Source organism: Bradyrhizobium sp. RD5-C2 (genome assembly GCF_019972155.1).
Classification (GTDB): Bacteria; Pseudomonadota; Alphaproteobacteria; order Rhizobiales; family Xanthobacteraceae; genus Bradyrhizobium.
In genome coordinates this window covers 115,872-231,214 of record NZ_BOVL01000022.1, presented here as the reverse complement: position 1 = coordinate 231,214, position 115,343 = coordinate 115,872, and the positions used below count along the sequence as shown (strand labels likewise).

Here is a 115,343-nt window from a genome sequence, read left to right as displayed (position 1 = left end):
GGCCAAGGCCGGAAAGAAGAGCAAGGGCAGCGGCAAGATCGACGACAAGTCCGATGACAAGTCGAAAAAGCCTCCGCCGCCCGCAGCGCCGCAGGACGACGATTATGAGGATGGCGACATCGCCACGCCGAAGGTCGATCGCTACGGCAATGACGATGAGCCGTTGTGAGAGACAGCGATATCCATCCCCACGTCGTCCCGGCGAAAGCCGGGACCCATACTCCGCAGCGGATGTTGTGAATGGGCATCGCTCACCCATAACCATTCGTGGTTATGGGTCCCGGCTTTCGCCGGGACGACGTGTTGAGAGATCGCGCAAAAAACTTTCACCCTCGATTGTCCTGATACTCGCGCGATCGAGCAGATGCGCGCCGAAGCCGCCGCGCGCCAGCGATGAGGCGATCGGCGGTGATGCCAGCAGCAGCGCGGTCGTCATCGCGAGCGGCACGGCGCTGAGCCAATCGAGCCGCACCGGCGTCAATTCCTCGCTGCTTCCCCGATAGAGACCTTCGCCCGCGGCGATGCGGCCGCATTCCCTGATCAGGTCGCGCCGGGTGCCGTCGCGCGATGCGCTGCCGAGCAGCGCCTGCATCGCGAGATGCGTCCGCACGCCGACGCGGCCATCGGGCAGCGGCGGCGGCGTCTCGCCAAGCGAGACCCGCAGCAGGAGATCGACCAAGTCGGTGCCCGACTGATACGCGTTCATCGGCTCGACAAGCCGCGGGTTGCAGTCGATCAACAGCGGCGTCGCGCTGTCGAGCGGCATGATGACGTCGACCGAGAGCGCGCCGTGCCAGCCGAGATGCGCGCCGATGGTCTCGAGCGCGGCGCGGATCGCCGGCCGGCTCACGCTCTCCTTGATCGCCTCGCCGCCGCCGACGCCGGCCGCGATCTGCCGGTAGGCGTGGAAGCCTATCAGCGTGCCGCGGCAGAACACCGACTGGGCCTTCTCGACCGTGCCCGTGATGAGATCCTGCGCCAGCACCTCGCCGGCAAAATCGCCGGCGGATTCGAGATCGTAGAGCGCGCGGTTGAGATCGCCGGCATCGCGCACGAACCAGACGCCGCGGCTGGCGGTGCCGACCGACGTCTTGACCACGGATGGAAACCGCAGGCCGTCGCGCAGTCCGTCGGCCGAGGTCACGATCCGGGTCGGCGGCTGCTGCAGCCCGAGCCGGTCGAGCAGCCGGCTGAAGCCGGCCTTGCTGTGCACCGCGCGATAGCTGTCGAAGTCCGGCAGCGCCAGACCGGTACGTGATGTCAGCCGCGCCGCGGCGCGGGCGAACAGAAACCCCTGCTCATGGGTCGGCAGCAGCACATCGAACCGCCGCGACGCCAGCAGCCGCTCGACGAAGCGCAGGAAGCCGGCCGGATCTGACCGCAGCGGCGGGCAATGGTGGTACTTGTGGACAAAGCGGGAGTAGCGCGCCAGGCACCAGCGCGAGGGGTCGCAGACCTCGACGTGATGGCCGGCCAGCCCCAGGATCGTGATCGCCTCACGGCCGGAGGTGCTGGAGCCCTCTGACACAAGCACCCGGAGCGGCTTTTTGGGGTCGATCATGACCGATCATCACCGCAGGACCGTACTTTGTCGCCGCCTTTAATGCCGCATGTGTCGATCCGGCACGCCCGCGCCGGGGGCAGCCATGCAGGCGCGTTCATGGACAATTAGCGGCCAGCCTTTATTTTCTGCCCGCCCTGCCGGGCATATTTTTTGACGCGTTTTCTGCACGCGAACCGATACCCTCTTCGCTCGAAAACGCTTTGGAATTGGGGTTTCACTGACATGGTCGATATTCTGGCCGCACCGCAGCAAGCAAAAGCCGACAGTGCGCTGCGCACGCTGACGGGCATTTCGGTCGCCCATTGGGTCAGCCATTTCCATATCTTCGTGCTGCCGATGCTGTTCCCGTTCCTGAAGCAGCAGCTCGGCGTCGGCTTTGTCGAACTCGGTTTCGCGCTGACAGTGTTCGCGGTGGTCTCCGGCCTGACCCAGGCGCCGATCGGCTACCTCGCCGACCATATCGGCGCGCGCAAGATCCTGCTGATCGGACTGACCATCGGCGGCTGCGCGCTGATCGGGCTCGGTCTGCATCTGAGCTACACCTCGCTGATCGTCTGCGCCGTGGCGCTCGGCCTCGCCAACAGCGTCTACCATCCGGCCGACTACGCCATCCTCTCGGCCCATATGGACGAGGCGCGAATGGGCCGCGCCTTCTCGATCCACACCTTTGCCGGCTTCCTCGGCGGCGCGGTGGCGCCTGCGATCATGGCAGCGCTGGTCGCCTCGATCGGCGGCCTCGGCGCGCTGGTCGTTGCCGGCGCGGTCGGACCGCTGGTGGCGCTATTCCTGATCGTGCTCGGCATTCCCGATGCCGGCGCCAACAAGAACAAGCCGAAGGACGACTCAGCACCGAAGGCCAGCGTGATCACGCCGGCGCTGATGGTGCTGACCGCGTTCTTCACGCTGCTCAGCCTGTCGACCTCGGGCATCAACAATTTCGGCGTGGTCGCGCTGATGGGCGGTTACGGCGCGTCGTTCTCGACCGCCAACATCGCACTCACCGCGTTCCTCGGCGCCAGCGCCGCGGGCGTGCTCGCGGGCGGCTATCTCGCCGACTGGACCCATCGCCACAGCCAGCTTGCCGCGGCCTGCTTCGCGGTCAATGCCGTGCTGGTGCTGCTGATTGCGCTGATGAACCTGCCGCCGGTGGCGCTCACCTTCGCGATGGGGCTCGCCGGATTCCTCGGCGGCGTGATCGCGCCATCCCGCGACATGATGGTGCGCAACGCCGCGCCTCCCGGTGCCGCCGGCCGCGCCTTCGGCATCGTCTCCACCGGCTTCAACTTCGGCGGCATCGTCAGCCCGCTGCTGTTCGGCTGGATCATGGACCAGCACATGCCGCATTGGGTGTTCGGTGCGTCGGTGGGCTTCATGGTGCTGACTGTGCTGCTTGCGCTGGTCACCGAGCGCAAGCCGCAGGCCTCCGGGCTTGCGATCCAGGCGCAGCCCCGTTAGGGCACCCTGCCGCATCGATCTGTTGTCCACGAGAGGCGCGGCCGATACGCGCCGCCGCCGAATTCAGCGGCCCCAGAACGCCGGCGTCGTCTTGAAGCGGCGCCAGCTCTTGCGCAGCGCTTTCGCGACCGCGATCTGATCGCGGGCCAGCCAGCCGGCCATCGCGCCGATACCGAGATGAAGCGCGGGTTGGTCGTCCTGCGCGATGGTGTGGAGCAGCACGCGCGTACTGCCGATGTCGCAGACCCGCCCGAGGCTGTTCTGCAGCCCGGCGAGCCGCTTCACATAGCGCTTCGCGGGCGCGTGAGACGCATAGAGCGGCAGAAAGAACTCCGCCGCATAGCGCAACTTCTTGAGATTGATTCTGAGATTGTGCTGCGCGTTGATATCGAGCCGCCGGAACCGCGCACCCCGCTTCAATGTCTTGCGATGCAATCGTTCGAGGATTTGATCGGCGAGCACCGGCATCGGCTGTGACAGGACAGCCAGCGCTTCGCTGTCGATCTCGTTGCGCCAGCTGCGGCGTTCCACCAGATGCCCCAGCGAGAGCAGGAAGCGGCTGCATCGAGGGTCAGCCAGAACGCTTTGCAAGGTTCCGTAGCTCGACTTCTGCCGCTGCTCGACCGCCTTGCGAAGGCCGTCCAGGTCGATATCCGGAACCGCGCTGACGAGGCGGGTGATGGTCGTTCCGGCGAACACGTCCCAATCCCGGGCCTTGCCGAGTTGCCGCATCAGCCATTTTGCTTCGCTGTTGATCGCCAGAAATGCCGGCGCAGGAATGTCGCGCCGGAACAGCGCACAGATCGTCCGCAAGCGCCGCAAGGCCACGCGCATCTGGTGCACGCCTTCGGGGTCCGATCCCTGCTCGGCCACCGCGTGATTTTTCAAAAGATGATGCCAGCAGGAGCCCACCAGCAGTGCGATGACGTCGTCGACCACGAGGTCCGCCGTGATGCCTGACAAGTCGGCCTTCGTTGCCGACGGCGCGACATCGAACGCCAGCGCATAGCCGCGTTCCGCCTTGCTCCGCGTGCCGATCTGCAGCGGCGCGGCGTCGAGCAGCTGGGTTCCGAGATCGAACAGGACGCCGGCATTGCCGCTCTTCAGTTCAAGCTCGATTTCCGACAGCACCTCCTGGCGCGCATCGGCCTCGATCGTCCCCTCGTCGAATGCGATCTCAACCGACGCATCGGGCAGATCGAGCTGCCGCGCGTGCCGGCGCACTTTTGTCGCGAACACCGGCACCAGTCCATCGTTGCTCAGCCCCGCCACAGGATCGCCGACCTCGTCGGCGGGGAACCGCGCCAGATCGGGGGTGATGCCTTCAATCGGCATCTCCCATTGACGCCGCCTCAGAGGCTGCGCGCCATTGGACGAAAGCTTCAGCGTCTGGATGAAGCTTTTGCCGCTGCGTCGCACACGCAACGACATGCCATGCTGAAACAGCAGCCGCTCCGGCGTGTCATAATAGACCGTTTCCAGCCGGTGAAATGCGCCGCGATTGCGCGCATGCTGCACGATGCAGGCTGCCTCGCGCAGTTTTTCGAGGCTTCCTTGCGGCGCAAGCAGCTTGAGTTCGATTTCCGCCTGATCGCCATGCCTGACGGCAATGGCAGTCCCCGCATCGGTCACGACCGGCCGCCGTCCATCGAATGAAATCGCCCCCGGCATGGTCTATGAAGGTTTCATGACAATGACAAGGCATATCGCGCCATTGCAGCCCGCATTGGCCGCAAATTGTATCTAAGCTCACGCTTTTAAGTTGGATTTGGCCGCATCGCCATCCAAGCGCGAGAAGCGCGCCGAAGCGTGATGTGCAGCAGGAATTCATTCCGATCGCCGCGACAACATTTGCTTCAAGAGCGGCTCGATCCGCGACAGCGCATCGAGATCAACCGCAGACAGTTCGGCGAGACGATCGGCCTGGCCCGGAACCCGTTTCAGGGCCTTGCCTTGCGATCTCGGGGGTCGTTTCAACGCTGCCATTCGATGGCTACCGCTTGTAATTATATCGCAATACGATATGACGCGCGCGTCCACTCCACCCCGAGCCTTACGCCACCCATGAGCGTCATTTCCACCAAATCGAACACCTCCGCCAAAGCCACCGCCAAGACCAGCAATACGATCGGCGACAAGGCCAGCCACCTGCTGAGCGACTTCACCACCGATCCTCGCGTCGTGGTGATCTCGGCGATCGCCGTGTTCGTCTCCGCCGCCGGCGTGCTGGCCGGTGCGGGACTGCTGCAGCTGATCAAGCTTGCCACCAACATCGCCTATTTCGGCCAGTTCAGCTTCGCCGACCTGAAATTGCAGGATTCGCCGCTTGGCCTCTGGACCGTGCTGGTGCCGGTCGCGGGCTCGCTGATCATCGGACTGATGGCGCGCTTCGGCAGCGAGAAGATCCGCGGGCACGGCATTCCGGAGGCCATCGAGGCCATCTTGCTGGGCCGCTCGCGGCTCGATCCCAAGGTCGCGATCCTGAAGCCCTTGTCGTCGGCGATCTCGATCGGCACCGGCGGCCCGTTCGGCGCCGAGGGCCCGATCATCATGACGGGCGGCGCGATCGGCTCTCTGATCGCACAGATGCTCCCCGTCACGGACAACGAGCGCAAGACCCTGCTGGTGGCCGGCGCCGCCGCCGGCATGACCACCGTGTTCGGAACGCCGATCGCCGCGATCATGCTCGCGGTCGAACTGCTGCTGTTCGAATGGACGCCGCGCAGCTTCATTCCGGTCACCGTCGCCGCCGTGGTGGCGGCGGTCGGGCGCACCTTCCTGCACATGCCGGCGCCGCTGTTTCCGTTCACCGGCAGCGTCGACATCTCCGTGTTGCAGCTCGGCGCCTGGATGCTGATCGGAATCCTCTCCGGGCTGCTGTCGGGCGTGCTCACCCAGCTGGTCTATGGTTGCGAGGACATTTTCCTCAAACTGCCGATCCACTGGATGTGGTGGCCGCTGATCGGCGGCCTGGTCGTTGGCCTCGGCGGCCTGATCGAACCGCAGGCGCTCGGCGTCGGCTATGACAACCTCGCTTCGATGCTGCAAGGCGACGTGGTGCTGAAAGCGGCGCTGCTGCTGCTGGTGGTGAAGGCCGTGATCTGGTCGGTCGCGCTCGGCTCGGGCACGTCCGGCGGCGTGCTGGCGCCGCTGCTGATCATGGGCGGCGCGATGGGAACGGCGCTGAGCGGCTACCTTCCGGCGGCGAGCCCCGGCTTCTGGGCACTGCTGGCGATGGCGGCGACGATGGGCGGCACGATGCGCTCGCCTTTGACCGCGACCTTCTTCGCGGTCGAGCTCACCGGCAACACCCATGTGCTGCTGCCGCTGATCGCGGCCTGCTGCAGCGCGCATGGCGTCACGGTGCTGCTGATGCGGCGATCGATCCTGACCGAGAAGGTCGCTCGGCGCGGTCACCATCTTGTGCGCGAGTACCGGGTCGATCCCTTTGCGCTGACGCGAGTGCGCGACGTGATGACCAAGGCGGTCGAGACGGTCGCCGACACCATGACGCTGCACGGCGCGGCAGCCTTCCTGACCAACCCGAAGACCGGTCACCCGAGCTTCCCGGTCGTCGACGCCAACCATCACGTGCTCGGGGTGATCGACCCGCCGTCCGTGCTGCGCTGGCGCCGCGCCGGCAAGCATCGCACCGCGACGCTCAACCAGCTGCTGGCGGGCAGCAAGATCACCGTCGCGTATCCCGATGAGTATCTGGACCGGCTCGCCGACCGCCTGATGCAGGTCAACGTCTCGCATCTGCCCGTCATCTCGCGCGAGGATCAGCGCCTCGTCGGCTACATCGGCTGGAAGGACCTGATGCGGGTGCGCGCCAGGCTGCAGGCCGAGGAAACCCAGAAGACATCCTTCTTCGGCGCGCGATAGGTTCGAAGCGGCTTCCCCGGCGGAACAAATTTCCGCCGGGCGCAACGCATGTTCTCGCTGGCAAAATCGCTGCCAGCGCATCCCAGAGCTTCACCGGCGCTGGTTGACAGCATCAGGGGCTCACCCATGATGCCGGCAACCAAGAACAGCTCCGGGATGAAACGCCATGACCTCGACCCCAGACCTCGTGATCCGCGGCGGCAACATCGCCGACGGCAAGGGCGGCGACCTCTACGAGGCCGATGTCGCGATCTCGGGCGGCAAGATCACCGAAGTCGGCAAGGTCTCCGCAAAAGGCAAAGAAGAGATCGACGCGCGCGGCAGACTGGTGACGCCCGGCTTCGTCGACGTGCACACCCATTACGACGGTCAGGTCACCTGGAGCCAGGACATCACGCCGTCGTCGCAGAACGGCGTCACGACCGCGATCATGGGCAATTGCGGCGTCGGCTTCGCGCCGTGCCGGCCGAGCGATCACGGCAGGCTGATCCAGTTGATGGAAGGCGTCGAGGACATTCCGGAGCCGGTGCTAAGCGCCGGCATTCCCTGGGCATGGGAGAGCTTCCCCGACTACATGGAGTGGCTGTCGAAGCGCAGTTTCGACATGGACATCGGCGCGCAACTGCCGCACGCAGCGCTACGGGTCTATGTGATGGGCGAGCGCGGCGCGCGCCGCGAGCCCGCAACCGTGGAGGACAACCAGGCGATGGCGGCGCTCGCAGGTGATGCGGTGCGATCGGGCGCGCTGGGCTTCTCGACCTCGCGCACGCTCAATCACCGCACCTCGACCGGCGACTACACACCGACACTGAAGGCGGGCGAGGATGAATTGACCGCGATCGCCGGCGCGATGCACGGCGTCGGCCGCAGCGTACTGCAATTCGTGCTCGACCAGAGCACCGTCCACGAAGACCTGCCGATGATGCTGCGGGTCGCTGAGAACACAAAGTGCCCGATCTCGTTCTCGGTCGCCCAGGCCGACAAGGCGCCGCGGCGCTGGCGGCAGACCATGGACACCATCAATCAGGCCGCCGCGCGCGGCCTGTCGATCACGACCCAGATCGCGGCGCGGCCGGTTGGGCTGCTGCTCGGGCTGGAATTGTCGCGCAACCCGTTCCAGACCCATCCGAGCTATCGCGAAATCGCCAGGCTGCCGCTGGCCGAGCGGCTGACGCATCTGCGCCGGCCCGAGGTGCGCGCCGCGATCCTGAGCGAGAGCGCGACGGCGACCGACGATCCGCTGTTCTTCCGGCCGAACTACGACAAGATGTACCTCCTGGGCAATCCGCCGGACTACGAACAGCCGCCGGAGAACGCGCTCGGCCCGCAGGCGCGCCGCCAGGGCCGGCAGCCGGAGGAGCTCGCCTATGACGCGATGCTGACCGACGAGGGCCGCGGCATGCTCTATGTGCCGTTCCTGAACTATGCCGACGGCAATCTCGATGCCGTGCATGAGATGCTGCGCGAACCGAGCGCCGTGCCCGGCCTGTCCGACGGCGGCGCGCATTGCGGCATCATCTGCGACGCCAGCTTCCCGACTTATCTGCTGACGCACTGGACGCGCGATCGCAGCCGTGGCGAGAAGCTCTCGATCCCGTTCGTAATCGCGGCACAGTCGCGCAAGACCGCGCTGTCGGTTGGGCTCACTGATCGCGGCGTGATCGCGCCGGGCTTCAAGGCCGACGTCAACGTGATCGACTACGACCGGCTGCATCTGCATCCGCCGAAGGTGCATTACGACCTGCCGGTCGGCGGACGCCGTCTGTTGCAACAGGTCGACGGCTACGACGCCACCATCGTCTCCGGCGTGGTCACCCAGCGCGAAGGCAAGGCCACCGGCGCGCGGCCGGGCAGGCTGGTGCGCGGCGCGCAGGGAATGAACTGAGGTAGACGCAACCCTCCCCTGGAGGGGGAGGGTCGGATCACATTGAGCGCAGCGAAATGTGAGACGGGGTGGGGTGGCCTCTCAGGCAGTGCCCGAATGGAGAGATCACCCCACCCCGCTGTGCATTCCGCTTCGCTACATGCTCAGCGACCCTCCCTCTCCAGGGGAGGATCGAAGCATCACGGCCCTTACGTCGGCGACATCGCGCCCTTGATCGTGCCCGCCTGCTGCGAGCTGCCGGTCAGCCGTGCGCGCTCGGTGTTGGGCCACAGCAGCAGCAATCCGAGCAGGCCGGAGCCGACCATGATTGCGGCGTTGATGGTGAAGCCGCTCATATAACCGGCCATCGGCGTGGCGGCGTGCTGGATCACACTGCCCATCACCGTCGGCGCCAGGATGCCGGAGATGGTGTACAGCGCGCCGTAGATCGCGATGATCGCGCCGCGCTGCGATACCGGCGTGAACTCGCCGAGCATCGGCGGGCACACCACATAGATCGAGCCGCACAGGCCGGAGCCGATCACCAGCAGTGCGATCATCAGCGCGCCCGGCGGCGCATAGGGCAGCGTTGCGAGGATGCAGCCGCCGATGATCAGAGGCACCGAGCCGAGCACGCCGCGCGCGCCGCGGGTGGTGAAGCCGCGCGCCAGCATCAGCTGCGAGATCCAGCCGGTCAGGAGCACGATCGTCGCACCGAAGATCCAGGGCAGGATCGAGACGAAGCCGGCCTGCTGCTGCGAGAAGCCGAGCCCCTCGATGATGAACGACGTGAACCAGGTCAGTCCGAGCGAAAGCGCCCAATAGGCGCCAAAGGTCGCGACCACGCAGCCGACGAAGGTGCGCGATGTCAGCAGCTTCCAGTAGGGAATCCGCTGCTCGTCGGCGACGGCGGCAGCCGTCGACACCAGCGGCCCTTCCTTGCCGAGCGCGAACCAGGCGACGGTCCAGATCAGGCCGACGATTCCGAGCGCGCCGAAGGCGTGATGCCAGCTGTGATTGACGATGATCCAGTTCAGCGCCGGCACCGCGAGGATCACGCCGAACGCCGAACCCTGCGACAGGATCGCGGTCGGCAGCGTGCGCTTCTCGTCCGGAAACCATTTGTAGATGGCGTGCGCGGCGACCGAGAAGGCCGGTCCCTCACCGGCGCCGAGGATGATGCGGCAGATCACCAGCGTCGTATAGCTGACGGTGCCGATCATCGGAAACTGCGCCAGCGACCAGATCACCGCCAGGATCAGCAGCACCCAGCGCGTATCAACGCGGTTGACGATGAAGCCGACCACGATCGCCGAGATCGAGAACAGGATGAAGAAGGCCGAGCCGAGATCGCCGAATTGCTCCGGGGTGAGACCCATCTCCTTCCGGATCGGCACGCCGGCAAGCCCGACCACGATCTTGTCCGCAAAGTTCACCACCATGAACAGGAATAGAAGGAAGGTGATCTGCCAGGCGCCTTTGGGCGTCCCCGTTGACGTCCCCTTGGACGTCGGTTGCGTCGTCATGTCTGGCTCCCCGTCGTTTCGTTTTTTGGCTTTGTAAGATCGGCCCCAATTGGTGATGCTAGCCACGCCTCGCTGCGCAACGCAACCCGCATTTCCTCGGGTTCTGTGGCCGGCGCGACACGATGGCCGGGCAAGCGCGCCCCGATCACGATCGCGTCGTCGCGGCCAGTGAAGCGGTGATCTGTCATGGGCCGGCTGCTATGCTCGGGGCAACGAAAAGCCGAGGTTATTGGAGGTTGGGTTATTTCATGAACAGATCGATCCTTCGCGCGGCCGCCTGCGCTGCGCTTGTGTCCGCCGCACTACTCGCCGTGCCTCAAGTCCGCGCCGAGGACGCCGCCGGTCCCGACTATGCGGCGATCGTCGCCGCGCCCGATCGCAGCGATGCGGATCGCCAGGTCGACCAGCGCCGCCAGCCGGCCAAGATGCTGGCCTTTGCCGGCGTCAAGCCCGGCATGAACATCCTCGACATGGCGGCGAGCGCAGGCTACAGCACCGAACTGTTGGCGCGCACCGTGGCTCCATCGGGCAAGGTCTACGCGCAGGATTCGGCGACCGTGCTCGAGCGCTTCGTCAAGGACAAGTTCGACACCCGCGCCAAGTCGCCGGCGATGAAGAACGTCGTCCATGTGGTGCGCGACTACGACGATCCGATCCCGCCCGAGGTCAACAACCTCGACATGATCACCTTGTTCTTTTTCTATCACGACATCAGCTATCTGCCGGTCGACCGCGCCGAGATGAACAAGAAGATGTTCGCCGCGCTGAAGCCGGGCGGCTACCTCGTGATCGCGGACCACTCGGCCAAGGCGGGCGAAGGCGTAAGCGTCGCCAAGACGCTGCACCGGATCGAGGAGAGCACCCTGAAGCAGGAGATCGAGGCAGCCGGCTTCAAGCTGGTGGCCGAGGCCGATTTCCTGCATCATGCGGAGGACCCGAAGGACATTCCCGTCTTCAAGGCGCCGGCGCCGATCGACGAGTTCGTCCTGAAATACCAGAAGCCTTGAATGAGGCACGGCCATCGCTTCATCTGACCAGACCGCCGCGGTGCTTCGCGTCACCGGCCTGACCAAGAGTTATCGCTCTGCCGGTGAAGACGTCGCGGTACTGCGCGGCGTCGATCTGGCCGTTGCAACCGGCGAGAGCGTGGCGTTATCGGGCGAATCCGGCAGCGGCAAGAGCACGCTGCTGCATCTGATCGCAGGGCTCGATGCCGCCGACAGCGGCGAGATCCGGCTTGCCGACATCACCGTCTCCGCCCTCAATGACGCCGGCCGCGCCGAGCTGCGCCGCGACCGGCTCGGCCTCGTGTTCCAGCAGTTCAACCTGATCCCGAGCCTGACGGTTGCGGACAATCTGGTCTTCCAGTCCCGCATCGCCGGCCGCCACGATGCGGCCTGGCATGACGAGCTGGTCGAGCGCCTTGGGCTAAAGCAGCTCCTGAAGCGCTATCCCGAGCAATTGTCCGGCGGCCAGCAGCAGCGCGTCGCGATCGGTCGCGCGCTGGCGCCGAAGCCGCTGCTGCTGCTCGCTGACGAGCCAACCGGCAATCTCGACGAGGACACCGCCGACGAGGTGCTGCATCTGGCGCGCGATCTGGTGGCGCGTACCGGCTGCGGCTTCCTGATGGTCACCCACAGCGCGCGGCTCGCCGCGACGCTCGACCGCCAGCTCACCCTGCATGCCGGGGTCATCGCATGAGGCGGGCGCTGTGGATTCTCGCCGTGCTGCTCAGCTATTGGCGGCGGCATCCGATGCAGCTTGCGACGCTCTTGATCGGGCTGATCTCGGCGACCGCGCTGTGGAGCGGCGTGCAGGCGCTGAACCAGCAGGCCCGCATCGCCTATGACCGCGCCGCCGCGACCTTCGGCGGCTCGCGTACCGCCATGCTGGTGAGCCGCGATAGCGCGACCTTTCCTCAACAACTGTTCGTCGATCTGCGCCGCGCCGGCTGGCCGGTCTCACCGACGCTGGAGGGCCGCGTCCAGATCGACGGCCGCAACCTCCGCCTGCTCGGGGTCGAGCCGGTGACACTGCCGTCCGAGGTCGGCAACGCACCGGCGGTCGGGCGCGGCAACCTGCTGTCTTTCGTCACGCCGCCTGGTGAAATGCTGGTGGCGCCGGAAACGCTACGCGATCTCGGCCTCAAGGAAGGCGAACGGCCGCAGGCCAACGGCACGACCTTGCCGCCGCTGCGCGTGCAGGCGGAGCTCGCCCCCGGCGCACTCATCGTCGACATCGGCATCGCGCAGGACATCTTGAGAATGCCCGGCCAGGTGTCGCGCCTGCTGGTCGGCAAGTCCAAAGCACCGCATGCCACGCTGGAAAGCGTCGCGGGTGATAAGCTCCGCCTGGTCGAGCCTAGCGCCGAGAGCGACCTCGAACGCCTGACCGACAGTTTCCATCTCAACCTCACTGCCTTCGGCCTGTTGTCGTTCTTCGTGGGCCTGTTCATCGTCAACTCCGCGATCGGGCTCGCCTTCGAGCAGCGGCTGCCGATGCTGCGCACCTTGCGCGCCTGCGGCGTCTCGGCACGGCTGCTCAACACCGTGCTGGTGATCGAGCTGGTGTCGCTGGCGCTGGTCGCCGGCCTGATCGGCCTGGTCTGCGGTTACTTCATCGCGGCAGCCTTGCTGCCCGATGTCGCGGCCTCGCTGCGCGGGCTCTATGGCGCGCAGATCCCGGGACAGCTTTCGCTCAAGCCCGTCTGGTGGTTCGCCGGCATCGCCATCAGCATTCTGGGCGCGCTCGCTGCCGCCGCCGCGAGCCTTGCCAAGGCGATCCGGATGCCGGTGCTGGCGACAGCGCACCCGCAGGCCTGGCAGCAGGCGCAGCGCCGCTGGCTGATGTTCCAGAGCGCCGCAGCGCTCGCGGTGTTTGCGGTCGCAGCGGCTCTCATTCAGTTCGGCGATTCCCTGATCGCGGGCTTTGCCGTGCTGGCCGCGCTGATGCTCGGCGCGGCGTTGATCCTGCCGATGGTGCTGCAGATCGCGCTCGCGTTAGGCCAGCGCAGCGCGCGGGCGCCAGTCGGCATCTGGTTCTGGGCCGACAGCCGCCAGCAGCTCTCGGGCCTGTCGCTGGCGCTGATGGCGCTGTTGCTCGCGCTCGCGGTCAATGTCGGCGTCAGCACCATGGTGGAAAGTTTCAGCCGCACCTTCCTGGTCTGGCTCGACGGCCGCCTCGCCGCCGACGTCTATGTCAGCGCCGCCAGCGATGCGCAGGCGAAGGAGATCAAGGCATGGCTGCGCGATCGGCCTGAAGTCGAGGCCATCCTGCCCGGCGGCCGCGCCGATACCCAATTCGGCGGCGCGCCGATCGAGGTGCTCGGTCTGCCCGACCACGTCACCTATCGCGACAACTGGCCGTTGCTGGAAAGCACGTCCAATGCCTGGGTCCGGCTGCGTCCCGGCGACACCTGTCTCGTCAGCGAGCAGCTGTCGCGGCGGATGAAGCTTACGATCGGCGATCATATCGAGGTGCCCGCCCCCGGCGGCAACTGGCCGCTCGAGATCGTCGGCATCTATGCCGATTACGGCAACCCCAAGGGCCAGATCGCGGTCAACTTCGCTGCGCTGACCCGGCGCTTCCCGCAAACGCCGCAGACCCGGCTCGGACTCCGCGTCGCGCCGGACAAGATCGCGCCGCTGATCACGGCGTTGCAGGAGAAGTTCGGCCTCGACGACCGCAACGTCGCCGACCAGGCGACGATGAAGCGGGAATCCAGGCGGGTGTTCAACCGCACCTTCTCGGTGACCGCGGCGCTCAACGCCTTCACGCTCGGCGTCGCCGGGATCGCGCTCCTGACCAGCCTGCTCACGCTGGCCAATTCGCAGCTGCCGCAGCTGGCGCCGCTGTGGGCGATCGGCCTGACGCGGCGACGGCTCGCGGCGCTCGAACTGCTGAAGACCATGGCGGTCGCGCTGATCACCGCGCTGTTCGCACTGCCGCTCGGCCTTCTGGTCGCGTGGTGCCTGCTTGCGATCGTCAATGTGAAAGCGTTCGGCTGGCGGCTGCCGTTCCACGTCTTTCCGTTACAGCTGATCGAGCTGCTCGCGGTGGCGCTCGCTGCAGCCTTCTGTGCGGCGGCACTGCCGGTCGCTAGACTGGCGCGCATGCAGCCGGCCAGCCTGATCAGGATCTTTGTCAATGAGCGCTAGCGGCGCGATCACCCGTCGCGCCTTTGCCGGCGGTGCGCTGGCGCTCGCGCTCGGCGACAAGGGTTTTGCGCAGGGCTTTGCCGGGCTCGGCGAGAATGCCGAAGGTTTTGCCGCCGTTACGCCCGGCAGGCCGTTCGTATTCCCCATGGATCACGGCCCGCATCCGGAATTCCGGATCGAGTGGTGGTACGTGACCGCGAATCTCTCCGACGCGAATGGTGCCGCCTATGGCGCGCAATGGACGCTGTTCCGCCAGGCGATGAAGCCGGGCGGCCCCAGCGAGGGCTGGGCCAATCAGCAGGTCTGGATGGGCCACGCCGCCGTGACCAGCGCCACCACGCATCGCTTCAGCGAGACCTTTGCGCGCGGCGGCGTCGGCCAGGCCGGTGTCGAAGCGACGCCGTTCCGCGCCTGGATCGACGCCTGGGAGATGCGCGGGATCGACCCGTTCGATGCGCCGCGCGTCGCGCCGCTCGAGCTGAAGGCCTCGGCTGCCGACTTCAGCACCGCGCTCCGCCTCGACGCCAATCGCCCGCTGGTGCTGCAAGGCGACCGTGGCTACAGCCGCAAGTCGGATCGTGGACAGGCCTCCTATTACTACAGCCAGCCGTTCTACCGGGCATCCGGCCGAATCGTGATCGACGACAGACCGGTCGACGTCACGGGCATGGCCTGGATGGATCGCGAATGGAGCAGCCAGCCATTGGCGGCCGATCAAACCGGCTGGGACTGGTTCTCGCTGCATCTGCCCGGCGACGAGAAGCTGATGCTGTACCGGCTGCGCCAGAAGGATGGCCGCGAGAACCTGTTCGGTAACTGGATCACGGCGGACGGCGGCTCGGCCGAGATTGCGGCAGCCGGCAACAGCATCACGCCGACTGCGACCACCGAAATCGACGGCCGCAAGCTGCCGACATCTTGGCGCGTGACGCTGCCTACCCGCGGCCTTGCCATCGAAACCACGCCGGTCAATCCGAAGGCCTGGATGGGGACCAGCTTCCCTTATTGGGAGGGCCCGATCCGCTTTGCGGGCAGTCACGCGGGAATCGGCTATCTTGAGATGACCGGGTACTAGAGCGGCCCAGCAAAAAATTCCGCCAGTCACACCGGTCGCTGCCGCCCCGTCATGACATCGGGGCCAATAAAACAAGAGGACACGCCTGACATGTACCACTACACGGCCATCGTGACCTGCCTTGCGGTCGCGTTCTACTTCTTCACCTCGACGCAGGTCGCGCGCGCCCGCGTCGCCTATGGCGTCAAGCTGCCGGCGATCTCGGGGCATCCGGATTTCGAGCGCATCTTCCGCATCCAGATGAACACGCTGGAATGGATGCCGATCTTCCTGCCGTCGCTCTGGCTGTTCGCGATCTATAACGGCGATGCCGCCGCGGCTGCGATCGGCGCGCTCTGGGTGGTCGGCCGCATCGTCTACTTCATCGGCTATCGCGAGGCGGTAGCAAAGCGCAGCCGGGGTTTTGCGATTCAGGCCGCAGCCTGCATCATCCTGTGGATCGGCGCACTCGGCGGCGCGGTGTGGCGGCTGGTGCATTGACGGCGCGATCGCGCCGCACACTCCGCTGTCGTCCCGGGCTTGACCCGGGACCCATAACCACAGGGCCTAGTTTTGCGATGGCTGGGGCCACAGCGCTGCAAAGTAGCTAACATCGGTGGTTATGGGTCCCGGCTTTCGCCGGGACGACACCGATGTTTGTTGCGTCAGCTTCGCGTCACTTGGTCAGCGGGCAGCCGCTGTCCTTGGCCCGCGGGAAGGCCTGATCGCCGGGCACCACGGCGAGCTGCTTGTAATAGTCCCACGGCTTCTTCGATTCCGAGGGCTTCTTGACCTCGAACAGATACATGTCGTGGACCATGCGGCCGTTCTCCTGCACCTTGCCCTGGGCGAAGGCGTCGTCGACCGGCAGCTCCTTCAGCTTCTTGGCGACCGCATCGGAATCCTTGGTGCCGGCAGCCTTCACCGCCTTCAGATAGCTCAGCGTCGCCGAATAGGTGCCGGCATGGATCATGCTCGGCATCCGCCCCGTCCGCTTGAAGAAGCGCTCGGAGAACGCGCGGGTCTTGTCGTCATGATCCCAGTAGAAACCTTCGGTCAACACCAGGCCCTGCGCAGCCTCGAGGCCGAGACCATTGACCTCGGCGAGCGTCATCAGAAGGCCGGCGAGCTTCTGGCCGCCCCGCACGATGCCGAACTCGGCGGCCTGCTTGATCGAGTTGGTGGTGTCCTGGCCGGCATTGGCAAGGCCGATCACCTTCGCCTTCGAGCTCTGCGCCTGCAGCAGGAACGAGGAGAAGTCCGACGAGTTCAGCGGCACGCGCACCGAGCCCAGCACCTTGCCGCCGGCAGCGGTGACGATCTCGCTGGTGTCCTTTTCCAGCGCGTAGCCGAACGCATAGTCGGCGGTGAGGAAGAACCAGCTGTCACCGCCGGCCTTCACCAGCGCACCGCCGGTACCGACCGCGAGCGCATGGGTGTCGAACGCCCAGTGGAAGCCGTAGGGCGTGCAGGCCGCGCCTGTTATCGCCGACGTCGCGGCGCCGACCACGATGTCGATCTTCTTCTTTTCCTTCGACAGCTCCTGCACCGCGAGCGCCACCGACGATGTCGTCAGCTCGGTGATCATGTCGACGCCATCGGCGTCATACCAGCGCCGCGCGATCGAGGTCGCGAGGTCGGGCTTGTTCTGGTGATCGGCGGTGACCATCTCGATCTTCTGGCCGAGCACTTCGCCGCCGAAATCCTCGATCGCCATCCTGGCGGCCTCGACCGAGTACTTTCCGCCGTAGTCCGCGTAGACGCCCGATTGGTCGTTCAGGATGCCGATCTTGACACCCTGGGCCGTCGCCGGCGCCGCCAGCATCAGGCTGCATGCCGCAACCGCAGCCAAAAATCCCGACTTCATTGTTATGTTCTCCCAGCAGTCTCTCATCAGGAAAAATCGGCGCGACATTATTTTATAACCCCGCGCCTGCCCATCTCTTTCCGCTCAGCCAAAAGTATGGGCCTGCGGCGTCATTCCGGGGCGCCGCAAAGCGGCGAGCCCGGAATCCATTTCTCCTCTTGGACATGCGGCCCGATGGATTCCGGGCTCGCGCTGCGCGCGCCCCGGAATGACGGGTGGAGAGCGCAATGCTCACCCCGCCACATTCGTCGCTGGTTCCTTCGGCTTGCCCTCGTTCTTTCCTTCCGCGAGGTTGCGCACCACCATGTAGAAGATCGGCGTGAAGACCAGGCCGAACAGGGTGACGCCGAGCATGCCGAAGAACACGGCGACGCCGACCGCCTGGCGCATCTCCGAGCCCGAGCCGGTCGACAGCACCAGCGGCAGCACGCCGAGGATGAAGGCGAACGACGTCATCAGGATCGGCCGCAGGCGCAGACGACACGCCTCGATGACCGCCTCCAGCCGCGGCCTGCCCTCGAGCTCGATATCGCGCGCGAACTCGACGATCAGGATCGCGTTCTTGGCCGCCAGCCCCACCAGCACCACGAAGCCGATCTGGGTCAGGATGTTGACGTCCTGGCCCATGATACGCACGCCGATGGTGGCCGCGAACAGGCACATCGGCACGATCAGGATCACCGCGAACGGCAGTGTCCAGCTGCCATATTGCGCGGCCAGCACCAGATAGACGAACAGCACGCAGATCGGGAACACGTAGAGGCCGGCATTGGCGCCGTTGACCTGCTGGTAGGACAGATCCGTCCATTCGAACGAGAAGCCGCTCGGCAGGGTATCGTCGGCGATCTTCTTGATGGTGTTGAGCGCCGTCGTCGAGCTGACGCCCGGCGCCGGTTCACCCTGCAGTTCGGACGCCGAGTAGAGATTGTAGCGCGCGACGCGATCGGGGCCCGAGATGTCCTTGAAGTCCACGACGCTGCCGAGCATCACCATGTCGCCATTGGCGTTGCGGGTGCGCAGCCGCGACAGATCGGTGGTCTCCTTGCGGAACGGCAGATCAGCCTGCGCGGTGACGTGGTAGGTGCGCCCGAACAGGTTGAAGTCGTTGACATAGGTCGAGCCGAAATAGGTCTCGATCGTGTCGGTGATGTTGGCGATGGGAACGCCGAGCTTCTGCGCCTTGACCCGATCGATATCGACGAACAGCTGCGGCGTATTCGCGGAGTACGGCGAAAACACCGAGGTCAGGTTCGGCGACTTGCGCGCGGCCTGCACCAGCTCGTCGGTCGCGGACGCCAGCAGTTCGGGCCCGCGCCCCTGTCGGTCCTGGACGCGGATGGTGAAACCACCACCGGTTCCGATACCGGGCACGGCCGGCGGCGGAATGACGATGATGAAGGCGCCCTGGATCACCGACAGGCGCTTGCGCAGGTCGGCGGTGATCGCGGTCGCCGTCAATCCCTTCTTCAGACGCGCCTCCGGCTCGTCGAACACCGGGAACAGCGCCGCGGCATTACCCGCCTGCGTGCGCGTCGCGCCGGAGAAGCCGGCGAACGCCGCGACGCGGACGATACCCGGCGTATCCAGCGCGATCCGCTCGATCTCGCGCACCACAGTCGTGGTGCGCGCCAGCGACGCGGCGCCCGGCAATTGCGCCGAGATGATGACGTAGCCGCGGTCCTGCGCCGGGATGAAGCCCTGCGAGGTGGTCGCGAGCAGCCAGCCGGCGCTACCGATCAAGACAAGGTAGATCGCGACCATCACCACCGTGTGCCGGATCACGAAGTCGGCGACCGCCGCATAACCATGCGCCAGCCGGTCGAACACGCGGTTGAACAGCGCGGTGAAGCTGTCCCAGCCGCGCGCGATGATGTTCCAGCGTGCCGGCGGGCGCTTCTCCTCGTGCGGGACCAGGATCTGCGAGGCCAGCGCCGGTGACAGCGTCAGCGAGCAGAAGCAGGAGATCGCGGTCGCGACCGCAATCGTCACGGCGAATTGCTGGAAGAACTGCCCGGAGATGCCGCCGAGGAAGGCGGTCGGCACGAACACCGCGCACAGCACCAGCGCGATCGAGACCAGTGCGCCGCCGACCTCCTCCATGGTCTTGAGCGCAGCCTCGCGGCGGCTCATGCCATGCTCGAGATGTCGTTCGACATTCTCGACCACCACGATGGCGTCGTCGACCACGATGCCGACCGCGAGAACCAGGCCGAACAGCGTCAGATTGTTGATCGAGAAGCCGAGCGCGGCCATCACCGCGAAGGTGCCGACCAGCGATACCGGGATCGCGATGATCGGGATGATCGCAGGTCGCCAGCCCTGCAGGAACACCAGCACCACGATGACGACGAGCGCCATCGCCTCGTAGATCGTCTTGATCAGCTCATGAACCGATTGGGCGATGAACTCGGTCGGATTGTAGCCGATGTTGTAGTCGAGCCCCTTCGGGAAACTCGCCTTCATCCGCTCCATCGTGTCGGAGATGCTCTTGGCGGTGGCGAGCGCGTTCGATCCGGGCCGTTGCGTCACCAGCAGGGCGACCGCCGATTTGCGCAGCAGGAAGCTGTTGGTGGCGTAGGACAGCGCACCGAGCTCGACGCGGGCGACGTCGCGCAGCCGCACGGTTCGGCCGTCGGAGCCGGCCTTCACCACGATGTCCTCGAACTGCCTGATGTCCTTGAGGCGGCCGGTGAACACGAGATTCGGCTGGAAGGCGCGATCGGCGATCGGCGGCTCGGCGATCTGGCCGCCCGCGATCTGCAGGTTCTGCGCCCGGATCGCCGCCAGCACCTCGGCCGAGGTCAGGCCGAGATTGGCGATCCGGTCGGGATCGAGCCACAGCCGCATCGAGTAATCGCGCGCGCCGAACATCTGGATGTCGCCGACGCCGTCGAGCCGCAGCAGCTGGTCGCGGACCTGCAGCAGCGCGTAGTTGGAGATGTAGAGCTGGTCGAACGTGTCGTCGGGCGACAGCATGAACACGACCATCAGGATGTCGGGCGAGTTCTTGCGGGTGACGACGCCGTTGCGCTGCACCTCTTCAGGCAGCCGTGGTTGCGCGATCGCGACGCGGTTCTGCACCAGCACCTGGGCCTTGTCGAGGTCGGTGCCGAGCTTGAAGGTCGCGGTGATGGTGAGCTGGCCGTTCGAGGTCGCCTGGCTGTAGAGATACAGCATGTCCTCGACGCCGTTGATCTCCTGCTCGATTGGAGCTGCGACGGTGTCGGACACGGTCTGCGCCGAGGCGCCCGGATACTGCGTGGTGACGGTGACGGTCGGCGGCACCACTTGGGGATATTCCGAGACCGGCAGCGTCGGATAGGCAATCGCGCCGACGATCAGCAGCACGATCGACAGCACCATCGCGAGGATGGGCTGGTTGATGGAGAGCCTGCCGAGATTCATGGCTTCGCACCTGCCGCGGGCTTGGTGTCTGCCGGGGCATTCGCACCTGCGGGAGCCTGGGCCATTTTCGGCGTCACCTTGGCGCCGACGCGGGCACGTTGCAGCCCGTCGACGATCACATGGTCCTCCGGCTTGAGGCCCTCGCGGATCACGCGCAGGCCCTCATCCAGCGGTCCGAGCGTAACTGTCCTTGCTTCCACCGTGTTGTCGTCCTTGACCACGAACACGATCTTGCGCGACTGGTCGGTGGCGATGGCGGTATCCGGGATCAGCAGCGCCTCGTAGGGCGAGGAGCCGATCAGACGGACGCGGCCGAACTGGCCGGGCAGGATCGAGAGGTCCTTGTTCGGGATCACCGCGCGGCTGCGCAGCGTCGCGGTGGAGACGTCGAGGCGGTTGTCGATGAAGTCCATCTTGCCTTCATGCGAGGGTTTGGTCTCGCCGGTCAGCGCCACCTGCACCGGGTTCGCGGTATCGCGCGAACTCGGCCGCCGGCCTTCGAACCACAGCTTGCTGTTGCGCTGATAGGTCGCCTCGTCGACGTCGAAATAGATGTAAATCGGATCGAGCGACACGATCGAGGTCAACAGCGTCGAACCGCTCTCGCTGCCCTGCACGAGATTGCCCGGCGTCACCAGATGCCGGCTGACGCGGCCGGTGATCGGCGCCAGCACATGGGTGAATTCGACGTTGAGCTGCGCGGCCTTCAGCGAGCCCTCGGCCTGCGTCTCGGCGGCGCGCGCCGCCTGCAACGCCTGGCGGCGCTGGTCGACGACCTGCTCCGAGACCGCGCTGGTCTGCACCAGATTGAGCCCGCGCTCGAGATCCCGCTTGGCAAGCTCGCCCTTGGCGCGTGCGTCGGCGAGTTGACCTTCGGCCTGCAGCACGACCGCCTCGAACGGCCGCGGATCGATGATGTAAAGCAGATCGCCGGTGTGGACGATGTCACCATCCTTGAACTCGACACTGTTGACGAAGCCGCCGACGCGGGCGCGGACCTGGACCTCCTCGACCGCCTCGAAGCGGCCGGTGAATTCGTCCCAATCGGTGACGGTGCGCTTGACCGGCTGCGCGACGGTCACGGGCGGCGCCGGAGGCGCGGCCTGCGATTGCGCGGTCTTGTCGTCGCAGCCGCCGACCGTCAGCGCGGCCAACAGCCCGATCGGCGCGAGGCCGCGCCGGCACGCCCTGACGAATCCCTGGCGGCGGAGCGAACGACGCTCGACACCGGTCACCGGAGCCGGACGCCCCGTTCTGTCAATCGAACTCAATTCGCTCTCCCCCAAAAGACTACGAAGCACGCCGACCAAAGCAGGGCTACGAAAGTCGCAACTAAAATTGCGGTGATTCAACACGGATGGACCACCGCAATGTCGCGGCAGCGGACGTCACAGATGTAACCGCACCCCAGTCTGTTCAAGATGGCCGCCGGATCAAGCGAATAGTTGCGCAATCTGAAAGCCTTACGACACGCTCGCGAAACCGTGACGACGAAAAGGGGCAGTTTGGCTGGCCTATCGGAGCTGCGAGGTCACAGACAGGCCGCCCCGAATCAATCACAACGCGAATTCGTTTCACAGATTCGTCACACTGCACCCGATTCCAATTTTGGCACAGAAACCTCCGGCCCGCTGACGGCAGGATCAGCCAGGTTCCCGCACTCTACCTCTCGCTGCACGAGCGGAATCATAGTTGGCGGCGCGGTTGTCATCCGGACACACATTGACACCCGGTAGTATCGCCAATACGGTCATGGTTGCCAAAGCATGAATATTCTTGGCCCGCCGCATTTTCCTCGAACATTCATTGTGTTTTGTCGCGGCGCGAGTGTGTGAAAGCGACTACGCAAATGGCACGGGCAGTTGAGCTCGCTGATGCCACGGCTGCGCGAACATCGCGGCTTGCTCGAATTGCAGGCGGCTCGGCGCGATCGCCGGTCGCGGGTGATCAACTTCAACGTGTGAGCGGCTTCACACGTCATCGTCCCCAACAATTGTAAATATTGATCGGCTTCCACGCCGGTCGCAGGAGTGCGCATGTCGACCATACCCGCTTATACAATCGGTGGTTTAACGCGCCCCGAACTTCAGCTCGATTCGACCGGTCATATCGTCCTCGACGCGGCCGCCCAAGCGTTCGCCGACACGTATGGTCTGCAATATCTCTACCTCGGCTGCCCTCCCGGCACGCTCTGGCCGCCGGTCACCGACTCGCTGTCGGCGCCGGTCGATGCCAATTCGGGGAGTAACACGGTCATTGAGGGCGCCGCGGCCAACACGCTTGCCAACATCACCGCGCAGGCCACCAGCAGCAGCGGCAATGCCGTCACCTATTCGTTGACCGGCGACACCTCCAGCGGCGGGTTCAAGATCGACCCGAACACCGGCGTGGTGTCGGTCGCGGACCCCACCAAGATCAACTACGTGACCAGCCCCGGTCATGCCTACACCATCACCGTTCAGGCGAGCGACGGCATCGCGACGAGCGCGCAGAGTTTCTCCATCGCCGTCACCGACGTTGCGCCGTCCACGCCGGTCGACAGCAATGCGGCAGCCAACAAGGTGGCGGAAGGCGCCGCGGCCGGCACGGCTGTGGGCATCACCGCAACATCGGCCGATATGAATGCCGTGACCTATAGCCTGACTGGCGATAGTTCGGGCGGGGGCTTCGCCATCAATGCGACGACAGGTGTCATCACCGTCGCCGATCCCAGCAAGATCAACTACGTCACCGCGCCTGGTCACGCCTACACCGTCACCGCGACCGCGAGCGACGGCACCCTGAGCAGCTCGCAGAGCTTCACGATCGATGTGACATTGGGTGCGGCAACTCACTTCGCCGTGAGCATTCCGGCCAACGGCGCAGCGGGAACGCCAGGCACGGTCACCGTCACCTCGCTCGATGCCTTGAACCACGTCGTCACCAACTACACGGGTACGGTTCACTTCACGTCAAGCGACGGCCAAGCCGCGCTGCCGGCCGACGTGACGTTGACCAACGGCACCGGCAGCTTCAGCGAAACGCTGGACACCGCCGGCAGCCAAACCATCACCGCGACCGACACGGCCAACAGCGCCGTCAAGGGCACATCGAATGCCGAGATCGTGACACCGGGCGTCGCCACGCATTTTTCGGTCAGTCTCCCCGCCAACGGCACGGCGGGGACACCGGGCTCGGTCATCGTCACGGCGCTTGATGCCTTCAACAATGTCGCGACGAGTTATTCGGGGATCGTTCACTTCACGTCGAGCGACGGCAGCGCCGTGCTGCCGGCCGACATGACGTTGACCAACGGCACCGGCAGCTTCAACGAGACATTCAAGACCGCCGGCAGCCAGACCGTCACCGCGACCGACACGGTCAGCGCCATCAACGGCACGTCGAACACCGAGACCGTGACGGGCGGCGTCGCCACGCATTTCGTGGTCAGCATTCCGGCGAGCGGAGCGGCGGGGACACCGGGTTCGGTCATCGTCACCGCGCTCGATGCCTTCGGCAACGTCGCCACCGGCTACACAGGAACCGTGCACTTCACATCGAGCGACGGCCACGCCGTGCTGCCCGCCGACGTGACGTTGACCAACGGCACCGGCAGCTTCAGCGAGACATTCGAGTCGATCGGCAGCCAGACCATCATCGCGACCGATACGGTCAGCCCCGGCATCACCGGCACCTCGAATACCGAGACAGTGACGCCGGGTCCGGTCACACACTTCGCGATCAGCATTCCGGGCAGCAGCACTGCGGGAGTCGCCGGTTCAGGCACCGTGACCGCGCTCGACGCCTTCGGCAACGTCGTCACCGGCTACACCGGAACCGTGCACTTCACGTCGACCGACGGCCATGCCGTTCTGCCGGCCAACATGACGCTGACCAACGGCACCGCCACGTTCAGCGAGACGCTGGACACCGCGGGAAGCCAGACCATCACGGCGACCGACACGGTGACGAGCACGATCACCGGCACGTCGAATGCCGAAACCGTGACGGCGGCCGCCGCCACGCACTTTGCCGTCAGCATTCCGGGCAGCGGCTCTGCCGGCACCGCCGGCTCCGGCACTGTGAGCGCGCTCGATCCCTTCGGCAATGTCGTCACCGGCTACAGCGGAACCGTGCACTTCACGTCGACCGACGGCAGCGCCGCGCTGCCGGCCGACATGGTGTTGACCAATGGCACCGGAACCTTCAACGAGACCTTCGATACCGCCGGCAACCAGACCATCACCGCGACCGACACGATCAGCGCCATCACCGGTACGTCGAATGCCGAAAACGTCGCGCCCGGCCCCGCCACGCATTTTGTGGTGAGCATCCCGGCCAACGGCCGCGCGGACATTGCAGGATCGGTCACCGTCACGGCGCTCGATGCCCATGGCAACGTCGCCACCGGCTACACCGGCACCGTGCACTTCACATCGAGCGATCCCACCGCCGTGCTGCCGTCTGACACGACGCTGACCGGGGGCATCGGCACCTTCACCGAGAAGTTCGAGACCGCCGGAAGCCAGACCATCACCGCGACCGACACGGTCAGTGCCGGCGTCACCGGCACGTCAAACGCCGAGACCGTGGCTCCTCCGGACGCGCCGCCCGTCGTGACCGGCGGCCATACCCTGAACTACATCGAAGGGCAGGCCGCCACCGCGTTCGACCCGGCGCTGACGGTCACCGACGCCGACAACGCAACGCTCGATCACGTGACGGTGCAGATCACCGGCAACTATTTCAACGGCCAGGATGTCCTCGGTTTCGTCGACACCGCGCACATCCACGGCGCATGGGACGCCTTGCACGGTGAGTTGACCCTGACCGGTATCGCCGGCTCCACGGTCGGCGACTTCCAGACCGCACTGGATTCGATCACATACTTCAACACCAGCAACAACCCGTCCGGCCTGGCCCGCACGGTGACCATCACCGCCAATGACGGCACGCTCGACGGCACGCCTGCGACCGACACCATCGACGTCACGCCGGTCAACAACCCGCCGGTGGTGACAATCGGCGCCATCACCAACTTCAGCGAGCCGCCGGTCGGCACGCCGCCGGCGAATTCGATCCCGGTCACGATCGCCCCGAACCTCACGATCACCGACGTCGACAGCGCCAACCTGATCAGCGCGACCTTCGAGCTGAGCGACCTCAAGCCGTCGGACGTACTGTCGATCGCGGGTCACGCCGGCACCAGCGGCGACATCGGCAATATCCACTTCGCGATCTCCAGCACGGCCACCACCGAAACCGTCACCCTGACCGGCACCGACACGATTGCGCATTACAACGCGATCCTCGATGCCGTCCAGTTCAACAACACCGGCGAGCCTCCCGACACCACGGCGCGCGCCTATACCGTGACCGCCGTCGACGACGGCGGCACCGCGCACGGCGGCAACGACACGGGATCGGCATCCGCAACCCAGACCGTCACCGCGATCAACGATCCGCCGACCGCGACGGTGCCTTCGGATTCATCGGTCGGGACGGCCTTTTCGCACACCAACCTCGCGATATCGGGGCTCTCGGTCGCCGACATCGATTCCGCAGGCGGTAACGAAACCGCAACGATCACTTCGAACCACGGCGCGCTGTCTTTCGACGTCACCGGACTTGCCAGTTTCACCAACAACAACACCCATACCGTCACGCTCACCGGCACCATCGCGCAGGTCAACACCGCGCTGGCGACGTTGACCTACAACAGCGACGACGGCTTCACCGGCACCGATACCGTCACGCTGAACGTCAACGACAATGGCAACACCGGCACACCCGGCGCGCAGACCTCCGGCCCGCAGACCTTCCATGTCGGCGTCGTTCCGCAGGTGTTCTACATCGACAACTCGACGACAGGCACCAGCCACAACCTCGGCACCCAGGCCGATCCCTACACCTCGATCGCCGCCTTCAATGCAGCCAACCCGGCAGGCTCCGGCGACTACGTCGTGCTCGAGCACGGCACCGGCACCTACAGCGAAGCCAACGGCATCAATCTCGCCAACGGCGTCAATCTGATCGGCGGCAGCCATACCCTGCAGTTCACCAATCCGGTGACCAACCAGCTGGTCACCGCGAATGTCGGCTCCGGCACCGATCCGGTCATCCATGTCACTGGCGCCGACAACGGCATCGACCTGCTCGGCACCACGGGCCACACCATCAACGGCGTCAGCATCGACACCTCGGCCTCGACCGGCATCGGCATCAGCGACGACGGCAACAATGTCGGCACCGTCACGATGTCCGACATCGTGATCAAGACGGCCAGCGGCGCCGGCATGAACTTCACGCATGGCGGCAGCATCACGCTGACCGGCACCGCCAACTCCATCACATCGGGCACCGGTACCGCGCTCGATGTCGAGAACACCCAGATCGGCTCTAACAACCTCACCTTCAAGAGCATCACGTCGAGCGGCGGCTCCGGCAACGGCATTATCCTCTCCAACACCGGCACCGCCGCCGGCAATGGCGGCCTGCACGTCACCGGCGACGGCTCGACGGCGGGCAGCGGCGGCACCATCGCCAGCAAGACCGGCGTCGACGGCAGCACCACGCAGGGCAGCGGCGTCTACCTGAACAACACCAAGGATGTGCAGATTTCCTTTGTGACGATGCACGACTTCCAGAACTACGGCATCGTCGGCACCAACGTCACCGGCTTTGCGCTTGGCAACACCACGGTGACCGGCACCAACGGCACCAGCGTCGGCGGCATCGGCGAGGGCGACGTCTACTTCACCGGCCTGTCGGGCACGGCGTCGATCACGAACTCGACTCTCACCGGCGCAGCCTATGATGCCCTGCACGTGTTCAACGACGGCGGCCAGACGCTGAACCGCATTACCGTGACCGGCTCGACCTTCGCGACCAATTCTGCGGCCGGCAACGCGTCCAACGACGCGATCGGCTTCGAGGCCACCGGCGGCACCTTCAACGCCACGATCCAGAACTCGAACGTCACTTCCGCGCGCGGCGACATGTTCCAGCTCAATCTGCTCGGCACGGTGTCGTCGGACCTGGTCATGTCGGGCGACAATTTCAGCAACACCAACCAGAACATCGTCAGCGGCGGCGGCGGCATTACGATCGGCGGCGGCGGCCCAACCAACAATATCACGCTGACTTACGACATCGCGAACAACATCATCAAGGGCGCTCTCGGCGCCGCGCTCGCAGTCACCAAGGGTACCGGCACCGACGCGCACTTCACCGGCACGATCGACGGCAATACGATCGGCACCCAGGGCGTGGCCGGCAGCGGCTCTACTCAGGGCATCGGCATCAACGTCTTCCAGGACGGCGCGGGCACGTCGAGCACGACCATCACCAACAACCATATCTCCGGCGTCGTCGGCGGCATCTTTACGCTGAACCATAACGGCGCCGGCGGGGCGATGACCGCGGTGATCCAGGGCAACACGATCGATACGCTGGATTCGACGAACGGATTTGCCGGCATCGATGTGCAGAACGGGTCGGCGACCGGAGCCGGCGGCGACAACAACCTGCTGAACGCCACGATCGGCGGCGCCGGCGCGCTGAAGAACAGCGTCGATCTCGGCGGCAACACGGGCCTCGGCCTGGTCGCCGGCATCTTCCTCGAGCAGGAGGGCGTTTCGAAAACCGGTTTGATCGGCAGCCCCAACTATGCCGGCACGCCGTATAATTTCGCTGCGGTTGGGAGCTATGTGGCGGGCAACAACACCGTGACCGGCACCGGAAACGGGGCGGTCGGCACACAGGCCATCGGTGACCCCGGGCAGTCCGCGGGTGGCGGCTATTTCGGCGGCGCCCAGTTCATGGTCGCCGTCTCGGGCGGCGTCGAAGCGGCCTCGCCGACGACGGGCGAAACCAACCTCACCCAGACGGAGCTGAATTCCGTCATCTCCGCGGCGATCGCGCAATGGGCCACGGCCGGTGCGACGGCAAGCCAGCTCGCCACCATGAAGGCGGTCACGTTCAGCGTCGCCAGTCTCGGCGGCAACGTCATCAGCGCGGAATCGATCGGCCACATCACGATCGATGCCAGCGCCGCCGGACACGGCTGGTTCGTCGACCCGACACCATCGGACAATTTCGAGTTTGCCCATGCCGCGACCGCGACCGACCTGTTCGCGGACCCGACCAGTGCGGCAGCCGGACATCTCGACCTTCTGACCGCGGTGGCGCACGAACTCGGTCACGTCGTCGGCCTGGCGGACGACACGACGCCGAGCCACTCCGGCGACTTGATGTACATCAACCTGGCCGATGGCGAGCGCCGGCTGCCGAGTGCCGCTGATGCCAACACGGCCGCGCCGCACGTCATGCCCACGCAGGGCACTGCGTCTTCGCAGTTCAATCTGGCCACCGGTGACAGCTTCAACTTCTCGTCGTTCACCCAGTCGCCGCCGCAGACCCCGACCGGCGCAAGCCATGCCGACACCGGCGCGAACACCCAGAACCTGTCCGATCTGTTCAGCGGCCTTTCCAATGCGGCAGCGCCGTGGTGGACCGGCCACGAGGCAGCGTTCGCAGCAATGGGCGGCACGCCGACCGACAATCACGCCCACACCCAGGTGCATCACGACCTGATCGTCTGATCGGGCACCGTATCAACCACGACGCCTGCCGGATCGCTCCGGCAGACGTGGTTCGTTCGGCACGATCGAATCCGAATTGCCCGGAGCGGAGAACTCCGATCGTCGCGCAGGGAGTACGCGCGGACGTCCGTTTCATGACACGAGTTCCGTAGTCAGCGATCGCGGTTTCGCGACTCGCGGACGTCGCACTCAACCGATGATTGAATAAAAACTGCCAACGCGGCACAAACGTTTAGGTTGCAATTAGTGAAAAACACGCTATCGTGCACATGTTGACGACGCTGCGTCATTGTCTTGTATTTTTCACAAATCTTACGACGTATTCGCGGAGGGACTCATGGCCGATCCGTTTCTTTCCGAAATCCGCATGATGACCTTCAACTTTGCGCCCAAAGGCTGGGCGTTCTGCAACGGGCAGTTGGTGCCGCTCAATCAGAACCAACCGCTGTTTTCATTGCTTGGCACTGTCTATGGCGGCAACGGGCAGACCAACTTCGGACTGCCCAATCTGCAGGGTCGCACCCCGATGCATGTCGGCAACGGCCATGTGCTCGGTGAACTCGGCGGCGAGCAGGCGCACACGCTTTCGATCAACGAAATCCCGCAGCACACCCACATCGCGAACGCCACCAACACCAATGGCGCACTTCTGGTGCCGGCCAACAACGTTCTCGGCGCCTTGAACAACGCCTACGCCGCGCCCGCGGCGCTGACCGCGCTCGCGCCGGGCAGCATTTCCACGGTCGGCGGCAGCCAGGCGCATCAGAACATGCAACCGTTCCTGACGATCAATTTCTGCATCGCGCTGCAGGGCATCTTCCCTTCGCAGAATTGACGGAGACCTCTCATGCCACAACCGTTCATCGGCGAAATCAAAATGTTCGCCGGCAATTTCGCGCCGGCCGGCTGGCAGTTCTGCGATGGCAGGCTGCTGGCGATTTCCGAAAACGACGCGCTGTTCAACCTGATCGGCACCACCTATGGCGGCGACGGCCAGTCGACCTTTGGGCTGCCGGACCTCCGCGGCCGGCTGCCGGTGCATATGGGCACCAATGCGGGCACCGCGTTCACGATTGGCGAAATCGGCGGCGTCGAGCAAGTCACCCTCACGACGCAGACGATTCCGGCACATACCCATACGATGCTGGCATCGCAGAACACCGGCACGAGCTCGAACCCGCAAGGCAACGTGCTCGACCAGATGAGCGGTGCGCTGCTGCTCTACAAGGAGCAAACGCCGACCACGCCGCTGAGCCCGGTGGTGATCGGACCGACCGGCGGCAGCCTGCCGCACAGCAACATCCAGCCCTTTCTGTGCATCGGTTTCATTATTTCGCTGTTCGGCATCTTCCCGAGCCAGAGCTAGGAGCGCGACACCATGGCTGACCCCTTCGTCGCCGAGATCCGCATCTTTCCGTTCAACTTCGCCCCCAAGGGCTGGGCTTTCTGCAACGGTCAGCTTGTCCCGCTCTCGCAGAACACTGCGCTGTTCTCGCTGCTCGGCACCACCTATGGCGGCAACGGCACGTCGAACTTCGGACTTCCGAACATGCAGGGCAACGCGCCACTGGCGCCGGGGCAAGGACCCGGCCTCTCGCTGTACGACCTCGGCGAGAACGGCGGCTCCGATACGGTAACTCTGCTGCAATCGGAACTCGCCTCGCACCCCCACGACATGATGGCGATCAACCTGCAGGCCGACCAGGCAGCACCGGCATCGAACCGGGGCATCGCACGATCGCTCAACGGCGCGGCCTATGTCGCCGGCACTCCGACGCCCACGTTGGTGCAGATGAGCCCCAACATGATCGGACTGACGGGCTCCGGCCTGGCGCACAACAATCTGATGCCCTATCTGACGCTCAATTTCTGCATTTCGCTGCAGGGCGTCTTCCCGCCACGGGGCTGAGGTCGTTTTGGCGCTCCCCGCTTCCTCCACTGGCGCACCCGCATTCGGCTGGGCCCGCGCGGCGCGATCCGGCTGCGGTTTTCGCCGCCTATCGGAGGCCGACCTACCGTTCCTCGGCCGGCTCTATGCCGCGACGCGCACCGAGGAGCTGGCGCCGGTGCCCTGGAGCGAAGCGGACAAGGCCGCCTTTCTCGATCAGCAATTCCGTGCCCAGCACGCGCACTACCAGCAATACTATCCGAACGCCGACTGGCTGGTGATCACGCGCGAAGATGAGGACATCGGCCGGTTCTACATCGAGCGCTGGCCAAGCCAGCACCGCATTATCGACATTGCCTTCATGCCGGCGCATCGCGGCAAGGGTTACGGCGAGGCGCTATTGCGCGATGCGATGGACGAAGCGGCTGATGCCGGCAAGGACGTCTCGATCCATGTCGAGAAACTCAATCCCGCGATGCGGCTCTACCGCCGGCTCGGTTTCGTCACCGAGGAGGACAAGGGCGTCTACGACCTGATGCGCTGGCGGGCGACGGGCGCTCCCGATCGTCAGGTGAAGATCGCCTGATAGCCGTTGCCGTCTCCGAGCGGACCGATCGGCACCATGAATATCTCGATCACGCCCAGCGCCGGATGCCGCACCGGATAGATCGCCTGCGGCAACCATGCTCCCTTCGGCGTCGTGAACAGCAGCGAGAACGCACCGCCCGGCCGGCCGCTGTTGCCCACGGCCTCGACCTTCGCAAGCTTCAGCGCCACGACACCTTCCGCCGTCTGCATCTCGAACTCCGCGCCCTGATGCGACCGGAAGTCATCGATATGCAGTTTGGCCAGATCGACGGTGGATGTCATGCGCACGTCCCTGTTGCGGTCGAGGTGTAACACACGCCGCGATGTTGCCGTCAAGATTTCTGCTGCCGGTCATCCGCGGTCTGAACCAAAGCTCACCCGGCTTTCCCTGCGCCCTCTGCTTAGGAGGAGCGCAAGTAAACGCAAGACTCGGACGCAGCGCGCCGCGAGGATGTGGAAGCATGACTCACAGAATGCGCAACACACTCGGCGTCGTCCTGGCGAAAGCCAGGACCCATTACCCCAAACCTCAATTGCTGCGCGACGCTGGGGCCGCGGTCCCTTTCATCACCAAATGCGGTGGTTATGGGTCCCGGCCCCGTGCGCAATTGCGCACTCGGCCGGGACGACGGTGGTGAACGCGGAGCCGCTGAACGTGCAACCGAGAGCCCTGATGACGGCCCCGATTTCCTCCGCTAACCTCCCCGCAAAGGGCTGCCACCAAGGCGGGCCATCTTGAGGGAGGACAGGCGCGTGCATCGAGGCCGTGTTGTATTCGGCGCCATGGACGAGGTCGTGTTCGGGCGGCCCGCCCGTGAGGCCATCGTCGAGCAACTGGACCGGCTTGCCGCCCAGCGCGCCTTCCTGATGGTATCGGGTACGCTGAATCGCGAAACCGACGAGATCGAGAAAGTCCGCCAAGCGCTCGGCACCCGCTGTGTCGGCACCTTCGACCAGATGCCGGCGCACACGCCGCGCGCCGCGGTCATCGCGGCGGCGCAACAGGCGCGCGATGCGAAGGCCGATCTGATCGTCACCATCGGCGGTGGCTCGATCACCGACGGCGCCAAGGCCGTGCAGCTCTGCCTCGCCAACAATGTCATGACATCCGACGGCATCGACACGATCCGCACCCACGGCGGCGTCTCGCCCGAGATGAACCCTCCCACCGTGCGCCAGATCAGCGTGCCGACCACGATCGCCGGCGGCGAGTTCTCGTCGATTGCAGGCGTCACCAACGAGGCCAAGCGGCAGAAGGAGATGCTACACCATCCCCTGGCGATGCCGCGCGCCACCATCCTCGATCCGGAACTCTCGGTGCACACGCCGGACTGGCTGTTCCTGTCGACCGGCATTCGCGCCGTCGATCATTGCGTCGAAGGCATCTGCTCGCGCGAGGCGCATCCTTACGGCGATGCGCAGGCGCTAAAGGGGCTGGAGATGCTGGCGGCCGGCCTGCCGCGGGTGAAGGCCGATCCGAACGACATATCGGCGCGGATGGATTGCCAGATCGGCACCTGGCTCTCGACCGGCCCGCTCGCCTCCGGCGTGCCGATGGGCGCGAGCCACGGCATCGGCTACGTGCTCGGCGCCGAGTTCGACGTGCCGCACGGCTACACGTCGTGCGTGATGCTGCCCGCGGTGATGCGCTGGAACAAGCGTGACAATGCCGACCGGCAGGCCCTGGTCGCGGCCGCGATGGGACATCCGGGCGCGGACGCCGGCGACGTGCTCGACCGCTTCATCCGCGACCTCGGCATGCCGCGCAGTTTGCAGGAGGTCCACGTTGGACCCGAGCATTTCGACCGCATCGCGGCGGGTGCGATGCGTACGCCCTGGGTGCCGCGCAACCCGCGCAAGATCGACGGTCCGTCCCAGGTCCGCGAGATTCTGGTGATGGCCGCTTAAAGCAACACTGAGGGGAGATCTGAGCTTCGATGTACACCGGCAAGCATGCTTACCTGCGCCCGCTGCAACCGGCCTTCATCATGGCCGGGACCGGCGAGATCGTCACCTATCGCGAGCTCGAGGCGCGCAACAACCGTCTCGCGCATCTTTTCCGCAACCGCGGCATGAAGCGGCTCGACCACTATTCGATCTTCATGGAGAACAACAACCGCTACCTCGAGGCCTGCGGCGCCGGCGAACGTTCCGGCCTCTACTTCACCTGCGTCAATTCCTACCTCACGCCCAGTGAGCTCGCCTACATCCTGACCAACAGCCAGTCGCGGATCCTGATCACCTCGAAGCTGAAGCTCGACATCGCGCGCGAGGCGCTGAAGGAGTGTCCGCAGGTCGAACTCTGCATCGTGGTCGACGGCGACAGTGAAAGCGATCGCATCGTCGGGCTACGAGAGGCGACTGCCGGCCTGCCGGCGACGCCGATCGCGGACGAATATGCCGGCACCGCGATGCTTTATTCGTCCGGCACGACCGGCCGGCCGAAGGGCATCGTGCGGCCGCTGCCCGAGCAGCCGCCGTCAGAAAACCTGCCGCTGTTCGATTTCCTGACCAAGCTCTGGCACTACCGCGAGGGCATGGTCTACCTGTCGCCGGCGCCGCTCTATCACTCGGCGCCGCAGGCCGCGGTCAATCTCACCATCCGGATGGGCGGCACCGTCGTTATCATGGAGAGCTTCGATCCCGAGCGCTATCTCCAGCTGGTCGAGAGATGGGGCATCACCCACAGCCAACTGGTGCCGACGATGTTCTCGCGCCTGCTGAAGCTGCCCGAGGAGGTGCGCGCCCGCTACGATCTGTCGACACTCGAGATCGCGATCCATGCCGCGGCGCCCTGCCCGGCGCTGGTCAAGGACGACATGATCAAATGGTGGGGCCCGATCATCCACGAATATTACGGCGCGACCGAGGGCCTCGGCTTCACCGCCTGCAACAGCGAGGAGTGGCTGGCGCATCGCGGCACCGTCGGCAAGGTGCTGCTCGGCGACCTGCATATCCTCGACGAGAACATGCAGCCCTGTCCGAAGGGCACGCCGGGCACAGTGTGGTTCAAGACCGCGACGCCATTCGAATATTTCAACGATCCGGCCAAGACCAGCGAGGCCCGCTCGGCGGACGGCAGCATGAGCACGGTCGGCGACGTCGGCTATGTCGACGACGACAACTTCCTCTATCTCACCGACCGCGCCACCTTCATGATCATCTCCGGCGGCGTGAACATCTACCCGCAGGAATGCGAGAACCTCCTGATCACCCATCCCAAGGTCGCCGACGCCGCCGTGTTCGGCGTGCCCAATATCGATCTCGGCGAGGAGGTGAAAGCGGTGGTGCAGCCGGTCGACGGCATCGCGCCGGGGCCGGAGCTCGCCGAGGAGCTGATCGCGTTCTGCGCAAGCGCGCTGTCGCGCCAGAAGGTGCCGCGCTCGGTGGATTTCGAGGCCGAGCTGCCGCGGCTGCCGACCGGAAAACTCTACAAGCGCCTGCTGCGCGATCGCTATTGGGGCAACAAGACCTCGCGGATCGTCTGAACAGGCGATGCGGCGAGCCGTGCGGTTGGAGTTGGGGACGCCGGACGGCGTAACTAACTCGCCCGCCGTGCGGATTCCGCGCTATGCTCCGGGATCGCAAGCCAGCATCGCCGGAGGCCGCCATGCCGTCGCCCCAGCCGCGCGAGCCGGAGCCGGGACAGGCCGGAAGGCTCGAATTCACTGCTGCCGAGATCGGCGCGCTCGCCCATCTCTATCGTGGCGAGGTCTACCGCAGCACGGTCTGGCGCACCCGCCTCGACAGCTCCACCAACTGGGCGGTGGTCACCACCGGCATCGCGCTGTCAGCGACCTACAGCAGCGCAGAGGCCTCGCCCTTGCCGATGGTGCTGGTCGGGTTGCTGGTCACGGTCTTCCTGTTGTTCGAGGCGCGGCGCTATCGCTACTTCAACGTCTGGCGCGCCCGCGCGCGGTTGCTCGAAACCGATTTCTACGCGCCGATGATCCGCGGCGAAGGTCCGACGCCGAACGCGGCCTGGACCGAGCTGCTCGCCAACGACTACCGCCACCCGAGCTACCACATCAGCTTGGCCCGGGCGATCGGCCGGCGGCTGCGCCGGACCTATGGCTGGATCTTCGCGATCCAGGCGATCGCCTATTACGGCAAGCTGGCGATCCACCCGTTGCCGCTGACCACGCTGAGCGAGATCTGGGACCGCGCCTCGATCGGCCCGATTCCCGGAGCCATCGTGGTTCTGGCCGGCGTCGCCTTCCATTCGAGCTGGGCGCTGTTCGCCTTCGTCACGCATCGCATGGAGGCCGCGGACCGACGTGCGCGGCACAATCTGATCGCGATGGGGTAAGGCGGCGCGCGCGGCGTTGCCGCTGGCGGGCTTTTCCCCTAACCTCGCCTCAACAAGAAAAGTCAGGGAGGATTTGCCGATGGAAGTGATCCCACTGCGCGAGGGATTCGGAGCCGAGCTGCGCGGCGTCACGCTTTCGGATGTTGGCGCTAGCGATGCCGCCTATGCGGCGGTGCGCGGGGCGTTCGAGGAACACTCGGTGCTGGTGTTCCGCGGCCAGGAGGTCAGCGACGATATCCAGCTCGCATTCTCGCGCCGGTTCGGTCCTCCCGAGACGACCAAGGTCGGCTCGATGGGCACCGGCTCGCATTTCGTGATCCTGTCGACCTTCGGACCCGACGGCAAGGTGGTTCCGTCCGACCATCGGCAGCAGCTGCGCGCCAGGGCCAATCAGCTCTGGCACACCGACTCCTCCTTCAAGCGCGTGCCGGCGCTGACCTCGATCCTGTCCGCGCGCATCATCCCCGAGCATGGCGGCGAGACCGAGTTCGTCTCGATGCGGCTGGCCTTCGAGCGGCTCGACAAGGACGTGGCCAAGCGGCTGGAGAACTCGTTCGCCTGGCACTCCTACGCGCATTCGCGCAGCAAGGTGGCCACCGGGCTCGCAACGACTGAGGAGGTCGATGCGCTGCCGCCGGTATGCTGGCGCATGGTCTGGCGCAATCCCGTCAACGGCCGCGGTGCGCTGTATCTCGCCTCCCATGCCTATGGTGTCGAGGGCATGGATGCCGATGCCGGAAAGGCACTGATCGAGCAATTGACCGAAGCCGCCACCGCGCTCGGCGTCACCTATCTGCATCAATGGAAGCAGGGCGACGTCGTGATGTGGGACAACCGCGCCACCATGCATCGCGGCCGCCCCTGGCCGGCGCATGAAGGCCGCCTGATGATCCGCACCACGATCTCAGCGACCGAGGCGGACGGTGTCGCGAACATGCAGCCGCCCTCAACGCAGGCGGCGGAGTGAGGCAACGTTCTCATTGTACCGTCATCCTGAGGAGCGCGAAGCGCGTCTCGAAGGATGAACGGCCCGGCTGGTGGCCGTGCATCCTTCGAGGCTCGCTCCGCTCGCACCTCAGGATGACGGGGAACGTTTAGATCCGCAGATCATATCGGCGACAAACCGTCGCTGACCGCAAGACATTTCACTTCGCGCGCGTCAGCAGCAGCAATCGAACTCCAGCGAAGACTCGCAGCTGCATTGCAAAACAGACTGAGTTCCCCACCATCACAGCCATTATTCCCGGTCCGTGGAAATTTTAATGCTTTCACGTCATCCGAATTGCCAATCCCCGTACGGCCGTCGCTGGTTGCCCGAAAGCCTCACCGTGGTATCGTCGATGCCAATCGGCCATTGAGACCGAAATTCGTGGAGGGGACCATGCGGAGCGTGCAAGCGCTGGCCGTCGCGGTGTTGTCTGTGCTGACCATCAGCGACGTTTCACGCGCAGCCGAACCGAAATCCGGCGGCATCTTCAGGATCTATCACCGCGACAGCCCCGGCAGCGCCTCGATCCACGAGGGCGCGACCTATTCGGTGAACATTCCGTTCATGCCGATCTTCAACAACCTCGTCATCTTCGACCAGCATATCGCGCAGAACAGCGCCGACACGATCCGGCCCGAGCTTGCGGAGAGCTGGGCCTGGAGCGGCGACAACAAGACGCTGACCTTCAAGCTGCGCAAGGACGTGAAGTGGCACGACGGCAAGCCGTTCACCGCGGCCGACGTCAAATGCACCTTCGACATGCTGATGGGCAAGTCGCAGCAGAAGTTCCGGCAGAACCCGCGCAAGTCCTGGTACGACCAGGTCGACGAGGTCACCACCAACGGCGACTACGAAGCGTCGTTCAGGCTGAAGCGGCCGCAACCCGCGCTCCTGTCGCTGCTCGCCTCGGGGTATTCGCCGGTCTATCCCTGCCATGTGTCGCCGGCGGAGATGCGCACCAAGCCCGTCGGCACCGGCCCCTTCAAGTTCGTCGAGTTCAAGGCCAACGAATCGATCAAGCTGACCAAGAACCCGGATTACTTCAAGAAGGGCCTGCCCTATCTCGACGGCATCGAGTTCACCATCATCACTAACCGCTCGACCGCGATCCTCGGCTTCGTGTCGGGCAAGTTCGACATGACGTTCCCGACCGAGGTCTCGATCCCGCTGCTGAAGGACGTCAAGTCGCAGGACCCCAAGGCGGTCTGCGTGGTGGAACCGAATAACGTCTCCACCAACATCATCATCAATTCGAGCGCACCGCCATTCGACAATCTCGACATCCGCCGCGCGCTGGCGCTGGCGCTCGACCGGAAAGCCTTCATCCAGATCATGTTCGAGGGCCAGGGCGACATCGGCGGCACCATGGAGCCGGCGCCGGACGGCTTGTGGGCGATGCCGAAGGAGATGCTGGAGCAGATCCCCGGATACGGTCCCGACATCGAGAAGAACCGCGAGGAAGCCCGCAAGCTGATGCAGAAGGCGGGCTATGGCCCGGACAAGCATCTGCAGATCAAGGTGTCGACCCGCAACATTGCGGTGTACCGCGATCCCGCCATCATCCTGATCGACCAGATCAAGAGCATCTATATCGACGCCGAACTTGACGTCGTCGACACCGCGCAGTGGTTCCCGAAGATCGCACGCAAGGACTATTCGCTCGGCCTCAACCTCACCGGCAACGCCGTCGACGAGCCCGACCAGTCCTTCTACGAGAACTATGCCTGCGGCTCGGAGCGCAACTACACCAACTATTGCAACAAGGACATCGAGAAGCTGTTCGACCAGCAGTCCGAGGAAACCAACCTCGACAAGCGCAAGAAGCTGGTCTGGGAGATCGACAAGAAGCTGCAGGAAGACGTCGCGCGACCGATCATCTTCCATGCCCGGACCGGCACCTGCTGGAAGCCGTACGTGAAGAATGTCACGATCATGTCCAACAGCTCCTATAACGGCTATCGGTACGAAGACGTCTGGCTGGACAAGTAGTCTAAGACCGGGCGAGATCAGGGAGAGAGCCAGGGTGTTTGCCTATATCGTGCGGCGGCTGTTCCTGATGCTCGTGACCCTGTTCGGGATCTCGGTCATCATCTTCGTGCTGCTGCGCGTCGTTCCGGGCAACATCGTCGACATCCTGTTCGACGCCGCGGGCTTCGTCGATCCCGCCGACAAGGCCAATCTCGAGCGCGAGCTCGGCCTCAGCCAGCCGATCGTGATCCAGTATCTGCACTGGATCGGCGGCCTGCTGCACGGCGACCTCGGCTATTCCTATGTCTCCGAAAAGCCGGCGCTCGAGGAGATCCTGCCGCGGATTCCGATCACCGCGCGGCTGGCGGGGCTGGCGCTGTTGTTCTCGGCCTCGATCGGCATTCCACTCGGGGTCATCAGCGCCGTGCACCAGGGCTCGAAGCTCGACTATGCGCTGCGCGTCGTCAGCCTGAGTGGTCTGTCGCTGCCGTCATTCTGGCTCGGCCTGTTGATCCTGATGGCCTCGGTCTCGCTGTTCGGCACCATGCCGATCTTCAATCCGAACCCGAAGACATGGCTCGAGGCGCTGACCATCTATGCGGTGCCGGCGATGGCGGTCGGCTTCCGCAGCGCGGCGCTGACCATGCGCATCACCCGCTCCTCGATGCTGGAGATCCTGCGCCAGGACTACATCCGCACCGCGCGTGCCAAGGGCGCCTCCGAGGCCTCCGTGAACTATCACCACGCGCTGAAGAACGCCGTGCTGCCGGTCATCACCGTGATCGGCATCGAGGCCGCGTTCCTGATCGGCGGGCTTATCGTCACAGAGACCGTGTTCAACATCCCCGGCATCGCCCGCTTCCTGGTCGAGGCGCTGCGCTGGCGCGACTACCCGATCGTTCAGAACCTCGTGATGTTCATCGCAGTCGTCGTCGTGGTCGTGAATTTCATCGTCGATATGCTCTATGCGGCGATCGACCCACGTATCCGGTTCGGAGACTGAGCACGTGGCAACGATTAATTTCGAGAGCGAACTGCGCCGCGCCGGGGCCAACGCCACCGGCGGCTGGGGGCGGTTTGCGTTCCTCGCGCAGCGCCATGTGCTCGGCACCATCGGCCTGATCATCATGCTGCTGTTTCTGCTGACCGCGATCTTTGCCGATCTGATCAGCCGCTACGATCCGCTCACCGTCGATTCCGCGCACCGGCTGGCCGCGCCCTCCATGCTGCACTGGTTCGGCACCGATTCGTTCGGCCGCGACGTCTGGAGCCGCATCGTCCATGGCGCACGGATCTCGCTTGCGGTCGGCATCGGCTCCACGACCTTGGGCGCCACGCTCGGCGTCATCGTAGGTCTCACCTCCGGCTATCTCTCCGGCTGGGTCGACCTGGTGTTCCAGCGGGTGACCGACATCCTGCAATCGCTGCCGCTCTTGGTGCTCGCGCTCGTGATGACCGCGGCGCTCGGCCCGTCGCTGCCGAACGTGATCCTTGCGATCGCCATTCCCTTGATCCCGACGGTCGCCCGCGTGATCCGCGCCAACACGCTGGCGCTGCGCGAACAGCCGTTCGTGGAAGCCGCCAAATCGATCGGCATGAGCGAGACGCGCATCGCGCTGCGCCACGTATTGCCCAACACGATCGCGCCGCTGATCGTGCTGGCCACCGCGCAACTCGGCTCGACCATCCTGACCGAGGCCTCGCTGTCGTTTCTTGGCCTCGGAATCCCCGAGCCCTATCCGTCCTGGGGCCGCATGCTGTCGGAATCCGCCGCTGAATATGTCCGCACCGCGCCGTGGCTGGTGATCTTCCCCGGCATTGCGATCAGTCTCGCGGTGTTTGGCACCAATCTGTTCGGCGACGCACTGCGCGACATCCTCGATCCGAGGCAGCGCGGCTGATGAGCGAGGCTGTTCCGGCAGAGACGGTTCTCGACGTGAAGAACCTGCAGACGGTGTTCTTCACCAATTCCGGCCTGTTCCGCGCGGTCGACGACGTCTCGTTCTCGGTCCGCCGCGGCGAGACGCTCGCGATCGTCGGCGAATCCGGCTGCGGCAAGAGCGTCAGCGCGCTCTCGATCATGCGCTTGGTGCCCGATCCGCCCGGCCGCATCGTCGGCGGCTCGGTGACACTCGAGGGTACTGACCTCCTGAAGCTCGACGATGCCGCGATGCGCGCCGTCAGGGGCAACCGCATCTCGATGATCTTCCAGGAGCCGATGACCTCGCTCAATCCGGTGATGCGGATCGGCGACCAGATCACCGAGGCGGTGCGCCTGCATCGGAAGATGAGCAGCAAGGAGGCGTGGGCGCAGGCGGTCGACATGCTGCGGCTGGTGCGCATGCCCGAGCCGGAGCGTCGCGCGCAGGAATATCCGCATCAGCTCTCCGGCGGCATGCGCCAGCGCGCCATGATCGCAATGGCGCTGGCGTGCCGGCCGGCGCTCCTGATCGCGGACGAGCCGACCACGGCGCTCGACGTCACCATCCAGGCGCAGATTCTGGCGCTGATCGTCGATCTGCAGCAGCGGCTCGGCACCGGGCTGATCCTGATCACCCATGACCTCGGCGTCGTCGCCCAAACCGCGCAGCGCGTGATCGTGATGTATGCCGGCAAGAAGGTTGAGGAGGCGACCGTCGAGTCCCTGTTCGAGACGCCGCTGCATCCGTATACGCGCGGGCTGATGGCCTCGATGCCGGCGGTGATCGCGCTCGGCGCGAAGACCGATGCGCGGCTGACCGAAATTCCCGGTATGGTGCCGTCGCTGACCAATCTGCCGCCGGGCTGCGCTTTCGCGCCGCGCTGCAAGCTCGCGGTCGACCGCTGTCGTCAGGAATATCCGCCGCTCGACGAGGTCAAGAGCAATCACTGGGCGGCGTGCTGGCGCGCCGGCGAGATGGTGGGGGCGTCATGACCGAGCAACGCCCGCTCCTCGAAGTCACCGATCTCGTCAAGCATTACGCGGTGCGCGGCGGCGTGCTGCGCCGGCAGGTCGGCACCGTGCATGCGGTCGACGGCGTCAGCTTTTCGCTCGGCGCCGGCGAGACGCTCGGACTGGTCGGCGAATCCGGCTGCGGCAAATCGACGGTGGCGCGCACCGTGCTGCGGCTGGTCGAGCCGACCAGCGGCGCGATCAAGCTGGACGGCGAGGACATCGCGCTGCTGAGCAAGACCGCGCTGCGACCGTATCGCCGCTCGATGCAGATCGTGTTCCAGGATCCGTTCGCCTCGCTCAACCCGCGCATGACAGCCGGCGATATCGTCGGTGAACCATTGACCGTGCACGGCATCGCAACCGGCGCGAAGAAGCAGGAGCGTGTCGCCGAGTTGTTCCAGCAGGTCGGTCTGCGGCCCGACCAGATGAAGAATTTTCCGCATCAATTCTCCGGCGGTCAGCGCCAGCGCATCTGCATTGCGCGTGCGCTGTCGCTCGGCCCGCGGCTGATCGTCTGCGACGAGCCGGTCTCCGCGCTCGACGTCTCGATCCAGGCGCAGGTGATCAACCTGTTGATCGACCTGCAGCGCAAGCAGAACTTCTCCTACCTGTTCATCGCGCACGATCTCGCGGTCGTCGCCCACATCAGCCATCGCGTGGCGGTGATGTATCTCGGTCGTATTGTCGAGATTGCCGACAAGCACGAGCTGTTCGCCAATCCGCGCCACCCTTATACGCAGGCGCTGCTCGCCTCGGTGCCGATCGCCAACCCCAAGGCCAGGCGGCTCACGCCGCTGATCGACGGCGATGTGCCGAGCCCGATCAACCCACCCTCGGGCTGCGCCTTCCACACCCGCTGCCGCTACGCGATGGATCGCTGCAGGACCGAGCGCCCGGCGCTGCAGGCGGCTGGCACGGCGCATCAGGTTGCGTGCTGGCTGAATGACGGCACGGGAAGGAGTCAATAGCTCAGCGTCGTCCCGGCGAAGGCCGGGACGACGGCCGTTATGCCGCCGCCTCGATCTCCACCACGATCTTCCCCGTCGTCACCTGCTCTCCCTCGGCGACGTCGATCGACGACACCGTGCCCGCGACGCCCGCGGTATGCACGTGCTCCATCTTCATCGCCTCCAGCGTCATCACCGGCTGGCCGGCCGCGACCTTGTCGCCCGCCTTCACCAGCACCGCGACGACCCGGCCGTTCATGGCGGCACGAACTTTGCCGTCACCACCGGCAGCCGTAGCACTCTCCGGCGGCGCGAGGGTGAAATCGCGCGCCGACAGTGTGACGCCGCGATGCAGGATATAGAGCCGATCGCCGTCGCGCAGGAACCTGGCCTGCTCCATCAGGCCATCATGGTGGAAGCGGATGCTATCTTGGTCCAGCTCATCGATCGCGAAGCTGAAGCGGTCGCCATTGCGGGTCGCGAGGTAGCTGCCGTCGCGCTCGCGAAATATCTCGATCTCCTGCACGCCGTGACCGAGATCGATCCGCAGTCCGAGCGGGAATGTCGCCGACAGCGAGCGACCGCGCTGCCATGGCGGCGCGTGCGGATTGGTGACATAGAGCAGCAGCGCCGCGAGCGCGAGGTCGCTGCCGCGATCGGGCCGCGGCGCCAGCAGCACATCGCGGTTGTTGCCGATGAAAGCCGTGGTCGCCTCGCCCTCGGCAAAGACCGGATGACGCAGGCAGTCGATCAGGAAACCCTGATTGGTGGTGACGCCGAAGGCCGTGACCTGCTCCAGCGTGCAGATCAGTCTGCCGCGCGCCTCGTCGCGGGTCGCGCCGTGGCTGATCACCTTGGCGATCATCGAGTCATAGAATGGCGGAATCTCCGAGCCGGATCGCAGCGCGTGCTCGACGCGGATGCCATCAGGCATCTGCCATCGCGCCATCGTGCCGGATTGCGGCCTGAAGTCATGCCCGGCATCCTCCGAGCAGAGCCGCACCTCGATGGCGTGACCTGAGAAGGTGATGTCCTCCTGCCTCAAGCCGAGCGGTTCTCCTCTCGCAATACGAATCTGCAATTCGACCAGATCGAGCCCGGTGATCGCCTCGGTGACGGGATGCTCGACCTGCAGCCGCGTGTTCATCTCCATGAAATAGAAATTGCCGGCGCGATCGAGCAGGAACTCCAGCGTGCCCGCGCCCTCATAGCCGATCGCCTTGACCGCCTGGACTGCGACCGCACCCATCCGTGCACGCAGCTCCGGCGTCACCGCCGGCGACGGGGCTTCCTCAATCAGCTTCTGGTGCCGCCGCTGGACCGAGCAATCGCGTTCGCCGAGATGGACCGCGTTGCCATAGCGATCGCCGAACACCTGGATCTCGATGTGGCGGGGATCGACGATGGCGCGCTCGAGGATGACGGTGGGATCGCCGAACGCACCCTGCGCCTCTGACCGCGCACTGCGCAGCGCATCCGGAAATGCCGCGGCATCCGCCACCAGCCGCATGCCGCGGCCGCCTCCGCCGGCGACCGCCTTGATCATGACCGGAAAACCAATTGCCTTGGCTTCCGTCAGCATCGCACCGTCGCTCTGGTCGGCGCCTTGATAGCCGGGTACGCAGGGCACCCCGGCCTTTAGCATGATCTCCTTGGCGCCGGCCTTGTTGCCCATCGCCAGGATCGCCTCCGGCGACGGACCGATGAACACCAGCCCCGCGTCACGGCAGGCCTGTGCAAAGTCCTCGTTCTCGGCGAGGAAGCCGTAGCCGGGATGCACCGCGCCGGCGCCGCTCGCCTTGGCGGCCGCGATGATCGCGTCGATCTTCAGATAGGATTGCGCGGGCAGCGCCTCGCCGATCCGCACCGCCTGATCGGCCTCGCGCACATGCAGCGCGTCGCGGTCGGCATCGGAGTAGACCGCGACCACGCCATAGCCGAGCCGCCGCGCCGTATGCATGATGCGCAGCGCGATCTCGCCGCGGTTGGCGATCAGGATCTTGAAGAACGATGTCCGCTTCACGATGGTACCGCTCATGGCCGTGCCACCGAGAACTGCATGCGCTGCGGGTTGCGTGCCTCGGCCTCGCGGCAGATCGCCAGCACCTCTGACAGCACCGTCCGCGTATCGCGCGGATCGATCACGCCGTCGTCGAGCACCCGGGCGCTGGTCGAGAACACGTCCATCTGGCCGTCGAACACACCGGTGATCTGCGCCTTCATCGCGTCGAGCTTCTCCTTCTCGATCGGCTTGCCGCGCCGCGCGGCCGCCGCCTCGGTGACGATCGCCATAGTTTCGGCAGCCTGCTCGCCGCCCATCACCGCGGTCTTGGCGTTCGGCCAGGAGAAGCAGAAGCGCGGATGGAAGCCGCGGCCGCACATGCCGTAATTGCCGGCGCCGAACGAGGCGCCGCAATACAGCGTGATCTGCGGCACCGTCGCCGAGGTCACGGCCTGGATCATCTTCGATCCGTGCTTGATCATGCCGGCCTCTTCATAAGCGCGGCCGACCATGTAGCCGGTGGTGTTGTTCATGTAGAGGATCGGCGTGCGCGACTGGCAGCAAGCCTGGATGAAATGGGTCGCCTTGTTGGCGCCGGGCACATCGAGCGGCCCGTTGTTGGTGATGATGCCGATAGCCTGCCCTTCGATACGGGCATGGCCGCAGACCGTCGCCGGGCCGTAATTGGCGCCGAACTCGGTGAAGTCGGAATCGTCGATGAAGCGCGCGATCGCCTGGCGCATGTCGACCGGTCGTTTGTGATCCATCGGCATGATGCCGAGCAGTTCCTCAGCGTCATAGCGCGGCGGCTTCACCGCAGCGGATTCCGGCGTCGGCCGATCCCATGGCAGCTTGGCCATGATGTCGCGCGCGATGCGCAGCGCATCGCGGTCATCCTCGGCGAGATAATCGCCAAGGCCGGAGATCTGGGTGTGCATCTCGGCGCCGCCGAGCTCCTCCTCGGTCGCGATCTCACCGGTGGCGGCCTTGAGCAAGGGCGGCCCGGCAAGGAAGGCGCGGGTACGGCCACGCACCATCACGATGTAGTCGGAGAGCCCGGTCTGGTAGGCACCGCCCGCGGTTGACGAGCCGTGCGTCACGGTGACGACGGGAAGCCCTGCCGCCGACAGCCGCGCCAGATTGCGGAAGATGTTGCCGCCGCGGACGAAATCCTCGACGCGGTAGCGCAGCAGGTTGGCGCCGGCGCTTTCGACCAGCTGCACATAAGGCAGCTTGTTCTCCAGCGCGAGCTCCTGCACCCGCAGCGTCTTGTCGAGGCCGTAAGGTTGCAGCGCACCGGCGTCGATGCCGGCATCATTGGCGCTGACCATGCAGCGAATGCCGGAGACGAAGCCAATGCCGGCGACCAGCCCGCCGCCGGGCACGCTCTTGTCCGCGTCCGGCACATCGAACATGTAGCCGGCGAGCGTGGACAGCTCGAGGAACGGCGAGCCGGGATCGAGCACCAGCGCGACGCGCTCGCGCGGCAGCAGTTGGCCGCGCTTGTGGAAGCGGTCCTTGGCCGCGGCCGATGCCGCGCGCGTGCGCTCCTCCAGCCCCCGCATCCGGGCGATCAGCGCCAGCATGCCGTCGCGATTACCCTGGAACGCGGCGCTGCCGGTGGAAATCGTGCTCTCGATGATGGCCACTAGGCGCGCTCCACAAAATACTCGCTGTACTGCTGCCGCAGCTCGACCTTGCGCAGCTTTCCGGTCGCGGTCATCGGCATCTCCTCGAGGATACGCACCAGCTTCGGCACCTGGAAGCCGCCGAGATGCTTTCTGCAATGCGCCTCGATGCCGGCCTCGTCGGCCACCGCGCCGGGCTTCAGCTTGACGAAAGCTGACACCGCCTCGCCCCATTGCGGATGCGGCAGGCCGACCACGGCGGCATTCTGCACGGCAGGGTGCGCCAGCAGCGCCTCCTCGATCTTGACGGAAGCGACGTTCTCGCCGCCCGACTTGATCATGTCCTTCTTGCGATCGAGGAACAACACCTCGCCATTGCCGTCGATCAAGGCGAGATCGCCGGTATGGTGCCAGCCGAACTTGCGCGCCTCCTCGGTCGACTTGGGGTCCTTGTAATAGCCCATCATCACGTTGGGCCCGCGATGCACCAGCTCGCCGATCTCGCCGCGCGGCAGCAGGTTGCCGTTATCGTCCATGATCGCGGTCTCGTTGACGATCAGCGATTCGCCCCAGTAATTGCCGAAGCGCTCGAGCTGCACCTCCGGCCGCGACATCGTCGTCGCCGGGTACATCTCGGTCTGGCCGCTGGTCAGCACGAAGTTCGGACACATATCCGCCATCGCGCGTTCGAGCAGCGGCTTGCCCATCGGCGCCATGGTGTAGATGCAGCAGCGCAGGCCCGTGAGATCGTATTCGCGGCGGCGCGGATGATCGAGGATTGCCTGGTACATCAGCGACAGGCCGACGAACACCGTCAACCGGTCGCGTACGATCGCCTCCATGCAGACGACCGGATCGAAGCCGCGCATCAGCGCCATGCGGCCGCCGACCGAGAGATAGCTGAGCAGCAGCACGTGGCCGGCACAGTGAAACAGCGGAAACTGCCCGGTGATGCCGTCATCGCGCGAGAGCTGCATCTCGATGCAGTTGCTCATCACGGCCATGACCACGGCGAGATGGCAATGCATCGCGCCCTTCGGCCGCGACGTGGTACCCGACGTATAGATGATCATCGCGAGATCGCGGTCGTTGATCTCGATGTCGGGCTCGACGTCGGATTGTCCTTCCAGCAGGCCGTTGAACTCCGGCAATCCGGTCTTGCCGGCATTGCCGGTCAGGTCGATCGCGATCATCTCCATGCCGCGCGCTTCCAGCGCGGCGCGCCGGTCGGCCTGGGCATGGAGATTGTCGTCGATGACGGCAAAACGGACCTCGGCGTGGCCGAGGATGTAGTCCATGTCCGCCGGGCCGAGCATGGTGTTGATCGGTACCCAGACCAGGCCGGCGCGGTGGATGCCGAACAGCGCTTTGACGAACTCGACCGAGTTGTTGCAGATCGTCGAGATCTTCTCGCCCGGCTTCAACCCGCGCTGCACCAGATGATTGGCGAAGCGATTGGCGTCGCGCTCGAGCTCGGTGAAGGTGACTTGCCTAGTGCCATCGGTCAGCGCGACGCGATCCGGAAACCGCCGCGCGGCGCGCTTGAGGAGGTCGCCGATCGCGACCCGCCCGATGCGGCCCGGCCCGGTGACGCCGCCGGTTGCTGCGAGATTGTGCATAGCTCGTTACTCCCCGCTGTCATTCCGGGGCAGCCCGCAGGGCTGAGCCCGGAATCCATACTCACGATCGTGGTTATGGATTCCGGGCTCGCGCTGCGCGCGCCCCGGAATGACGTCAGTGCCTGACCCCAAAGATCTGCCGCGCTTCCGCGGGGCTCGCGATCTCGCGGCCGGCGCGCCGCGCGCAGGCGGCGAGCCCTTCGACGAGCTGCCCGTTCGACGTCACCTTGGTGCCGTCGCCGAGATAGAACGTGTCTTCCAACCCGCTGCGCAGATGGCCGCCGAGATCGGCGGCGCGCTGGTGCAGCGGCCAGATCTCGGCGCGGCCGATCGCGGTGACCTGCCAATGCGCATCCGGCGCCTTCAGCTTGAGCAGGATCGGCAACAGCTCCGGATCGGCCGGCATGCCCGAGGCGACACCCATGACGAAATTGTATTCGAGCGGGCCGGAATACATTCCGGTCTGCCGGTACATCCCGACGCAGCGCACGATGCCGACGTCGAAGCACTCGAATTCGGGAATGGTGCCGGCGACCTTCATCACGTCGAGATAATCCTGCACCTTCTCGACCGCGTTATCGAACATCATCGGCGGCCAGGCCCAGGTGTTGTCGGCCTTGACCTTCAGATAATTCAGCGAGCCTGCATTGCAGGCCGCGATCTCGGGTTTTGTCTCGCGCACGCAGTCGAGCGCGCCCTGGTAGTGCGGACCGGAGGTGCCGGTGGTGTGGTTGATGATCACGCCGGGGCAGGCCTCGCGGATAGCCTGCTGGATCTCCTTGCTGACGCCGACCTCCCATGACGGCAGGTGGCCCTTGTTCGGCTCCTGCTGGCGCAGATGGATGTGCATGATGCTGGCGCCGGCGTTGAACGCGGCCTTGGCTTCGCGCGCCATCTCTTCCGGCGTCACCGGAACATTGTGCTGCTTCGGGTCGGTAAGCACGCCGTTCAGCGCGCAGGTGATGACGGCCTTGTCGCTCATGAGTCTCTCGTCCGGGTTGCGGCGCACCTGCGCGGTTGATTTTGCCATGATGAGAAATTTGTCTGTGCGCCATCTTGCGTTGACTGGCTAAGTGGATGCGCTCACGACGGAATCCGCCGTCAGCCGGTTAACACAAGACGCGACGCCCACGCGGCGCATAGGCTCTGCTGTAAGCAGAAGCGGCGCAACAAGCCGGCATCACGGGGAGAACGTCATGGTCTCGATCAACCGGCGCAGATGGCTCACGGGCGCCGCAGGCGCGGGACTTGCCGCGGCCGCGGGCCTCAGGCCTTCGCTTGCCGAAGATACGCCCGGCGTCACCGCGACCGAGATCAAGATCGGCAGCACCACCTCGCTGAGCGGCCCGGTGTCGGCGCTGGGCGTGCAGGCGCGCTGCCAGGAAGCCTATTTCAAGATGCTGAACGAGCAGGGCGGCATCGCCGGCCGGCAGATCAAGTACATCTATTACGACGATGCGTTCAATCCGGCGAAAACCGTGGAGCAGGTGCGCCGCCTGATCGAGAGCGACAATGTCGCCTTCCTGTTCAACATGCTCGGCACCGCCCCGAATTCGTCGGTCGTCAAATACATCAACGCCGCCAAGGTGCCGCATCTGTTCCTGTCGGTGAACGGCGACAAATGGGGCGACTACAAGAGCTATCCCTGGACCATGGGCTTCGCGCCGAGCGCGCGGACCGAGGCGCAGGTGTTCGTCAAATATGCGCTGAGCCAGAACAAGGACGCGAAGTTCGCGGTGCTCTACCAGAATGACGACCTCGGCAAGGATTTCGTCGCCGGCACCAAGGATGTGCTCGGCGAGCGGTTCGCGACCTCGGCCGTGGTGGCCTCGCACGAGGTCACAGATCCGACGATCGATTCCCAGATCGTCACTTTGCGCGGTGCCAATCCCGACGTGCTGATCTCGGGCACCACCGCAAAATTCTGCGCCCAGTCGATCCGCAAGATCTACGAGCTCGGCTGGAAGCCGATGCATTTCATCGCGAGCGGCGCGGCCTCAATCTCCTCGACCATCGCGCCGGTCGGTCTCGACAAGTCGCAGGGCACGATCTCGTCGGCCTATGTGAAGGACGTCGCCGATCCGGCCTGGACCAACGACCCCGGCGTGAAGGATTTTCTCGCCTTCATGGCGAAGTACTTCCCCGACGGCAATCCGAAGGAGGGCTACAGTCTCTATGCCTACACGGTGGCGCAGGTGCTCAAGATCGTACTCGAGCAGTGCAAGGGCAATTTCACCCGCGACAACATCATGGCTCAGGCGAACAATTTGAAAGATGCCGAGGTCCCGACGCTGCTACCCGGCATCAAGGTCAACACCAGCCCGACCAATCATCACCCGCTGCAGCAGCTTCAGCTGCAACGGATCGAAGGGCCCGGCTGGCTGCGGTTCGGCGAGGTGATCCAGGGCGCTAATCTCTAGCGTCGTCCCGGCGAAGGCCGGGAACCATAACCACAGCCGTTCATTGCTTCACGATATCTCTGCCAGCGCGCGTCGCAGATAGATCACGCGGTATGGGTCCCGGCTACCGTGCGCAATTGCGCACTAGGCCGGGACGATGGATGGTTACGTCAGCGCGCGCTCCTGCCCGGTGCGGTAGATCGCAAGATCCCGCGAGCCGGAGAAGATCGCGCGCGGCTTCAGGCCATAGAAGCGGCGGATCGAGTGGCTGAAATGGGTCGAGTCGGGATAGCCGATGTCCTGCGCGAGATGCGCGAGGTTGATGTCCTGGTTGGCGAAATGCAGCAGATGCCGCGCGCGCTTCCAGGCGCGGAACGAGCGGAACGAAATTCCGGTCTCTTCCTTGAACAGATGCAGGAAGCGCGACGGCGACAGCCCGGCTTCGGTGGCGCAGCCTGCCGCGGTCACCGGCTCGCCGGAGAACTGCCCGATGCGGCTGATCGCGCGCACCACGCGCGGATCGAGCACACGCTGCGGCAGCGCGTCGCCGAAGCACATGGTGTCGAACTCGGCATTCGCGATCGCGTCGCGATGCTGCATCTCGGCAAGCGTCGCATAGGCGTTGCGAATCCGGTTCGCGAACAAATGAGAGTCCGGTCCTTGCAGGCGGCGCGCGACGGCTTCGAGTGTGCCGTCAGGCACGCTTTCCGGCTCGATCGCAACACAGATCGCGGATCGATATTCGCTGGTGATGGTGTGGCGCAGGTTCGGCATCGTCACCGCGAGCTCGCCATGCGACTCGCGGCCTTCGCTGGTCGACAGATGCAGGCCATCGCGGATCGCGACATAGACATGGAACGCGCCGGGGCAGCGCTCGCGCGGGCGGCCGAGCAGCCCGGCATAGAACACCCGTTCCGGCGTGATCAGCATCCGGTGGCCGGACGGCTGGCCGGAGTTCTGGCACTTCGCGTCCACGATCGCGTCCATGGCGGTTCCTCCTCGCGCGGCTCTTTGGGCCGCTGCGGCGGAGCTACCATAGCGCAAATTCGCAAAAGCGATACGTCGTCATTCCGGGGCGATGCGACGCATCGCACCCCAATGCGCAATTGCGCATCGGGGAATCTCAGGGTTCCGCAGCGCGCAATTACGCATGAGAGCGCATTGCCCCGGAACGACAGGAAAGTTACGGCCGCGCGCGCGGCGCAACGTTCTGTTCCTGCCCGGCTTTTTGCTCCGACGCCACCGCGCGCCTGTAACCTTCGCGCTGCTGCAGCCGCGCCCAATAGGCCGCGACATTCGGCCCGAAATCCTTGGCGAGGCCGATATTGCTGGCGAGCCGGAGCGCATAACCGTTGGCAATGTCGGCAGCCGTGAAGCGTTCCGCGCAGAGGAATTCAGAATTCGCGGCGGCCGCTTCCACCGCACGCAGGCGGCCCAGGAACCATTTTGCATAATCGCCCGAGACCTGCGGGTTGCGTCGTTCCTCCGGCTCGAGCTGGCTGTAGCGAAGCACCAGCGTCTGCGGAAAGGTCAGCGTCGCGTCGGAGAAATACATCCAGTTCAGAAACGCGCCATAGGCCGGCTCGTCGACACCTACGATCAGCGGCGTCGGGCCGTATTTGGTGCCGAGGTAATGGCAGATGCCGGAGGACTCCGTCATCTTCGTCTCGCCATCGACCATGAACGGGATGGTGCCGAGCGGATTGATGCCGAGATATTCCTTGGCGAACACGCGCGGCGGGAACGGCAGCATCTTCAACTCATAGGGCAGCCCGAGCTCCTCCAGCATCCACAACGGACGGAACGAGCGCGCGGCATCGCAGTGATAGAGCGTGATCATCAGGCGTTTCCCATGTTCTTGATCGCCGCCACCATGAAGCGCCGGCGAGGTGACTGCAACAATGTCGTGCGCGGTGCATTCACCGCGCGGGTTTCCGGTTCAGGCATTGCCGTATTTGCGCAGCTCGAGCCGCGCGATCTGGTTGCGATGGACCTCGTCCGGCCCGTCGGCGAGACGCAGCAGCCGGGCCGTTGCGTAGGCCGCCGCGAGCCCGAAATCGTTGCTGGTGCCGCCGCCGCCATGCGCCTGGATCGCCCAGTCGATGACCTGGCAGGCCATGTTGGGGACCGCGACCTTGATCATGGCGATCTCGGCCTTGGCGACCCTGTTGCCCACGGTGTCCATCATGTGCGCGGCGTTGAGCGTCAGGAGGCGCGCCTGCTCGATCATGATGCGCGATTCCGCGATCCGCTCTTGCGTAACGGTCTGCTCCGCGACCGGCTTGCCGAACGCGATCCGGCTCCTGGTCCGGACGCACATCTTCTCCAGCGTGCGTTCGGCGAGCCCGATCAGCCGCATGCAGTGATGAATGCGACCCGGACCAAGGCGGCCCTGCGCAATCTCGAAGCCGCGGCCCTCGCCGAGCAGCATGTTGCTTGCGGGCACCCGCACATTGCTGAACACGACCTCCGAGGCGCGATCCGGCACGCCGTAGAAGCCGAACACCGGAAGCGGGCGCAGCACCTCGATCCCCTGCGTATCCATCGGCACCAGGATCATCGACTGCTGGCGATGCCGGTCCGGATTATCGGGATCGGTCTTGCCCATGAAGATGCCGATCTTGCAGCGCGGGTCGGTGGCGTTGGTGGTGTACCATTTGCGGCCGTTGATGACGTAGTCATCACCGTCGCGCACGATCGAGCTCTCGATATTGGTCGCGTCGCTGGAGGCGACGGCCGGCTCGGTCATCGCAAAGCAGGACCGGATCTCGCCCGCGAGCAGCGGCTTCAGCCAGCGCTCCTGATGCTCTCTTGTGCCGTAGCGCGCCAGCACCTCCATGTTGCCGGTGTCCGGCGCCGAGCAATTGAACAGCTCGGGTGCAAGATGCGATCGCCCCATGATCTCGCACAGCGGCGCATATTCGAGATTGGAGAGACCTGCGCCGTGCTCGCTCTCGGGCAGGAACAGATTCCACAGCCCCTCGTCCCTTGCGATGGGCTTCAGCTCCTCGACAACCGGAAACACCTTCCACGGGCCGAGCTCTTCCGCCTCGCGGTAGAACCGGGATTCGTTCGGATAGACGTGACGGTCCATGAACGACTGAAGGCGATGCTTCAGCTCGGTGACTCTCTGGGTCTCCTGAAAGAGCATGTTGACCTCCGTCCCTGCGCTCGTACCGGCGGCGCACGCGATCCGCCGGACGGTCTCGCACTATTTCTTCATCCCGGGCAGCGTGCCCATCATCTTGCATAATACCATCAGCATCACCTCGTCGGCGCCGCCGCCGATCGAGGTCAGGCGGCTGTCGCGATAGGCGCGGCTGACCGGCGTCTCATTGGTGAAGCCCATGCCGCCCCAATATTGCAGGCAGGCATCGGTGAGCTCACGGCCGAGCCTGCCGGCCTTCAGCTTGGCCATGGTCGCGAGCCGCGTCACGTCCTCGCCCGCCACCAGCGCCTCGCCGGCACGATAGATCAGCGAACGCAGAAGCTCGACCTCAGTCTGCATCTCCGCGAGCTTGAAGTGCACCACTTGGTTGTCGAGGATCGAGCCGCCGAACGCCTTGCGGTTGCGGGTGTAGTCGATGGTCGCGTTGATGATGAATTCATGCGCCTTCAGGCAGGCGGCCGCGCCCCACAGCCGTTCCTCCTGGAACTGGACCATCTGGTAGGTGAAGCCCTGACCTTCCTCGCCGATCCGGTTGCGCTTCGGCACCCGGACATTGTCGAAGAATATCTGCGCGGTGTCGGACGAGCGCATGCCGAGCTTGTCGAGTTTTCGGGCGACCTGCACACCCTTGGTCTTCATCGGCACGCAGATCAGCGACTTGTTGCGATGAACCTGGCCATCGCTGGTGTTGGCGAGCAGGCAGATCCAGTCGGCCTGGGTGCCGTTGGTGATCCACATCTTGCCGCCATTGATGACGTAGTCGTCGCCGTCGGAGCGCGCATTGGTCTTGATCGAGGCGACGTCGGAGCCGGCGCCGGGCTCGGAGACGCCGATGCAGGCGACCTGGTCGCCCGCGATCGCCGGCACCAGGAATTCGCGCCGCACCTCGTCGGAGCCGAACCGCGCCAGCGCCGGCGTCGCCATGTCGGTCTGCACCCCGATCGCCATCGGCACACCGCCGCAAGTGATGGCGCCTAACTCCTCGGCCATCATCAGCGCGTAGGAGTAATCCAGCCCCTGGCCGCCGAACTCGACCGGCTTGTTGAACCCGAGGAAGCCGAGATCGCCGAGCTTCTTGAACAGCTCATGCGCCGGGAAGATGTCGGCCTTCTCCCATTCGTCGACATGGGGATTGATCTCGGCCGCGATGAATTTCTGGAGCGCGCGGCGCGGTTCGTCGTGGTCGGCGGTGAAGAGCATGTTCTACCTATCCTTCGTCATTCCGGGGCGCGCAAAGCGCGAGCCCGGAATCCATACGCATTATCGTGGTTATGGATTCCGGGCTCGCCGCTTCGCGTCGCCCCGGAATGACGGTCGAAGGTTAACGGCATCGCTAAAGTCCCATCTGCCTTGACGCGAGATCCTTCATGATCTCCTCGGTTCCGCCGCCGATCGCGTTGACCTTGACCTCGCGGTAGATGCGCTCGACCTTGATGCCGCGCATGAAGCCGGCGCCACCGAAGATCTGCACCGCCTCGGAGGCGCAGTGCGCCATGGTCTGCGTGGCCTGGTTCTTCATCATGCAGATCTCGGCGACCGGGCTTTCGCCCTGGCCGAGCCGCCACGCCAGCATCTCCAGCATCGCCTGCGAGACCGCAACCTTCTGCGCCATGTCGACGATCTTGTGCCTGATCACCTGGTGCTGGGCGATCGGCTTGCCGAAGGTCTTGCGCTCCTTGGCATAGGCCACTGCCTCGTCGAGGCAGACGCGCGCATAGGCGGTGCAGCTTGCCGCCATGCCCATGCGCTCGCTGTTGAAGTTGTACATGATCTGCTTGAAGCCCTGGCCTTCCTCGCCGATCAAATTCTCGACCGGAACGCGGCATTCGTCGAAATGAAGCGTCGCGGTATCCGACGCCCACCAGCCCATCTTCTTCAGCTTGGTGCGGGACAGGCCGGGCGTATTGCCCTCGATCAAGAGCAGGCTGACGCCACCCGGCCCCTCGCCGCCGGTGCGCACTGCGACCGTCAGATAGTCGGCGCGCATGCCTGACGTGATGAAGGTCTTTTCGCCGCTGACGACGTAATGGTCGCCGTCCCGGCGCGCCTTGGTGCGCAGGTTCGCGACATCGGAACCGCCGCTCGGCTCGGTGATCGCCAGCGCGGAAATCTTCCTGCCCGCCAGCACCTCCGGCAGCACCCGCGCCTTGACCTCGGGCCGCGCGGCGCGGGCGATCGGCGGCGAGCCTATGGTGTGGCTCATCAGGCTCGCGGAGACGCCGCCGGCGCCGGCGCGCGCCAGCTCCTGCGAGGCCACGATCTTCATGAAGTGGTCGGCGGCGATCCCGCCATATTCTTCCGGGAAACCGAGGCCGAGCAGCCCGATTTCGGACGCCTTGGCATAGAGCGCGCGCGGAAACTCGCCCTCCTCGTCCCATTGATGGGCATAAGGCTCGATTTCCCTGGCCACAAAGCGCCGCATCACCTCGCGAAAGGCCTCGTGCTCGCCGGTGTAGAACGGGTTTGCCATCCGCGTGCTCCGTTGATTCCCACGCCCGACGATGTCCGGATTTTTCCCTGTTCACTTGCGTCGAGTGGCTGCCTCCGGCCCCGGCGTCCGGGCCGGCGATTTGCCAGCCACTAAACGCAAGACAGTATCCTAATACGCCCCCTCCACTGGCAATTCATGGCATCAATCGAGCCAGGAACAGGCGGCGCAAGACTGCCGTTCCAGAGGAGGGAAATTTGCCGGTTCGTTATTACGACTGGATCGCGCATCATCGCCGGCGCACGCCGGACAAGATGGCGCTTGTCGATCTCGCAAGCGGTCGCCGCTTTGGCTATGCGGAGCTCGATGCCCGCGTGTCGCGGCTCGCGAGCTATCTGCGCGACGCCCTCAAGGTTGCGAACGGCGACCGGGTCGCGGTGCTTGCGCTGAACACCACGGATACGCTGGAAGTGCAGTTCGCCTGCTTCCGGATCGGCGCGGTCTTCCTGCCGCTCAACACCCGCCTCACCGTTCCCGAGCTGCGCTACATCACCGGCGACGCTTCGCCAAAAGTGATGATCCATGACGACGACCTCGCCGAGACCGCGCTTGCGGTCGCCAAGCTGTGCGACGTCGCTTCCACCGTGCGGCTCGGCCCCGGCGGCGCCTATGAGGCCGGCATCGCGGCGGCCAAGCCGCTCGAACGGTTCGAGGAGGTCACGCTCGATGACATCTCGACCATCATGTATACCTCGGGCACCACGGGCCAGCCCAAGGGTGCGATCATCACGCATGGGATGACGTTCTGGAATTGCGTCAATCTCGGCGGCCCCGCCTACATCTCGCCGGCCTCCGTGCTGCTGACGGTGCTGCCGCTGTTCCACACCGGCGGACTGAATTGCTACACCAACCCGGTGCTGCATGCGGGCGGCACGGTGCTGATCATGCGCGCGTTCGATCCCGGCGAGGCGCTGAAGCTGATCGGCGACCCGGCGCAAGGCATCAACGTGTTCTTCGGCGTGCCCGCGATCTATCAGTTCATGGCGCAGCATCCGGCCTTCGCGTCGGTGGATTTCAGCCGCCTGATGATCGGCGGGGTCGGCGGCGCACCGATGCCGGTGCCGCTGCTCAAGACCTGGGAGGCGCGCGGCGTGGCGCTGCAGCAGGGTTACGGCATGACCGAGACGTCACCGGCAGTGATGGTGCTCGACCGCGAGGATGCCGCGCGCAAGGCCGGCTCGTCCGGCAAGCCGGTGCTGCACACCGAGGTTCGCATCGTGCGGCCCGACGGCAGCGATGCCGCGGTCGGCGAGCTCGGCGAGCTCTGGGTCAAGGGCCCGAACATCACGCCGGGCTACTGGAACCGGCCGGACGCCAATGCCTCCTCCTTCACCGACGGCTGGCTGCACACCGGCGACGCCACGCGGATCGACGAAGAAGGCTTTTACTATATCGTCGACCGCTGGAAGGACATGTACATCTCCGGCGGCGAGAACGTCTATCCGGCCGAGGTTGAGAGCGTGCTGCATCAATTGGCGGCCGTTGCCGAGGCCGCTGTGATCGGCATTCCCGACCAGCAATGGGGCGAAGTCGGAATGGCGATCATCGCCGTAAAGCCGGGCCATACGCTGACGCCGGCGGAGATTCACGCGCATTGCCAGGCCAATCTGGCGCGGTTCAAGTGCCCGCGCCTGATCGAATTCATCGATGCCCTGCCGCGGAATGCGACAGGCAAAATTCATAAGCCGACGCTCCGGCAGCAATTCAGCCAGCCGAAGCCGACCGATACCGCGGCGTGATCCGAAAACGCGCCTCACGCGTTCCCGATCTCGCAGTGACAAGAATTACCCCGCAACCGTCTGCCGGGACCGGCTGCGGGTTCGTTGCGTAAGTCCCCAACCAGAATCAATCGAGGAAATTGCCTTTATGAAAACCACAAAATTGTCGCTGCTGGCCGCCGCCGCCGCGCTCTGCCTGCTTTCCACCCAGGCCGCCTTTGCACAAAAGAAGTATGACACCGGCGCCTCCGACACCGAGATCAAGATCGGCAATGTCGAGGCCTATAGCGGTCCCGCCTCCGCCTATGGCGTCATCGGCAAGACCGAAGAAGCCTATTTCAAGATGATCAACGATCAGGGCGGCATCAACGGCCGCAAGATCAACTGGATCTCCTACGACGACGGCTACTCGCCGCCGAAGACCGTGGAGCAGATCCGCAAGCTGATCGAGAGCGACGAGGTTTTCCTGGTGTTCAACGCGCTGGGCACGCCGACCCAGACCGCGGTGCAGAAGTATCACAACGCCAAGAAGGTGCCGCAGCTCTTCCTCGCCACCGGCGCCAGCAAGTGGAACGATCCGAAGGATTTCCCGTGGACCATGGGCTTCCAGCCGAGCTATCGCGTCGAGGCGCGGATCTTCGGCAAGTACATCCTCAAGACCAAGCCGGATGCCAAGGTCGTGATCTTCTATGCCAATGACGATTTCGGCAAGGACTACCTGGTCGGCTTGAAGGAGGTGCTCGACAAGTCGAGCGTCAAGATCGTCGCCGAGGAAAGCTACGAGACCACCGAGCCGTCGATCGATTCCCACATCGTCAAGCTGAAGGACACCGGCGCCGACGTGTTCGTCAACATCTCGACGCCGAAATTCGCCGCGCAGGCGATCAAGAAGATCGCCGAGCTCGGCTGGAAGCCGATGCACGTGATGACCGACGTCTCGATCTCGATCGGCGCGGTCATGAAGCCCGCCGGCCTCGAAGCATCCGAAGGCGTGCTGTCGGCCGGCTACCTGAAGGACGCGTCCGATCCGCAGTGGAAGAATGACGAGGGCATGAAGAAGTTCATGGCCTTCGCCGAGAAGTACATGCCGGGCGCGAATCTGTCCGACGCCAATCTGGTCTATGGCTACGCCGCGGCGCAGACCATGGTGCAGGTGCTAAAGCAGGCCGGCGACAATCTGACGCGTGAGAACGTGATGAAGCAGGCCGCCAGCCTGAAGGACTTCACGCCCGACACGCTGATCCCCGGCATCCGGATCAACACCAGCGCGACCGACTTCGCGCCGGTAGAGCAGCTCAAGATGATGCAGTTCAAGAACGGACAGTGGGAGCTGTTCGGCGACATCATCAGCGCCGAGACCGGCGGCTAGCGCTACGCCGGGACGACGAGCAAACTGTGTCGCGAAGCCGCCCATCCGGGCGGCTTCGTTGTTTTGCGGTTCTTCGCAGGTAAGGCCGCCGGCGACCACTCTATCACCGTCACCCTGAGGAGCGCGCTCTTGCGCGCGTCTCGAAGGGTCGACAGCCCGGTCGGTGGCCGTGCATCCTTCGAGGCTCGCAAGAGCTCGCACCTCAGGATGACGGGATTGGCAGGTGACTACCCCGGCAAAAAGATCGCAAACGGCTCGTCGATCGTGCGGCGCAGATGCTCGCGGTAGAGGGCGTAATTCGCATCGTCGGCCGACACCCGGCCGAGGCTCGGCTTCGGCACGTTCTTGACGGGCAGGAATGCGATCGGCGCGGCGACCGGCGTCAGCAGCGAGCCGCGGCCGGCGAGCAGCGTCGTGATGATGCCGTACATCTCACCGGAATTGCGCGGGCGCGAGACCGTGATCACGCGATGCTGGCCATGCCGGTTGGTCACGAGATAGACGAAGCCCGATTCGTTGGGCACCGCCACCTCGCCATACTGGGTGTAATCGGTATCCTGCCGCTCGGCCTCGCGGAAGCCGAGCGATGACGCCGCATCGTCCCAGGCGATCTCCGTCCGATAGGCATAGACCGCGCCCTGCTCGCCGAACGACGGGCGCACGGTGATGTAAGTCCCTTCGATCCGCGCCACCGAACGGCGCGAATAGGATCCGAGGCTGTCGGGCGCGATCCCGCCATTGGCAGGCGCAGCCACCGTGATTGCCGCCGGCAGCTTGCGCAAGGACACACCGAGCGCCTGCTCCAGCCGCACGGTGGTCGCCAGCGTGAACGGGCGGCGGCCACCGAGCACCTTCTCCAATGTCGACAGGCTGAGCTTCGCCTGCTCGGCCAGGGTCTGCCGCGAGATGCGGCGGCGCGCGATTTCCTCGCGGATGGTCTCTGCGACCTGCCGGCTCTGCTCGGCGGAAAGCTGCTTGTCCGGCGTCGGCATCGTGGTCCTGCGCTGATTCCCCATCAATCTGCGCGCAGTCTAGCAGACCGGACAATCCATCACAAAACCGCACAAAGCCGCCTCGGCCGGCGGCGGGCCGCGCCGGGCGGCGGCCAATCATTGCCGATCATTCTGCTCGCGCCAAAACCGCCGCTCTCCATGATTGGGAAGCAGCGAAAGCCTCGCTCGGAGTGACGAAAATGACGATTTACGATGCATGTGAGAGCAGCCCGCAGATCCGCCTGTCGCGCCGGATGCGCATTGTGCTGTTCTTCCTGGTAGAAGGTGTGGCCGCGCTGGCGATCGGCTTCGCGGCGCTGTTCGTGAGTTTTGATCCGGTGTGGTCTGCCGAGTTGCCGCAACAGGCGGTGCTGCGGCCGAGCGAGGCCCGCTCCGGCTCGCTGCTGTTCAAGACCGACGACGGCTATAGGGATGCGCTGAGGCTCGGCATCGATGTCGACCTCACCGTGTCGGGCCCGACCGTCCGCGCCCGCGTCACGCAGATCTTCCGCAACCCGACCAAGGACTGGGTGGAAGCGACCTATGTTTATCCGCTGCCGGCGGGCGGCGCGGTCGACACGCTGAAGATGGTGGTCGGCGACCGCATCGTGGTCGGCGACATCAAGGAGCGGCAGCAGGCCCGCGCGATCTACGAGCAGGCCAAGCAGAATGGCCAGAAGGCCGCGCTCACCGAGCAGGAACGGCCGAACATCTTCACCAACTCGGTCGCCAATATCGGCCCCGGCGAAACCGTGCTGGTGCAGATCGAATATCAGGAACTGGTGCAGCAGAACGGCAACGAATTCTCGCTGCGGGTGCCGATGGTGGTCGGCCCGCGCTACAATCCGCGTCCGGTGGTGCAGAGCGTCGACCTCCGCGCCGATGGCAGTGGCTGGGGCGCGACCACGACCGATCCGGTGCCGGACCGCGATCGGATCGCCTCGGAAGTGCTCGATCCCGCGACGAACGCCCCGATCAATCCGACCAACATCACGGTGCACCTCAACGCCGGCTTCCCGCTCGGCGAGGTGAAGAGCCATTTCCACCAGGTCAAGATCGAGAGCCCCGACAGCACCACGCGCGTCGTCAAGCTCGCCGAAGGCCCGGTGCCCGCCGATCGCGATTTCGAACTGAGCTGGAAGCCAGCCGCCGAGAAGGCGCCGTCGGTCGGGCTGTTCCGCGAGCATGTCGGCAATTCCGACTATCTGCTGGCCTTCGTCACCCCGCCATCGGTCGAGCAGGCGCAGCAGAAGGCCCTGCCGCGCGAAGTGATCTTCGTGATCGACAATTCCGGCTCGATGGGCGGCACCTCGATCATTCAGGCCAAGGCCAGCCTTCTTTACGCGCTCGGCCGCCTGCAACCGACCGATCGCTTCAACGTGATCCGCTTCGACGACACCATGGACACCCTGTTCCCGTCGCCGGTCGCGGCAAACAGCGCCAATATCGGCAACGCGACATCGTTCGTCAGTGCGATCCAGGCCCGCGGCGGCACCGAGATGGTGCCGGCGATGCGCGCGGCGCTCTCCGACACCAACCACGACGACGCCGATCATGTCCGACAGGTCGTGTTCCTGACCGACGGCGCCATCGGCAACGAGCAGCAATTGTTCGAGACCATCAGCGCGCTGCGCGGTCGCTCACGAATTTTCATGGTCGGCATCGGCTCGGCACCGAACACCTATCTGATGACGCGCGCTGCCGAGCTCGGCCGCGGCACCTTCACCCATATCGGATCGGTCGAGCAGGTCGATGAGCGGATGCGCGACCTGTTCGCCAAGCTGGAGAATCCCGCAGTGACCAACCTCGCCGCGAAATTCTCCGAGGCGACAGCCGACCTGACGCCGTCGGCACTGCCCGACGTCTATCGCGACGAGTCGCTCGTGCTGGCCGCGAAGCTCGACAAGCTCGCCGGCTCGGTCGAGATCAAGGGCCGCATCGGCGATCGTCCGTGGAGCGTGACGCTGCCGCTCGCGAATGCCGCCGAAGGCAAAGGCCTGTCGAAACTGTGGGCGCGCCGCAAGATCGCGGATGCCGAGGTTGCACGCACCACGCGGCAGGCGAACCCGGAGGATGCCGACAAGACCATTCTTGCGCTGGCGCTGGAGCATCAGCTTGTGACGCGACTGACCAGCCTGGTTGCGGTCGACAAGACGCCGAGCCGTCCCGAAGGCGAGCCGCTCAGGCTCTCCGAACTGCCGCTCAACCTGCCCGCCGGCTGGGATTTCGCAAAGGTGTTCGGCGAGCGTCCGCGCCTGCCGGCTGCACCGACCGAGCGTCGCGCCGACGCCGGCGACGGCAAGGTGCAGTTCGCCGCGCTGAAGCGGTCACCGGTCGCGACGCAAGGTCCCGGCACGATCCAGCTGCCGAAGACCGCGACCGACGCCGAGCTGAAGATGATCGCAGGTGTGATCCTGCTCACGGTCAGCCTTCTGCTTCTGGTGTTCAACCGACGTCAGACGTTGTCCCACTGACGTCGGATGAAAGGAGGAGGTGCCCCCGACCTTCTCTTTCAAGAGCGCGCGCGGCCTTCTCACCCGTCCCCCCGGGGGCCGCGCGCGCCACTTTTTCTTCGAGTGTATTCCGGGGCGATGCGCAGCATCGAACCCGGAATCTCGAGATTCCGGGTTCGCTACGCGCCCCGGAATGACGGAAGGCTCAACAATGCGCCGCTTTATCCTCCCGCTCGCTTTCGCCCTCATCGGCCTGATCCTGTTCGGCCAGGGCGCCTATATCCACGCCAAGGCACTGCTCGCGCAGGTGCTGCTGGAGCGCGCTTTCGCACAGAGCATCGCGACCGGACATCCCGTGAAGCCGTGGCGCTGGGCTGATACCTGGCCCGTCGCACGGATCGAGGTGAAGCGTTTGCACGCTTCCGCGATCGCGCTGGCCGGCAGCAGCGGCCAGGCGCTGGCGTTCGGTCCCGGCCATGTCGAAGAGACCGTCGATGCCGGCGAGCCGGGCATCGCGGTCTATTCCGCGCATCGCGACACCCATTTCCGCTTTCTCAAGGACGTCACAATCGGTGACGAGATCGACGTCACGAGAAGCGACGGCAAGATTTTTCGCTACCGGGCCGATCGCAGCGCGGTCGTCCGCTTCGATCAATCGGGCATCGATCCGCTCACCAACCGGTATGAGCTGGTGCTGTCGACATGCTGGCCGTTTGACGCGCTGACATCCGGCCCCGAGCGTTATCTGTTGCACGCGACCATGATCCAATCGGATTCGAGCCTATCCGACTCAGGTTCCTGATCCGCATCGATTTTGCGCCTGCCGGGATATTGCAAGCGATGGCCTGACTTGCGTCAGCGTGAGTTGCTACCCCTTTCCATCGGCCATAAAAACAATGAAAAGTCGCGTTCTGCGGTGATCTGCCGTGGGCCAGAGGAAACAAGTAGAACAAGGATAAGGGCAGGCTCCATGGAAGCTCTCGCAGGCACCGCGTCACATCCGTCCCGCAAATGGGCACCGCCCGCTGACGCCAGCGACATCGTTAAGAGCATCCATGCGATGCTGCACCCGCGCAACATCGTGCTGGTCGGCGCCACCGACAAGCCCGGCAACTATGCCGAACGGATCTGGAACAATCTCGTCAAATACCAATATGCCGGCGGCCTGTTTCCGATCAACACTAAGCGCGAAACCATCTGGGGCGTCACCTGCTACAAGGATTTCGCCAGCCTTCCGGAAAAGCCGGACCATGTGTTGGTGCTGGTACCGGCCCGCTTTGCCGTGCAGGTGATCCGCGACGCGGCCGCTGCCGGCGCCCGCTCGGCGACCATCGTCACATCCGGCTTCAGCGAGCTGCAGGACGAGGAGAGCCAGCGGCTCGCGGTCGAGCTGAAGCAGGCGATCAAGGAGACCGGACTTGCCGTCACCGGTCCGAATTGCCTCGGCAATCTCAGCGCCGGCGAGAACCTGTTCACTAACATTGACGACCGCATCGTCACCATGGAGCCCGGCGCGGTGGCGATCGCCGGCCAATCCGGCGCGATCGTGATGGCGATCCGCCAGGCGCTGGAGGATCGCGGCGTCGGTGTCGGCTACATGGTCACCACTGGCAATGAATCCGGGCTCGAGACCCCGGACCTGATGAGCTATTTCGCCGCCGATCCGAGCATCCGCGTCATCGTGGTCTATCTTGAAGGCGTCAGGAACACAAAGGTGTTCCGCGAAGCCTGCAAGGCCGCGCGCGCTGCGGGCAAGCCGGTGATCGCGCTCAAGCTCGGCGCTTCCGAAGGCGGCCGCGCTGCCGCGATGGCGCACACCGGCGCGCTAGCCGGCTCGATCGAGACGTTCGATGCGATCTCGACCCGCGAAGGCGTGATCCGCGTGCGCGGGCTGGATGAATTGATCGAAACCACCGAGTGTTTCGTCCATGCCGATCCACCGAAGGGCAACCGCCTCGCGGCGGTGTCGCTGTCGGGCGGCAAGCGCGGACTTCTGATCGACGCGTTCTATTCGGCCGGCCTGAATTTCGCGCCGCTGAGCCCGAGCGCATCGGAGCAGCTGGCAAAGATGCTCGGGCCCGGCAGCATCGTCGGCAACCCGCTCGATGCCGGCTTCGCCGCGGTGGTCGATCCCTCCGTCTACATGAAATCGATCAAGATCATGATCGACGATCCCGACACCGACGTCGTCATCATCGACGCCGAGCTGCCGAAGGCGCCGCATGAGCTGCGTGAGCGCAATCTGAAGATCGTCAACGAGATGGCGGGCCAGGCCAACAAGCCGGTGATCTATATCAGCGCGATGTCGATCGGCTTCACCGAATTCACCAAGGGACTACGCAAGTCGCTGCCCGATATCGCCGTCATGCAGGGCCTCGACCGCGCGGTCGGCGCGATCAAGTCGCTGATCGAATATGCTGGTCTGCGCAAGGAAGTGCCCGACATCGCATCGAGCTCGAAGGCGTCCGCGCGCGCCGTGCTGGAGAAGACGCTGAAGGCCGCCAACGGCGCCGCCGCGCTCGACGAAGTCGCCTCGAAGCAGCTGCTCAAGGCCTATGGCATCCCGATCTCCAAGGAAGACGTCGCGCAGACCGCGGCGGAGGCGGTGAAGATCGCCAAGGCAATCGGCTTCCCGGTGGTCGCCAAAGTTGTCAGCCCCGACATCCTGCACAAGTCGGACATCGGCGGCGTGGTGCTGAACCTCGGCAATGCGGCCGAGGTGAAGAAGGCGTTCAACGACATCACCGCGCGGGTAAAGAAGCTGAAGGGCAAGCCAAAGCTCGAGGGCATCCTGATTGCGCAACAGGTCAAGGCCGACCTCGAGCTCGTGGTGGGCGCCTCGCTCGATGCCGAGATGGGCCCCGTGGTGCTGTTCGGCACCGGCGGCGTCGATATCGAGCTGCTGAAGGACGTCGCCCTTGCCGGCGCGCCGCTCGACGCCGCCGAGGCGAAAGAGCTGATCGCCAAGACCAAGGCCGGGGTCAAGCTGAAGGGTTACCGCGGCAAGCCGGCGCTGCACGAGCCATCGGCGGTGAAGGCGCTGGTCGGGCTCTCCAACCTGATGGCCGACGCCAACGGCCGCATCGCCTCGATCGACGTCAATCCGTTCCTGATCAACAGCAAGCTCGGCGTCGCCGTCGACGGCCTGATCGTGCTGAACAACGCCGCCGCGAACAAGGCTGCGGGGCATTAGGTTCGATCGTCATGCGCGGGCTTGACCCGCGCATCCATCTTCAGAAGCAAGTCATTTCCAGATGGATTGCCGGGTCAAGCCCGGCAATGACAACCGTTGTCAAAAGCTCGCGCCCCACTGCCGCGCGGTCTGCATCACCCAGTCGCGATAAAGCATGAGCGGCGTCACCCCGGTGATGCCGCCGCAACCGGCGGTGCCGTTCGGGCCGGTGGACCAACTTACCACGCCGACGATGACGGGCCCGCCTTGCTTGTCCTCGAACACGGGCGCACCGGAATCGCCGGTGCAGGCGCCGAGCCCCTCGCGCACGCCCTGCCCGACCGGATCGACCAGACGGATCTGCAGCGTACCGGGCTTGCCGTTCGCAATCAGGCTGATGACACGGATGCTGCCGCCGCTCTTGCCGTCGCCGCGCACCGTGACGCCGACGCCGGCGATGGTGAAGCGGCCGCCGACCTGGACCGGAATGTCGGGTATGCCGAGCACGGCCGGCGCCTTGCCTGCAACCGGTAGCGCGAGTTGCAGCACCGCGACATCGGCGGTCGCGACATGATTGGTCATCGCCTGCATCCGAAAGCCGGGATGGATCGCAACCGTCTTGACGTCCTGCAGCTTCGGCTGCCGGTCCGGCCCATAATCGACGATCTTGTAGTCGGCACCGGGCTGCACGCAATGCGCCGCGGTCAGCACCACCTTCGGCGCGATCAGCGCGCCGGTGCAGAAATTGCCGCGCGAGCCAACGATGGTGACGACGGCGCGCGCGACGCCATCGGTCGACGGCGCGCCACCACCGACGATCGCGAAGGCTGGCGTTGCCATCAACAGGGTCAGAAAGGCTGTCGCTCGAATCACGCTCGTCATGGAATCCTGTCGATTGGCATCTGGATTGAGCACATCCGAGGCGCGGCATTGCGTCGCTCACACTCGGCCGAAGAACACGCAATCTTGTACAGAGCACCCGGGCCCGCATGCGTCAATTATCTAAATATCTAGACGTCGATCACTACGGCGTTGAAGTCACCGCGAGATTTCCCGCAGCCCCATGGTGCGCACGCGCTGCGTGTCGCCGCCTTGCCGCGATATCCGATACATCGTATCCTGCGTTGTGCTGCCAGCGCGACGTTCGAATGTGAACTGTATCTCTTGATCCCGCGCGTATCGGGGCCGTAATTTCGACCTGATAATAAATACAACCTCTGGCAGCATACCGCATACTTACCTTCATGACTTTCTGGATGCCGGTGCCGTTGACTTATAGACGGCTTTTCATCCGCCATTTCGTTGAGTTTCGAGGATAATCATGAGGATCGCGGTCGTCACGCCGATCAGGCTGTTCAGCGAGGGGCTTACCTCGAGTTTCCAGAACCACGCCGAGTTTGCCGTCGAGGCGGCGGTCGCCGATCTTGCCGGCCTGCGCGCGACCCTCGAGACCAACAGTGTGAGTGTCATTCTGATCGACGTCACACAGGGCATCGATCTCGACGAGGTGCGCGTGATTGCGAGCGAGCATGCGGAGATCGCGCTGGTGGCGCTCGGCCTCAACGAGGACCGGCGCGACGTAGTTCGCTGCGGCCGGGCCGGGTTTAGCGGCTACATCTCCCGGAATGCGAGCTTCGACGAGCTCTGCCGCGCGCTGTCGGACGTGGCGTCGGGGCGGCTTGCCTGCAGCGCCGAGATTTCCGGCGGCTTGCTGCGCGCGCTGTTTTGCATGGAGCGTCAGACGGATACGATCGAGACGGACCAGGGCCTGACGCGCCGCGAAGGCGAGGTTCTCAAGCTCATCGGGCAAGGCATGTCGAACAAGGAGATCGCGCGCGATCTCAATCTCAGTCTTGCCACCGTCAAGCATCACGTCCATCACGTGCTGCAAAAGCTCGGCCTGCCGCGCCGGGCACAGGCGATGCGGCGGGTCCGCGAAGCGCCGTGGCTCGCATCCTCCGCGCCGGCTCTCGATCGTCGCCGCGAGCTCGACTGACACCCGCGACCTGAATTCCGTATTCGACCGACCGCAGTGCGTGCACGCATTGGTGCGCAGGTGCGGCGCGGCTTTGCGCGCATGCGGGCGCGTCACGCGGTGAGATCGATCCCGACTAAACCCTTTGATCGATCTTTCGAGGCGCAGGATCGATCTCATGGATCGGTCGATCCGCATCATCGTCTCGATCCTTTCTGATCCACCGCGGTGAATAGGCCTTTCGCGGCACACCTGCCACAACAGCACCAACGCAGCGACATGCCGCTCTTTTCGCTCGCTGCGCGGTTGCAGATTGCCGTGGAAGACGGATCGGCTGCACGAATTTCGCAGCAGACCGTCGAGGATCGATTTCATGAATCCAGTTGCCGACATCGCTGGTCTGACTGCCTTGTGGCAGAGAACGTCGGGTGGCGACCCCGCGGTGAAGATCGCGATCATCGACGGCCCCGTCGATCTCAATCATCCCTCGCTCAGGCAGGCCCGCGTCGCGATGGGCGGCGAGTTCGTCGCCCCGTCTTCATCGATGATCCAGTCCGAGCATGGCACGCACGTCACGAGCGTGCTGATGGGGACACCCGGCAGCCCGGTGCTCGGCGTCGCGCCGAACTGCAGCGCGACCGTGTTCTCGATCTATCGCGAGAATGCCGCCGGGCAGATCGAACCGTCCTCGCAAAGCACATTGGCGCTCGCGATCAACCAGGCGCTGGCCGTGGGCGCCGACATCATCAACATCAGCAGCGGCCAGCAATCCGCGACGGGACAGGCCGATCGCATTCTGGTCGACGCGGTGCGCGCGTGCGAACGCGCCGGAAAGCTGATCGTCGCCGCCGCCGGCAATGATGGCTGCCGCTGCGTCCAGGTGCCGGGCAGCCTCGCTTCGGTGCTTGCGGTCGGCGCGTGCGATCTGGCCGGCAACCCGCTGCCGTTCAGCAATTTCGGCGACGCCTATCTCGAGAACGGCATCCTGGCGCCGGGCGAGAACATTGCCGGCGCCTCGCCGGTCCGCAACGTCAGCCTGCGTTCCGGAACGAGTTACGCTGCGCCGATCGTCACCGGCGTCGTCGCGCTGCTGCTCTCATGCCTGCGCCAGAACGGACGCAAGGCCGATCCGCAAGCCGTCCGTGCCGCGCTGCTCGAGAGCGCGGTGCCCTGCCGCAACGACGGCAGCGCCTCGCGCTGCCTCGCCGGACGGCTCGATATTCCCGCGGCTGTCGCCGCCCTGCTTGGCGAGCAGGCGGACGCCGTCATGCCGTCGGGTGCCACGGCCGCGCCTCCCCGCTTCTGGGGAGTGTCCGCGCGCCCTTTCGTCCAACCGTCATCCGCCGCTCAGCCAACTGCAACCAGAGAGGGTTCCATGGGAGATCTATCAGCAATGTCTGCACCATCGGCTCCGCGCATATTCGGGCCGGACGGCTCGGTCCTGCGAAACAGCGCGGGGATCATGCCAAGCGAGGCGCAACCCGCCGCGCCGACGGCACCTGCGGCCATGGCCGCCCCCGTTGATCACGGCGTCGTCGCCGCACCGATCGCAGCGCCCGCGCCTTATCCGTATCACGCGCCCCATGCGGGCGGCGACATGGTCTGGATACCGGCCCCGGCACCGCAGATGGTGATGCCGCCGATGATGATGCCGCAGATGGCGATGCCGACAGCCGGCATGATGCCGCAAACCTGGCTGCAGCCGCAGCAACTGCACGCGCTGATGCCGAGCAATGCGCTTCCCGTCGCAATGCCCCAGGCGCTGCCGATGTACGAGGCGCCCGCGGTTCGAGCCAGCGAGAAGAACTGCGGCTGTGGCGGCGGCATGCGTCCGCAGGGCGCGACGGCCGAGTCCACCGGTCAACTCGCCTTCCCGATCGGCCGGCTGTTCTACGATTTCGGCAAGGAAGCCCGCCTCGACTACTTCGTGCAGGCGATCGCCAACTGGCGCGACAGCCTGATCGGACGCGGCGATCCGGCGTTCGGACCGGAGCGTGACCACTCCGGCGATACCTCGGCGCCGTACAATCCGGCGATCATGGCGCGCTATCTGTTGAACCAGGCCGAAGGCGAGACCGCGACGCCAGCCGGCGCCGGCAACAACTTCCCCGACGCCGACGCCATCACCTGGACGATGACGATCGATTCGATCCCGATCTATGCGATCAAGCCGCTCGATGTGTTCGGTCTCGGGTTCTTCGCCGCGCTGATCCTGGCGCTCTGGCATCAGGAAGTCTCGCATGACGATCCCGCGACGACACGCACCGTGGTGCTGGCGACGGCGGCCGCCGCCGGCGCTGACGCACGACCGATCACACCCCCCGCATTCCCGCCGCGCGGCGGCGTCGCGCGGGTCTCGATGGCCGGCTGGGTCGACAGCACCAACACGACCAAGCTGCTCAACGGCACGGTCGTTCCGACGCTGGTGACCGATTGGCGCGGCTTCTACCAGTGGGACCTCTACACGCTGTTCGGGCCCGACCCCACCACCTGGCCGGACGGCGCCGAGGGTTTCCTCGAGCGGATCTACAATGAATTCCGCAACGTCGGCCTTTCACCGCAGGATCGCGCGCTGAACTACTCGGCGATGAATGCCTACAATACGCGGAAGATCTTCACCGACGTCGCCAAGAAGGGCTTGCGGCTCGACACCGTCGAGGTCGACCAGAGTCTGATCTGCCGTCCGGAATCGATCTGCCACGATGTGACCTACCGCTTCTTCAACCCGACGCAGGTCCTGACCCAGGCGCGCGAAGTCTATCAGTACACGATCGACGTGAGCGACGTGGTGCCGGTGGCGGTCGGACCGCTGCGGCAGTGGCAGGTCTATTGACGCGATTGCTCCTCTGCGTCCGGAGGAGATCAGAACGTGGCGCGAATTAGCGTCACGTGGTCCAGGGGATCGACGCGATGAGCGATCCCCTGGGCGACGTCCAGCGACGGCTGCCCCGGTCGGTGCCCACCTCCCGTAGTTGCCGTCAATTCAAACCGAAAGAAGGAGCTGAACATGTACGCAAGGAACGACTTTGAGACCTTCGGCAGCGTGCGTAGCCCGATCCAGTGTGAGGGCATCGAGCGCGGTCCGAAGCGGATTGCCGAAGTGGCGACCAACGGTTCGGTCAACCCGCAGGGCTGGCAGGACATCCTCGGTACGGCCGTGCAGGCGCTGCCGGGCGTCCTCGGTGCCTTCGGCATCTGATCGCCAAACTCGGGGCCCGGCGCTGTCGGGCCCCACCCATCCTCGAGGAGGCCGACATGATGCAGAAATCCACCGCCAGGAGCCCGCAGCAACAGCAGCAGAACGGTCGCCGGATCGAGCCCTCCGGAAAGATCGTCGTATCGTCAGTCGTGACCCACGCCTCGCTGCTCGCCGCGATCAGCGACCGCAACCCGATCATCGCCAAACGCACCACATCCGACGAAGACAAGTCCTGACGTCGTCGTCATCACCGAACCAATGGAGCCGATGCCATGGCAAGACCGCCCCGCAAATCCGGATCCGACAGCACAGCCTCCTCTCCGCCGCCGGCGGAAGCAGCATCCGCAGCGTCAAGCATTGCCGACGCGCGGCGTCCGTTGGAGGCAGCTGTTGTTGCCCGTCCGAAGATCGCCACCACGCCCGCCCCGCCGACAACGTCGGCCTACATGGCGCCGCCGCAGGGCCCCGGTGCTCCGCAGCAGATGCGCCATGATGGCTCACCGCATTCGGAGGCGCGGCTCAATACCGCGATGAAGATCCTGCTCGATCCCGCAGCCCGCGCGTTGCCGAGCAAGGTCTATTCCGGACAGGCACGAAACTGGACCCGCAGACCGTAACCCGACCTGCGCACTGAGCGGCGCTTCGATCCGCTACCCGGACATGCAACGGCCCGCCCGATCCGGCGGCGCGGCCGTTGCCGCTCGTCGGAGAAAGACATGGACCAGAACGGCAATCCCAACGGAAATCCCCCTGGCATCAATCTGCGCCGCGCCGCCTGCACATTCGTCGGTCTCGGGACACTCCTGTTTCTTGCGGCCGGCACCATGCGATGGGCCGGCGGCTGGATGTTCCTGCTCGAGATCACGATCGGCGGGCTGATCACGGAGGCATGGCTCGCAAGGCACGATCCGGGATTGCTGGCGGAGCGCCGCACCGCGCGCGGCCAGGCCGGGTGGGATCGCGTCATCACGACGATCATGCCGCTGTTGTGGCTGACATGGCTGCCGCTGATGGCGCTCGACGCGGTGCGCTACCAGACATCTTTCGTCCCGTTCTGGCTGCAGTGCACCGGCGCGGTGATGATCGCCGCCTCGTTCTACATCGTCTACCGGACCTACCGCGAAAACAGCTACGCCGCCCCGGTCGTGAAGATCCAGCGCGAGCGCGGGCATGCTGCGGTGACGACGGGGCCGTACGCCTATGTGCGCCACCCGATCTATGCCAGCGGCCTGTTGACCTATGTCGGCACCCCGCTGCTGCTCGGATCCTGGTATGGCCTTGGCATCGTGCCTGTCATGGCGGCGCTGCTCGGCTTGAGGTCGATGATGGAGGAGCGGATGCTCGCCGCCGAACTCGACGGCTACGCCGAATATCTCGGCCGCGTGCGTTACCGCCTGGTTCCGATGGTCTGGTGAGCCCGTTCCGTATGGCGGAGTGCCGCAAACTGGCGGCTTGCCTGATCGGCGGCAATTCCAATAAAGAAGGCTGAACGCGCGTTTCCCTGTCTTCGGCCAAAACGGCCGGACGACCCGAGGCGAAGCCGCCGCTTTGCAACGGGCAGGACTTTGATGATCGAGGCAGTGATCTGGGATTTCGGCGGCGTCTTGACCACCTCGCCGTTCGAGGCCTTCGCGCGCTACGAGACCGAGCGCGGCCTGCCCGTCGACATCATCCGCCGCACCAACGCCGCCAACCATCTCGAGAACGCCTGGGCCAAGTTCGAGCGCGCCGAGATCGGCATCGACGCGTTCGACGAGTTGTTTGCCACTGAATCGAAGGCGCTCGGCGCCGAGGTGCGCGGCAAGGACGTGCTGCCGCTGCTCTCCGGCGACCTCCGCCCCGAAATGGTCGAGGCACTGAAGCGCATCAAGGCGAAATTCAAGACCGGCTGCATCACCAACAACCTGCCGTCGAACGCAATCGGCAGCCATAGCGGACGCACGCTCTATGTCGCGGAAGTGATGGCGCTGTTCGACCACGTCATCGAATCCGCGAAGATCGGCCTGCGCAAGCCCGATCCGCGCATCTACCAGATGATGGTGGAGACGCTGCAGGTGAACCCGCAGAACTGCGTCTATCTCGACGATCTCGGCGTCAACCTGAAGCCGGCACGCGAGATGGGCATGACCACGATCAAGGTCGCGAACGCCGCGCAGGCGATCTCCGAGCTCGAAGCGGCGACCGGCCTCACGCTGAGGTGAAGCGGCCTCGCGGCATATTCACTCCGCATTCAGGCGGCAATCTCTAATTCTCAGCCTCCCCTTGGGTCACGGCGCGACCGTGAAATCGCACCTATTCCTGGTCTGAGCATGGCGTTCCGGAAAAGCCGACCTCGCTTCTCCGGATCATGCCCGCGGAGGTACATCGCATGAAACGTCCCGTCGTCGCCCTGGTCTCGGCTGGTTCGCTGCTGGTCTCGGTCGCAGCGTTCGCGCAATCAACCTCAACGCCCGCACCGGCAGCAGCGCCGGCGGCGGCTCCGGCGCAAGAGAGCACGTCGGCGGCAGTGCCCGTGCCTGGTGCGAAGCGCGCGGCCTGCCAGAGCGCGGCGAAGGCGTTGAAGGGTCAGGATCGGCACGATCAGATGCAGCTCTGTATGGCGCAGGCGCATCTCGACTGCCTGAAGCAGGCAATCGACCAGAAGATCACAGGCCCGCAGCGCAAGGATTTCGTGAAGAGCTGCGCGGGCTAGAGGTTACTGCCGCCGGGGTATTGCGCTCGGCGGAAATACCCCGGAACCATGCGCTAACTCCATGCCTTTGCGGGCCAAACGAGCCTTGTGCTTTGCCCGCAACGGGAGCAGAACAGGTCCGAGTTCAAGGCAAATTCGGAGCTGATCCTCGTGGCTGACACTAGGCCCACCGCCTCGATCGAGGCCGTGGAAAGCGGCCTCGCCGCGCAAGGCTATATTGCGAGCCGGCAGATCGCGACCGCGGTTTATCTGTCGCAGCAGATCGAGAAGCCGATCCTGGTCGAAGGCCCTGCCGGCGTCGGCAAGACCGAGCTTGCGAAGGCGATCGCCGCCTGGCGCGGCCTGAAGATGATCCGCCTGCAGTGCTATGAGGGCCTCGACGAGGCCAAGGCGCTGTACGAGTGGAAATACGCCAAGCAGCTGCTCTACACCCAGATCCTGAAGGACAAGCTCGGCGAGGTGCTCGGCGGCGCGCAGACGCTGGCTGCCGCGCTCGACCAGCTCCACACTTTCGGCGACGTGTTCTTCTCCAAGGAATTCGTCGAGCCGCGGCCGCTGTTGCAGGCGCTGGAGCAGCCGGCCGGTTGCGTGCTCTTGATCGACGAGATCGACAAGTCGAATGCCGAATTCGAATCGCTGCTGCTGGAAATCCTCTCGGACTTCCAGGTCACGATCCCCGAGCTCGGCACCGTCTCCGCGGTGGCGCCGCCGACCGTGATCCTGACCTCGAACAGCGAACGCGATCTCGGCGATGCCTTGAAGCGGCGCTGCCTGCATCTGCATATCGGCTTCCCCGAGCAGAGGTTGGAAGAGCGCATTGTCGAGAGCCGGGTGCCCGGCATCTCGCAGACGCTGCGCAAGCAGATGGTCGGCTTCATCCACGAGATCCGCTCGCTGGACCTGAAGAAGCTGCCCTCGGTCAGCGAGGCGATCGACTGGGCGCGCGTGCTGGTGCTGCTACAGGCGAGCGAGCTCGACACCGAGATCGTCAAGGACACGCTCAACGTGCTCCTGAAATACGAGGCCGACATCGAGGCCGCGACGCCGCAGATCTCAAGCTTCATCGCCAAGGCGTCGCGCCAGGGCGTATTCAGCTAGATCAACATGCGCGAGAACCTGCATCGCTTCTTTCGTGCGGCGCGGGGAGCCGGGGTCCGGGTCTCGCCCGCTGAAAGCATCGATGCGATGCGGGCGGTCGCCCAGGTCGGCTTTGCCGACCGCGACATCCTGCGCGACACGTTCCTGCTGACGCTTGCCAAGACCCAGGACGAGAAGCGCTCGCTCGGCGAATGCTTTGACCTGTTCTTCAGCCAGCCCGAGCCGCAGCAGGAGAGCGCCGAGCAGGACAAGACCGACGACAACAACGAATCCGCCGCCAACCCGTCGGCCGATGAGCACGGCGATACGGCGGGCGGCGCTGCCAATGAGAATGTCGGGCCGCTGGCGCAGATGCTGCTGTCGCAGGATCGCGCCGCGATATCGACGGCGATCGCCAACGCCTCCGGCGCCGCCTCGCTGCCCGACATCCGCTACTTCACCCAGCGCGGCATCTTCCAGACCCGCATCCTCGATGCGATGGGCATCCAGCGCCTGCGCGACGACATCGACGAACAGACCACGCGCAATCCGGCGCTTGCCGAGCGGCTGCAGGAGGCGCTCAACGGCCTGCGCGGCACGGTTCGCGACACGGTCTCGCAAGCCCTGCTGCTCTACGGGCGCGAAGAGACCGAAAACCTGCGCAACGAGATCCTGCGCAACGCGCCGCTAGCGCGGATCGAGCCGCGCCAGGTCGAGCAGATGCGTGCGCTGATCCGACAGATCGCACGCCGGCTGCGCGAGCGCTATTCCAAGCCGCGCAAGCGTCAGCGCCGCGGCCATCTCGACGTCCGCCGCACGCTGCGGCGGAATGCGGCCTGGGGCGGCGTGCCGTTCCTCACCGCGTGGAAGCGCAAGCATCGCGACCGACCGAAGATCATCGCGCTGTGCGACGTCTCCGGCTCGGTCGCCCGCGTCTCGGACTTCTTCTTGCTCCTGATCCACAGCCTGCACGAGGTCGTCGACGACGTCCGTTCGTTCGCCTTCTCGGGCCACCTGATCGAGGTCAGCGACATCCTGGAATCCAATTCGCCGGAAGAAGCGATGAAGGAGATCATGTCCAAGGTCGGCTTCGGCTCGTCCGACTACGGCAATTCCTTCGCCGATTTCGAGGACAATTGGATGAGCGCGATCACGCCGCAGACCACGGTGATCGTGCTCGGCGACGCCCGCAGCAACAATCTCGATCCGCGCGCCGACATCTTGCGCCGCATCGGCGAGCGCTCGAAGCGGCTGGTATGGCTCAACCCCGAAGGCCGCATGGTCTGGGGTTTTGGCGATTCCGAGATGCCGCGCTACGCGACCTTCTGCACCGTCGTGCGCCAATGCGCGACCGCCCGGCAGCTCGAGCGCGCCGTCTCCGACATCGTGGCGACGTATCAATAGATCGCCAGTGTTTTCGAGCGAAGTGGACACCGGTTCGCGTGAAGAAAACGCGTCAAACAAAAATCTAGAGCTTCTGATTCAATCAGAACCGATGCTCTAGAGGCGAAGCGAGTCGCTGTGAAACAGCCATGCGACGAGCGCGACCAGCGTCAGCGCGATCGAGGCAAAGATGCTGACGAGCTTGATCGTCGTGATCGCCTTCAGCATCGAGACGGAACGTGCCGCCGCATGCGGGTCGCCGTGCAGCAACAGCCACGCCAGCAAGCAATCCTCGATCAGGTCGCTCAGCAGATACACCGCCGGCACGACCAGGCCGAGCCACGCTGCAATCGGATAGATCTGGTTCAGCCAGAATGATGACGCCGCGCCCATCGCGCCCGCCAGCGCCAGCATGACGACGAGATCGAGCGGAAACAGGATCGGGAAGACATACTTCATCCGCAGATCGGATTGCACCAGCTCGCCGAGCTGATCGCCGGTGTAGCTCAGCGTCTTCTCCGGAAAGCGGGTCCGGAATCTGCCCACGAAAACGCGATCGGAATAGCTGCCGACCCACCAGAACAGTCCGAACGCACTCACCACCAATCCCGCGAGAATGACCGTCACGAGAGCTTGGTGGCTCATGCCGATCCGTTCCGGTCGAGGCTGAGGAAGCTGCGAAAGGCGGCAGGCAAGATGATCGCGCGCACCGGCGAAATCCCTGAAGGCCAGAAAAATATCGACGCAATATCGCAATGACTGGCGGCGAGATTTCCACCTTTTCCAAAGTGTTGCAATTGAATTCTGCCGATCGCCGTGGAGTGCGAGCACACGGGCCCGATGCCGGCCACAGGCGCCAGAGCGACAGTCGGCATTCATGCCGCGTACATAGAACCGTCTTCAATTGAAGATTGAATCTTCCCCGTGTTCTGCCGTACATAGAGATCACGAATTTTCACGGCGACCGCGGGGGCAACGGATGCCGAAGGATATTGTGATTTGTTGCGACGGCACCGGCAACGAGATCGGCGCCAACATTTCCAACGTGCTGAAGCTGTTTCGCGTCGCCGACAAGGACGACCGGCAGCGCATCTACTATCATCCGGGTCTCGGCACGATCGGCCTGCAGAACAGCTGGGGCCGCTTTAAGCAGGAGGTACGCGGCCTGTTCGGGCTGGCCTTCGGCGCCGGTCTCGACGAGGACACGCTCGGTGCCTACCGGTTTCTATGCCGGCTCTGGGAGCCCGGCGACCGGGTCTGGATGTTCGGTTTCAGCCGCGGCGCCTATACGGTGCGTACGCTGGCGGCCTTCGTCCATGTCATGGGCCTGTTGCCGGTCGACCAGCTCGACCTCGCCGGCTACGCCTTCGGCACCTACAAGAAGGCCAGCTCCGACGCCCAGAAGTCCGACGGGACGTTTGACCCTACCCCGCTGAAGGAAGTCTGGCACTTCAGCCAGATCGCCGGCGGGCGCAACATCGACATCGAGTTCGTCGGAGTCTGGGATACCGTAGCCTCGATCATCGTGCCGCGGCAGGACAACTTCCTGTTCGATCTCCAGACGCTGCTGTTCACCCGCACCAATTCCAGCGTCAAACGCTTCCGCCAGGCGATCTCGATCGACGAACGCAGGCGCATGTTCCGCCTCAACCGCTGGATCGAGCCGCAGAAGTTCCGCTCCGACCCGTTCGATCCGGCGACGGAGGTGGAGCAGGACATTCGCCAGGTCTGGTTCGCTGGCGTGCACTCCGACGTCGGCGGCGGCTATCCCGAGGATCAGAGCGGGCCGTCAAAATTTCCGCTGATCTGGATGCTCGAGCAGGCCAGGGCCGCCGGGCTGCACATGGATCAGGCGCTGATCGATCATCTCGCATGGGGCATGCCGCTGCCGCCGCACAAGCACGACTACGTGCCGCCGAGCGCGACGGCTCCGCTGCACAATTCGCTGACCGCCGCCTGGGAAATCCTGGAATGGATTCCGAAGAGCGACAAATGGAAGGAATGGCCGGAACGGAAGTCCTTCCTCGGCTTCTACCTGCCGCGCGGCGAGCCGCGGCCAATTCCGGAAGGCGCGACCATCCATAGCTCGGTGATTGAGCGCATGGATAAAGACTCGACCTACAAGCCGATCAACCTGCCAAAAACCTACAAGGTCGAGCCAATGACGCCACCACCGGCGCCGCCCGCTCCGTCGGCCTGACAGATTTTACGCGTCGATCGCGTCCTTGATCCGCTTGCGGCTGAGCGGCAGGTCGCGCAACCGCTTGCCGGTCGCGCGCGCAATGGCATTGACGAGCGACGCAGCGGCCGGGCCCTGCCCGGTCTCGCCGCTGCCGAGGAACGGCTGGCCGGGGCGGTTGATGATGTGGACGGCGATGCTGTCGGGCACGGCATTGAAGCGCAGGATCGGGTAGGTCTGCCAGTCGATGCTGGTGATCCTTGCTTCATCGAAGGTGACGCTCTCATAGAGCGTCCAGCTCGCCGACTGCACGATCGCGCCCTCGACCTGATTGGCGATGCCGTCCGGATTGACGACCTGGCCGGCATCGACAGCAGCGACCGCGCGCACCAGGCGAGCCCGGCCGGTCTCGCGATCGACCTCCACCTCGGACGCAATGGCGCAATAGGCGGCGAGGTTCTTGTAGCGCGCGAATGCAAAGCCATAGCCGCGATTTTGCGGCGCCCGCTCGCCGGGCCTCCAGCCGAATTCCTGGGCGGCCTTCTCGACCACCGCGCGGCCGCGCGCATCGTCGAGATGCTTGAGGCGAAACACGACCGGATCGGCGCCGGCGAGATCAGCCAGCTCGTCCATAAAGCTCTCGATCGAAAACACGTTGTGATAGGCGCCGAGCGCGCGCATCGCCGATATCCGCAGCGGCATCGCGGGAATGAAGTGATGCATCACATGCGCGTTCGGGAAATTGTAGATCGGGATCGCGTTGCGATCGCCACCGCCCTCCGGCAGCGGCAGCGGTTTTGGCGCAGGCACCGCGAACGAGCGCGCGATGTGCTGGGCCGCAAGCAGCGAGCCCGCGCCGCCCGGTCGCATCGAATGCGTGTTGCTCCACACCGCAAAATTCCAGTCGGCGATCTTGCCGTCGGTCGTGAGCGAGGCGCTCAGCCTGGTCACCATCGCCGGGCCATACGGCTCCCAGCCGTGCTCCTGCTCGCGCATCCACTGCACCCGGACCGGGCGGCCGGGCAGCGCGCGGGCAATCAGCGCAGCGTCGGCCGCGGCATCGTCGGCGCCGTTATGGCCGTAGCATCCGGAGCCTTCGACATGGATCAGGCGGACGTTCGACTGCGGCATGCCGAGCATCTCGGCGATGGCCTGCCGGTCGGGATAGACGCCTTGCGTATGCGTCCACACCGTCATCGCGCCATCGACGAGCTGCGCGACCGCGCAGGATGGCCCGATCGAGCCATGCGACTGATAGGGCCGCGTATAGGTTGCTTCGAGCGATCGCGTGCCGCTCACCGCGGGATCGGAGCGCTCGAAAATTGCAAAGTCCTGCGACGGCAGCGCGGTCAGCACATTTGCCAGATCCCGCTGGTTCGGCAGCTTCGCACTCTCCCGCCATTTCGCCGCGGCTGACAGCGCGTGCATGGCCTTGACCGCGGCAAATTCCCTCTCCGCCACCACGGCGAGGAAATTGCCGTCGCGCACGATTCCGACCACGCCGGGCATTTTCTCGATCGCGGCCGTGTCGCATTCGATCAGCTGCGCGCCGTAGCTCGGCGGACGCACCACGCGCGCATGAACCATGCCGGGAAGCCGCATGTCCTGCACATAGGCGGCGCCGCCGGTAACCTTGGCTGGAATATCGACGCGCGGCACCGGCTGGCCCATCACCTTGAAACTCGCCGGATCCCTCAGGCGCGACGCCGGCTGCGCCTCGACATGCAGCATGTCCGAGGCGACGAGTTCGCCATAACCCAGACGCCGGCCGTCGGGGGCGACCACCGTCGCATTCTCGGTCCGCAAGCTATCGGGCGGCAGGTCGAACCGCCGCGCTGCCTCCGCGACCAGCAGCGCACGCGCCTGCGCCGCGGCGTGCAGGATCGCGGTGCCGCTGTCCTGCATCGAATGGCTACCGGAGGTGTAGCCTTCGTTCGCCGTGAGGTTTGTATCGACCGTGATCACCTTCAGCGCCTCGAAGGGAATATCGAGCTGCTCGGCCGCGATCTGCTGGAATGCGGTCCGGAAGCCCTGGCCGAGCTCGGCCTTGCCCGTGAAGACCGTGATCCGGCCATCGGCATCGATCCGGATCCAGGAATCTAGATTGGGCGAGGTCGCGAGACTGCCCGGCAGCTTCGGGCCTTGAGCCTTCTGCTCCTGCGCAACTGCATGGCGGAACGAGAAGCTGACGATCAGCGCGCCGCTGCCGGCCAGCACGCTGCGGCGATCGAGCACCACCGGCGCGGTCATCGCACGCTCCTGTCGCTTGCGGCATCGGCCGTATCCATCAGCCTCGCGGCGCGATGCACCGCGCGGAGAATGCGCATGTGGGTGCCGCAGCGGCAGAGATTCGGCTCCAGCTCGGCGCGGATCTGTGCATCTGATGGTTTCGGGTTGCGCATCAGGAGCGCCTGCGCGCGCATCATCATCCCGGCGATGCAGTAGCCGCACTGCGCCGCCTGCTCCTCGATGAAGGCGCGCTGGATCGGCGCCGGTGCCGTCACCGTGCCGAGCCCTTCGAGCGTCGTCACTTGCTTGCCTTCGACGAGCAGCAGCGGCGTGACGCAGGACAGCACTGCCTTGCCGTCGACGATCACGGTGCAGGCGCCGCATTGCCCGAGCCCGCAGCCGAACTTGGCGGCATTGAGTGCGAGATCGTTGCGCAGCACGTAGAGCAGCGGCGTATCCGGATCGGCATCGACCTGATGATCCCGGCCATTGACCTTCAATGTCGTCATGGCGTGCCTCGCTGTCTGGAGTCCGCAGGCGCGTCGCGCGCCGCAAGCGACGTGGCCTGCACCGCGCGCGCCTCGCGCACGGCCTTGTCGAGATCGTTCCACGCCGGCTGCTTGCCGAAGCGGACACGCAGATAGTTCGCGAGCGCAACCATCTGCGCGTCGTCGATGCTGGCCGCGAAGCCCGGCATGATCGGGCTGCGCTCGCCCGCGACGGCACCGATGCCCGCCAGCACGATGTTGACGAGGTTGCGCGGATCGGGGCCTGCGATCGCCGTGCTGAGCGCAAGATTGACGCCGCCATAGGGCAGCGCCCGATTGCCTTCATGGCAGGCCGCACAGGCCGCAGCATAGATCGCCGCGCCCGCGGCGTTGGCTTGCGCTGCGTCCATTGATGCCGATTGCGCCACGGCATCAGCGGGCTGCTTGCGATCCGGCACCGGCGCACCCGAGATATCGGCCATGTATACGGCGATGGCGCGCACGTCGCTGTCGGCGACATCAGCCAGATTGCCGACCACTTCAGCCATCGGCCCGCGTGCAGTGCCGTGATCGCTGTGCCAGCCGTGGCGCAGATAGGCGTACAAGGCGTCAGCCGTCCACCGCACCGAGGCGTGCGAGGCGTCGTTCAGCGCATAGGCGTGCCAATTGTCGACGTCGCCGCCGGAGAACTGCGCATTCACCCGCTCGGCGCCGAGCGCGTTGCGCGGCGTGTGGCAGGCGCCGCAATGCGCGAGCCCCTCGACCAGATAGGCACCGCGGTTCCACTCGGCGCCCTTCGCCGGATCGGAAAGAACGTCGCCGCTGCGCAGATACAACAACTTCCACCCGGCAATCAGCGGCCGATGGTTCAACGGAAACGCCAGCTGATTCGCCGGCGGCGACGCATGCACCGGCTGTCGCGTCATCAGGAACGCGTAGAGCGCCCGGTCGTCCGCATCGGAGACATTGGTGAAATGGTCATAGGGAAAGGTCGGGTAGAGATGCCGGCCGTCGCGGGCGACGCCCGAGCGCATCGCGCGGACGAACGCCTGCTCCGGCCAGCCACCAATGCCGGTCTCGCCGTCCGGCGTGATGTTCGACGAGAAGATGGTGCCGAACGGCGTCGGAACCGGAAGCCCGCCGGCATAGTTCCCACCCCCCTGCACGGTATGACAGGTGTTGCAATTGCCGATCGCCGCGAGATCACGGCCGCGCTTGACGATGTCGGGATCGAAAGTGTCCGGCCGGGGCGGCGCAATGGCCCCGATCTGCGGCCGCCAGGCGATCGCAGCGCCCACGGCTGCGCCGGCGACCAGCACGATCGCGGCAATGCCTGTGATGATCCGCAGCTGACCGGCCATGCGTGAATTGAGTTTGTTGTTGGGACGTGTATTAACACGTTTCGTTCCGGTATCGTTCGGCCAGAAGACCTCGATCACCGCCTGTTGACCCCAAGGAAATCCGGGGGAATCCCAAGGGATCAAGCAAGGGATCATGACCGCCCAGCCCGCCCTCGATCATGCATCCGCTCCGCCCCGCGACGCGCGATCCGTGCTCAGTTCCGTGTTCGGCCTGTCGGGCTTCCGCGGCGCGCAGGAAAAGATCGTCCGCCACGTCACCGATGGTGGCAATTGCCTGGTGCTGATGCCGACCGGCGGCGGCAAGTCGCTGTGCTACCAGCTGCCGTCGCTGCTGCGCGATGGCTGCGGCATCGTGGTGTCGCCCTTGATCGCGCTGATGCGCGACCAGGTCGCGGGTCTCACCGAGGCCGGCGTCAACGCTGCGGTTTTGAATTCGACGCTGTCCTATCAGGAAGCCTCCGAAGTCGAACGGCGGCTGCTCGCCGGCGATCTCGATTTGCTTTATGTCGCGCCGGAACGGCTGTTGACGCCGCGCTGCCTCAATCTACTCAACCAGGCGCAGATCGCACTGTTTGCGATCGACGAGGCGCATTGCGTCTCGCAATGGGGCCATGACTTCCGCCCGGAATATATCGGCCTGTCTGCGCTCACCGAGCGCTTCCCGAAAGTGCCGCGCATCGCGCTGACGGCGACCGCGGACGCGTTGACGCGAAAGGAGATCGCCGAGCGGCTGTCACTCACCGACGCGCCGGAGTTCGTTGCAAGCTTCGACCGCCCCAACATCCGCTACGAGATCGTCGACAAGCAGAACGCCACCGCGCAGCTGAAGAACTTCATCAAGGAGCGCCATGCCGGCGACGCCGGCGTGGTCTATTGCCTGTCGCGCGCCAAGGTCGAGGACGTCGCGGCGTCGCTCAGCGAGGCCGGCATTCCCGCGCTGCCCTATCACGCCGGGCTCGACGCCAGCGTGCGCGCCCGGAATCAGGACCGCTTCCTCAATGAGGACGGCATCGTGATCGTCGCCACCATCGCGTTCGGCATGGGCATCGACAAACCCGATGTGCGCTTCGTCGCGCATCTCGATTTGCCGAAGAGCATCGAGGCCTACTACCAGGAGACCGGACGCGCCGGGCGCGACGGCAAGCCGTCGGCCGCCTGGATGGCTTACGGTCTCTCCGACATCGTGCAGCAGCGCCGCATGATCGACGAATCGACCGGCTCCGACGCCTTCAAGCGTGTCTCGATCGGCAAGCTCGATGCGCTGGTTGCGCTCGCCGAGACCGTGCATTGCCGGCGGCAGCGCCTGCTCGGCTATTTCGGCGAGACCCGCACCGATGAAAGCTGCGGCAATTGCGACAACTGCCTGACGCCGCCGCGGGTCCGCGACGGCAAGGTGCTGGCGCAGAAGCTGCTCTCTTGCGCCTATCGCACCGGGCAGCGGTTTGGCGCGATGCACCTGATCGACGTGCTGGTCGGTCGGCTGACCGAACGCGTCAAGCAGTTCAACCACGACCACTTGTCGGTGTTCGGCATCGGCCGCGAGCTCAATGAGAAGCAGTGGCGCGCGGTGCTGCGCCAGCTGGTGGCGATGGGCCATCTGCGCGCCGACAGCGACGCCTTCGGCGCGCTGAAGCTGACCGACAGCGCCCGCGGCGTGCTGAAGGGCGAGACCGCGGTGATGCTGCGCGAGCAACCGGAAGGCGCGCGTAACCGCGCGGTCCGCGGCAAGTCGCGCCGCGGCGAGCTCGCGCCCGCCGCCGACAGCCCCGGCGGGATCGCCAGCCCAGCGCTGCATGCGGCGCTACGCGCCTGGCGCTCGGAGGTCGCACGGCAGCGCGGCGTGCCGGCCTATGTGGTGCTGCACGATTCGACCATCGACGGCATCGCCGCGATGCGTCCGGATACGCTGGACGAGCTGCGCAACATCGCCGGGATCGGCGACAAGAAGCTCGAGCATTACGGCGACGAGCTGATCCGGATCGTGAAGGCCAACGACGACTGAACAATCGGCATCGGCGACTGCCTCGCCTCGGTGACGACAACGTGACACCGGCGCGGTGCCCCCGCGCTTTGTCTCGTTGACGGCAGCCAGGCACCCGCTCATCCTGACCGCGTTTCCTTAATTCATCCACCAGAGGAGCCGAGCATGAGCAGCAAGCCGACGATCGTTCTGGTTCACGGATTCTGGGGAGGTGCGGCGCACTGGAGCAAGGTGATCGTTGCGCTCACGCGCAAGGGGCACACTGGCCTGCAAGCGGTCGAGATGCCACTGACCTCACTCGCCGACGACGCCGATCGCCTGCGCAAGATGGTCAAGCAGCAGAGCGGTCCGGTGCTGCTGGTCGGCCATTCCTATGGCGGCGCCGTCATCACCGAGGCCGGCGACCTGCCCAATGTCGCGGGTCTCGTCTATATCGCCGCCTTCGCGCCCGACGCCGGCGAGAGCCCCGGGGGCATCAGCCAAGCGCTTCCGCCGGCTGCGATCGCCAATCTTGCGCCCGACAGCGACGGCTATCTCTGGATCAAGCCCGACAAATTCCACGAGAGCTTCTGCCAGGACCTGCCTGCCGATGAAGCGCTGGTGATGGCGGTCACCCAGAAGGCGCCGCTTGCCAGCACCTTCGGAAACAACATCACCGCGCCGGCCTGGCGCAAGAAACCGGCCTGGTACCAGATTTCGAGCGAAGACCGGATGATCAACCCCGACAATCAGAAGCGGATGTCGGAACGGATGAAGCCCCGCAAGATCATCACGCTCGCTGCCGGCCACGCCTCGCTGGCCTCGAAGCCTGTCGAGGTGACCGCCTTCATCGACGAGGCCGCGACGAGTCTCGCCTGACGCAGCGCCCGGATACCGCAGCCCTCGGCGCCGCGGCATAGGAGCCATACCCGGCGTGGCAGCGCATGCGCTTGCGGGCCGCGCCGCCCTCGCCCTAATCTTTCGGTCGTCGCGTCCAACGAGGCGTGACCAAGACTTAACGACAAGAGATAGGGAAGAGACGGGCCATGGCTCAGGAGAGCACCGCGCGCAAGGCTGCGCGCCCTGCCGAAACTGGAACGTTCGACGCCGTCGTGATCGGCGCAGGGTTCGCCGGCATGTACATGCTGCATCGGCTGCGCGGGCTCGGCTTCACCGCGCGGGTCTATGAGGCCGGAGGCGGCGTCGGCGGCACCTGGTACTGGAACCGCTATCCCGGCGCGCGCTGCGACGTCGAGAGCCTGCAATACTCTTTCTCGTTCTCCGAGGAACTCGACCAGGACTGGAGCTGGTCGGAGAAATATTCTCCGCAGCCCGAAATTCTCGCTTACGCCAACCACGTCGCCGACCGCTTCGACCTGCGCGGCCAGATCGTGTTCGACACCCGCGTCACCGCGGCAACCTTCGACGAGAAAGCAGGCAGCTGGCTGATCGAGACCGATCGCGGCGACAAGGTCACTGCCAAATTCTGCATCATGGCGGTCGGTTGCCTGTCGGCGCCGAACCGCCCTGCTTTCCCCGGAATGGCGGATTTCCGCGGGCCGATCTATCACACCGGCGAATGGCCGCATGAGGGTGTCGACTTCACCGGCCTGCGCGTCGGCGTCATCGGCACCGGCTCGTCCGCGATCCAGTCGATCCCGATCATCGCGCAGCAGGCGTCGGAGCTCACCGTGTTCCAGCGCACCGCGACCTGGTCGGTCCCGGCGTGGAACGAGCGGCTGTCGGCGGAATATCTGAAGGAAGCCAAGGCGCATTATCCGGAACTGCGTGCGAAGGCGCGTGCGCGCCCGACCGGGTTCTACTTCCTGTTCAACGCCCAGCCCGCATTGCAGGCAAGCGAGCACGAACGCGAGCGCCTCTATGAGGAAGCCTGGCAACGCGGCGGCCTGCCCTTCCTCGGCGCGTTCGGCGACCTCTTGTTCGAGAAGGCCGCCAACGACACCATCGCCGATTTCGCGCGCGAGAAGATCCGCGGCATCGTCAAGGATCCTGCCACCGCCGAGCTGCTGTCCCCTCGAAACGTGTTCGGCTGCAAGCGGCTCTGCGTCGATACCAACTACTTCGAGACCTACAATCTGCCGCATGTGAAGCTGGTCGACGTGTCGAAGACACCGATCGAGCGGTTCACCACCGAGGGCATCGTGGTCGACGGCACCGAATACAAATTCGATGCGATCGTCTCCGCCACCGGCTTTGCCGCCATGACGGGCTCGTTCGACAAGATCGCGATCACCGGCCGCGGCGGGCAGACGCTCGCCGAAAAATGGCGCGCCGGCCCGCGCGCCTATCTCGGTCTCGCCTCGGAAGGATTTCCGAACCTGTTCATGATCACCGGGCCCGGCAGTCCGTCGGTCCTGGCGAGCATGATCCAGGCGATCGAGCAGCATGTCGACTGGCTGGCAGATTGCATCGGCCACATGCGCGACGTCGGCGCCGACACGATCGAGGCGGTGCGCGACGACGAGGACGCCTGGGTCGCCCATGTCAACGACGTCTCCACGGTCTCGCTGCGCTCGACCTGTAGCTCCTGGTATGTCGGCGCCAACATCCCGGGCCGTCCCCGCGTGTTCATGCCCTATATCGGCGGCTTCCCGATCTATGTGCAGAAATGCAATGAGGTGATGAATTCGGGCTATGACGGCTTCGTGCTGCAGGGTGCCCGCAAAGGCAACGCGCCGCCGCAGGTCCGCTTCACCGAGCGCTGGCAGGTGCCGCTCGACATCGAGGTGATCTCGCCGGCCGCGGTCGCCGCCAAGCGCGTCCCTATGGTCTGAACCTCAGCGGTATCCCGGCCGGGATTGCGCGTGATAGTGTCGTGCCGGCCCGCGCTTCGCATCGCGGGCCGCACGGGGGACGATGGCCGACACGGCATTGCAGGGATTGGTCGAGCGGATCGGCGCGGATCACGTTGTGCGCCGGCTTGGAATCGAGGCCGCGCACGAGAAGCAGCTGTTCGGCCAGGGCACACTGCTATTCAACGTCGAGAACTGGAAGCTGGCGCCGTGGGTCATCGAGACCGCGCTCAAGCTGGCCGGCCTCCATGGCCGCGCGCGGCGCAACGCCGACCGGGTCGAGGTGCGGCACAATCTGGTGACGTCGACGCGCCTGCCGGCGGCCTTCGACGGCTTCATCATCCTTCATCTCAGCGATCTCCATGCCGACATCAGCCAAGGCGCGATGCGGCATCTGACCGACATCGTCCGCACTATCGCCTGCGATATCTGCGTCCTCACCGGCGATTATCGCGGCAAGACGTTTGGCGCGTTCGAAACCAGCCTCGCGCTGATGAGGGATCTCTGCGCGCGCATCAAGCTGCCGCTCTACGGCATCCTCGGCAATCACGACAGCATCCGCATGACGCCGGCGCTGGAGGCGATGGGCATCAGGATGCTGTTCAACGAGCAGGAGCCGATCACGCGCAACGGCGCGACCATCCATCTCGCCGGCATCGACGATGCGCATTTCTATCGCACCGACGACATTGCAAAGGCTGCCGCGGCGATCCCGCGCGATGCGTTCTCGATCCTGCTCGCGCATACGCCGGAATCCTATCGCGAGGCGGCCGCGGCCGGCTTCGACCTGATGCTGAGCGGCCATACCCATGGCGGTCAGCTCTGCCTGCCCGGCGGTATCGCGATCAAGCTGGAGGCGCGGCTGCCGCGCAGGATGGGCCGGGGCGCCTGGCGCTTCCAGACGCTTGCCGGCTACACTGGCGCCGGTGCGGCTCAATTGCCCGGCCGAGATCACGGTGCATACGCTGCGGCGGCTCGGCGAGTGACACGATAGACCGCCGCGCTGACATCAATTCCCCGGCTTCTTCGCGCCGGCAGCTTGTTCGTTCACCTTGCACGTGACCAGGAGCGTAAAGCCGCGCGCGGCCTTTGCGATCTCGGACGTCTCCCGCTTTGTCGCATCATGCCATTCGGCACTTTGGTACTGCACCGCGCTGTTGTCGAGGAAGTCACGCAACGCCCCGGTCTTGATCGCGAAGTTGATGTTCTCCGGGATGGTTCCTGTTGCCCGCGCGACCCTGACGGCGTCGAGCTTCGCGGCGACGACGCCGACCACACCACCGCCGAGATCGAACAGCGGTCCGCCACTGTTGCCCGGCTGCACCGCGGCGCTGATCTGCAGGAAGCGGGTGTCGTTAAGGATACCGCTCAGCGAAGAGACGATGCCCGTCGTCACGGTGAAATCGGACGTCAGCAGTCCGTGATAGGGATAACCGATCGCCACCACGCCATCGCCGACCAGAATGGCATTCTGCCTGATCTTGGCGACATCCTTGAACGGGGACGGCGCCTGCAGCAACGCGAGATCGTTGGTTTCATCGCTGGACACCAGCCGCAGTTTGGCCGGCGCCTCGCCGCTGAGGTTTCCGGTAATCTCGCTGCAACCGTCGACGACATGATGGTTGGTGATGACATGGCCGCTGCTGCTGACCACGAAGCCGGTCCCGGTCCCGGACTTCGCCTGCTTCTGTGGCGGCGGGTTCGGCGCAGCCTGCGGCGGCGCGGCCGCGGGCTTGGTCGCGACCGCGAATTCGCCGGCACTGGCGACGCCATTCTTCTTCACCGAGACCACGCAGTTGAGCAGCGCCGGCAGCAATTGCGCGGTCTGATTGAGGTTGAACTGAAACAATTGTCCCTGCGCGAAAGCCGTCATCTGCCGCGCCTTGCGGAACTGATTAATCAGCGCCGAATTCACCGGCATCTCGACATTCACGAGCTTCTCGCCGAGCGGCATGCCGTAGACATTGAACGCGGGCTGGCCGTCGAAGGTCAGCGCTAGCGGAAAGGCTTCGCCAGGCTTCAAGCGCCAGCTGTCATGAGCCAAGCCCAGCCGCCAGCTGCCATTCGCGGCAACCGCCACCATGAAGAAGATGCCGCTCTGGTAGGTACTCCCCGCCGAGCAATGCGTGAACGCGCCGCTCTTGTCGTCGGTGAAGGCGCCGCCCTTCCAATTGCCGACCGTGATCGAGCCGTAGGGACCGCGGGCGCTCGATGGAGTTGCGGACGCAAATAGCCACGCGGCCACCACGGCCGCCCAGATCGCAACTCTCATGACATGCACTCCCCAGCCACAACCCCTTATAGGAGGCGAAGAAATTCATCCGCAAGTGGTGTGCGGCTTGGCCTTTGGTCGAGCGGCCACGCAATACCGCCGCGGATGAGGCGATCGCCACACCCTCTGGTTACAGAAGGCATGTTCCTATTTTGTTCCTAAGATGTCAACCCGGACACATTCCTCGCCGAGCCGGGCGGACGCTATTGCGGCTCCCGAACCGAAGACTGCGTCGGCGGATTTGGATCGCTGAACCAATAGCGGGATGCGAAGGCATGCACGCCGACGCCGATCAGGAAGATGCCGGCATAGAGCTCGATCTCGCTGTTCATCGCCAGCAGGCGAGCGCGCGGCGTATGACCATGGCTCTGGTAAGCCCAAAACCAATGCCCCACCGCAACGATGCCGACGCCGAGCGCGGCAATGGCTCGGCCGGCCGCATTCATCATCCTCACGCGAAGGTCTCCCGACTCGCCCGGCTTGGGCAGGATATCGGGAGAAGCTGACGCCGACCTGACATGGTAGTGGCGTAGCCCGGATGCAGCGAAGCGAAATCCGGGCTACGAAACGGGATCGCCTCAGCCGTTCCTGAACGCGTAGGCGTAGCCGTTGAGCGCCGGCGCGCCGCCGAGATGGGCGTAGAGCACCTTCGATCCGGCCGGGAAGAAACCCTTCTGCACCAGATCGATCATGCCCTGCATCGACTTCCCCTCGTAGACGGGGTCGGTGATCATGCCTTCCAGCCGAGCGCTTAGGCGGATCGCCGCCTTGGTTTCTTCCGACGGCACGCCATAGGCGGGATACGCGTAGTCCTCGATCAGCACGACATCATCCTCGACGATGTCGCGGCCGAGTTCGACCAACTTTGCGGTGTTCTGCGCAATCGACAGCACCTGCGCCTTGGTCTGCGCAGGTGTGAACGAACCGTCGATGCCGATCACGTTGCGCGCGCGCCCGTCGGCGGCGAAGCCGACCAGCATGCCGGCATGGGTCGAGCCGGTCACCGTGCAGACGACGATGTAGTCGAACTTGACGCCGAGCTGGCGCTCCTGCGCACGCACCTCTTCGGCGAAGCCGACATAGCCGAGCCCGCCATATTTGTGCACGGAAGCGCCGGCCGGAATCGCGTAGGGCTTGCCGCCCGCCGCCTTCACTTCCTCGATCGCCTGCTCCCAGCTCTTGCGGATACCGATGTCGAAGCCGTCGTCGACCAGGCGCACATCCGCGCCCATCACGCGCGAGAGCAGGATGTTGCCGACGCGGTCGTAGACTGCGTCCTCATGCGGCACCCAGCTTTCCTGCACCAGCCGGCACTTCATGCCGATTTTGGCCGCGACCGCCGCGACCATGCGGGTGTGGTTCGACTGCACGCCGCCGATCGACACCAGCGTGTCGGCGTTGGAGGCGATCGCGTCGGGGATGATGTATTCGAGCTTACGCAGCTTGTTGCCGCCGAAGGCTAAGCCCGAATTGCAATCCTCGCGCTTGGCATAGAGCTCGACCTTGCCGCCGAGATGCTTTGACAGCCGATCGAGCTTCTCGATGGCGGTCGGCCCGAAGGTGAGCGGGTAGCGCGCGAACTTCTCCAGCATGCTGGCATCCTCTTTGGTGATCTGGAACGGCGGCCAGAACTATCACTCCGACGGCGAAAGGTGCTCTCTAACTCGGCCCCCGTGATTACTGAAGATTGCTGAATTTCGTCGTGATGATGTAGTTTCTTTCACCAATATGACCAATAGTGAGAGATTCTTCCATGTCCGCCCGACTCGATCGCATCGACCTCAAGATGTTGAGATTGCTGCAAAAGAACGGCCGGCTGAGCAACGCCGAGCTGGCCGATCAGGTCGGCGTCAGCCCCGCGACCTGCCATCGCCGGACCCAGGCGCTGTTCGACGAGGGCTTTCTCAGCGGCGTCCGCGCCATGGTGGCGCCGCGCAAGGTCGGCATGGGCACGCTGGTGATGGTCGGCGTCGTGCTCGACCGCTCGACGCCGGAGAGCTTTGCGAGCTTCGAGCAGGCGGTGGCGAAACTCAAATGCGTGCTCGACTGCCACCTCGTCGCCGGCGACTTCGATTACTTCCTGAAGATCCGCGCCGGCGACATGGAGGATTTCAACCGCATCCATGGTGACCAGCTGATCGCGCTGCCGGGCGTGCGGCAGACCCGCACCTTCTTCGTGATGAAGGAGGTGGTGGACAATGCGGCGCTGGAGTTCTGAGAAGCTAAAGCGCGATGGGATTGGGTTGAATCGTCATCGCGCTTCAGATTCTGGTTCTAGCATGATCTTTTCGGAAAACCGCTTCGCACTTTTCCGGACCATGCTTGGCTCCGCTCGGCAACCTACTTCGAAGCCTTGTCGATCTTGTGCGCCAGATGGCCGGTCTGATGATCGCGACGGAGCTGGCTCAGCGAGGTCTCGTTCAGCGCAGCCAGGACATCGCTCAGCTTCTCGGTTTCGGGATAGCCCGCCGCGAAACCCGGCCCGTAAACCTTGCGCAAGGTACGCAGCAGCGTGTTTCCGTGCTTGCCGCTGATCTCACCGTCCTTGTTGGGATGCCGGTGGTCGAGACCTGCCTTGCTCATGTTGCTCTCCCTTGTATCATTGGCTGGCAGCATCTGCCTGCGGCGATCAAATGGCAATTGAGGCCGCAAAACGACCGGGAACCGTTCCGACGCTCTCACGCATCCTTCGTCGAAGGCGAGGTTTCGGTGGCTATTTGCACCGGATTCGGTCAATGTGCCCAATGTGCTCCTGCGGACTCCGGAGAGGCCTGACGCGGCTGTCGAACCAGCAAGTCGCGTCCATACGGGAAGCCAAAGCTCCATTGCGTCACAGCACAGTCCTGCGTGAGAGCCCCCAACTGCAGAGGTGGACAGATGTCATATGCCTACAAGCTGAATGAGGACGTTCGCCACCGGGCCCAGGGCCCGCAAGGTCGAGCTGAGGCCGATGAGCCGGCGGTCTACACCATCGTTCAACGCATGCCGATCGAAGCAGACGGGCGGCTTCGGTACCGGATCAGGAGCAAGGCAGGCAATATCGAGCGCGTGGTGACGGAAGAGCAGCTGTCGTATTCGCAGTAGGCAACGCAGCGCCGCCGAAAATCGGCGCATGCCACCTGCCGCGGACCGTGAGCGAGCATCCCGGAGTGCAAGCGGGAAATCAACCCGGCCGTTGCAGCTCGGGCGAGCCGCCCGAGAGGAGTAGTCCTTTCATTCGACTTGATGGGCCGCGCAAATCGGCGCAGTCTCTCCTGAACCTCCCCACAGGGCTGCAGGGTCGCCCGCGCGGCTGCGCGGGTAGATTCATCCGGGGATGACAGTCATGAACGTCACGGCGATGCGACTGGCCATACCGTTGCTGGCACTTGCGGCCGGCGGCACGGCTGCGTTCATCTTCGGCATTCACCAGACCCAGCAGATCCTGGGCGTGAGCACGCGGTTGATGGCGACAGCGCCAGCGGCTCCCGCGCAAGACCAGGACGCGGCAAAACAGGACAAGACTGCGCTGGCAAGGGCGCAGACCGAGACCGCGGCGCTGGCCAACGCGTTGGCAGGACCGTCGCCGACACCGGACGGCAACGCAGTGCCGGAGTTCGACGTCGTCAACATCGAGCCGACCGGCGCGACTGTTGTCGCCGGCCGAGCGCTCCCTGGCGCGACGGTGGAATTGCTGCGCAATGGCGAGGTGCACGATCGCGCTGTAGCGGACAAGTCCGGCCAGTTCGTGATGGTGCCGCGCCCGCTTCCGCCGGGAAACTACGATCTCACCCTGCGCATCACGCATGATGGCAAGCAGGTGACCTCCAAGCAGAGCGTGGCCGTGGCGCTCGATGCTGCGGCCAGCGAGCGGCCGATGGTGGCGCTGATGGCGCCGGACAAGCCGATCCGGGTACTGTCGCAACCTGCGCCCACCTCACCGGCGGCCGGCAAGGTGGCTGTCGAGGCCGTCCAGGCCGAACCCGGCGGAAAGCTCCATGTCAGCGCTCAGGCAACTCCCGGCGCGACCGTCAGGCTCTATCTCAACGACAGCTTGATCACATCCGCGACTGCCGACGCGGCGGGGCACCTTTCGGTCACGATCAACAAGGGCGTGACGACCGGCGACTATCGGATCCGGCTTGACGACGTCGACCTCGGCTCCGGCAAGGTCCGTGCACGGGCCGAGGTGCCGTTCAACGTTCCGGATACGACGACGACCGCATCGATCCCGGTACCTGCGGCGGCGTCCGCTCGTACGGATGGGACCACGCCGCAGCTCGCGGCGGCAACCACCGCTACGTTGAGCTCACCCTCCGCCGTGATCGTGGCGAAGATCGCGACGACCACCGTCGCCCGCGGCGACAGCCTGTGGCGGATCAGCCAGCGCGCATTGGGCGCCGGGCAGCGCTACGCGGTGATCTATCGGGCCAATTCGCGGCAGATCCGCAATCCCAATTTGATCTATCCCGGCCAGGTGTTCGTCATGCCTGCGCGTTGAGGCCGGCATTCGGCCAGCGGCGCAGTGGGTCTGGCGCACGCGCTTGCTCAGCACTAGATGTGCTGCCATGCAGCACCCCGCCCTCGAGGATTTCGTCGCCGGCCACCAGCGCCTGTTTGTCCTGACCGGGGCCGGCTGCAGCACCAATTCCGGCATTCCCGATTATCGCGACAGTGACGGCAACTGGAAGCGGACGCCGCCGGTGACGATCCAGGCATTCCTGGGTGAGGCGGCGACGCGCCAGCGCTACTGGGCGCGCAGCATGGTCGGCTGGCGGCGGTTCGGCCGCGCGGCGCCGAACGGTGCGCATCGCGCACTGGCGAAGCTCGAACAACAAGGCCGCTGCGAGCTGCTGCTGACCCAGAACGTCGACCGCCTGCACCAGGCCGCGGGCAGCCAGCGCGTGATCGACCTGCACGGCCGGCTCGATGTGGTGCGCTGCCTCGGCTGCGGCGCGACGATGCCGCGCGAGCAGTTTCAAGGCGAACTGGCGCGGCTGAATCCGGCCTGGCTCACGCTCGATGCCACTGACGCCCCCGACGGCGATGCCGATCTCGAGCAGGATTTTTCGTCATTCGTGGTGCCGGCCTGCGAGGCCTGCGGCGGCGTGCTGAAACCCGACGTGGTGTTCTTCGGCGAGAACGTACCGCGCGATACCGTCGCGGCGGCGCAGGCGCATCTCGAGCAAGCGGACGCTCTTCTGATCGTCGGCTCCTCGCTGATGGTCTATTCCGGCTTTCGCTTCGTCCGGATGGCGGAGCAGCGCGGCTTGCCGATCGCCGCCGTCAATCTCGGCCGCACCCGCGCCGACGAGCTGCTCACGCTCAAGGTCGAGGATAGTTGCGAGACCGCGCTGGCGTTTTTGCTGTAGCGCGCCGCACTCTCCCCGTCATTGCGAGCGAAGCGAAGCAATCCATCGTGCCGCACACGTTGAAGCATGGATTGCTTCGTCGCTTCAGCGAAAAATTGCTCTGCAATTTTGTCGCGAGCTCCTCGCAATGACCGGACTTGGTGTCTTCGTCACGCGCGATGGCGCTGCGACTTGGCCATCGGCATGTTGGCGTTCCAGTGCGTCCAGCTGACGCTGGCGAGGCTGCCCCGGTCCGTTGCCAGCGGACGGCGCGTGCGGCGCTCGTACTCGGCGATGCAGCGGCCGGACTCGCCGATCTTGCGCTGCAATTCGTCGATCGTCATCTGCGTCGCACGGCCGCAATTGGCCTTGCCGAGCTGATCGACCTCGATCGCCTTCAACGCCGCGCGCAGCTTCTTCAGCTGCGCGCGTTGCCAGGCGATGTGACTGTCGCTGTCTGCTGTCATGTGGCCGCCACCATCTTTGATCGTTGCACGCCGTTGGGAACCTCGATGTCGACTTCAAGCATCGAGACGAACTTGCCTCGGTCCATCTTGACCACGACCTTGTCGGGATCGACGTCGATATGCTTGGAGACCACGCCCAGGATTTCCGAGCGGAGCATCTCCAGAAGGTCCGGCGTGCCGGTCCGGCCACGCTCATGCGAAAGCAGGATCTGCAACCGCTCCCGCGCGACGGGCGCCGATGCAGAGCGGCCGCCGAACAGCCGCATTACGTTCATCATGCCGCCCTCCGTCGCAGCAGCCGGTCCATCAGCCCCTTGCGCTCGACCGGCACGGTCATCTCCACCGCCTCGCCCATCAGGCGCCGCACCGCGTCGGTATAGGCCCGCGCCGGCGCACTGCTCGCAGCGTTCAGCGTGACCGGGCAACCGACATTGGATGCGCGCAGCACGTCCTGGCTCTCCGGGACGATGCCGAGCAGCGGTGTGGCAAGGATTTCCAGGATATCGTTGATCGACAGCATCTCGCCGCGCGCGGCGCGGGCGGCATCATAACGGGTGACCAAAAGATGCTTCTCGACCCGCTCGCCGCGCTCGGCGCGGGCCGTCTTGGAATCCAGCATGCCGATGATGCGGTCGGAATCGCGCACCGACGACACTTCCGGATTGGTGACGATGATGGCCTCGTCGGCATAGCGCATCGCGAGCGTCGCGCCGCGTTCGATGCCGGCCGGGCTGTCGCACAGGATCCAGTCGAACTTGGTCTTGAGGTCTGCGATCACGCGCTTGACCCCCTCTTCGGTCAGCGCGTCCTTGTCGCGGGTCTGCGACGCCGGCAGCAGCCAGAGATTTTCCATCCGCTTGTCGCGGATCAGAGCTTGCGGCAGCTTGGCGACGCCCTGCACCACGTTGATGAGGTCGAACACGACCCGACGTTCCGCGCCCATCACCAAATCGAGGTTCCGCAGGCCGACGTCGAAATCGATGACGACGACGTTCTGGCCCATTTGCGCGAGCGCCGCGCCAAGCGCGGCGGTTGAGGTCGTCTTGCCGACCCCGCCCTTCCCAGACGTCACGACCAATACCTTGGCCATTCTCTCTCTCCTTGTGGTCGATCAGTTCAAAGCTGTGATGCGCAGCATTTCGCCCTCGAGCCACGCCTGGGCGGGCCGGTTGCGCAAGCCGTCGTCGATTTCATCTGCGGTCTGGTAGTAGCCGTCGATGGCGAGCAGCTCGGCCTCGATCTTCTGGCAGAAGATCCGGGCCGCCGAATTGCCGTTGATGCCGGCCATCGCGCGGCCGCGCAGCGTGCCGTAGACATGGATCGAACCGCCCGCGACGATCTCGGCGCCGGAGCCGACCGAACCGAGCACGGTGACATCGCCCTCGGCAAACACGATCGACTGGCCGGAACGCACCGGACTCTCCAGCAGCAGCGACGGCAGCTTGGTCTTGTCCTTGTCTTTGTTCTTTTCCTGCGCCGGCGGTGTCTTCGGCTCGACATGGGTGATCGCGCAGGCGCGGCCGCCGGTCAGCAGCGGCGGCAGGTTGGCGCCGAGCTTGGATTCGTCGACACCCTCGATGCCGAGGATACGGATGTTGCGTTCAGCGAGGCTGCCGACCAGATGCGCGATCGCGGCCTGGCTGAGGTCGACCGCCGAGAGGTCCAGCACCACAGGCTTGCCGGTGAAGAAGCCCGGCGATTTCCCCAGCGTTCCGTCGATCTCGGCGAGCCAGGACACGACCGGCACGACCGGCGAGAAAACGAACGCAACGTAGGAACGGCCGCGCATGCGGACCTGCTGACGTGCCACCTGTGGAGTTGCGTCCATCGCCTCTGACTCGGTTGTCTTGTCGAATGGTTAACAATCGGACCGCATGGTTAATCAAAGGTTAACGGAAGGAGGTGTTTTCACGGATTTGAGAGGGCTGCTCCTCGGGCAACCGCTGTTGGCTGCGACCTGTTGCCTGAACGCATGATTCTGGGACCGGCGGCCCGGATCAACGCCGCGACGACGGCGATCGCTCGGCCTGCACCGATGCATCGAACACCGCGCGGCATGACGGGCTGAGCTGCTCGACCTGTGCGGCCATGCAGTCCCTGATCCGGCCACGGTCCGGAATGTAGGCACCGCACAGGCGGACCGCGTCACCCATGCAGGCCTGACGCTGCATCGATTCGTTCGGTCCGGACTGGGCCAACGCGGGCGCAATCGTCGCGGCGAGAAGCACGAGGGCAAGACGAAGTTTCATGGATCACTCTCTCACTGGCAGGTTGAAATGTTGGTCGAGACTGGATGTCACGACAGCGGCTCGCGGCCGTTGCCGGCGGGTTCGGCGCCGGCTTGCGACGGCGGCAGATGCAGAAGCGTTGCGATCGTCGTGTCGAGCAGCTCGGTCCACGCGGTTGCGGGATCGATCTCGGGCGCGATCTGACCGAGCAGCATCGGAAAGGACGGCGGCTGGTTGAGCGCGGCGTTGAGCAGCGCGAAGAACAGCGCTGGATGGCTGCTGCGGATGATGCCGGCATCGATGCCGGCCTGGAAAAGATCGCGCGCCGACTCATATGCCGGGCGCAACAGCTTCTCGGTTACCAGTGTGGCGCGCTCCGGGCTCTCGGCGCCGCGACGAACCACGAAGTTCCTGACATCCGGATAGGCGGCATAGAAGGTCGCGACCCGGATGATGAGCGCACGCAGCCGGTCGCCGAGTGAACGGCTCGCGTCGGCTGCGATCGCCTGCACCTCAGCCATCGCCGGTGTTGCGAGCGCTGCGATGCAGTCGAGACAGGCCTCCCACAGCGCGGCCTTGTTGCCGAAATGCACGCGCACGAGATTCGGCGCGACGCCCGCCGCCGCCGCGACGCTGCGCAGGTCGGCGCCGTCGAACCCCTGGACCGCGAAGGCCTCGGTCGCGGCGATCAGCAGCGCCTGCCGGCCGTCCGGCATGTCCTTGTTGCGGCGTCCCTTGGGCCTCGCAGCCAATTTCGCCACCAAATTACTCGGATCAGTCATCGTCACTCTTATATGTACGGCCGAACATATAAGAGCATGATCCGGCTTTTCAAGGCGTCGAGCCCCAGTCGGGGATTGATAAAAATGCGTTTCAAGTCATATGGTTATGCCTATTCCGCCTTGATGTTGGCCGACTTGACGATCGGCCACCATTTCTCGACCTCGGCGGCCTGATGGTCGCGCAGCGCGGTGGGGGTCTGCTTGTCCGGTAACGGGATCTCCTGCCCGAGCTCGGCGAAGCGTTGCCGAACGACGGGCTCGGCGAGCGCCGACATCACCGCCTTCGACAGAACAGACACGATATCGGCCGGCGTACCCTTCGGCGCCCAGATGCCATGCCAGTACGCAATATGGAGACCCGGCAATCCGGCCTCGTCGACCGTCGGAATCTCCGCTGCCGATGCCAGCCGCGATGATGCGGTCACCGCAAAAGCCTTCACAGTCCCGCTCTTCACCTGCGGCAGCGAGTTCGACGCCTGATCGAACATGATGTCGATATGCCCGGCCATCAGATCGTTCAGCGCGGGACCGGCGCCGCGATACGGCACGAAGGAAAAGTTGGTGTTTGTGAGCTGCTGGAAGAACACGCCGGCGACATGCGCTCCCGAACCCGGGCCCGCGGTGCCGGCGGTGGCCTTGTCGCCATTGGCCTTGAGCCAGGCAATCAGCTCCTTCAGATTCTTTGCCGGCAGATCAGGCCGACCGATGATGAGCTGCGGTCCGCTCGCGATCAGCGCAATCGGCGCGAATTCGCGCACGTCATATTGCAGCTGATAGATCGCGCCGTTGAGGCAATGCGTGCCCCAATGCCCGATCGTGATCGTGGATCCGTCAGGCGCCGCGCGCGAGGCGCGCAGGCCGGCGACCGTGCCGGAAGCGCCCGTGACATTCTCGATGATGACGGGATGGCCGAGGGTATTGCGCATGTATTCGGCGAGGATCCGCGCCAGCACGTCGGTCGGTCCGCCCGCCGCGAACGGCACGATCATCGTGATCGGGCGCGCCATGGTTTCGGCGCGCGCGCCGCGGGAAGCAAGCGGCAACGTCGCCGCGCCGAGCGCGAGTTGGAGGAATGGCCTGCGAGAGATGTTGGGCATGTGCGTTCCCCCTCGTCTGTCATAGAGCCGCTCGCCTAGAAGCTCCAGCCCTTCGACGTCGCCCAGTCCAGCATGAATTGCTCGGTCTCGCGACCGGCGTCGGCAAGCCATGCGGTGAAGTCGGCGATGGCGCCGGCGCTTTCATTGTCGGCGAGATAGAACGAACGGTACTCGCGCTTGCGCAGGCCGAGGTCGCCGAACGGAAGACAGAGCTGGCCCGCTATCAGCTCGTCGATCACGAGGAACAGCGGAAACAGCCCGATGCCGATGCGATCGATGGTCGCCTGCAGCGCGAAGAACATCTGCTCGAACCGCAGTGTCTCCTGATCCGCACTCATCTCGCCGCCGGCCTGGGCGAGCCAGCGCGACCAATCGTAGGGCTCGGTCAGATAGGTGATCAGGGTGTGATGCCGCAAGTCATCGGGGGTGGCGAGCCGCCCGCGGGTCAGCAGGTCGACATGGCAGACCGGCGCGATCAGCTCGGTCATGAAATGCTGCGACATCCAGCCGACCGGTTCGCCGACATTGCCGCGGATCGCGACGTCGAACGAACGGTCGTTGACGTTGAGCGGTCCGATCGAGGTGAGCAGCCGCAGCTCGACATCGGCGCGCATGCGCTGGAACGACGCGATGCGGCGGATCAGCCAGCGCATCGCGAATGTCGGCGGTGCGCTGACCCGTAGCACCGATGGCGAGCCGTACGCCTTCATGTCCATCGAGGCCAGCGCAAGCCGATCGAGGATCGCCGTGACCTCGCGATAATAGATCTGCCCGGCTGCGGTCAGCGTCAGTTGCGAAGGGGCGCGGCGAAACAACTTGACGCCGAACCAGTCCTCGAGAAGCGCGACCTGGCGGCTGACGGCGCCGTGGGTGACGAGCAGCTCTTCAGCGGCCTTGGTGAAGCTGACATGCCGCGCGGCCGCCTCGAATGTCCGCACCGCGTTGAGCGGTGGCAACTTTCTCATGATCGTGTCGCATCTCCGGAGAACTCAGGAGGATAGCGCGGAGGTGTCCGGATTGTCGAGGGCGCGGACGAACTGCGTACGGTCGAGGTCACCTTCCCAGTGCGCCACAACCACAGTGGCCACCGCCGTACCGATAAAGTTGGTCAGCGCACGCGCTTCCGACATGAAGCGGTCGATGCCGAGCAGCAGCGCAATGCTTGCCACCGGAACGTGGCCGATCGACCCTAGCGTTGCGGCGAGCACGATGAAGCCGCTGCCCGGCACGGCAGCTGCGCCCTTCGACGTCAAGAGGCAGACCACCACGAGACCGATCTGCTGGGCGAGCGACATCGGCGTGTCGGTGGCCTGCGCAAGGAACACGCTGGCCATGGTGAGATAGATGCAGGTGCCGTCGAGATTGAACGTATAGCCGGTCGGGATCACGAGGCCGACGGTCGATTCCGCACAGCCGGCGGCCTTCATCTTGTCGATGAAGCGCGGCATCACCGATTCCGAGCCCGACAATCCGAGCACCAGCAGCAGCTCTTCGCGGAGATAGCGGATCAGCTTGAAGATGCTGAAGCCCGCAAGCCGCGACACGATACCGAGCCCGACGATCACGAACAGCAGGCAGGTGAGATAGAACACCAGCATGAAGTGCGACAGCGCGACGATCGAGCCGACGCCGTACTTGCCGATGGTGAAGGCCATGGCGCCGAACGCGCCGATCGGCGCGATCCGCATGATCATGCCGATCAGGATGAAGAGGATGTTCGACAGTCTCTCGATCGCCTGCAGCACAGGCTTGCCGCGTTCGCCATAGCGTTGCAGGGCGATGCCGAACAGCACCGCGAAGAACAGCACCTGGAGCGTATCGCCGCTGGTGAACGCGCCTCCGACCGTCGACGGAATGACGTTCATCAGGAAGCCGACCACGGTCTGCTCGTGCGACTGCGTCACGTAGGAGGCGATGAGCCGGGAATCCAGCGAAGCCGCCGAGACGTGCATGCCGACGCCGGGACGCGCCAGGTTGATGACGACAAGGCCGATGATCAGCGCCGCCGTCGTGGCGATCTCGAAATAAACAAGGGTTTTGACGCCGATCCGTCCAGCCTTGCGCATGTCGCCAAGGCTCGCAATGCCGTGCACCACCGTGAGGAAGACGATCGGGGCGATCGCCATCTTGATCATCTTGATCAGCGCGTCGCCGAGCGGCTTCAGCGCCGCACCGACATCCGGCCAGAGATAGCCGACCAGGACGCCGAGCGCGATGCCGATCAGCACCTGGACATAGAGACGCGCATGCCACGGCGTCGCGACAGCGTCGAGACGGGCGGCACCGTCGTTGGTGATCGTGGACATGGGCGTCGATCCTCGGGAGTCTTTGATGTTGGCCGCGCGGGAGAGATCATCGGCAGGCGCCAATGCGGCAGCGGGGACGTTGGCGGGCGATTGCCCGAAGCGCAAACGAGTTAAGCTCAGGCAGCGTGACCTCAGCTCACAGGCAGGCGACGGCGGGACGCGGTTGACGGCGCGCCACGTGAGCCCAACTCACGCTCCGTCAGCATTACTCGTTTGCGGGCGCAGCCCGCTTTGACCGACAACGGCAGGGAAGCCGGTGGTCAGCCGGCGCAAGCTGTGAGGAACCACAATGAGCAGACTTTCGGTGGCGGTGATCGGCGCCGGCATGGGGGGACTTGCCTCCGCCGCGGCGCTGAGCCGCGCAGGGGTTGACGTGACGGTGTACGAACAGGCCCAGCGCTTCACGCGGTTAGGTGCCGGCATCCAGATCGGCTGCAACGCCATGAAGGTGATGCGGGCCTGGGACCTCGAGCCGATGCTGCGCCGTGAAGCGTTCTATCCGCGCTCCTGGAACAACAAGGAATACGACACCGGCGAGGTGCGCTTCGACATGGTGTTCGGTCCCGCCGCCGAGGAGCGCTATGGTGCGCCTTATCTGCTCGGGCATCGCGGCGACCTGCATGCGGCGCTCGCCAGCGCCGTACCCGACAACCTCGTTCGCCTCGATCACAAGCTAACCGCGATCGAGCAGCGCGCCGACCGCTCGGTGGCGCTGACATTTGCCAACGGTCACAGCACGACGGTCGACGCGGTGGTGGCGGCCGACGGCGTGCATTCCTTCGTCAAGGAGCGGCTGTTCGGCCGCGACGAGCCGAACTTCACCGGCCGCATCGCCTATCGCACGGTATTCCCGGCGTCGCTGCTCAACGGCTATCCGATCGACGACTGCACCAAATGGTGGGGACCGGATCGCCACATCGTCATCTATTATGTCAAGCCGGACCGCAGCGAGGTCTACTTCGTGACCAGCCAGCCGGAGCCTGGATTTACCGTGGAATCCTGGTCGGCCACCGGCGACGTCGTCGAATTGCGCAAGGCGTTCGAAGGCTTCCATCCCCAAGTCCGCCATGTGCTCGAATCCTGCCCGTCGGTGCACAAATGGGCGCTGGTCGACCGCGACCCGCTGCCGCGCTGGAGCGAGGGCAACATCACGCTGCTCGGCGATGCCTGCCATCCGATGACGCCATACATGGCGCAGGGCGCGGCGATGGCGATCGAGGATGCCGCGGTGCTGTCGCGCTGCCTCAGGGGCGTCGATCGCGACGGCGTCTCGGAGGCCTTCCGCCGCTTTGAGGCAACGCGCAAGCCGAGAACCTCGCGCGTGCAGGCGAGCTCGCGCACCAACACCTGGCTCAAGAACCCGACCGATCCCGACTGGGTCTACGGCTACGACGCCTGGACCACGCCGCTCGCCGAGCCGGCGCTGGCCTGACCTCAATTCAACCGGAGAAGACCATGACCGACGCAACCCCCCGCGGCGAGAAGTTCGAACGCGGCCTCAAGACCCGCCGCACCGTGCTCGGCGACGCCTATGTCGAGCGATCGCTGAAGGCGGCCGACGATTTCAACTGGCCGATCCAGAAGCTCGCGACCGAATATTGCTGGGACGAGATCTGGAATCGCCCAGACCTCGACAAGCGCAGCCGCAGCCTGCTCAATCTCGGCATGATCGCGGCGCTGAACCGGCCGCACGAGCTCAAGGTGCATATCCGCGGCGCACTCAACAACGGACTGAGCAAGGCCGAGCTGCGCGAGGTGTTCCTGCAGATCGCGGTCTATTGCGGCATGCCCGCAGGGCTCGACAGCTTCCGTATCGCCAAGGACGTGTTCGCGGAGATGGGCCTTGTCGATTGAACCGGCTCCGATCGAGATTGCGGCGTGGCCGGGCTTCGCCCGCCACGACGTACCGGGCAAGGCCGGACGACTCAGCGTCCGCGTCGGCGGCCCCGAGCGTGGCGCGCCGGTGCTGCTGTGCCATTCGATCCTGACCAGCAGTGCGATCTGGCATCGCGAAGCGCTCGCACTCGCTGCCCGCGGCCATCGCGTGCTCGCGCTCGACAGCAGGGGTCACGGAGAATCCGAGGCGTCGCGCGGCCCCTATGCCATGGATGATCTGGTCGCGGATGCGATCGCGGTACTCGATCATTTCGGTATCAGGCAAGTGCACGTGATCGGCGTCTCCCAGGGCGGCATGACCGCCTTCGGTCTCGGCGTGCGCCATCCGGACCGCCTGCTCAGCCTGTGCGTGATCGCCGCGCGGGCCGATGCGCCGCCACCCTTCGCCGCCGCGTGGGACGACCGCATCGCGCTGGTGCAGGCGCAAGGTATCGCGCCGCTGGCGGCGCCGACTGCCGAGCGCTGGTTCGGACGCGCCTATCTCGCGGCGCATCCGTCGATCGCGACCACGCTGCTCGATTGCATCAACGAGACCGCCCCTGAAGGCTTCATCGGCAGCGCCCGTGCGATCCAGTCCCTCGCCTATCTCGACGGCGTGAAGAAAATGCAGGTGCCGCTGACGATGATCGTCGGCGCAAACGACCAGCTCTTGGTGCAGCCGATGACGGAACTCGCGGCGATGCTTGGGTGCCGGCTGGCGATCATTGCCGACGCCGGACATCTACCGCAGGTCGATCACCCGGACGAGGTCGACGCCGTGATCGAACGGCACCTGCGCGACGTCGCTCGATCTGAATGACTCGCGGCCGCCTCCTAGCGAAAATATCGAAAACAACCCCATGCAAAGTACCAGGGGCCGCCGCACCTGTGACGTGAACGGCACGAGCTAGCCGTCGCGCGGCCTGGCCCCGCCGGCGCGCAACCCCACCTTGGGCAAATCCAGCGATCATCGGATGCCGGTCAGCCCCGACCACGGTCATCGAACTCGCAAGAAAGCGTCATCTCACCGTCAATTGACCGCGACAAGTTGTCGCGGCCAGCGCGGGCGATTCCAAACCTACCGAAAATCAGAGGGGCGAACTCATGAGTGGCTTTCGTGACTATTTCCTGTCAACCGCCGCGATCGCGGCGGCCATGCTGGCCTGCGGCGTCGCCGTTGCGCAAGCGGATGACGACAACGACCATTCGCAGCGACACGGCTACAAGCACGTCCTGCTGATCAGCGTCGATGGCATGCACGCCGTCGATCTGAAGCGTTGGGTCGAAAGCCGCCCCGGCGGCAACTTCGCCCAGCTCACCGGAAAGGGCGTCGTCTATCCGAACGCTTTGACCACTGCGCCATCCGACAGCTTTCCCGGCATGCTCGCGCAGGTGACGGGCGCCACGCCGAAGGGCGGCGGCCTGTTCTACGACGACAGCTATGACCGCACCGAATATCCGGCCAAGGCCTTCTATACCAGCCAGGGCCTTGGCGACCCCGGCTGCGTGGGCCCGGCGGGAACCGAGCTCACCAACTTCGAAGCGCTCGACAAGACCTACAATTACTCCAGCGGGCTGGTCGCCGATTACACCGCCGGCGGCACGCTGGGCCAAGTCTACACCCAGCTCGATCCGGATCACATGCAGCGCAAGCTGGTGAACGGCCAGTGCGTGCCGGTCTATCCCCACGACTACGTGCGCACCAACACGGTCTTCGAAGTCATCAAGGAGGCCGGAATGCGCACGGCCTGGTCCGACAAGCACCCGGCCTATGAAGACCTCGCGGGCCCGTCGGGCAAGGGCCTCGACGAGCTGTTCACGCCGGAGATCAACTCGCAGGACACCATCGATCCCGGCGCCCAGCCCGGCGACGACTACACCACGAGCTTCACCGGCGTCCGCTCCTACGACTCGCTGAAAGTGAAGGCGGTGTTGAACTGGATCGACGGCTATGACGGCTCGCGAACCCAGCGCCAGGCAGTGCCCGCGATTTTCGGCATGAACTTCCAGGCGGTCAGCGTCGGCCAGAAGCTCGCCAAGGCCGGCCACGCCGATGCCGACAAATCGCTTGTCGGCGGCTATGCCGACGGCAAGGCGACGCCCGGCAATGCGCTCACGCTGCAATTCCAGTTCGTGGACGACGCGCTCGGCAAGTTCGTCAACGAGCTCAAGACGCAAAATCTCTACGATTCGACGCTGATCATCGTCAGCGCCAAGCACGGCCAGTCACCGATCGACGTCAAGGACCGCGTGGCGATCTCCGACGCGCTGTACAGCAAGGCGCCCGGTTTCGGCACCAACGGCTTCGAGATCTGCGATGACGAGGCGCTGGTCTGGTTGTCGCCGGAGCTGCAGCAGGCGACCAATCCGGCGACCGGCCATCCCTACTACGCAGATGCCAAGGCCTACATCCTCGCCCACGCCGCCGATCTGCATATCCAGAAGCTGCTCGACCGCGACGAACTGACCAGGCTCTATGAAGATCCGTTCCACAACAGCCGGGTGCCGGACTTCATCGCCATCACCGATCACGGCGTCATCTGCACCGGCGGCAGCAAGCTCGCCGAGCATGGCGGCTTCTCCAAGGACGATCGCAACGTGCTGCTGCTGCTCTCGTCGCCGCACATCAAGCATGCGAGGGTCGTCGAGGAGACGGCTTTCACCACCCAGATCGCGCCGACGATCCTTCATGCGCTCGACCTCAATCCGCGCAGCCTCCAGGCTGTGCGTGAGGAAGGCGTCGAGGCCTTGAAGATCAAGTGAAGCCGCAAAGGAGCACTGGCTCCAGCGGCGCAACGCACCAAACGGCTTGCACCGGTACACCGTGACCGGGCAAGCCGAGCGGCCTGGCCCACATATCGGCGCCCCTATCGCGGGGCGCCGATGCTGTTTGTCATGAGCGCGTCAGGAGCCGAACTTCGCCCGCAGCATGGGGCCAAGGAGATTCGAGTAATCGTCCGTCCAGAGTGCGCTGGCCGAATCCGGCGACATGGCGGCCCAATGCCGGGCCGCCTCGCCCGCATCCTCGGGCGTGCGCGCAAGCATCACCACCCGGGACGCCGTCCTCAACGTGGTCATGACGTCGCCGGCGGGATGCCCTTCCTTGAAGAGTGCGATCAACCCCTGGGACTGCGCGATATTCGCCATGATCGGCGCGAGATCGAGATGGCGGTTGGAGATATGCACGAGAATGACCCCGTGCGTCGTCAGCCTCGACACATAGCCGGCGATCGCTTCACGCGTCAGCAGGTGGACCGGAATGCTGTCGGACGAGAAGGCGTCCAGCACGATCAGGTCGTAGCGATCGAGTGACGCCTGCAGTGTGAGACGCGCATCGCCGAGCACGAGGCCGGCCTTCGGCGCGCAGCGCGACAGGAATGTGAAGAAGGTTGGATTGCTCGCGATCCGGATCACCTCGGGATCGATCTCGAAGAACGTCCAGTTCTCTGCACCGCGACGGAGGCAGGCGAGCGTGCCGGTGCCGAGCCCGACGACCGCAACCCGTTCGAAGCTGCTGCGGGCACTGCGTGCCGCCGCAACTCCTTCAGCCAGCGGGCTGCCTGGATAGTAGTAGCTCTGAGGCTGAGGCGTTCCCACGACTGGCGTACCGTCGTCGTTCCGCAACCGCTCTGCGCCATGCATCGTGTTGCCGTGGTACAGCAGCCGCGCGCGGCCATCCGCGAGGTCGACCACCGTATGGACCCCGAAGAAGCTGCGCGCGGTCTCGATCGGGGCCATGCCCGGACGCCAGAACGTCGTCAGCATCAGGCCGGTGACCGCCAACCCGGCAAATGACACCGGCCGCTGGCGCAAAAATATCATGCCGGCCGCCAGCAGGACCAGCAAGGCACTGAACGACAGCTCGAAGGAGGCCGGCAACTGCAGTTGCGTCACGTACCAGACCATGGCAAGCGCGATCGCCACCGCCAACCATGGCAACGCCGTGATCAGCGTCTGGCGCGCACCGCCCGCGAAAATGCCGGGCAGCGCCAGCAATGCGAGCGCGATCAGGATCGGATATTCGTAGTTGCCGGAGAATAACTGCGGCGCCAGCAGTCCCGCGAAGGCGCCGCCCAGCACACCGCCGAACGAGGTGCACAGGAAGAACTCGGTCAAGCGTTGCGGGTGCGGACGCCGGGCATAGAGCTCGCCATGACAGAGCAGCGCCAACAGCGTGAACACGACGAGGTGGAGCACGATCGTCGTGACCCAGAACACCTTGGCGCCGACCAGACTGATCGCAAGGGGGGCCACGGCGAACGGAACGAGACGCACCACGGTCGCGTGGCTGATCCACGGCCGGTCGCGGAACACGACAACGAAGGTGAACAGATAGAGCGCCAGCGGAATAACCCAGAGAAAGGGCGCTGCCGCGACGTCGGTCGTCAGGTGCGCGGTCACCGCGATGACCAACCCGGACGGAATGGCCGCAAGCGCGATCCACTGCAGCCTGTCGGCCACGCTGACGACCGATGTCTCCGGCGTCGGCGTCACCTTCACGGCACCGTTGCCTCGTCCGAGCACGAAGGCAACCGCTGTGACGAGCAGCGCGAGGACTGCAAAGCCGAACGACCAGATACTCGCCTGCATATTCAGCGCCAGCAGTGGCTCGACAACGGCGGGATAGGCAAACAGGGCCGCGAACGAGCCAAGATTCGATGCGGCATAGAGCACATAGGGATTGTCGGCATCGCGATGGCCGCTTCCGGCGAACCAGCTCTGCAGCAAGGGCGCGCTCGCCGACAATGCAAAGAACGGCAGGCCGATTGACGCAGCGAACAGTCCGAACAACCAGAGCGCGGTTCCATCGGCCGGTGGCACACCCCAATTGGGCGCGATCGCAATCGGCAAGGTCATGGCCGTGACGGCGAGCAGGAGCAGGTGGACGAGGCCCGCGCGCTGCGGCCCGAACAACCGGCCGAGCAGATGTGCATAGGCATAGCCGGCGAGCAGGACGGCCTGGAAGAACACCATCGCCACCGACCAGACCGAAGGTGCGCCGCCGAGCTTCGGCAGCACCATTTTCGCGAACATCGGCTGAATCAAGAACAGCAGCAGCGCGGATACAAACACCGTCGCCACGCTGAGGAACGGCAGCAGGCGCGTATCATCGGCAGAACGCGATACCTCCGGAAGCGTGCGATCCGGCGCGTTCTCAAAAAGTGACATTCGTTGGCCCTTGCAATCTTTGCTTGCAAGGTAGTTAGCCGCGCCTAAGCAAGGGTTAATCGCAGTTCAGGGAGCGCGTATCGGCGACGGAGAAACAGTTTTGCCAATCGAACCTCCGCCGGTGCCCCGTCACCTCTTGTCCAGCGTCCCCTCAACACCGGAGCCAAACCGCACCCAGTTCTGCCCATCGAACTTCTGCAATTGCATTCGCTCGATCGGGTAGTGGTCACTTGGCGATGTCGTCAACGCAATATCCGGAAGAAGCATGTCGAGGTGAACCCCGTTCAAAGCCTCGGCCTGCCGCATGACGTTGGCGCGCGTCAGGTCATCCCCGCATTGCTTGAGCACGTCGACCAGCGCCTGCGCAGCGTTGTATCCATAGACCACGTAAGAGTTGTCCTTATCCTCGCCCGGCATGTGCTCGGCCATGAAATCGGAGAATCGCTTCAAGCCGGGGTCGTCCTTCCAGGCCGCATCCGCGGGGTCCTTGCTGTAGCCCGCGGTGATGATGTCTCTGGCGTTCTCGAGGCCGGCGGGCTTCAGCACGGCGCTGATCGACTGCGAGTTTCCATGCAGGATCTGCACCGGCTTCCAGCCGATCTCTGCGGCTTTCTTGATGGCCTGGGCCGCGAATTTCGCGGAGGCGAAATTGACGAAGATGCTCGCGCCGGAGAATTTCAGCTTCACGAGCTCGGAATCGATCGTCGGTGCGCTCGTCTCATACGTGACCTCGGCGACGATGTTGCCGGCCCCTTCGCCCAGACCGTCTTTCAAGCCCTTGATATTGTCTCGTCCGAAGTCGTCATTGGACGACAGCACGGCAATCTTTCCGTTGGGATAGTTTTCGCGCAGGTATTTCCCGTAGATGCGCGTTTCGCTCTGGTAGCTCGGCTGGAAACCCATCGACCAGGGATATGCCTTGTGGTCGCCGAACACGGTTGCGCCCGCCGCGATAAACAGCTGCGGTACCTTTTTGGCGTTGACATATTTGATGACCGACATGGTGGTCGGCGTACCGAGCTGATTGAAGAGCAGCAGCACCTCGTCGCTCTCGATCAACTTGCGGGTCTGCTCGACAGTCTTCGGGGGACTATAGGCATCATCATAGGAGATGAACTCGATCTTGCGGCCGTTGACCCCGCCCTGATCGTTGATCATCTTGAAGTAGGCGGCTTCGGTCCTGGCGATGATGCCGTTCGAGGACAGCGGTCCACTATAAGGAGCCGTGTTGCCGATCTTGATCGCTGTATCGGATGCGCCGGTATCGTAGCGCTTCTCCTCGTGAGCCGAGCCTGGCGCCGCAACGGCCAAGCCGATAGCGATCGTCAGCGCGACACCCAAACAAGCGGATCTCGCCTCGTGCGCGTGCCGTGGCATCTGCTTCCTCGCGATTTGGTTTTCGATCGGCAATCGGCCGGGCGCTACGCCGTCTTCAGGTCGAATTCGAAACGGGTTCCCCACGTCGTCAGCTGATCGATCGTCCAGACGCGCGGCCGTTGCGGAAATGCCTGGTGCCACGGCCGCGGCTCGAAAATATCGAGTTCTGGAACGAGCACGTCCATGTCGGAGTAGAGCTCGATCAGAAAGCGGCTGGGGTCGTAGTGATAGGAGGCGAGGTTGTGGCCCGCGGTGTGCCGCGACGGGCCCCAAAGCATCGGATGGCCTGTCGTCGCCAGAAAATCCGCCGCATCGTGATGCGCGGCGCGGCTGCGCAGCTCAAAGGCGAGGTGATGAACGCGCGCCTCCGGTGCCGCGATGATGTTGAGCACGTGATGATCGTGGTTGCAGGTCAGGAACGTGGCTATCCCCTCGAACCAATCGGTTGCACGAAACCCGATCGCGGAACAGAATTTGATCAGCTTGTCCGCCTCCGGTGCCATCAGGGCGACATGTCCAAGGCGCGTCGGAATGACGCCCGAGGTGCGGAAGCCGGGACCGGGCATGGCCATCTCCGGCACCAAATGAAGCGTGTGCCCGGCAACGACGACCTCCACCAGATCCGGAACGCCCGGCCGTGCGTCGCTCTTCCTTTCCGCAGAAAGTCCGAGATCACGCAGTGAGCGGATGGTCTCGTCGACCGCCTCCTGACCGATCCTGAGGCCCAGCGCGGTGAGGCGTTTTTCGGATGCCGGCTTGATCGTGATGTTGTGGTGATCGACACCGAGGCTGAAATAAATGCGACCGTCGGAGCCGCGCTCGGTCGGCGTTGCACCGATCACTTGATCATAATAGGCGAACTCCTGCTCAGCGGCAGGCGTATCGAGATCGACATAGGCGATTTGGAAAGCGCGGGTCATGGTTTTTCCTCCAGCGTCGCCGCGACGGCTTCTGCGTCGTAGCCATAAAGTCTGTTCATTGCCTCAGGACTGCCGCGTACGCCGCGCGTGGCGAGGACGTGATCCCGCTCGAGCTGCTGCGGTCCATCAGGCATGTGGAAGGTCGTGGAATTGGCGCGGGATCTCTCCTGCACCTCGGTCGCACGCGGCTTGCGCAAGGTGACGTAGGCCCGGAACGCGGACGGAATGTCGAAGGCTGCGTGTTTCAGGCAGGCCGCCAGCGCCGCGCCGTCCTCGATCGCCTGTGCGGCACCCTGTGCCATGAACGGCAGCATGGGATGACAGGCGTCTCCGAGCAGCGCGATCCGCCCTTGCGTCCATTCCGGAAACGGATTGCGATCGAACAACGCCCATTTGAACGTCTCGTCCACCGCGTTGAGGATCGTCGCAAGCTGCGGATGCCACCCTTCATAGATCTTCACGGCATCGGAGATCGAACCGCGGTCGGACCATTGCTCCCGCGTCCACGTCGCCGCTTCGCTCACCGCGACAAAATTCAGAAAGCGCCCGGCGCCGACGAAGTAGTGCACAAAATGTCCACCCGGCCCCACCCAGTTCGTGACATCGAGCGGCAGGTCGAGATGCGCGACGCGTTCCACAGGCGCGAGCCCGCGATAGGCGATCTGCCCCGAGAACCTCGGCTTTTCCTCGCCGAACAGACACTCGCGAACCCTGGAGTGGATGCCGTCGGCCCCGATCAGGAGATCGCCGCGCGCGGACGTGCCATCCTCGAAATGCGCGGTCACGCCGCTGTCGTCTTGCTCGACATCGACCAGACGGCGTCCGAGCTTGATCTCCTTGGGGCCGAACGCGTCCGCCAGGAGGGCGATGAGGTCCGCCCGGTGAAAATGGTAGTAGGGCGAACCATAGCGGTGCTCGAGGACGTCGCCCAATTCCTCGCGCCCCAGCACACGACCGTCCTGCCAGCGACGAAACACCACCGCGGCGGGACGCACAGCGGCGCGCGCCATGGCGTCGCCAAGCCCGTAGCGGCGGAGCAGCCGGGAGGCGTTGGGGCTGATCTGGATGCCTGCGCCGACCTCGCGTTGCGCCATGGTCTGCTCGAACAGGGAAACGTCGAGACCAGCCCGGCGCAGCGCAATGGCGACGGCCGTGCCGCCGATACCGGCGCCGATCACCAGCGCATGCAGCCGCTTCACCGCGCGCCTCCCCAGCCGAGAGCGGTTGCGAGGATCGCGTCGGCATTGGGCGCCTTGCCGTCCGTACCGCGCCACGCGATGTGATGGTCGGGGCGCACCAGCAGCATGTCGCGGCCATAGACGCCCTTCAGATCGGGCTCGTCGAGTTGTAGGATCGACAGCGGGATCCGTCGTCGCGCCGCGGCATCGACGAAGGGTGACAGGTCGGCGCCGCGGAAATCGATCAGCGTGAAGTGCGTACCGAGCCGATCGTACAGCGCCGTCCCGTCCTTGAGATATGTGCTGGGCAGGCGGGCACCGGGCGTGGTCGTCGGCTTGTAGACGACCGGATCGAACGGAAATGGAGCGGCGTCGCCGCTGGCGACGATCGGCGATCCCTCATAGACAAAGCCGTGTTCGATCCCGAAACATTCGTTCTCTGCGTTGCCGAGTCTCGCAAGCTCGGCACCGACTTCGGCGCGCCGCACGGGATCTTCGCTGTTGTCGCCTTGCAGCAGGTTTCCGTAGGCTTCGGCAATCTGCATCCGCACCTGCATGTGGCGGCCGGACGCGTCGCGATTTCGTGCGGCGACGGGGCGCCGCTCGACTTCGTACGAGGCAAGGAGACCGAGCCCGCCGAAACCTTGCAGCGTTGCAGCCAGTTTCCAGCCGAGGTCGATGGCGTCGCCGACCCCGGAGTTCATCCCGTAGCCGCCGGTCGGAATGAACTGATGCGCGGAGTCGCCGGCGAGCAGGACCCGTCCCTTGCCATAGGATTCGGCGACAAGGAGATGCGGCGTCCATGCATTGGCGACCAGGATCTCGAAAGCAAACGGCCGGCCGGCATAGGCCTCGACGAGCGCGCGTGGATCGAGCTTGCTCGCATCCTGCCCGGGCAGCACGGGAACATGCACGGTCCAGATATCATCATCGTTCTGCGCAATCATGGTTCCAAGCGGCGACTGGTAGTGCCAGGCGACACCCCAGCGCTGCAACAGCTCGCGCTCGGTCGATCGAAAGTGGATCATGTAGAGCTCGCCGACGCGCGACTGCCCCTCCAGCGCGATATCCAGTCCCGCGCGAACGCGGCTGGATCCGCCGTCGCAACCTATGAGATACTGGCAGCTTACCTGCTCTTGCGCGCCACTCCCCTGCTCTCGCAGTGTCGCGACGACGCCGTCGTCCTTCGCTTCAAAGCTTTCAAAGCCGACGCCGAACCGCACCTCGACTTCCGAACGGGTGTCGATCGCCTGCTTCAGAACAGGTTCGATCTCGACTTGCGAAACGCGCATCGGCGGTTCGAGCGGCTGAGTGCCGTCGTTCCTGGTTCGGCTGTGCTTTCGAAACTCGCTCGGGGTCATGTACCGGAAGCGATGCAGCTCATATCCAGCAAGGCTCGTGATCCAGGAGACATCGAAGGGATGATCTTCCGCTACCGCGACCTTTCGCAACGCGTCCGACAGGCCAAACCGGCGGAACAGCTCCATGCTGCGGCTGTTGGTGATGTCCATTTTCGGGTGGCGGGTCGTCGTCGCATTCCGCTCGACCAGCATGGAGCGAATGCCGAAATGGGCCAGCACATTCGCAAGCGTCATCCCGACGGGACCGCCACCTGCAATCAAAACCGGAACCGATTTCATTGTTTCCTCCCATAAGGACCGGCGGCGGATTTTATGTTGTTGCCGCTCACACACCACGCCGGATCAAGAGCTGGCCTGATCGACTCCCTCAAACCCGGCGACTGCGCGTATCGACCTCGGCCAGGCTTTCATCCTCCTGGCGATCGATACGACGTCCGTTCGCGGCCGCGCGCAGCGACACCGGCGAAGGTCAGGCAGCTGTGCGTACCGCATCATCGCCCTCTTGCACGATCGGATTGCGGAGTACCCCCAATCCCTCGATCTCGATCGCGCAGACGTCGCCGGGCTTCATGTAGAGCGGCGGCTTGCGTGCTGCGCCGACGCCGGACGGCGTGCCGGTCACGATCAGATCGCCCGGATACAACGTTATACCCTCGCTGATCAGCGCGACGAGTGTTGCGACGTCGAAGATCAGGTCGGAGGTCGATGTCTTCTGCATCACCGTGCCGTTCAAGCGCGTCTCGAGCGTCAGGCTGCGGGCGCCGGGCGGAAGTTCGTCGGCTGTCACCAGTGCGGGTCCGAACGCGCCGGTGCCGTCGAAGTTCTTGCCCATGGTCCATTGCGGCGTCCGGAACTGATAATCGCGGATCGTGCCGTCATTGAAGATCGAATAACCGGCGACGTGATCGAGCGCCGCGGACTGCGGGATATGGCGGCCGCCGCGCCCGATGACGGCGACAAGCTCGCCTTCATAGTCGAGCGCTCCTGAAACCTTCGGCCGCACGATCGGCGCACCGTGCCCGACGAGGCTCGACGAGAACCGGCCGAACAGCGTGGGGTAGTCGGGTTGCTGGATGCTGCTTTCGGCGGTGTGGTCCGCGTAGTTCAGTCCAACGCAGATGATCTTGCCGGGTGAGGACAGCGGAGGAAGGAAGCTCACGGCTTCCGGATCGAGCGGCTCGCCCGTGAGAAGAGCGGCTGCGAGATCCTTCAGTCCATCATGCCCGCCGGCAAGGGCGCGCTCGAGCCGGCCATGCGCTGCGCCGTCATCAAGTCCCCGATATCGACCGGCCGGATCGGCCACCGCGAGGCCCCGCCTCGCGTTTCTTTCGTAAGCGATGAACCGCATGGGGTGTTTCCTCCGTGTTCGTCTCCTGTAACACGTAAAATGCATATTGCAAATAAAAATGCATAATCCTGAAATAGTGCATATTTTGAATGACTCGGATCACCCCTTTTGTTATGGCTAAGCCCATGGAATCACCGACGAGTCTGACCCACGGGGCCTATGCCAAGCTTCGCGCCCAATTGCTGGCGTGCCGCTTCGCGCCCGGAGAAAAGCTGAAGATCGACGATCTGTGCCGCCGCTTCGAGGTCGGCTCGAGCGCCGTGCGCGAGGCACTGTCGCGGCTCGC

General features: G+C 64.9%; 96 protein-coding genes (2 of these 96 cut by a window edge). 54 read left to right on the top strand and 42 right to left on the bottom strand.

What is annotated here, in order from left to right; translation table 11 throughout:
- Positions 1-169, top strand: the 3' portion of a protein-coding gene (locus tag BraRD5C2_RS29805; RefSeq protein WP_223974688.1) for a hypothetical protein. The gene continues 2 nt to the left of window position 1, outside the view; only the last 169 of its 171 coding nucleotides appear in the window; the start codon is cut by the window's left edge — 1 of its three bases falls inside, at position 1; it ends in the stop codon at positions 167-169.
- Positions 170-271: 102 nt separating this feature from the next.
- Here the strand turns inward: BraRD5C2_RS29805 and BraRD5C2_RS29800 are convergent, their stop codons facing one another.
- Positions 272-1,561 carry an ATP-grasp domain-containing protein gene (locus tag BraRD5C2_RS29800; protein ID WP_223974687.1) on the bottom strand — a complete coding sequence of 430 codons (1,290 nt, stop codon included), beginning with the start codon at positions 1,559-1,561 and terminating at the stop codon, positions 272-274.
- A gap of 225 nt (positions 1,562-1,786) precedes the next feature.
- Between BraRD5C2_RS29800 and BraRD5C2_RS29795 the strand changes: the two genes are divergently transcribed.
- Complete coding sequence (locus tag BraRD5C2_RS29795; RefSeq protein ID WP_223974686.1) at positions 1,787-3,019, top strand: MFS transporter; 1,233 nt, start codon at positions 1,787-1,789, stop codon at positions 3,017-3,019.
- A gap of 63 nt (positions 3,020-3,082) precedes the next feature.
- On the opposite strand, the gene BraRD5C2_RS29790 is transcribed toward BraRD5C2_RS29795, so the two are convergent.
- Positions 3,083-4,558, bottom strand: a complete 1,476-nt coding sequence (locus BraRD5C2_RS29790; RefSeq protein ID WP_249788371.1) for a CYTH and CHAD domain-containing protein — start codon at positions 4,556-4,558, stop codon at positions 3,083-3,085.
- Here BraRD5C2_RS29790 and BraRD5C2_RS29785 point away from each other — a divergent pair.
- From BraRD5C2_RS29785 to BraRD5C2_RS29775, 3 genes are all read left to right on the top strand, one after another.
- On the top strand, positions 4,454-4,675 hold the full coding sequence (locus BraRD5C2_RS29785) for a hypothetical protein (protein ID WP_223975000.1): 222 nt from the start codon (positions 4,454-4,456) through the stop codon (positions 4,673-4,675). The two genes, BraRD5C2_RS29790 and BraRD5C2_RS29785, sit on opposite strands and share 105 nt — an antisense overlap.
- Positions 4,676-5,083: 408 nt before the next feature.
- Positions 5,084-6,904, top strand: a complete 1,821-nt coding sequence (locus tag BraRD5C2_RS29780; protein ID WP_223974685.1) for a chloride channel protein — start codon at positions 5,084-5,086, stop codon at positions 6,902-6,904.
- A gap of 166 nt (positions 6,905-7,070) precedes the next feature.
- A complete protein-coding gene (locus tag BraRD5C2_RS29775) occupies positions 7,071-8,789 on the top strand; it encodes an N-acyl-D-amino-acid deacylase family protein (protein ID WP_223974684.1) in 1,719 nt (572 codons plus the stop codon).
- Positions 8,790-8,977: 188 nt separating this feature from the next.
- Here the strand turns inward: BraRD5C2_RS29775 and BraRD5C2_RS29770 are convergent, their stop codons facing one another.
- On the bottom strand, positions 8,978-10,294 hold the full coding sequence (locus BraRD5C2_RS29770) for an MFS transporter (protein ID WP_223974683.1): 1,317 nt from the start codon (positions 10,292-10,294) through the stop codon (positions 8,978-8,980).
- Between the two features lie 248 nt (positions 10,295-10,542).
- Here BraRD5C2_RS29770 and BraRD5C2_RS29765 point away from each other — a divergent pair, with 248 nt between their 5' ends.
- The 5 genes from BraRD5C2_RS29765 to BraRD5C2_RS29745 all read left to right on the top strand — a co-directional run bounded on the left by BraRD5C2_RS29765 (position 10,543) and on the right by BraRD5C2_RS29745 (position 16,006).
- The gene (locus BraRD5C2_RS29765; protein ID WP_223974681.1) at positions 10,543-11,301 is read left to right on the top strand and encodes a class I SAM-dependent methyltransferase; all 759 of its coding nucleotides are present in this window, start codon (positions 10,543-10,545) and stop codon (positions 11,299-11,301) included.
- Positions 11,302-11,341: 40 nt separating this feature from the next.
- A complete protein-coding gene (locus tag BraRD5C2_RS29760) occupies positions 11,342-11,995 on the top strand; it encodes an ABC transporter ATP-binding protein (RefSeq protein ID WP_223974679.1) in 654 nt (217 codons plus the stop codon).
- Positions 11,992-14,451 (top strand): ABC transporter permease, encoded by a 2,460-nt coding sequence (locus tag BraRD5C2_RS29755; RefSeq protein ID WP_223974677.1) that lies wholly within the window; start codon positions 11,992-11,994, stop codon positions 14,449-14,451. The genes BraRD5C2_RS29760 and BraRD5C2_RS29755 overlap by 4 nt, the downstream gene beginning before the upstream one ends.
- On the top strand, positions 14,441-15,526 hold the full coding sequence (locus BraRD5C2_RS29750; RefSeq protein WP_223974676.1) for a lipocalin-like domain-containing protein: 1,086 nt from the start codon (positions 14,441-14,443) through the stop codon (positions 15,524-15,526). Before BraRD5C2_RS29755 ends, BraRD5C2_RS29750 begins: the two co-directional genes overlap by 11 nt.
- A gap of 90 nt (positions 15,527-15,616) precedes the next feature.
- Positions 15,617-16,006, top strand: coding sequence for an MAPEG family protein (locus tag BraRD5C2_RS29745; RefSeq protein ID WP_223974675.1), 390 nt, complete (start codon positions 15,617-15,619; stop codon positions 16,004-16,006).
- Between the two features lie 175 nt (positions 16,007-16,181).
- Here BraRD5C2_RS29745 and BraRD5C2_RS29740 read toward each other — a convergent pair whose 3' ends face one another.
- The 3 genes from BraRD5C2_RS29740 to BraRD5C2_RS29730 form a co-directional block, all read right to left on the bottom strand.
- Complete coding sequence (locus BraRD5C2_RS29740; protein WP_223974674.1) at positions 16,182-17,372, bottom strand: ABC transporter substrate-binding protein; 1,191 nt, start codon at positions 17,370-17,372, stop codon at positions 16,182-16,184.
- Between the two features lie 231 nt (positions 17,373-17,603).
- Entirely contained in the window at positions 17,604-20,777 is a 3,174-nt protein-coding gene (locus BraRD5C2_RS29735; RefSeq protein ID WP_223974673.1) for an efflux RND transporter permease subunit, read from the bottom strand.
- Positions 20,774-21,940 carry an efflux RND transporter periplasmic adaptor subunit gene (locus BraRD5C2_RS29730; protein WP_223974980.1) on the bottom strand — a complete coding sequence of 389 codons (1,167 nt, stop codon included), beginning with the start codon at positions 21,938-21,940 and terminating at the stop codon, positions 20,774-20,776. The genes BraRD5C2_RS29735 and BraRD5C2_RS29730 overlap by 4 nt, the downstream gene beginning before the upstream one ends.
- Before the next feature lie 873 nt (positions 21,941-22,813).
- On the opposite strand from BraRD5C2_RS29730, the gene BraRD5C2_RS29725 reads away from it, so the two are divergent.
- The 5 genes from BraRD5C2_RS29725 to BraRD5C2_RS29705 all read left to right on the top strand — a co-directional run bounded on the left by BraRD5C2_RS29725 (position 22,814) and on the right by BraRD5C2_RS29705 (position 31,833).
- Positions 22,814-29,359, top strand: a complete 6,546-nt coding sequence (locus tag BraRD5C2_RS29725; RefSeq protein ID WP_223974672.1) for a cadherin repeat domain-containing protein — start codon at positions 22,814-22,816, stop codon at positions 29,357-29,359.
- A 337-nt stretch (positions 29,360-29,696) separates the two neighbouring features.
- Positions 29,697-30,194: a phage tail protein gene (locus BraRD5C2_RS29720; RefSeq protein ID WP_223974671.1), complete on the top strand. Its 498-nt coding sequence runs from the start codon at positions 29,697-29,699 to the stop codon at positions 30,192-30,194.
- 12 nt (positions 30,195-30,206) lie between these two features.
- The gene (locus BraRD5C2_RS29715) at positions 30,207-30,725 is read left to right on the top strand and encodes a phage tail protein (RefSeq protein WP_223974670.1); all 519 of its coding nucleotides are present in this window, start codon (positions 30,207-30,209) and stop codon (positions 30,723-30,725) included.
- A gap of 12 nt (positions 30,726-30,737) precedes the next feature.
- On the top strand, positions 30,738-31,268 hold the full coding sequence (locus BraRD5C2_RS29710; protein ID WP_223974668.1) for a phage tail protein: 531 nt from the start codon (positions 30,738-30,740) through the stop codon (positions 31,266-31,268).
- Positions 31,269-31,275: 7 nt separating this feature from the next.
- Positions 31,276-31,833: a GNAT family N-acetyltransferase gene (locus tag BraRD5C2_RS29705; protein ID WP_223974666.1), complete on the top strand. Its 558-nt coding sequence runs from the start codon at positions 31,276-31,278 to the stop codon at positions 31,831-31,833.
- On the opposite strand, the gene BraRD5C2_RS29700 is transcribed toward BraRD5C2_RS29705, so the two are convergent.
- On the bottom strand, positions 31,815-32,117 hold the full coding sequence (locus tag BraRD5C2_RS29700) for a DUF6916 family protein (RefSeq protein ID WP_223974664.1): 303 nt from the start codon (positions 32,115-32,117) through the stop codon (positions 31,815-31,817). The genes BraRD5C2_RS29705 and BraRD5C2_RS29700 overlap by 19 nt on opposite strands.
- A 471-nt stretch (positions 32,118-32,588) precedes the next feature.
- On the opposite strand from BraRD5C2_RS29700, the gene BraRD5C2_RS29695 reads away from it, so the two are divergent.
- From BraRD5C2_RS29695 to BraRD5C2_RS29655, 9 genes are all read left to right on the top strand, one after another.
- Complete coding sequence (locus BraRD5C2_RS29695; protein WP_223974662.1) at positions 32,589-33,743, top strand: iron-containing alcohol dehydrogenase; 1,155 nt, start codon at positions 32,589-32,591, stop codon at positions 33,741-33,743.
- Positions 33,744-33,772: 29 nt separating this feature from the next.
- Complete coding sequence (locus BraRD5C2_RS29690) at positions 33,773-35,323, top strand: AMP-binding protein (RefSeq protein WP_223974661.1); 1,551 nt, start codon at positions 33,773-33,775, stop codon at positions 35,321-35,323.
- 122 nt (positions 35,324-35,445) lie between these two features.
- Positions 35,446-36,144, top strand: a complete 699-nt coding sequence (locus BraRD5C2_RS29685; protein ID WP_223974659.1) for a DUF2270 domain-containing protein — start codon at positions 35,446-35,448, stop codon at positions 36,142-36,144.
- A gap of 79 nt (positions 36,145-36,223) precedes the next feature.
- Positions 36,224-37,111: a TauD/TfdA dioxygenase family protein gene (locus BraRD5C2_RS29680; RefSeq protein ID WP_223974658.1), complete on the top strand. Its 888-nt coding sequence runs from the start codon at positions 36,224-36,226 to the stop codon at positions 37,109-37,111.
- A 414-nt stretch (positions 37,112-37,525) separates the two neighbouring features.
- On the top strand, positions 37,526-39,121 hold the full coding sequence (locus BraRD5C2_RS29675) for an ABC transporter substrate-binding protein (RefSeq protein WP_223974657.1): 1,596 nt from the start codon (positions 37,526-37,528) through the stop codon (positions 39,119-39,121).
- A gap of 34 nt (positions 39,122-39,155) precedes the next feature.
- The gene (locus BraRD5C2_RS29670; RefSeq protein WP_074129975.1) at positions 39,156-40,103 is read left to right on the top strand and encodes an ABC transporter permease; all 948 of its coding nucleotides are present in this window, start codon (positions 39,156-39,158) and stop codon (positions 40,101-40,103) included.
- 4 nt (positions 40,104-40,107) lie between these two features.
- On the top strand, positions 40,108-41,001 hold the full coding sequence (locus BraRD5C2_RS29665) for an ABC transporter permease (protein ID WP_223974656.1): 894 nt from the start codon (positions 40,108-40,110) through the stop codon (positions 40,999-41,001).
- The gene (locus tag BraRD5C2_RS29660) at positions 41,001-42,014 is read left to right on the top strand and encodes an ABC transporter ATP-binding protein (protein ID WP_223974655.1); all 1,014 of its coding nucleotides are present in this window, start codon (positions 41,001-41,003) and stop codon (positions 42,012-42,014) included. Before BraRD5C2_RS29665 ends, BraRD5C2_RS29660 begins: the two co-directional genes overlap by 1 nt.
- Positions 42,011-43,003, top strand: coding sequence for an ABC transporter ATP-binding protein (locus BraRD5C2_RS29655; RefSeq protein ID WP_223974654.1), 993 nt, complete (start codon positions 42,011-42,013; stop codon positions 43,001-43,003). The genes BraRD5C2_RS29660 and BraRD5C2_RS29655 overlap by 4 nt, the downstream gene beginning before the upstream one ends.
- 37 nt (positions 43,004-43,040) lie before the next feature.
- Here the strand turns inward: BraRD5C2_RS29655 and BraRD5C2_RS29650 are convergent, their stop codons facing one another.
- The 4 genes from BraRD5C2_RS29650 to BraRD5C2_RS29635 all read right to left on the bottom strand — a co-directional run bounded on the left by BraRD5C2_RS29650 (position 43,041) and on the right by BraRD5C2_RS29635 (position 49,213).
- Positions 43,041-45,020: an acetyl/propionyl/methylcrotonyl-CoA carboxylase subunit alpha gene (locus tag BraRD5C2_RS29650; RefSeq protein ID WP_223974652.1), complete on the bottom strand. Its 1,980-nt coding sequence runs from the start codon at positions 45,018-45,020 to the stop codon at positions 43,041-43,043.
- Positions 45,017-46,633, bottom strand: coding sequence for an acyl-CoA carboxylase subunit beta (locus BraRD5C2_RS29645; RefSeq protein ID WP_223974650.1), 1,617 nt, complete (start codon positions 46,631-46,633; stop codon positions 45,017-45,019). The genes BraRD5C2_RS29650 and BraRD5C2_RS29645 overlap by 4 nt, the downstream gene beginning before the upstream one ends.
- A complete protein-coding gene (locus BraRD5C2_RS29640; protein ID WP_223974648.1) occupies positions 46,633-48,231 on the bottom strand; it encodes an AMP-binding protein in 1,599 nt (532 codons plus the stop codon). The genes BraRD5C2_RS29645 and BraRD5C2_RS29640 overlap by 1 nt, the downstream gene beginning before the upstream one ends.
- A 115-nt stretch (positions 48,232-48,346) precedes the next feature.
- A complete protein-coding gene (locus tag BraRD5C2_RS29635) occupies positions 48,347-49,213 on the bottom strand; it encodes a beta-keto acid cleavage family enzyme (RefSeq protein WP_223974646.1) in 867 nt (288 codons plus the stop codon).
- A gap of 214 nt (positions 49,214-49,427) precedes the next feature.
- Between BraRD5C2_RS29635 and BraRD5C2_RS29630 the strand changes: the two genes are divergently transcribed.
- A complete protein-coding gene (locus BraRD5C2_RS29630; RefSeq protein WP_223974644.1) occupies positions 49,428-50,651 on the top strand; it encodes an ABC transporter substrate-binding protein in 1,224 nt (407 codons plus the stop codon).
- A gap of 144 nt (positions 50,652-50,795) precedes the next feature.
- Here the strand turns inward: BraRD5C2_RS29630 and BraRD5C2_RS29625 are convergent, their stop codons facing one another.
- The 5 genes from BraRD5C2_RS29625 to BraRD5C2_RS29605 form a co-directional block, all read right to left on the bottom strand.
- On the bottom strand, positions 50,796-51,617 hold the full coding sequence (locus BraRD5C2_RS29625; protein ID WP_223974643.1) for a helix-turn-helix domain-containing protein: 822 nt from the start codon (positions 51,615-51,617) through the stop codon (positions 50,796-50,798).
- Between the two features lie 196 nt (positions 51,618-51,813).
- Positions 51,814-52,470, bottom strand: coding sequence for a glutathione S-transferase family protein (locus BraRD5C2_RS29620; protein ID WP_223974642.1), 657 nt, complete (start codon positions 52,468-52,470; stop codon positions 51,814-51,816).
- Positions 52,471-52,569: 99 nt separating this feature from the next.
- Complete coding sequence (locus tag BraRD5C2_RS29615) at positions 52,570-53,781, bottom strand: acyl-CoA dehydrogenase family protein (protein WP_223974641.1); 1,212 nt, start codon at positions 53,779-53,781, stop codon at positions 52,570-52,572.
- 60 nt (positions 53,782-53,841) lie between these two features.
- Positions 53,842-54,999 carry an acyl-CoA dehydrogenase family protein gene (locus BraRD5C2_RS29610; protein ID WP_223974640.1) on the bottom strand — a complete coding sequence of 386 codons (1,158 nt, stop codon included), beginning with the start codon at positions 54,997-54,999 and terminating at the stop codon, positions 53,842-53,844.
- A 133-nt stretch (positions 55,000-55,132) separates the two neighbouring features.
- Positions 55,133-56,269 carry an acyl-CoA dehydrogenase family protein gene (locus tag BraRD5C2_RS29605; RefSeq protein ID WP_223974639.1) on the bottom strand — a complete coding sequence of 379 codons (1,137 nt, stop codon included), beginning with the start codon at positions 56,267-56,269 and terminating at the stop codon, positions 55,133-55,135.
- A 215-nt stretch (positions 56,270-56,484) separates the two neighbouring features.
- Here BraRD5C2_RS29605 and BraRD5C2_RS29600 point away from each other — a divergent pair, with 215 nt between their 5' ends.
- Positions 56,485-58,026 (top strand): acyl-CoA synthetase, encoded by a 1,542-nt coding sequence (locus tag BraRD5C2_RS29600; RefSeq protein WP_223974638.1) that lies wholly within the window; start codon positions 56,485-56,487, stop codon positions 58,024-58,026.
- 127 nt (positions 58,027-58,153) lie between these two features.
- A complete protein-coding gene (locus BraRD5C2_RS29595; protein ID WP_223974636.1) occupies positions 58,154-59,374 on the top strand; it encodes an ABC transporter substrate-binding protein in 1,221 nt (406 codons plus the stop codon).
- A 227-nt stretch (positions 59,375-59,601) separates the two neighbouring features.
- Here the strand turns inward: BraRD5C2_RS29595 and BraRD5C2_RS29590 are convergent, their stop codons facing one another.
- A complete protein-coding gene (locus BraRD5C2_RS29590; RefSeq protein WP_223974979.1) occupies positions 59,602-60,366 on the bottom strand; it encodes a helix-turn-helix domain-containing protein in 765 nt (254 codons plus the stop codon).
- 254 nt (positions 60,367-60,620) lie between these two features.
- On the opposite strand from BraRD5C2_RS29590, the gene BraRD5C2_RS29585 reads away from it, so the two are divergent.
- The 3 genes from BraRD5C2_RS29585 (at position 60,621) to BraRD5C2_RS29575 (ending at position 66,012) form a co-directional block, all read left to right on the top strand.
- The gene (locus BraRD5C2_RS29585) at positions 60,621-62,840 is read left to right on the top strand and encodes a marine proteobacterial sortase target protein (RefSeq protein ID WP_374708063.1); all 2,220 of its coding nucleotides are present in this window, start codon (positions 60,621-60,623) and stop codon (positions 62,838-62,840) included.
- A gap of 190 nt (positions 62,841-63,030) precedes the next feature.
- Complete coding sequence (locus BraRD5C2_RS29580) at positions 63,031-63,621, top strand: class GN sortase (RefSeq protein WP_223974977.1); 591 nt, start codon at positions 63,031-63,033, stop codon at positions 63,619-63,621.
- A gap of 168 nt (positions 63,622-63,789) precedes the next feature.
- A complete protein-coding gene (locus BraRD5C2_RS29575; protein ID WP_223974633.1) occupies positions 63,790-66,012 on the top strand; it encodes an acetate--CoA ligase family protein in 2,223 nt (740 codons plus the stop codon).
- 99 nt (positions 66,013-66,111) lie between these two features.
- Here the strand turns inward: BraRD5C2_RS29575 and BraRD5C2_RS29570 are convergent, their stop codons facing one another.
- On the bottom strand, positions 66,112-66,873 hold the full coding sequence (locus BraRD5C2_RS29570) for a S1 family peptidase (RefSeq protein ID WP_223974631.1): 762 nt from the start codon (positions 66,871-66,873) through the stop codon (positions 66,112-66,114).
- A 439-nt stretch (positions 66,874-67,312) separates the two neighbouring features.
- On the opposite strand from BraRD5C2_RS29570, the gene BraRD5C2_RS29565 reads away from it, so the two are divergent.
- From BraRD5C2_RS29565 to BraRD5C2_RS29520, 10 genes are all read left to right on the top strand, one after another.
- Complete coding sequence (locus BraRD5C2_RS29565) at positions 67,313-67,987, top strand: LuxR C-terminal-related transcriptional regulator (protein ID WP_223974629.1); 675 nt, start codon at positions 67,313-67,315, stop codon at positions 67,985-67,987.
- Between the two features lie 352 nt (positions 67,988-68,339).
- Entirely contained in the window at positions 68,340-70,799 is a 2,460-nt protein-coding gene (locus BraRD5C2_RS29560) for a S8 family serine peptidase (RefSeq protein WP_223974628.1), read from the top strand.
- Between the two features lie 174 nt (positions 70,800-70,973).
- On the top strand, positions 70,974-71,165 hold the full coding sequence (locus BraRD5C2_RS29555; protein ID WP_029080476.1) for a hypothetical protein: 192 nt from the start codon (positions 70,974-70,976) through the stop codon (positions 71,163-71,165).
- 56 nt (positions 71,166-71,221) lie between these two features.
- Positions 71,222-71,401, top strand: coding sequence for a hypothetical protein (locus tag BraRD5C2_RS29550; RefSeq protein WP_050630159.1), 180 nt, complete (start codon positions 71,222-71,224; stop codon positions 71,399-71,401).
- 36 nt (positions 71,402-71,437) lie between these two features.
- Entirely contained in the window at positions 71,438-71,782 is a 345-nt protein-coding gene (locus tag BraRD5C2_RS29545) for a hypothetical protein (protein ID WP_223974627.1), read from the top strand.
- A 99-nt stretch (positions 71,783-71,881) separates the two neighbouring features.
- Positions 71,882-72,580, top strand: a complete 699-nt coding sequence (locus BraRD5C2_RS29540) for a methyltransferase family protein (protein WP_223974626.1) — start codon at positions 71,882-71,884, stop codon at positions 72,578-72,580.
- A gap of 153 nt (positions 72,581-72,733) precedes the next feature.
- A complete protein-coding gene (locus BraRD5C2_RS29535; RefSeq protein ID WP_223974625.1) occupies positions 72,734-73,366 on the top strand; it encodes an HAD-IA family hydrolase in 633 nt (210 codons plus the stop codon).
- A 167-nt stretch (positions 73,367-73,533) separates the two neighbouring features.
- On the top strand, positions 73,534-73,857 hold the full coding sequence (locus tag BraRD5C2_RS29530) for a hypothetical protein (RefSeq protein WP_223974624.1): 324 nt from the start codon (positions 73,534-73,536) through the stop codon (positions 73,855-73,857).
- A gap of 150 nt (positions 73,858-74,007) precedes the next feature.
- On the top strand, positions 74,008-74,955 hold the full coding sequence (locus BraRD5C2_RS29525) for an AAA family ATPase (RefSeq protein WP_223974623.1): 948 nt from the start codon (positions 74,008-74,010) through the stop codon (positions 74,953-74,955).
- Between the two features lie 6 nt (positions 74,956-74,961).
- Entirely contained in the window at positions 74,962-76,338 is a 1,377-nt protein-coding gene (locus BraRD5C2_RS29520; RefSeq protein ID WP_223974622.1) for a vWA domain-containing protein, read from the top strand.
- Between the two features lie 96 nt (positions 76,339-76,434).
- Here BraRD5C2_RS29520 and BraRD5C2_RS29515 read toward each other — a convergent pair whose 3' ends face one another.
- The gene (locus BraRD5C2_RS29515) at positions 76,435-76,962 is read right to left on the bottom strand and encodes a hypothetical protein (protein WP_223974620.1); all 528 of its coding nucleotides are present in this window, start codon (positions 76,960-76,962) and stop codon (positions 76,435-76,437) included.
- Positions 76,959-77,192 carry a hypothetical protein gene (locus BraRD5C2_RS29510; protein WP_223974618.1) on the bottom strand — a complete coding sequence of 78 codons (234 nt, stop codon included), beginning with the start codon at positions 77,190-77,192 and terminating at the stop codon, positions 76,959-76,961. The genes BraRD5C2_RS29515 and BraRD5C2_RS29510 overlap by 4 nt, the downstream gene beginning before the upstream one ends.
- A gap of 104 nt (positions 77,193-77,296) precedes the next feature.
- Here BraRD5C2_RS29510 and BraRD5C2_RS29505 point away from each other — a divergent pair, with 104 nt between their 5' ends.
- Positions 77,297-78,517: a DUF2235 domain-containing protein gene (locus BraRD5C2_RS29505; protein WP_223974615.1), complete on the top strand. Its 1,221-nt coding sequence runs from the start codon at positions 77,297-77,299 to the stop codon at positions 78,515-78,517.
- Between the two features lie 6 nt (positions 78,518-78,523).
- Here BraRD5C2_RS29505 and BraRD5C2_RS29500 read toward each other — a convergent pair whose 3' ends face one another.
- The 3 genes from BraRD5C2_RS29500 to BraRD5C2_RS29490 are packed head-to-tail and all read right to left on the bottom strand — an operon-like array spanning position 78,524 to position 82,574.
- Positions 78,524-80,746 (bottom strand): xanthine dehydrogenase family protein molybdopterin-binding subunit, encoded by a 2,223-nt coding sequence (locus tag BraRD5C2_RS29500; protein ID WP_223974613.1) that lies wholly within the window; start codon positions 80,744-80,746, stop codon positions 78,524-78,526.
- A complete protein-coding gene (locus tag BraRD5C2_RS29495; RefSeq protein ID WP_223974612.1) occupies positions 80,743-81,234 on the bottom strand; it encodes a (2Fe-2S)-binding protein in 492 nt (163 codons plus the stop codon). The genes BraRD5C2_RS29500 and BraRD5C2_RS29495 overlap by 4 nt, the downstream gene beginning before the upstream one ends.
- The gene (locus tag BraRD5C2_RS29490) at positions 81,231-82,574 is read right to left on the bottom strand and encodes a cytochrome c (protein WP_223974611.1); all 1,344 of its coding nucleotides are present in this window, start codon (positions 82,572-82,574) and stop codon (positions 81,231-81,233) included. Before BraRD5C2_RS29490 ends, BraRD5C2_RS29495 begins: the two co-directional genes overlap by 4 nt.
- A gap of 133 nt (positions 82,575-82,707) precedes the next feature.
- On the opposite strand from BraRD5C2_RS29490, the gene recQ reads away from it, so the two are divergent.
- From recQ to BraRD5C2_RS29470, 4 genes are all read left to right on the top strand, one after another.
- Complete coding sequence (gene recQ / locus BraRD5C2_RS29485) at positions 82,708-84,576, top strand: DNA helicase RecQ (RefSeq protein ID WP_223974610.1); 1,869 nt, start codon at positions 82,708-82,710, stop codon at positions 84,574-84,576.
- Positions 84,577-84,720: 144 nt separating this feature from the next.
- Entirely contained in the window at positions 84,721-85,413 is a 693-nt protein-coding gene (locus BraRD5C2_RS29480) for an alpha/beta hydrolase (protein ID WP_223974609.1), read from the top strand.
- A gap of 167 nt (positions 85,414-85,580) precedes the next feature.
- Positions 85,581-87,329, top strand: coding sequence for a flavin-containing monooxygenase (locus tag BraRD5C2_RS29475; protein WP_223974608.1), 1,749 nt, complete (start codon positions 85,581-85,583; stop codon positions 87,327-87,329).
- An 82-nt stretch (positions 87,330-87,411) separates the two neighbouring features.
- Positions 87,412-88,341 carry a metallophosphoesterase gene (locus BraRD5C2_RS29470; protein WP_223974607.1) on the top strand — a complete coding sequence of 310 codons (930 nt, stop codon included), beginning with the start codon at positions 87,412-87,414 and terminating at the stop codon, positions 88,339-88,341.
- A gap of 15 nt (positions 88,342-88,356) precedes the next feature.
- Here BraRD5C2_RS29470 and BraRD5C2_RS29465 read toward each other — a convergent pair whose 3' ends face one another.
- The 3 genes from BraRD5C2_RS29465 to BraRD5C2_RS29455 all read right to left on the bottom strand — a co-directional run bounded on the left by BraRD5C2_RS29465 (position 88,357) and on the right by BraRD5C2_RS29455 (position 91,211).
- Positions 88,357-89,619, bottom strand: a complete 1,263-nt coding sequence (locus BraRD5C2_RS29465) for a S1C family serine protease (protein WP_223974606.1) — start codon at positions 89,617-89,619, stop codon at positions 88,357-88,359.
- Positions 89,620-89,822: 203 nt separating this feature from the next.
- Positions 89,823-90,068: a hypothetical protein gene (locus BraRD5C2_RS29460; protein WP_223974975.1), complete on the bottom strand. Its 246-nt coding sequence runs from the start codon at positions 90,066-90,068 to the stop codon at positions 89,823-89,825.
- A gap of 129 nt (positions 90,069-90,197) precedes the next feature.
- Positions 90,198-91,211 carry a 1-aminocyclopropane-1-carboxylate deaminase gene (locus tag BraRD5C2_RS29455; protein ID WP_097676548.1) on the bottom strand — a complete coding sequence of 338 codons (1,014 nt, stop codon included), beginning with the start codon at positions 91,209-91,211 and terminating at the stop codon, positions 90,198-90,200.
- Between the two features lie 161 nt (positions 91,212-91,372).
- On the opposite strand from BraRD5C2_RS29455, the gene BraRD5C2_RS29450 reads away from it, so the two are divergent.
- Positions 91,373-91,837, top strand: a complete 465-nt coding sequence (locus BraRD5C2_RS29450) for an Lrp/AsnC family transcriptional regulator (protein WP_223974605.1) — start codon at positions 91,373-91,375, stop codon at positions 91,835-91,837.
- Positions 91,838-91,959: 122 nt separating this feature from the next.
- On the opposite strand, the gene BraRD5C2_RS29445 is transcribed toward BraRD5C2_RS29450, so the two are convergent.
- Positions 91,960-92,202, bottom strand: a complete 243-nt coding sequence (locus BraRD5C2_RS29445) for a hypothetical protein (protein ID WP_097676550.1) — start codon at positions 92,200-92,202, stop codon at positions 91,960-91,962.
- A 294-nt stretch (positions 92,203-92,496) separates the two neighbouring features.
- Here BraRD5C2_RS29445 and BraRD5C2_RS29440 point away from each other — a divergent pair, with 294 nt between their 5' ends.
- From BraRD5C2_RS29440 to BraRD5C2_RS29430, 3 genes are all read left to right on the top strand, one after another.
- On the top strand, positions 92,497-92,703 hold the full coding sequence (locus BraRD5C2_RS29440) for a hypothetical protein (RefSeq protein WP_097676551.1): 207 nt from the start codon (positions 92,497-92,499) through the stop codon (positions 92,701-92,703).
- 232 nt (positions 92,704-92,935) lie between these two features.
- Complete coding sequence (locus BraRD5C2_RS29435) at positions 92,936-94,099, top strand: LysM peptidoglycan-binding domain-containing protein (RefSeq protein WP_463671636.1); 1,164 nt, start codon at positions 92,936-92,938, stop codon at positions 94,097-94,099.
- Between the two features lie 67 nt (positions 94,100-94,166).
- On the top strand, positions 94,167-94,970 hold the full coding sequence (locus BraRD5C2_RS29430; protein ID WP_223974603.1) for an NAD-dependent protein deacetylase: 804 nt from the start codon (positions 94,167-94,169) through the stop codon (positions 94,968-94,970).
- Between the two features lie 149 nt (positions 94,971-95,119).
- Here BraRD5C2_RS29430 and BraRD5C2_RS29425 read toward each other — a convergent pair whose 3' ends face one another.
- From BraRD5C2_RS29425 to BraRD5C2_RS29385, 9 genes are all read right to left on the bottom strand, one after another.
- The gene (locus BraRD5C2_RS29425) at positions 95,120-95,416 is read right to left on the bottom strand and encodes a hypothetical protein (protein ID WP_223974602.1); all 297 of its coding nucleotides are present in this window, start codon (positions 95,414-95,416) and stop codon (positions 95,120-95,122) included.
- Entirely contained in the window at positions 95,413-95,691 is a 279-nt protein-coding gene (minE, locus tag BraRD5C2_RS29420; RefSeq protein ID WP_050401856.1) for a cell division topological specificity factor MinE, read from the bottom strand. The genes BraRD5C2_RS29425 and minE overlap by 4 nt, the downstream gene beginning before the upstream one ends.
- The gene (gene minD, locus BraRD5C2_RS29415) at positions 95,691-96,506 is read right to left on the bottom strand and encodes a septum site-determining protein MinD (RefSeq protein ID WP_223974601.1); all 816 of its coding nucleotides are present in this window, start codon (positions 96,504-96,506) and stop codon (positions 95,691-95,693) included. Before minD ends, minE begins: the two co-directional genes overlap by 1 nt.
- A gap of 21 nt (positions 96,507-96,527) precedes the next feature.
- Positions 96,528-97,244 carry a septum site-determining protein MinC gene (minC, locus tag BraRD5C2_RS29410; RefSeq protein ID WP_223974599.1) on the bottom strand — a complete coding sequence of 239 codons (717 nt, stop codon included), beginning with the start codon at positions 97,242-97,244 and terminating at the stop codon, positions 96,528-96,530.
- Between the two features lie 169 nt (positions 97,245-97,413).
- On the bottom strand, positions 97,414-97,665 hold the full coding sequence (locus BraRD5C2_RS29405; protein WP_223974597.1) for a hypothetical protein: 252 nt from the start codon (positions 97,663-97,665) through the stop codon (positions 97,414-97,416).
- A 47-nt stretch (positions 97,666-97,712) separates the two neighbouring features.
- On the bottom strand, positions 97,713-98,426 hold the full coding sequence (locus BraRD5C2_RS29400) for a TetR/AcrR family transcriptional regulator (protein WP_223974595.1): 714 nt from the start codon (positions 98,424-98,426) through the stop codon (positions 97,713-97,715).
- A 110-nt stretch (positions 98,427-98,536) separates the two neighbouring features.
- Positions 98,537-99,433 carry a tripartite tricarboxylate transporter substrate-binding protein gene (locus BraRD5C2_RS29395; RefSeq protein WP_223974974.1) on the bottom strand — a complete coding sequence of 299 codons (897 nt, stop codon included), beginning with the start codon at positions 99,431-99,433 and terminating at the stop codon, positions 98,537-98,539.
- A gap of 125 nt (positions 99,434-99,558) precedes the next feature.
- Positions 99,559-100,488 carry a LysR substrate-binding domain-containing protein gene (locus tag BraRD5C2_RS29390; RefSeq protein WP_223974593.1) on the bottom strand — a complete coding sequence of 310 codons (930 nt, stop codon included), beginning with the start codon at positions 100,486-100,488 and terminating at the stop codon, positions 99,559-99,561.
- Positions 100,489-100,512: 24 nt separating this feature from the next.
- Positions 100,513-101,829 (bottom strand): dicarboxylate/amino acid:cation symporter, encoded by a 1,317-nt coding sequence (locus BraRD5C2_RS29385; RefSeq protein ID WP_223974591.1) that lies wholly within the window; start codon positions 101,827-101,829, stop codon positions 100,513-100,515.
- Between the two features lie 289 nt (positions 101,830-102,118).
- On the opposite strand from BraRD5C2_RS29385, the gene BraRD5C2_RS29380 reads away from it, so the two are divergent.
- The 4 genes from BraRD5C2_RS29380 (at position 102,119) to BraRD5C2_RS29365 (ending at position 106,467) form a co-directional block, all read left to right on the top strand.
- Positions 102,119-103,261, top strand: a complete 1,143-nt coding sequence (locus tag BraRD5C2_RS29380) for an FAD-dependent monooxygenase (RefSeq protein WP_223974589.1) — start codon at positions 102,119-102,121, stop codon at positions 103,259-103,261.
- Between the two features lie 23 nt (positions 103,262-103,284).
- Positions 103,285-103,683 (top strand): carboxymuconolactone decarboxylase family protein, encoded by a 399-nt coding sequence (locus BraRD5C2_RS29375; protein WP_223974587.1) that lies wholly within the window; start codon positions 103,285-103,287, stop codon positions 103,681-103,683.
- Positions 103,673-104,524 (top strand): alpha/beta fold hydrolase, encoded by an 852-nt coding sequence (locus BraRD5C2_RS29370; RefSeq protein WP_223974585.1) that lies wholly within the window; start codon positions 103,673-103,675, stop codon positions 104,522-104,524. Before BraRD5C2_RS29375 ends, BraRD5C2_RS29370 begins: the two co-directional genes overlap by 11 nt.
- 284 nt (positions 104,525-104,808) lie before the next feature.
- Positions 104,809-106,467, top strand: a complete 1,659-nt coding sequence (locus BraRD5C2_RS29365) for an alkaline phosphatase family protein (protein WP_223974583.1) — start codon at positions 104,809-104,811, stop codon at positions 106,465-106,467.
- A gap of 141 nt (positions 106,468-106,608) precedes the next feature.
- On the opposite strand, the gene BraRD5C2_RS29360 is transcribed toward BraRD5C2_RS29365, so the two are convergent.
- The 6 genes from BraRD5C2_RS29360 to BraRD5C2_RS29335 all read right to left on the bottom strand — a co-directional run bounded on the left by BraRD5C2_RS29360 (position 106,609) and on the right by BraRD5C2_RS29335 (position 115,057).
- Positions 106,609-108,873: a fused MFS/spermidine synthase gene (locus BraRD5C2_RS29360; RefSeq protein WP_223974581.1), complete on the bottom strand. Its 2,265-nt coding sequence runs from the start codon at positions 108,871-108,873 to the stop codon at positions 106,609-106,611.
- 129 nt (positions 108,874-109,002) lie between these two features.
- On the bottom strand, positions 109,003-110,250 hold the full coding sequence (locus tag BraRD5C2_RS29355; RefSeq protein WP_223974973.1) for an ABC transporter substrate-binding protein: 1,248 nt from the start codon (positions 110,248-110,250) through the stop codon (positions 109,003-109,005).
- Positions 110,251-110,294: 44 nt separating this feature from the next.
- The gene (locus BraRD5C2_RS29350; RefSeq protein ID WP_223974579.1) at positions 110,295-111,170 is read right to left on the bottom strand and encodes a VOC family protein; all 876 of its coding nucleotides are present in this window, start codon (positions 111,168-111,170) and stop codon (positions 110,295-110,297) included.
- A complete protein-coding gene (locus tag BraRD5C2_RS29345; RefSeq protein ID WP_223974578.1) occupies positions 111,167-112,369 on the bottom strand; it encodes an FAD-dependent monooxygenase in 1,203 nt (400 codons plus the stop codon). Before BraRD5C2_RS29345 ends, BraRD5C2_RS29350 begins: the two co-directional genes overlap by 4 nt.
- Positions 112,366-113,988, bottom strand: coding sequence for an FAD-dependent monooxygenase (locus BraRD5C2_RS29340; protein ID WP_223974577.1), 1,623 nt, complete (start codon positions 113,986-113,988; stop codon positions 112,366-112,368). Before BraRD5C2_RS29340 ends, BraRD5C2_RS29345 begins: the two co-directional genes overlap by 4 nt.
- A 190-nt stretch (positions 113,989-114,178) precedes the next feature.
- Complete coding sequence (locus BraRD5C2_RS29335) at positions 114,179-115,057, bottom strand: fumarylacetoacetate hydrolase family protein (protein WP_223974576.1); 879 nt, start codon at positions 115,055-115,057, stop codon at positions 114,179-114,181.
- Between the two features lie 125 nt (positions 115,058-115,182).
- Between BraRD5C2_RS29335 and BraRD5C2_RS29330 the strand changes: the two genes are divergently transcribed.
- A protein-coding gene (locus BraRD5C2_RS29330) for a GntR family transcriptional regulator (RefSeq protein ID WP_223974575.1) crosses the window boundary here: on the top strand, positions 115,183-115,343 show its start. Its footprint extends 589 nt past the window's final position; only the first 161 of its 750 coding nucleotides appear in the window; its start codon is at positions 115,183-115,185; its stop codon lies off the right edge, out of view.

Coding starts and splice junctions, on each gene's coding strand:
- BraRD5C2_RS29655 (WP_223974654.1), top strand. CDS start 42,011: ATGACCGAGCAACGCCCGCTCCTCGAAGTCACCGATCTCGTCAAGCAT.
- minC (WP_223974599.1), bottom strand. CDS start 97,244: ATGGACGCAACTCCACAGGTGGCACGTCAGCAGGTCCGCATGCGCGGC.
- BraRD5C2_RS29385 (WP_223974591.1), bottom strand. CDS start 101,829: ATGTCCACGATCACCAACGACGGTGCCGCCCGTCTCGACGCTGTCGCG.
- BraRD5C2_RS29770 (WP_223974683.1), bottom strand. CDS start 10,294: ATGACGACGCAACCGACGTCCAAGGGGACGTCAACGGGGACGCCCAAA.
- BraRD5C2_RS29590 (WP_223974979.1), bottom strand. CDS start 60,366: ATGCCGACGCCGGACAAGCAGCTTTCCGCCGAGCAGAGCCGGCAGGTC.
- BraRD5C2_RS29620 (WP_223974642.1), bottom strand. CDS start 52,470: ATGATCACGCTCTATCACTGCGATGCCGCGCGCTCGTTCCGTCCGTTG.
- BraRD5C2_RS29740 (WP_223974674.1), bottom strand. CDS start 17,372: ATGAAGTCGGGATTTTTGGCTGCGGTTGCGGCATGCAGCCTGATGCTG.
- BraRD5C2_RS29690 (WP_223974661.1), top strand. CDS start 33,773: ATGTACACCGGCAAGCATGCTTACCTGCGCCCGCTGCAACCGGCCTTC.
- BraRD5C2_RS29505 (WP_223974615.1), top strand. CDS start 77,297: ATGCCGAAGGATATTGTGATTTGTTGCGACGGCACCGGCAACGAGATC.
- BraRD5C2_RS29715 (WP_223974670.1), top strand. CDS start 30,207: ATGCCACAACCGTTCATCGGCGAAATCAAAATGTTCGCCGGCAATTTC.
- BraRD5C2_RS29635 (WP_223974646.1), bottom strand. CDS start 49,213: ATGAGCGACAAGGCCGTCATCACCTGCGCGCTGAACGGCGTGCTTACC.
- BraRD5C2_RS29630 (WP_223974644.1), top strand. CDS start 49,428: ATGGTCTCGATCAACCGGCGCAGATGGCTCACGGGCGCCGCAGGCGCG.
- BraRD5C2_RS29750 (WP_223974676.1), top strand. CDS start 14,441: ATGAGCGCTAGCGGCGCGATCACCCGTCGCGCCTTTGCCGGCGGTGCG.
- BraRD5C2_RS29585 (WP_374708063.1), top strand. CDS start 60,621: ATGCGCATTGTGCTGTTCTTCCTGGTAGAAGGTGTGGCCGCGCTGGCG.
- BraRD5C2_RS29550 (WP_050630159.1), top strand. CDS start 71,222: ATGATGCAGAAATCCACCGCCAGGAGCCCGCAGCAACAGCAGCAGAAC.
- BraRD5C2_RS29455 (WP_097676548.1), bottom strand. CDS start 91,211: ATGCTGGAGAAGTTCGCGCGCTACCCGCTCACCTTCGGGCCGACCGCC.
- BraRD5C2_RS29335 (WP_223974576.1), bottom strand. CDS start 115,057: ATGCGGTTCATCGCTTACGAAAGAAACGCGAGGCGGGGCCTCGCGGTG.
- BraRD5C2_RS29425 (WP_223974602.1), bottom strand. CDS start 95,416: ATGACAGCAGACAGCGACAGTCACATCGCCTGGCAACGCGCGCAGCTG.
- BraRD5C2_RS29375 (WP_223974587.1), top strand. CDS start 103,285: ATGACCGACGCAACCCCCCGCGGCGAGAAGTTCGAACGCGGCCTCAAG.
- BraRD5C2_RS29700 (WP_223974664.1), bottom strand. CDS start 32,117: ATGACATCCACCGTCGATCTGGCCAAACTGCATATCGATGACTTCCGG.
- BraRD5C2_RS29405 (WP_223974597.1), bottom strand. CDS start 97,665: ATGAAACTTCGTCTTGCCCTCGTGCTTCTCGCCGCGACGATTGCGCCC.
- BraRD5C2_RS29465 (WP_223974606.1), bottom strand. CDS start 89,619: ATGAGAGTTGCGATCTGGGCGGCCGTGGTGGCCGCGTGGCTATTTGCG.
- BraRD5C2_RS29355 (WP_223974973.1), bottom strand. CDS start 110,250: ATGCCACGGCACGCGCACGAGGCGAGATCCGCTTGTTTGGGTGTCGCG.
- BraRD5C2_RS29595 (WP_223974636.1), top strand. CDS start 58,154: ATGAAAACCACAAAATTGTCGCTGCTGGCCGCCGCCGCCGCGCTCTGC.
- BraRD5C2_RS29390 (WP_223974593.1), bottom strand. CDS start 100,488: ATGAGAAAGTTGCCACCGCTCAACGCGGTGCGGACATTCGAGGCGGCC.
- BraRD5C2_RS29490 (WP_223974611.1), bottom strand. CDS start 82,574: ATGGCCGGTCAGCTGCGGATCATCACAGGCATTGCCGCGATCGTGCTG.
- BraRD5C2_RS29785 (WP_223975000.1), top strand. CDS start 4,454: ATGCTGAAACAGCAGCCGCTCCGGCGTGTCATAATAGACCGTTTCCAG.
- BraRD5C2_RS29450 (WP_223974605.1), top strand. CDS start 91,373: ATGTCCGCCCGACTCGATCGCATCGACCTCAAGATGTTGAGATTGCTG.
- BraRD5C2_RS29365 (WP_223974583.1), top strand. CDS start 104,809: ATGAGTGGCTTTCGTGACTATTTCCTGTCAACCGCCGCGATCGCGGCG.
- BraRD5C2_RS29755 (WP_223974677.1), top strand. CDS start 11,992: ATGAGGCGGGCGCTGTGGATTCTCGCCGTGCTGCTCAGCTATTGGCGG.
- BraRD5C2_RS29660 (WP_223974655.1), top strand. CDS start 41,001: ATGAGCGAGGCTGTTCCGGCAGAGACGGTTCTCGACGTGAAGAACCTG.
- BraRD5C2_RS29460 (WP_223974975.1), bottom strand. CDS start 90,068: ATGATGAATGCGGCCGGCCGAGCCATTGCCGCGCTCGGCGTCGGCATC.
- BraRD5C2_RS29340 (WP_223974577.1), bottom strand. CDS start 113,988: ATGAAATCGGTTCCGGTTTTGATTGCAGGTGGCGGTCCCGTCGGGATG.
- BraRD5C2_RS29725 (WP_223974672.1), top strand. CDS start 22,814: ATGTCGACCATACCCGCTTATACAATCGGTGGTTTAACGCGCCCCGAA.
- BraRD5C2_RS29765 (WP_223974681.1), top strand. CDS start 10,543: ATGAACAGATCGATCCTTCGCGCGGCCGCCTGCGCTGCGCTTGTGTCC.
- BraRD5C2_RS29775 (WP_223974684.1), top strand. CDS start 7,071: ATGACCTCGACCCCAGACCTCGTGATCCGCGGCGGCAACATCGCCGAC.
- minD (WP_223974601.1), bottom strand. CDS start 96,506: ATGGCCAAGGTATTGGTCGTGACGTCTGGGAAGGGCGGGGTCGGCAAG.
- BraRD5C2_RS29350 (WP_223974579.1), bottom strand. CDS start 111,170: ATGACCCGCGCTTTCCAAATCGCCTATGTCGATCTCGATACGCCTGCC.
- BraRD5C2_RS29515 (WP_223974620.1), bottom strand. CDS start 76,962: ATGAGCCACCAAGCTCTCGTGACGGTCATTCTCGCGGGATTGGTGGTG.
- BraRD5C2_RS29735 (WP_223974673.1), bottom strand. CDS start 20,777: ATGAATCTCGGCAGGCTCTCCATCAACCAGCCCATCCTCGCGATGGTG.
- BraRD5C2_RS29495 (WP_223974612.1), bottom strand. CDS start 81,234: ATGACGACATTGAAGGTCAATGGCCGGGATCATCAGGTCGATGCCGAT.
- BraRD5C2_RS29480 (WP_223974609.1), top strand. CDS start 84,721: ATGAGCAGCAAGCCGACGATCGTTCTGGTTCACGGATTCTGGGGAGGT.
- minE (WP_050401856.1), bottom strand. CDS start 95,691: ATGAACGTAATGCGGCTGTTCGGCGGCCGCTCTGCATCGGCGCCCGTC.
- BraRD5C2_RS29380 (WP_223974589.1), top strand. CDS start 102,119: ATGAGCAGACTTTCGGTGGCGGTGATCGGCGCCGGCATGGGGGGACTT.
- BraRD5C2_RS29625 (WP_223974643.1), bottom strand. CDS start 51,617: ATGGACGCGATCGTGGACGCGAAGTGCCAGAACTCCGGCCAGCCGTCC.
- BraRD5C2_RS29395 (WP_223974974.1), bottom strand. CDS start 99,433: ATGGCGCGCCCGATCACGATGATCGTGCCGTTCGCGGCGGGCGGACCG.
- BraRD5C2_RS29720 (WP_223974671.1), top strand. CDS start 29,697: ATGGCCGATCCGTTTCTTTCCGAAATCCGCATGATGACCTTCAACTTT.
- BraRD5C2_RS29605 (WP_223974639.1), bottom strand. CDS start 56,269: ATGGCAAACCCGTTCTACACCGGCGAGCACGAGGCCTTTCGCGAGGTG.
- BraRD5C2_RS29545 (WP_223974627.1), top strand. CDS start 71,438: ATGGCAAGACCGCCCCGCAAATCCGGATCCGACAGCACAGCCTCCTCT.
- BraRD5C2_RS29675 (WP_223974657.1), top strand. CDS start 37,526: ATGCGGAGCGTGCAAGCGCTGGCCGTCGCGGTGTTGTCTGTGCTGACC.
- BraRD5C2_RS29430 (WP_223974603.1), top strand. CDS start 94,167: ATGCAGCACCCCGCCCTCGAGGATTTCGTCGCCGGCCACCAGCGCCTG.
- BraRD5C2_RS29555 (WP_029080476.1), top strand. CDS start 70,974: ATGTACGCAAGGAACGACTTTGAGACCTTCGGCAGCGTGCGTAGCCCG.
- BraRD5C2_RS29440 (WP_097676551.1), top strand. CDS start 92,497: ATGTCATATGCCTACAAGCTGAATGAGGACGTTCGCCACCGGGCCCAG.
- BraRD5C2_RS29680 (WP_223974658.1), top strand. CDS start 36,224: ATGGAAGTGATCCCACTGCGCGAGGGATTCGGAGCCGAGCTGCGCGGC.
- BraRD5C2_RS29510 (WP_223974618.1), bottom strand. CDS start 77,192: ATGCCGACTGTCGCTCTGGCGCCTGTGGCCGGCATCGGGCCCGTGTGC.
- BraRD5C2_RS29445 (WP_097676550.1), bottom strand. CDS start 92,202: ATGAGCAAGGCAGGTCTCGACCACCGGCATCCCAACAAGGACGGTGAG.
- BraRD5C2_RS29560 (WP_223974628.1), top strand. CDS start 68,340: ATGAATCCAGTTGCCGACATCGCTGGTCTGACTGCCTTGTGGCAGAGA.
- BraRD5C2_RS29565 (WP_223974629.1), top strand. CDS start 67,313: ATGAGGATCGCGGTCGTCACGCCGATCAGGCTGTTCAGCGAGGGGCTT.
- BraRD5C2_RS29360 (WP_223974581.1), bottom strand. CDS start 108,873: ATGTCACTTTTTGAGAACGCGCCGGATCGCACGCTTCCGGAGGTATCG.
- recQ (WP_223974610.1), top strand. CDS start 82,708: ATGACCGCCCAGCCCGCCCTCGATCATGCATCCGCTCCGCCCCGCGAC.
- BraRD5C2_RS29435 (WP_463671636.1), top strand. CDS start 92,936: ATGACAGTCATGAACGTCACGGCGATGCGACTGGCCATACCGTTGCTG.
- BraRD5C2_RS29800 (WP_223974687.1), bottom strand. CDS start 1,561: ATGATCGACCCCAAAAAGCCGCTCCGGGTGCTTGTGTCAGAGGGCTCC.
- BraRD5C2_RS29570 (WP_223974631.1), bottom strand. CDS start 66,873: ATGACGAGCGTGATTCGAGCGACAGCCTTTCTGACCCTGTTGATGGCA.
- BraRD5C2_RS29780 (WP_223974685.1), top strand. CDS start 5,084: ATGAGCGTCATTTCCACCAAATCGAACACCTCCGCCAAAGCCACCGCC.
- BraRD5C2_RS29400 (WP_223974595.1), bottom strand. CDS start 98,426: ATGACTGATCCGAGTAATTTGGTGGCGAAATTGGCTGCGAGGCCCAAG.
- BraRD5C2_RS29580 (WP_223974977.1), top strand. CDS start 63,031: ATGCGCCGCTTTATCCTCCCGCTCGCTTTCGCCCTCATCGGCCTGATC.
- BraRD5C2_RS29520 (WP_223974622.1), top strand. CDS start 74,962: ATGCGCGAGAACCTGCATCGCTTCTTTCGTGCGGCGCGGGGAGCCGGG.
- BraRD5C2_RS29540 (WP_223974626.1), top strand. CDS start 71,882: ATGGACCAGAACGGCAATCCCAACGGAAATCCCCCTGGCATCAATCTG.
- BraRD5C2_RS29575 (WP_223974633.1), top strand. CDS start 63,790: ATGGAAGCTCTCGCAGGCACCGCGTCACATCCGTCCCGCAAATGGGCA.
- BraRD5C2_RS29640 (WP_223974648.1), bottom strand. CDS start 48,231: ATGCACAATCTCGCAGCAACCGGCGGCGTCACCGGGCCGGGCCGCATC.
- BraRD5C2_RS29710 (WP_223974668.1), top strand. CDS start 30,738: ATGGCTGACCCCTTCGTCGCCGAGATCCGCATCTTTCCGTTCAACTTC.
- BraRD5C2_RS29795 (WP_223974686.1), top strand. CDS start 1,787: ATGGTCGATATTCTGGCCGCACCGCAGCAAGCAAAAGCCGACAGTGCG.
- BraRD5C2_RS29475 (WP_223974608.1), top strand. CDS start 85,581: ATGGCTCAGGAGAGCACCGCGCGCAAGGCTGCGCGCCCTGCCGAAACT.
- BraRD5C2_RS29530 (WP_223974624.1), top strand. CDS start 73,534: ATGAAACGTCCCGTCGTCGCCCTGGTCTCGGCTGGTTCGCTGCTGGTC.
- BraRD5C2_RS29685 (WP_223974659.1), top strand. CDS start 35,446: ATGCCGTCGCCCCAGCCGCGCGAGCCGGAGCCGGGACAGGCCGGAAGG.
- BraRD5C2_RS29470 (WP_223974607.1), top strand. CDS start 87,412: ATGGCCGACACGGCATTGCAGGGATTGGTCGAGCGGATCGGCGCGGAT.
- BraRD5C2_RS29745 (WP_223974675.1), top strand. CDS start 15,617: ATGTACCACTACACGGCCATCGTGACCTGCCTTGCGGTCGCGTTCTAC.
- BraRD5C2_RS29500 (WP_223974613.1), bottom strand. CDS start 80,746: ATGACCGCGCCGGTGGTGCTCGATCGCCGCAGCGTGCTGGCCGGCAGC.
- BraRD5C2_RS29535 (WP_223974625.1), top strand. CDS start 72,734: ATGATCGAGGCAGTGATCTGGGATTTCGGCGGCGTCTTGACCACCTCG.
- BraRD5C2_RS29610 (WP_223974640.1), bottom strand. CDS start 54,999: ATGCTCTTCACCGCCGACCACGACGAACCGCGCCGCGCGCTCCAGAAA.
- BraRD5C2_RS29650 (WP_223974652.1), bottom strand. CDS start 45,020: ATGAGCGGTACCATCGTGAAGCGGACATCGTTCTTCAAGATCCTGATC.
- BraRD5C2_RS29615 (WP_223974641.1), bottom strand. CDS start 53,781: ATGCTCTTTCAGGAGACCCAGAGAGTCACCGAGCTGAAGCATCGCCTT.